Source organism: Streptomyces roseoverticillatus (assembly GCF_000719265.1).
Classification (GTDB): domain Bacteria; phylum Actinomycetota; class Actinomycetes; order Streptomycetales; family Streptomycetaceae; genus Streptomyces; species Streptomyces roseoverticillatus.
Genome location: NZ_JOFL01000016.1, coordinates 1 through 115,343, shown reverse-complemented (window position 1 = coordinate 115,343; position 115,343 = coordinate 1). Strand labels below are relative to the sequence as shown.

General features: G+C 73.8%; 76 protein-coding genes and 1 pseudogene. 44 read left to right on the top strand and 33 right to left on the bottom strand.

The window, feature by feature from the left end; all coding sequences use genetic code 11:
* Positions 1-157 precede the first annotated feature (157 nt).
* Positions 158-625 (top strand): lactococcin 972 family bacteriocin, encoded by a 468-nt coding sequence (locus IF61_RS0119555; protein ID WP_052392830.1) that lies wholly within the window; start codon positions 158-160, stop codon positions 623-625.
* A 1,386-nt stretch (positions 626-2,011) separates the two neighbouring features.
* The gene (locus tag IF61_RS35355) at positions 2,012-3,037 is read left to right on the top strand and encodes an RICIN domain-containing protein (RefSeq protein WP_157848628.1); all 1,026 of its coding nucleotides are present in this window, start codon (positions 2,012-2,014) and stop codon (positions 3,035-3,037) included.
* Positions 3,038-3,070: 33 nt separating this feature from the next.
* On the opposite strand, the gene IF61_RS0119540 is transcribed toward IF61_RS35355, so the two are convergent.
* A complete protein-coding gene (locus IF61_RS0119540) occupies positions 3,071-5,803 on the bottom strand; it encodes a right-handed parallel beta-helix repeat-containing protein (protein WP_030367741.1) in 2,733 nt (910 codons plus the stop codon).
* A gap of 69 nt (positions 5,804-5,872) precedes the next feature.
* Positions 5,873-14,275: a hypothetical protein gene (locus IF61_RS32440; RefSeq protein ID WP_043189824.1), complete on the bottom strand. Its 8,403-nt coding sequence runs from the start codon at positions 14,273-14,275 to the stop codon at positions 5,873-5,875.
* Between the two features lie 206 nt (positions 14,276-14,481).
* On the opposite strand from IF61_RS32440, the gene IF61_RS0119530 reads away from it, so the two are divergent.
* Together IF61_RS0119530 and IF61_RS0119525 are read left to right on the top strand one after the other, a co-directional pair.
* Entirely contained in the window at positions 14,482-15,468 is a 987-nt protein-coding gene (locus IF61_RS0119530; protein ID WP_030367740.1) for a WXG100 family type VII secretion target, read from the top strand.
* 82 nt (positions 15,469-15,550) lie between these two features.
* Positions 15,551-15,856, top strand: coding sequence for a hypothetical protein (locus tag IF61_RS0119525; protein ID WP_030367739.1), 306 nt, complete (start codon positions 15,551-15,553; stop codon positions 15,854-15,856).
* A 62-nt stretch (positions 15,857-15,918) separates the two neighbouring features.
* On the opposite strand, the gene IF61_RS0119520 is transcribed toward IF61_RS0119525, so the two are convergent.
* Together IF61_RS0119520 and IF61_RS33435 are read right to left on the bottom strand one after the other, a co-directional pair.
* Entirely contained in the window at positions 15,919-20,592 is a 4,674-nt protein-coding gene (locus IF61_RS0119520; RefSeq protein WP_030367738.1) for an FtsK/SpoIIIE domain-containing protein, read from the bottom strand.
* Entirely contained in the window at positions 20,589-22,484 is a 1,896-nt protein-coding gene (locus tag IF61_RS33435; RefSeq protein ID WP_052392828.1) for a hypothetical protein, read from the bottom strand. The genes IF61_RS0119520 and IF61_RS33435 overlap by 4 nt, the downstream gene beginning before the upstream one ends.
* Before the next feature lie 614 nt (positions 22,485-23,098).
* Between IF61_RS33435 and uriT the strand changes: the two genes are divergently transcribed.
* On the top strand, positions 23,099-24,574 hold the full coding sequence (gene uriT, locus IF61_RS0119510) for a uridine transporter UriT (RefSeq protein ID WP_052392827.1): 1,476 nt from the start codon (positions 23,099-23,101) through the stop codon (positions 24,572-24,574).
* A 225-nt stretch (positions 24,575-24,799) separates the two neighbouring features.
* Here uriT and IF61_RS0119505 read toward each other — a convergent pair whose 3' ends face one another.
* Genes IF61_RS0119505 through IF61_RS0119460 form a run of 10 tightly spaced genes read right to left on the bottom strand, consistent with a single transcriptional unit; the run spans position 24,800 to position 43,455 of the window.
* Entirely contained in the window at positions 24,800-26,032 is a 1,233-nt protein-coding gene (locus tag IF61_RS0119505; RefSeq protein ID WP_157848627.1) for an aromatic ring-hydroxylating oxygenase subunit alpha, read from the bottom strand.
* 37 nt (positions 26,033-26,069) lie between these two features.
* A complete protein-coding gene (redH, locus tag IF61_RS0119500; RefSeq protein ID WP_030367734.1) occupies positions 26,070-28,793 on the bottom strand; it encodes an undecylprodigiosin ligase RedH in 2,724 nt (907 codons plus the stop codon).
* A gap of 58 nt (positions 28,794-28,851) precedes the next feature.
* Positions 28,852-29,922: an SAM-dependent methyltransferase gene (locus IF61_RS0119495; protein WP_030367733.1), complete on the bottom strand. Its 1,071-nt coding sequence runs from the start codon at positions 29,920-29,922 to the stop codon at positions 28,852-28,854.
* Positions 29,910-30,767 (bottom strand): thioesterase II family protein, encoded by an 858-nt coding sequence (locus IF61_RS0119490; RefSeq protein WP_030367732.1) that lies wholly within the window; start codon positions 30,765-30,767, stop codon positions 29,910-29,912. Before IF61_RS0119490 ends, IF61_RS0119495 begins: the two co-directional genes overlap by 13 nt.
* The gene (locus IF61_RS0119485) at positions 30,754-31,833 is read right to left on the bottom strand and encodes an NAD-dependent epimerase/dehydratase family protein (RefSeq protein WP_052392826.1); all 1,080 of its coding nucleotides are present in this window, start codon (positions 31,831-31,833) and stop codon (positions 30,754-30,756) included. The genes IF61_RS0119490 and IF61_RS0119485 overlap by 14 nt, the downstream gene beginning before the upstream one ends.
* A gap of 5 nt (positions 31,834-31,838) precedes the next feature.
* Positions 31,839-38,684, bottom strand: coding sequence for a type I polyketide synthase (locus IF61_RS33430; protein ID WP_030367730.1), 6,846 nt, complete (start codon positions 38,682-38,684; stop codon positions 31,839-31,841).
* Between the two features lie 11 nt (positions 38,685-38,695).
* Entirely contained in the window at positions 38,696-40,312 is a 1,617-nt protein-coding gene (locus tag IF61_RS0119475; protein ID WP_245684558.1) for a D-alanine--poly(phosphoribitol) ligase, read from the bottom strand.
* Between the two features lie 19 nt (positions 40,313-40,331).
* On the bottom strand, positions 40,332-42,185 hold the full coding sequence (locus IF61_RS0119470; protein WP_030367728.1) for an aminotransferase class I/II-fold pyridoxal phosphate-dependent enzyme: 1,854 nt from the start codon (positions 42,183-42,185) through the stop codon (positions 40,332-40,334).
* Positions 42,182-42,445, bottom strand: coding sequence for an acyl carrier protein (locus IF61_RS0119465; protein ID WP_030367727.1), 264 nt, complete (start codon positions 42,443-42,445; stop codon positions 42,182-42,184). Before IF61_RS0119465 ends, IF61_RS0119470 begins: the two co-directional genes overlap by 4 nt.
* A gap of 14 nt (positions 42,446-42,459) precedes the next feature.
* Positions 42,460-43,455 (bottom strand): beta-ketoacyl-ACP synthase III, encoded by a 996-nt coding sequence (locus IF61_RS0119460; RefSeq protein WP_030367726.1) that lies wholly within the window; start codon positions 43,453-43,455, stop codon positions 42,460-42,462.
* A 263-nt stretch (positions 43,456-43,718) separates the two neighbouring features.
* On the opposite strand from IF61_RS0119460, the gene IF61_RS0119455 reads away from it, so the two are divergent.
* From IF61_RS0119455 to IF61_RS0119430, 6 genes are all read left to right on the top strand, one after another.
* Positions 43,719-43,964, top strand: coding sequence for an acyl carrier protein (locus IF61_RS0119455; protein WP_030367725.1), 246 nt, complete (start codon positions 43,719-43,721; stop codon positions 43,962-43,964).
* Positions 43,965-44,023: 59 nt separating this feature from the next.
* The gene (locus IF61_RS0119450) at positions 44,024-45,241 is read left to right on the top strand and encodes a beta-ketoacyl-[acyl-carrier-protein] synthase family protein (RefSeq protein ID WP_030367724.1); all 1,218 of its coding nucleotides are present in this window, start codon (positions 44,024-44,026) and stop codon (positions 45,239-45,241) included.
* A 231-nt stretch (positions 45,242-45,472) separates the two neighbouring features.
* Positions 45,473-46,363 carry a DUF6206 family protein gene (locus IF61_RS0119445; protein WP_030367723.1) on the top strand — a complete coding sequence of 297 codons (891 nt, stop codon included), beginning with the start codon at positions 45,473-45,475 and terminating at the stop codon, positions 46,361-46,363.
* Positions 46,350-47,159 carry a 4'-phosphopantetheinyl transferase family protein gene (locus tag IF61_RS0119440; RefSeq protein WP_043189818.1) on the top strand — a complete coding sequence of 270 codons (810 nt, stop codon included), beginning with the start codon at positions 46,350-46,352 and terminating at the stop codon, positions 47,157-47,159. The genes IF61_RS0119445 and IF61_RS0119440 overlap by 14 nt, the downstream gene beginning before the upstream one ends.
* A gap of 11 nt (positions 47,160-47,170) precedes the next feature.
* Positions 47,171-48,337, top strand: a complete 1,167-nt coding sequence (locus tag IF61_RS0119435; protein ID WP_030367721.1) for a nitroreductase family protein — start codon at positions 47,171-47,173, stop codon at positions 48,335-48,337.
* 329 nt (positions 48,338-48,666) lie between these two features.
* Complete coding sequence (locus IF61_RS0119430; protein ID WP_030367720.1) at positions 48,667-49,341, top strand: response regulator transcription factor; 675 nt, start codon at positions 48,667-48,669, stop codon at positions 49,339-49,341.
* 28 nt (positions 49,342-49,369) lie between these two features.
* On the opposite strand, the gene IF61_RS0119425 is transcribed toward IF61_RS0119430, so the two are convergent.
* The 7 genes from IF61_RS0119425 to IF61_RS35340 form a co-directional block, all read right to left on the bottom strand.
* On the bottom strand, positions 49,370-49,693 hold the full coding sequence (locus IF61_RS0119425; protein ID WP_030367719.1) for a RedY protein: 324 nt from the start codon (positions 49,691-49,693) through the stop codon (positions 49,370-49,372).
* 34 nt (positions 49,694-49,727) lie between these two features.
* Complete coding sequence (gene redW / locus IF61_RS0119420; protein ID WP_030367718.1) at positions 49,728-50,897, bottom strand: L-prolyl-[peptidyl-carrier protein] dehydrogenase; 1,170 nt, start codon at positions 50,895-50,897, stop codon at positions 49,728-49,730.
* A complete protein-coding gene (locus IF61_RS0119415; RefSeq protein WP_078660336.1) occupies positions 50,894-53,698 on the bottom strand; it encodes a beta-ketoacyl [acyl carrier protein] synthase domain-containing protein in 2,805 nt (934 codons plus the stop codon). The genes redW and IF61_RS0119415 overlap by 4 nt, the downstream gene beginning before the upstream one ends.
* A 178-nt stretch (positions 53,699-53,876) precedes the next feature.
* Entirely contained in the window at positions 53,877-54,599 is a 723-nt protein-coding gene (locus IF61_RS0119410; RefSeq protein ID WP_052392825.1) for a BTAD domain-containing putative transcriptional regulator, read from the bottom strand.
* 365 nt (positions 54,600-54,964) lie between these two features.
* Positions 54,965-55,693 carry a response regulator gene (locus IF61_RS0119405; protein ID WP_043189911.1) on the bottom strand — a complete coding sequence of 243 codons (729 nt, stop codon included), beginning with the start codon at positions 55,691-55,693 and terminating at the stop codon, positions 54,965-54,967.
* 141 nt (positions 55,694-55,834) lie between these two features.
* Positions 55,835-57,118 (bottom strand): sensor histidine kinase, encoded by a 1,284-nt coding sequence (locus IF61_RS35345; protein ID WP_052392824.1) that lies wholly within the window; start codon positions 57,116-57,118, stop codon positions 55,835-55,837.
* Between the two features lie 26 nt (positions 57,119-57,144).
* Positions 57,145-59,253, bottom strand: coding sequence for an MMPL family transporter (locus tag IF61_RS35340; RefSeq protein WP_107043072.1), 2,109 nt, complete (start codon positions 59,251-59,253; stop codon positions 57,145-57,147).
* A 269-nt stretch (positions 59,254-59,522) separates the two neighbouring features.
* Here IF61_RS35340 and IF61_RS0119390 point away from each other — a divergent pair, with 269 nt between their 5' ends.
* From IF61_RS0119390 to IF61_RS0119380, 3 genes are all read left to right on the top strand, one after another.
* A complete protein-coding gene (locus IF61_RS0119390) occupies positions 59,523-60,503 on the top strand; it encodes a DMT family transporter (RefSeq protein WP_107043079.1) in 981 nt (326 codons plus the stop codon).
* Between the two features lie 409 nt (positions 60,504-60,912).
* A complete protein-coding gene (locus IF61_RS0119385; RefSeq protein WP_030367711.1) occupies positions 60,913-61,416 on the top strand; it encodes an inorganic diphosphatase in 504 nt (167 codons plus the stop codon).
* Between the two features lie 23 nt (positions 61,417-61,439).
* The gene (locus IF61_RS0119380) at positions 61,440-62,894 is read left to right on the top strand and encodes a hypothetical protein (protein ID WP_030367710.1); all 1,455 of its coding nucleotides are present in this window, start codon (positions 61,440-61,442) and stop codon (positions 62,892-62,894) included.
* 40 nt (positions 62,895-62,934) lie between these two features.
* Here IF61_RS0119380 and ssgD read toward each other — a convergent pair whose 3' ends face one another.
* Positions 62,935-63,348: a spore wall synthesis regulator SsgD gene (gene ssgD, locus IF61_RS0119375; protein WP_030367709.1), complete on the bottom strand. Its 414-nt coding sequence runs from the start codon at positions 63,346-63,348 to the stop codon at positions 62,935-62,937.
* A 276-nt stretch (positions 63,349-63,624) separates the two neighbouring features.
* Positions 63,625-64,818: a sensor histidine kinase gene (locus IF61_RS0119370; protein ID WP_078660335.1), complete on the bottom strand. Its 1,194-nt coding sequence runs from the start codon at positions 64,816-64,818 to the stop codon at positions 63,625-63,627.
* A gap of 615 nt (positions 64,819-65,433) precedes the next feature.
* Between IF61_RS0119370 and IF61_RS0119365 the strand changes: the two genes are divergently transcribed.
* Positions 65,434-66,570, top strand: a complete 1,137-nt coding sequence (locus tag IF61_RS0119365; protein ID WP_052392822.1) for a WD40/YVTN/BNR-like repeat-containing protein — start codon at positions 65,434-65,436, stop codon at positions 66,568-66,570.
* Between the two features lie 6 nt (positions 66,571-66,576).
* On the opposite strand, the gene IF61_RS0119360 is transcribed toward IF61_RS0119365, so the two are convergent.
* Entirely contained in the window at positions 66,577-66,876 is a 300-nt protein-coding gene (locus tag IF61_RS0119360) for a YciI family protein (protein ID WP_030367706.1), read from the bottom strand.
* 37 nt (positions 66,877-66,913) lie between these two features.
* On the opposite strand from IF61_RS0119360, the gene IF61_RS0119355 reads away from it, so the two are divergent.
* The 7 genes from IF61_RS0119355 to IF61_RS0119325 all read left to right on the top strand — a co-directional run bounded on the left by IF61_RS0119355 (position 66,914) and on the right by IF61_RS0119325 (position 75,109).
* Positions 66,914-67,627, top strand: a complete 714-nt coding sequence (locus IF61_RS0119355) for an endonuclease V (protein WP_030367705.1) — start codon at positions 66,914-66,916, stop codon at positions 67,625-67,627.
* 123 nt (positions 67,628-67,750) lie between these two features.
* Positions 67,751-68,686, top strand: coding sequence for a dihydrodipicolinate synthase family protein (locus IF61_RS0119350; protein ID WP_030367704.1), 936 nt, complete (start codon positions 67,751-67,753; stop codon positions 68,684-68,686).
* A gap of 123 nt (positions 68,687-68,809) precedes the next feature.
* Positions 68,810-69,187 carry an MmcQ/YjbR family DNA-binding protein gene (locus IF61_RS0119345; RefSeq protein WP_030367703.1) on the top strand — a complete coding sequence of 126 codons (378 nt, stop codon included), beginning with the start codon at positions 68,810-68,812 and terminating at the stop codon, positions 69,185-69,187.
* A 138-nt stretch (positions 69,188-69,325) separates the two neighbouring features.
* Positions 69,326-70,465, top strand: coding sequence for a CaiB/BaiF CoA transferase family protein (locus IF61_RS0119340; protein ID WP_030367702.1), 1,140 nt, complete (start codon positions 69,326-69,328; stop codon positions 70,463-70,465).
* Positions 70,462-71,604 carry an acyl-CoA dehydrogenase family protein gene (locus IF61_RS0119335; RefSeq protein WP_030367701.1) on the top strand — a complete coding sequence of 381 codons (1,143 nt, stop codon included), beginning with the start codon at positions 70,462-70,464 and terminating at the stop codon, positions 71,602-71,604. The genes IF61_RS0119340 and IF61_RS0119335 overlap by 4 nt, the downstream gene beginning before the upstream one ends.
* A gap of 63 nt (positions 71,605-71,667) precedes the next feature.
* On the top strand, positions 71,668-72,882 hold the full coding sequence (locus IF61_RS0119330; protein ID WP_030367700.1) for an acetyl-CoA C-acetyltransferase: 1,215 nt from the start codon (positions 71,668-71,670) through the stop codon (positions 72,880-72,882).
* A gap of 67 nt (positions 72,883-72,949) precedes the next feature.
* Positions 72,950-75,109 carry a 3-hydroxyacyl-CoA dehydrogenase NAD-binding domain-containing protein gene (locus IF61_RS0119325; RefSeq protein WP_030367699.1) on the top strand — a complete coding sequence of 720 codons (2,160 nt, stop codon included), beginning with the start codon at positions 72,950-72,952 and terminating at the stop codon, positions 75,107-75,109.
* A gap of 198 nt (positions 75,110-75,307) precedes the next feature.
* Here the strand turns inward: IF61_RS0119325 and IF61_RS0119320 are convergent, their stop codons facing one another.
* On the bottom strand, positions 75,308-76,039 hold the full coding sequence (locus IF61_RS0119320; protein WP_030367698.1) for a MerR family transcriptional regulator: 732 nt from the start codon (positions 76,037-76,039) through the stop codon (positions 75,308-75,310).
* A 125-nt stretch (positions 76,040-76,164) separates the two neighbouring features.
* Positions 76,165-77,676, bottom strand: coding sequence for a M1 family metallopeptidase (locus tag IF61_RS0119315; RefSeq protein ID WP_030367697.1), 1,512 nt, complete (start codon positions 77,674-77,676; stop codon positions 76,165-76,167).
* 235 nt (positions 77,677-77,911) lie between these two features.
* Here IF61_RS0119315 and IF61_RS0119310 point away from each other — a divergent pair, with 235 nt between their 5' ends.
* On the top strand, positions 77,912-79,822 hold the full coding sequence (locus IF61_RS0119310) for a Xaa-Pro dipeptidyl-peptidase (protein ID WP_043189902.1): 1,911 nt from the start codon (positions 77,912-77,914) through the stop codon (positions 79,820-79,822).
* A gap of 108 nt (positions 79,823-79,930) precedes the next feature.
* Here the strand turns inward: IF61_RS0119310 and IF61_RS0119305 are convergent, their stop codons facing one another.
* Positions 79,931-80,740 carry a class I SAM-dependent methyltransferase gene (locus tag IF61_RS0119305; RefSeq protein WP_052392821.1) on the bottom strand — a complete coding sequence of 270 codons (810 nt, stop codon included), beginning with the start codon at positions 80,738-80,740 and terminating at the stop codon, positions 79,931-79,933.
* Positions 80,741-81,175: 435 nt separating this feature from the next.
* Between IF61_RS0119305 and IF61_RS0119295 the strand changes: the two genes are divergently transcribed.
* The 3 genes from IF61_RS0119295 (at position 81,176) to IF61_RS0119285 (ending at position 88,524) form a co-directional block, all read left to right on the top strand.
* Positions 81,176-82,813: an ABC-F family ATP-binding cassette domain-containing protein gene (locus IF61_RS0119295; RefSeq protein ID WP_030367693.1), complete on the top strand. Its 1,638-nt coding sequence runs from the start codon at positions 81,176-81,178 to the stop codon at positions 82,811-82,813.
* A gap of 273 nt (positions 82,814-83,086) precedes the next feature.
* Complete coding sequence (locus IF61_RS0119290; RefSeq protein ID WP_078660334.1) at positions 83,087-87,121, top strand: Pls/PosA family non-ribosomal peptide synthetase; 4,035 nt, start codon at positions 83,087-83,089, stop codon at positions 87,119-87,121.
* Positions 87,118-88,524 carry a M1 family metallopeptidase gene (locus IF61_RS0119285; protein WP_043189810.1) on the top strand — a complete coding sequence of 469 codons (1,407 nt, stop codon included), beginning with the start codon at positions 87,118-87,120 and terminating at the stop codon, positions 88,522-88,524. The genes IF61_RS0119290 and IF61_RS0119285 overlap by 4 nt, the downstream gene beginning before the upstream one ends.
* 474 nt (positions 88,525-88,998) lie before the next feature.
* Here IF61_RS0119285 and IF61_RS0119280 read toward each other — a convergent pair whose 3' ends face one another.
* Positions 88,999-91,419 (bottom strand): Tex family protein, encoded by a 2,421-nt coding sequence (locus IF61_RS0119280; protein ID WP_281178040.1) that lies wholly within the window; start codon positions 91,417-91,419, stop codon positions 88,999-89,001.
* Between the two features lie 108 nt (positions 91,420-91,527).
* Positions 91,528-92,403 (bottom strand): SCO6745 family protein, encoded by an 876-nt coding sequence (locus IF61_RS0119275; RefSeq protein WP_030367689.1) that lies wholly within the window; start codon positions 92,401-92,403, stop codon positions 91,528-91,530.
* Between the two features lie 124 nt (positions 92,404-92,527).
* Between IF61_RS0119275 and IF61_RS0119270 the strand changes: the two genes are divergently transcribed.
* A complete protein-coding gene (locus tag IF61_RS0119270; protein WP_030367688.1) occupies positions 92,528-93,508 on the top strand; it encodes a GlxA family transcriptional regulator in 981 nt (326 codons plus the stop codon).
* A 37-nt stretch (positions 93,509-93,545) separates the two neighbouring features.
* Entirely contained in the window at positions 93,546-94,196 is a 651-nt protein-coding gene (locus tag IF61_RS0119265; protein WP_030367687.1) for a DJ-1/PfpI family protein, read from the top strand.
* Between the two features lie 137 nt (positions 94,197-94,333).
* Here the strand turns inward: IF61_RS0119265 and IF61_RS0119260 are convergent, their stop codons facing one another.
* Positions 94,334-95,143: an enoyl-CoA hydratase/isomerase family protein gene (locus IF61_RS0119260; protein ID WP_052392820.1), complete on the bottom strand. Its 810-nt coding sequence runs from the start codon at positions 95,141-95,143 to the stop codon at positions 94,334-94,336.
* Positions 95,144-95,364: 221 nt separating this feature from the next.
* Here IF61_RS0119260 and IF61_RS0119255 point away from each other — a divergent pair, with 221 nt between their 5' ends.
* Positions 95,365-95,874, top strand: coding sequence for an ATP-binding protein (locus tag IF61_RS0119255; RefSeq protein WP_030367685.1), 510 nt, complete (start codon positions 95,365-95,367; stop codon positions 95,872-95,874).
* Here IF61_RS0119255 and idi read toward each other — a convergent pair.
* The 3 genes from idi to galE all read right to left on the bottom strand — a co-directional run bounded on the left by idi (position 95,849) and on the right by galE (position 98,639).
* Positions 95,849-96,460 (bottom strand): isopentenyl-diphosphate Delta-isomerase, encoded by a 612-nt coding sequence (gene idi, locus IF61_RS0119250; protein ID WP_030367684.1) that lies wholly within the window; start codon positions 96,458-96,460, stop codon positions 95,849-95,851. The genes IF61_RS0119255 and idi overlap by 26 nt on opposite strands.
* Positions 96,461-96,516: 56 nt before the next feature.
* Complete coding sequence (locus IF61_RS0119245; RefSeq protein WP_030367683.1) at positions 96,517-97,464, bottom strand: cation diffusion facilitator family transporter; 948 nt, start codon at positions 97,462-97,464, stop codon at positions 96,517-96,519.
* A 176-nt stretch (positions 97,465-97,640) separates the two neighbouring features.
* A complete protein-coding gene (gene galE / locus IF61_RS0119240) occupies positions 97,641-98,639 on the bottom strand; it encodes a UDP-glucose 4-epimerase GalE (protein WP_030367682.1) in 999 nt (332 codons plus the stop codon).
* Positions 98,640-99,050: 411 nt separating this feature from the next.
* Here galE and IF61_RS0119235 point away from each other — a divergent pair, with 411 nt between their 5' ends.
* The 15 genes and pseudogenes from IF61_RS0119235 to IF61_RS0119165 form a co-directional block, all read left to right on the top strand.
* Positions 99,051-100,931, top strand: coding sequence for a DUF5941 domain-containing protein (locus IF61_RS0119235; protein WP_030367681.1), 1,881 nt, complete (start codon positions 99,051-99,053; stop codon positions 100,929-100,931).
* Positions 100,928-101,665, top strand: a complete 738-nt coding sequence (locus IF61_RS0119230) for a phosphocholine cytidylyltransferase family protein (RefSeq protein ID WP_030367680.1) — start codon at positions 100,928-100,930, stop codon at positions 101,663-101,665. Before IF61_RS0119235 ends, IF61_RS0119230 begins: the two co-directional genes overlap by 4 nt.
* A complete protein-coding gene (locus tag IF61_RS0119225; protein ID WP_030367679.1) occupies positions 101,653-102,714 on the top strand; it encodes an iron-containing alcohol dehydrogenase family protein in 1,062 nt (353 codons plus the stop codon). Before IF61_RS0119230 ends, IF61_RS0119225 begins: the two co-directional genes overlap by 13 nt.
* The gene (locus IF61_RS0119220) at positions 102,692-103,477 is read left to right on the top strand and encodes a CDP-alcohol phosphatidyltransferase family protein (RefSeq protein ID WP_078660332.1); all 786 of its coding nucleotides are present in this window, start codon (positions 102,692-102,694) and stop codon (positions 103,475-103,477) included. The genes IF61_RS0119225 and IF61_RS0119220 overlap by 23 nt, the downstream gene beginning before the upstream one ends.
* Entirely contained in the window at positions 103,474-104,379 is a 906-nt protein-coding gene (locus tag IF61_RS0119215; RefSeq protein WP_030367677.1) for a glycosyltransferase family 2 protein, read from the top strand. The genes IF61_RS0119220 and IF61_RS0119215 overlap by 4 nt, the downstream gene beginning before the upstream one ends.
* A gap of 78 nt (positions 104,380-104,457) precedes the next feature.
* The gene (locus IF61_RS0119210) at positions 104,458-105,393 is read left to right on the top strand and encodes an ABC transporter permease (protein ID WP_030367676.1); all 936 of its coding nucleotides are present in this window, start codon (positions 104,458-104,460) and stop codon (positions 105,391-105,393) included.
* Positions 105,386-106,180 (top strand): ABC transporter ATP-binding protein, encoded by a 795-nt coding sequence (locus tag IF61_RS0119205; RefSeq protein ID WP_030367675.1) that lies wholly within the window; start codon positions 105,386-105,388, stop codon positions 106,178-106,180. Before IF61_RS0119210 ends, IF61_RS0119205 begins: the two co-directional genes overlap by 8 nt.
* Positions 106,181-106,654: 474 nt before the next feature.
* Positions 106,655-107,521: a squalene synthase HpnC gene (gene hpnC / locus IF61_RS0119200; RefSeq protein WP_043189891.1), complete on the top strand. Its 867-nt coding sequence runs from the start codon at positions 106,655-106,657 to the stop codon at positions 107,519-107,521.
* Positions 107,518-108,468: a presqualene diphosphate synthase HpnD gene (hpnD, locus tag IF61_RS0119195; protein ID WP_030367673.1), complete on the top strand. Its 951-nt coding sequence runs from the start codon at positions 107,518-107,520 to the stop codon at positions 108,466-108,468. Before hpnC ends, hpnD begins: the two co-directional genes overlap by 4 nt.
* 82 nt (positions 108,469-108,550) lie before the next feature.
* On the top strand, positions 108,551-110,011 hold the full coding sequence (hpnE, locus tag IF61_RS0119190) for a hydroxysqualene dehydroxylase HpnE (protein WP_052392818.1): 1,461 nt from the start codon (positions 108,551-108,553) through the stop codon (positions 110,009-110,011).
* A gap of 116 nt (positions 110,012-110,127) precedes the next feature.
* Entirely contained in the window at positions 110,128-111,147 is a 1,020-nt protein-coding gene (locus tag IF61_RS0119185; RefSeq protein ID WP_211264911.1) for a polyprenyl synthetase family protein, read from the top strand.
* Between the two features lie 118 nt (positions 111,148-111,265).
* Complete coding sequence (shc, locus tag IF61_RS0119180; protein WP_030367670.1) at positions 111,266-113,302, top strand: squalene--hopene cyclase; 2,037 nt, start codon at positions 111,266-111,268, stop codon at positions 113,300-113,302.
* A complete protein-coding gene (locus IF61_RS0119175) occupies positions 113,302-113,949 on the top strand; it encodes a phosphorylase family protein (RefSeq protein ID WP_030367669.1) in 648 nt (215 codons plus the stop codon). The genes shc and IF61_RS0119175 overlap by 1 nt, the downstream gene beginning before the upstream one ends.
* Positions 113,950-113,954: 5 nt before the next feature.
* Positions 113,955-114,977, top strand: a complete 1,023-nt coding sequence (gene hpnH / locus IF61_RS0119170; protein WP_030367668.1) for an adenosyl-hopene transferase HpnH — start codon at positions 113,955-113,957, stop codon at positions 114,975-114,977.
* A 51-nt stretch (positions 114,978-115,028) separates the two neighbouring features.
* Positions 115,029-115,343 (top strand): annotated as a pseudogene (locus IF61_RS0119165) (flavodoxin-dependent (E)-4-hydroxy-3-methylbut-2-enyl-diphosphate synthase); the annotation flags it as partial.

The window sequence follows — 115,343 nt, the reverse complement described above, 5'->3', positions numbered from 1 at the left end:
TTTGTCTCTCTCGGTTTTGCGGGCTGCCCGAATTCGGGGGGTGCTCGTCTCAAAGATGGCTTCTCGGTGAGGTCGGCATGTACGCAAGATGCTCCCGTCAACTCAAGTGACAGAGCATGAGGAGACATGTTGTGACCGCTAGCAGACGGAGATTACGTTGAAGAAGCCCGGGAAGTTCGCTCTCGCCACGGTTTCCATTTTTGCTGCCGCTGGAGCACTCGTCACCGCCGGACCGGCCACTGCGGCCGCCCCGGCCGCCCCGCAGTTCCAGGTCATTACAGCGGCCAAGGGGGCGACGCCCCCGGCTGAGCTCATCGGCCCGCACGGTGAGAAGCCCACCGAGTGGGGCATGGCGTCTTTCAATGTGGACGCGTCCCCCAAGTCGGGTGTCGCCCGGATAGCGCCCGCAAGCGTCGGTGGCGGGACCTGGAACTACGGCACCACGGCCGAATGGAACGGCAAGAGGTGCTACTCGAACTACATTCACCCGGACAAGAAGCACTCCGCCAGCGTGGCCTTCGCAGGTGGCACCGACAAGGACGTTCAGGAAGCTGACGTCTGGGCCCAGGCTGGGATCACAGCCGGCGCCGCCTACACCTGCAACGCCTACTGGGGCGTCTACTAAGCTCTAGTGCGCTCGCATTCCCGTTTACCGAAGGTCTGGCTGGCTGCGCGTGCTGCGCGGCATAGTCAGGCCTTCGGGTCTTTTGCTTGCAACCTAGCAGAATGCGTAGAGAGCCGGTAGGCTGCGGGCACCCTACATACCATGCATCGAGGTCCTGCACGTGCGTTCATCATTATCGACTGCCACACTTACTCTCGCAGGCGGCGTGATCGTTGGAATCTCTGGCCCGATCCTGGAATCGGTAAGCGGGCAGGTAAGTCATGCAGCCAGCGTCACCTTGGTCGCAGGATGGATGTATGCCCTGGTGGCCTTTGTGTCCGGGGTTTTGGCTGATTCGAAAAAAAATGCGGCCATAATGGGCTTCACTTCTCTAGTGGTTACTGTGTTCGCCTACTACATAACGAAGGCGGCTCAAGGCGACTTCAGGACGCCTGATTTTAGCCGCCCGAGTTCAGGGGCTTTGACCTTCGCGTGGGGCGACTTCCTCTCGATGCTCGCCCTGTGGTGCGTCTTCGCTCTCCTCTTGGGGCCGATCTGCGCACTCGCAGGGCGGTGTGCACGCACCGGGCCCTACCGTCTTCCTTGTCAGCTTTTGGTCCCTGTGGTGGCGATCGTTGAGACCTCCATGCGACTGTCCGCCGAGGCGGGTACACAAGAGGCGTTGGTCGGTACGACTTGGGGCGTTACCCGTGGCCTGGCCATAGTGGTGATCTTGGTCCTCGTGTGCGTCGCCGCTGCCGGCGCCTGCCGCCGACGATCCGCACGGGCGTCCAGATAATCGGCGAGGCGCAGGCCGGACGCGTGACCAGCGCGTGACCAGTAGCCCCCAGGAGCACCCGGAATCGCCCAGGAAGGGGCATGTACTCTGGGGCGTCAGTCAGCCCCTACGAACTGGTGTTTCTGCAGGTCAGAGGCCTGGTGGGCTGGTGCCCGAGAGGAGAGTTCAAGTCCCCCCTCGGACACCAGCAGGAACCCCAGCTGAGCTGGGGTTTTTCTGTTTTTCCGGACTGGTTCGGGGGCCGGTGTGACCAGTGCGTGACCAGTCCGTGGTCGTGCGGCCGGGGATGTCGAAGCGCGCGCCGGGCTCGACGTGTTGGGCGAGCTGTCGCTGGTGGGCCCGTCGGCCGGTGCCGTCACTTCTGTCGAACTGGTTGCCGGGAAACGGATCCCGCCGGGGCGAAATCTCCTCCTATGGAGTGGAGGACGCACGGACCGGGGTGCACTGCCGCACGCGGCCGGGCTCGACCGCTGCCATTACCGCTTCGCACCCACACGGGAGATGACGTGTCACCCGAGCGCACGAACCGATCATCCGGGCCGTCAGGGCCGCCCCAGGACACGGGACTTCGGGACGGATTCTCGAAGGCCTTCGCCAGACGCCCGTCCGTGCCCCGGCGGGGCCTGCTGCCGGGCAGGAGGGTGTGGACCGCCCTCGCCTCCGCCGCGGCGGTGACGGGGCTCGCCGTGGGCGCCGTTCCGCTGGCGAAGCAGATCCAGTTCACCTCGGACGACACGAAGAAGGTCTCTGCGGCCAAGGATCCGGGGAAGCCCGGTGGCGGCGAGTCCTCGGCGTCCGGCTCGAAGGACACGGGCAAGGGCACCGGGGCGGCACAGCCGACGGGGAGCGGGAGCACCGGGGGCGGTGGCAGTGGTGGTGCCACCGGTGGCAAGGGCGGATCGGGTCAGCCCTCCGGTTCGGGGACGGGATCGGGCTCCGCGTCGGGGTCCGGATCCGGATCCGGGAGTTCCGGGGGTGGCTCGGCGTCCGGCTCCGGCGGTTCCAGCGGTTCCAGCGGGTCCAGCGGGTCCTCCAGCTCCGGTAGTTCTGGTTCTGGTTCCGGTTCTGGGGGGTCCAGCGGTTCCGGCGGTTCCAGCGGCTCCTCCGGCTCCGGGCACGAGGATCCCGGCTCGGCCTTCAGGGACGGCGGGATCAAGCCGCAGCCGCAGGAGCCCCCGAAGAAGGGCGTCGTCCAGCCGCCCAAGCCCGAGATCCCGCGTCCCCCGAAGCTCGACGACGGCAAGATCAAGGGCCCGGTCATGGGCTTCGCCGCGAAACGGTGCGTGGACATCGTCGGCGGCAAGTCGAAGGAGGGCGCGCCGCTGGAGCTCGACGGCTGCAGCGGGGACAGCCGCCAGCGGTTCGAGTTCCGGCCGGACGGCGAGGTCTGGACGCTCTACGACGACCGGCTCTGCCTGGACACGCAGCGCGGTTCGACGGCGAACGGGACCGCCGTCCAGCTCGCCGACTGCAACGGCAAGCCCACCCAGGCCTTTGCGATCCAGCGGGACGGGTCCCTGGTGAACCCCAAGTCCGGCAAGTGCGTCGAAGCCGCGGACAGTGGCTCGAAGGGACTGCGGCTGCAGCTGCAGACCTGCAACGGAGCCAAGAACCAGAAGTGGCAGATCGGCTGAGCCGGTCCCATACGCCCGTACGCCCGTCCGGTGCTACACCGCCCCGGACGGCGCTCCCGCCGGCTCCGGCACGTCCTGGCGGGTGAGGGTGACCAGGTCCGCCTCCGACGGCGCCTCGATCTCGGCGACCCGGTACGCCTGCCGCTCCGTCATGGCCTGGAAGGCCTGGCGGGCGGAGCGGCCGTTGCCGAACCGGTGGTCGCGGGGGACGCCGGAGAAGTGGGCGCCGAGGGCGTCCCGTGCCTCCTCGGTGAGCTCGTACTGGTGGGAGGCGGCGTGCTGTTCCACGATCCGCACCAGCTCCGCGTCGTCGTAGTCCTCGAAGAGCAGGGTGCGGTTGAAGCGGGAGGCGAGGCCGGGGTTGGAGTCGATGAAGTGCTCCATCTCGTCCGGGTAGCCGGCGACGATCACCACGACGGCGTCGCGGTGGTCCTCCATCAGCTTCACGAGCGTGGCGACGGCCTCCTGCGCGAAGTCGTTGCCGCCGCCGGCCGCGGGGGCGAGTGAGTACGCCTCGTCGATGAAGAGCACGCCGCCCATGGCCTCCTGGAAGACCCGCTGGGTCTTCGGCCCGGTGTGGCCTACGTACTCGCCGACCAGGGAGGAGCGGTCGGCCTCGACGAGGTGGCCGCGCTCCAGCAGCCCGACGGCGGCGAGGATGCGGCCGTAGAGGCGGGCGACGGTGGTCTTGCCGGTGCCGGGGTTCCCGGCGAAGACCAGGTGCCGGCTGAGCGGCGGGGCGGCGAGCCCGGCGGCCTCGCGGCGGTGGACCATCCGCATGAGCTTCACGAGGGAGGCGACGTCCTGCTTGACGCGGCGGAGCCCGATCAGCCGGTCGAGCTCGCCGAGGAGGTCGTCGAGGCTCTCCTCCGGCTCCTCCCGGTCACCGTCGGCCCCCGCCGTGGCGGCGGCCCCGTGCTCCGCCCCGGCGGGCAGGGGCGTCTTCCGGCCCGCGGCGCCGGCGAGCTGCGGCCACTGCGCCGACCCGACCCGTACGGAGACGCATTCCTCCACCACCGGCTCGGCGTCCGGCTCGGCGCTCAGGTCCTCGGCGGCGTCCTGCACCCGGACGCGGCGGAGCACCGGGGCCGCGGATCCGGCGAGGTGGACGGCCGGGAAGCCGGGGGCGACGATCTCGCACTCCTCGAAGACGCCGCCGCCTCCCGAGTCGACGATCAGCCCGTTCTTCGCCGGCCGCAGGATGCGCACTCCGCTCAGCCGCGGCTCGGCGCCGCCCGCGACCACCACGCCGGAGCCCGCCGCGTCCCGGATCTCCAGGCCGGTGACCCGGGGCGCGGCACCGGGTTCGACGACGAGGCCCGCGGTGCCCGCCCGCACCAGGCTGCCGCCCGTGACCTCCTGGTCACCGGGGCCGAGGACCGCGGCGGCGCGCTCGCTGTCCGCGATCTCGCAGCCGTGCAGCAGGGTCGGGCCGTGGCCGGCGGCGGTCACGCCGTTGCGCGTGCGGTGCACGGCGACGCCGCGGAGTTCGGCGCGGACGGAGTCGGCGAGGTCCACCCCCGACATGCCGCAGTCGCTGATCCAGGTGCTCTCGATGACGGCCCGCGCGCCGGCGACCAGGTGGGCGCCGTGTTCGGGGGTCCTGGTGATGCGGAGGCCCCGCAGCCGGATCTCGGCGCTGCCGCCCGCGTGGACGGGGCTGTAGGCGCACTCGTCCATGGCGCTGTCGTCGAGGTGCACGACGGCGTCGCCGGTGGCGACGAGTCCGTTGGCCGCCGACGAGCGGATCACGGTTTCGCGGCCGGTGAGCCGGGCGGAGCCGTGGACGACGACGGCCGCGGCGCCGGTGCGCACGATCCGGGTGCCGGTGACCCGGATCCGGACGTCCTCCCCGGCGCTGATGCCGGAGCCGCCGCTGTCGCGCAGCGTGCAGAAGGCCAGCTCCACCTCGCCCCGGCCGTCGGCGCGTACGGAGTCCCCGCCGGCGCCCGAGAGTTCGCAGTCGTGCAGCCGGACGCCGGCGCCCGCCTCCTGCGGGTCCGTCGCCTCCGCCCCGGGCGCGGGGGAACTCCCGAGCACCCGCACGGCGTCCGTGGCGCACGCCCTGATGCGGCAGTCGGTGAGCCGGGCGGAGCCCAGGTCCTCGACGAGCAGCCCGCTCCGGCCGGCACCGTCGATCAGGCACTCCCGCAGGGTGACGGCGGCGTCCTCCCGTACCCGTAGCGCGGACCCGGTGGTGTCCCGGATGTCGGTGCGGAGCAGCTCGACGCGGGTCGACCCGCCCGCGACGATCCCCGTGCCGTCGGTCCCGAGCAGCCGGCAGTCGGTGAGGACGACGGTTCCGCCGGTGCGCAGCAGCATCCCGGCGAGGGCCGCGCCGGCCAGGACCGTTCCGGTCATGGTGAGCGCGGCGTCCCCGTGCACCTCCAGCCGGCCCGTGCCGATCCGGCCGCCGGACCACTCCGTGCGCCCGCCCGCGAGCACGACGGCGGGCCGGTCGGCGGCCTCCCCCTCGACCGCGAGTCCGTCGACCACCACCCGCGCGCCCGCGGCCACTTCGAGGGCGGGCCGCCCGTCGCCGGGAGCGGCCAGGACCACGGCCCCGCCGTGTCCGCCCGCCTCCGCGCCGAGGACGCGCAGGGCCACGCTGCGCTCGACCCGCACCGCCTCACGGTAGACGCCGGGAGCGATGCGTATCTCGTCGCCCTCGGCGGCCGCGGCCAGGGCGGACGCGAGGCCGGGGTGGGCGCTGGGGTCGCCGGTTGCCACCCGGTGGGTGGCGGCCGGCTGGGCGGGGACTGTCACGGGGGCTCCGTCAGAGGTGCAGGTGCAGGTGCGGGACCGGGCGGTGCCGGTGGTGATGACAACTTCTCATTACCCGTCAGCCCCGGGTTGCGGGGGTTGTCCGAGGCGGCCACGCGCCTCGGACTGCAGGTGTTCCGCCCAGCCCACGTTGTGGTACTCGCGCAGGAACACCCGCAGGTTGTCCATGCGCGTGTCGAAGGGCCTGGACGTCTTCCAGAGGGCTCCCAGACCCCCTTGGGACTCCAAGGGCCCCAGAAGCTTGGACCAGGAATCGACGGCGTGCCCGATGTTCTCCTCGGACAGCGTCTGCCGCTCCCTGATGGCGGCGGCCAGGTCGGCGAGTCCGGCGAAGTCCTGCTGGGCCGCCAGTTGCCTGCGGAACTCGTCCATGCGCCGCTTGTACGGGGCGATGAGATCGCTGGTCAGCAGCTTGTACTGCTCCTTGCTCCAGACGGCCTTGTTGTCGATCTTCTCCAATGCGAGGTCGACCCTCCGCCGGTACGTGGTCTCCAGCCCCTCGTAGATTGTCTTCGTGTAGGTCAGCTCACCGCCCGGTTCCAGGCGGAGGTCACGGGTGAGGTCGTTCGTCCTGGAGAGCCCGAGCCATGCGCCCCTGTCGCTGTAGAGCATGTCGCTCTCCTGGCTGATGATCTTCCACTGCCCGCTGCTCCTGTCGTGCCACAGCATGTTGGCGGCCTGGTACTGCCCTCGCTTCACCGGCGTCTCGTACTCCGCGTCGCCGAACCAGTCGACCACCTGCCGGTCCTGATGCAGGCGGAAGCGCATGTCGGCACCCTTGCTGCTGCCGGGGGACTGGAAGTGCCAGGCGGTGAACCCGGTCTCGTCGACGTTCGTGACGGCCAGGGCGCAGCCGTTCATCGTGGGGGTCACCACGAATTCGGACCCGGGGTGTTCGCCGGGCACCCTGGGAACGCGCACCGTCCCGATGTGCGAGACGACGTTCCCGTTCGCGCTCACGTTCGGGAGTCCGCTCATGTATGGGAGGAACACGGGGGACAGGTAGTCGTCGTCCCGCGCCACCGGGGGACGGCGGTCCGCGTACTTGGCCAGCCCGGCGCGGTCCGCGTTCACCTGGATGTACTTCTCGACGGCCGGGGTGAGCATCACGGTGGTGTCCCGGGCCGGCCGGCCCTCGGCCTGGTGGATCACGAACCAGTGGCGGCCCTCCCAGGTGTTCAGTTTGTCCAGGAAGCCTGCGATGTCGCCACTGTTCAGCCAGGGCGACCTCGACGCGATGTTCACGTCGAAGCGCACGGAGACCACGTGCGACGTGAAGAAGGCCTCGGGCTCCGTGACGAAGGCCCGTGTGAGCCGTTCGTCCTGCGGCGCGAGGTTCGTCAGCGGCGCCGGGGCCGGCTCTGCGGCGTGTGCCGGCGGAGCGGGGGCCGGGGCTGTGGTGAGGGTGTCCGGCACGATGCCGTCGGACACGATGCCGTCGGGCACCGGATTTTCCGGTACGGCGCCTTCGGGTCCCGCGTCCGGCAGTCCGGTGCCGGAAGTCCCCTCGCCGGGGTCGGTCCGCCGCATGCCGCCGGGCAGTCCCTTGCTCTCCTTCCCGCTGCGCGTGATGGTCTCCTCGATCTCCGCCCGCACCCCCTGCGGGTCGACGCCGAGAGCTCTCAGTTCCTCCCCGGCCCGGTGCAGCCGGTCCTCGGCGGCCGCGAGCCGGAGCTCGGGCTGCGAGGGGCCCGACGGCAGGGCCGACGGGCCCGCCCCGCCGGCGAACCGCTCGTTCCACTCGTTCAGTTCGAACTGGGCGCGGGCGTGCTCGGCGTACGCCTCCGCGTACGCGTCACGGGCCCGGGTCACCGGCAGGTGGCCTTCGCCGGGGCCGGCCGCGGGCTCGGAGATCCGGAGCGTTCCGGTCCCGGGGGCGGTCTCGGGGGCGGGGGCGTGCCCGGACGCGAGGGCATCGAGCCGGGCCTGGGCCTCGCGCTCCAGCTCGCGGGTCCAGCGCGGGTTCCCGAAGCGCTCGACGATGCCGTTGAGCCGGTCCCTCAGGGGGGCGTCCAGCGTGGTGCCGTCCAGGACCCGGCGGAGGGACTCCGCGGTTCCGAGGCGCAGGTTCCCGAGGTTCTGCGCGGTCTCCACGAGTGCCTTGAAGTCACCGGCCGCCGCGAGCTCGCCCTCTTCGGCCAGCCGGGTTTCGAAGACCCTGTCGAGGATGTTCCTCTGCAGCGAGCCCGCCAGCCCGGGGTCGTTGCGGAGCGTCGCGAGGACGGAGACGAGCTCCCCCTCGATCTCCAGGCCGTGCTCGATCCGCATGCCGTCGTAGATCCGCCGGGTGTACGCGGGCACGTCGCCGCCGGTGAGGTCGAGCGGGAACTCCCTGGTGGTCCGGCGCAGGGCGAAGTCCTCGAGGCCACGCCCGGTGGCGGTCGCCCGGTACTCCTGGCTCAGGACGTGCCAGGTGCCGTCCGACCGGTGCCGGAGGACGTTCGTGGCTCCCTTCCACCGCCGGGAACCGTGCTCCGGCGTCAGGTACATCGCGTCACCGACCCAGTCCCGCACCGAGCGTTCCGGCGCGGGAGGCCCGTTGAAGCCGTCACCACCGCGCCCCGCGCGGAACCTCGTGGCGTAGGCGTTGGGGGCCTCGCCCCCGGGGGACTGGTAGTGCCAGGCCTTGAAGGTGTCCTCGGTGACGTCGGTGACGGCGATCGCGCAGCCGTTCATCTCCGGGGTGAAGACGAACGCAGAACCGTTTCCTCCCTGCGGGGTGCGGGGGATGACGGTGCTTCCGAGGTCGCCGTCCTTCTTGGCGATGCCCGTCTTGTACGGGATGTAGTGCGAGGAGAGGTAGTGGTCGTCGGACAGCGGGCGGAGAAGACCGGGATGCGTGCGGAGACCCTCGAACAGTTCCCTGGTCTCCCGGGGCACGAGGGCGAGATCGGGGAAGAGCTCGCCGCTGTCGAACGCCTGGACGTACCGCTCCACCGCGGGCGTGAGTATCACGGTGCGGTGGCTGAGCGGGAGGCTGTTGTCCCGGTGCAGGACGAACCAGTGCCGGCTCCAGCCGCCCATCCTGTCCACGAAGGCGTTGCTCTGCCCGAGGCTCAGACCCGGCATCCGCTCCCGGATGCCCCGGGCGAGCTCGGTGGACACGGGGTGGGCGTCGAGGAACCGCACGGGGTCGGCCGCGAACGCCTCGGACCGGGCACCTTCCAGCGCGCCGAACGGGTTGTCGACATGCCCCACGGGCGCCACGGGCTGGAGGGCGGGGACGGTCACCGGCCCCGGCGCGTGGTCAGGACCGGGCACGGTCTCGTCGAGCGCGCCGGGCACGGCCTCGTCCGGCACCGGCTCGTCCGGCCCGCCGGCCGGCGCGCCGGAGTCCGTCGCCTCGTCGGTGAGGTGCGCCGGTGCCGTCTGCGGCGGGTCGGTGTGCGGGAGCTCTCCGCGCCGTGAACCGCCGAGCGCGGTCCCGTCCCCGGTCCGGATCCTCGCCACGGCATCGTCGATCCGGTCGCTCGTCGCCCGCGGGTCGATGCCGAGCTCGCGGAGGCAGTCCTCCGCGTGGGCCAGTTCGCCCTCGGCCGCGTCCCGTTGCGACTGCAGGAGCTGCTGACTCCTCGTGGGCCCGGCCGAGGGGCCGGTGTGCAGATCGCGCTCGACGCCCTCCTGCAGCCGGCCCAGATCGGTCCGGGCGAACTCGTACGCGTCCCACGCGGCGAGCCGGACCTCGGCCTCGGGGCCGGTCGTGCCGCCGGTGATGATCTCCTGCCGGACCCGGATCCGCTCCTGCATGACCCGCGCCGCCTCCTGAGCGTCTGGGCGCCCGCCGGACGAGAGGAGGGGCTGGGGCTCCTGGGCGTCGGCTCGCCCCTTGCCCTTGTTGCCGGACGGGGGCGGAACCGGCGCGGGCGCGTCCTCCGCGGGGTGGACGGCCGGAGGGACGGGGCTGGTCTCCGCGGGGCGGACGGCCGGAGGGACGGGACCGGTTCCTCCGGCCTCGGCGACCGTCGCGCCTCCGGTGCTCACCGGCGGCTGAGCCCCGGCGGTGACGTGGTTCCCTGCCCTGATGCGGGCCTCGGCCTCGGTGGCCGCGGTGAGCCACCCGGAGTTCTCGAACTCCCCGACGCTCCATTCGATCTTGCCCTTCAGGGACTCGGGCACGGCGAGGTCGTCGAGGGCCCGCCGGACGCCCTTCGCCGTGGTCTGACGCTGCGCCTTGAGCGTCGTCACCGTCGTGGCGAGCTCCTCGAAGTCCGTGACCTTCGCGAGCGGCGCGTCCTCCCCGAGGATGGTGCGGGTGATCGGTTCGAGGACGACTTCCTGGAGCTCGTTCAGCGTGCGGGGTCCGATGCCCCGCGTCTGCAGGTGTTCCAGCAGTTTCTTCTGGAGCGCGGTGTCGGCCGCCTCGCGCATGCCGTCGTAGATCTTCTTCGTGTAGGCGAGTTCGTTGCCCGGCGTGAGGCGCAGCGGCTGGGCGAAGGGCTCGCGGGGCAGCGTGAAGGCGCCGAGTTCCAGGTTGAGCGGTGCCCGGTACTCGTGGCTCAGGATGTGCCAGGAGCCGTCCTCCCGGCGCCAGAGGATGTTGGTCGCGCCGTTGCGGTACCCGTCGGGCATCGGGCCGAGGTAGCTCGCGTCGCCGAACCAGTCGGTGGGGGACCGCTCCGCCCGGAAGGCGGCGGCGAACTGACGCTGTGACATTCCGTTGGGGGACTGGTAGTGCCAGGCCCGGAAGGTGTCGTCGGTGACGTCGGTCACGGCGAGGGCGCAGCCCGTCATCTCCGGGGTGAACACGAACTCCGCGCCGACGTGGGTGCCGGGGTTCCGGCGGATGACGGCGTTCCCGATCGTGCCGGCACCCTTGGCGACGCCCGGCTGGTACGGGATGTAGCCCGAGGCGAGGTAGTTGTCCGCCGCCATGGGCCGGGGGAGCGCGGGGTGATGAGTGAGTTCCTCGAACAGGTCCATGACCTTTGGGGTCACGTGGGGGGTGTGGAACAACTCGCCGTTGGCGAACGCCTGCGCGTAGCGCTCCACCGCGGGGGTGAGCAGCAGGGTGCCCTCACGGGCGCCGGCGTCGCCCGCCCGTACGAGGACGAACCAGTGTTGCGTGGCCTCGTCCATCGTCTGGAGGAACCGGTTGGCGAGTTCCTGCGTGAGACCGGGCATCCGCTGCGTCATGCCGACTTCGAAGGCTCCGTAGAGGGGCTGCCTGCCCAGGAACGCCAGAGGAGCGCCGGTGAATTCCGCGGTGAGGCGGCCCTCGGCCTGCGCGAACCGGTTCTCGACCTGGCCCACGGTGACCTCGTGGCGGGCCGGCGGCACCGGAGCGATCTCCGGGGCCGCCCCGCCGTGAAGCGGTCCGCCGTCCGGGACGGCGAGGTCGTCCAGCGGCCCTTCCGCCAGGTCGTCGGATCCGTGCACCGCCGGGGACGCCGGGGTGCCGGCCGCCTCGTCGGCGAGCACCCGGGAGAGGTCGGGCCGTTCCGCACCGCCGGGCGTGCCGCCGCGTTCGAGGACCGTGCGGACGTTCAGCGTCCGCACCTCGTTCAGCATCGCATCGGGGTCGACGCCGATCTCCCGCAGGGCTCTGCGCGCGTCCACGACCTCGGTCACGGCGGCGTCCAGCCGGGTCGCCGCTTCGGACCGGACCCGGGTGGGCCCGGTGGAGGGTCCGGCGCCGGGGGTCCGGGGGGCGCCGGCGCCCGCGTCGCGCTGCGCGGTGCGCAGGTTGACGAGGGAGTGCTCGTACGCCACGTAGCGCTGCATGCGCAGCTCGGCCGTCGCCCCGTCCGCGGCACCGCCCGTGATGACGTGCCCGATGGAGAGCCGCAGCTGGTTCCTGACGGTGGCCGCGGCGTGTCCCTCGACGTGCGTCGGCACGGGTGCGGCCGGGCCGAGGGGCGACGCCTGCCCGGGCCGGGACGGCGGACGGAGGTCGCCCGGACCCGTCGGGCCGTCCGGGTGGCCGGCCTTGCCGCCACGGGGCGCCACGCCGTCGCCCGCGGCTGCGGGGTGCGAGGGCCGGGGCGCGGGCGGCTGCGGGGCGGCCTGCGCGAGCCGCGGCTCCCCGGCGGCCTCGGCCGGGCGCCCGGGCCGGGCCACCAGGTCCAGGGCCTGGGTGTCCACGCGGGACGGGGAGACCCCGGCCGCGTCCAGGGCGGAGCGGGAGGAGACGCCGCCCGCGGGCGTGCCGGCCGACGCGCTCAGGCCCGCGCTGCGGGGGCGGGCGTCGTCGCCCTTGAGGAGGGCGAGGGCCTGCTCGCGGCTGTTCGGCGCGGGCACCGGCGTCGGTGCGTCGGCGCCCTTCACCGGGTGCGGGGCCTGCGGCGCCGCGTCCTTGAGGGCGGTGCCGGAGGGGGCGTGGGCGGTGCCGTGGGCCGCGGGGGCCGCCGCGCCGTGCGGCGGGGAGGCGACGTGCGTGGTCACTGGCGGGACGGGCTGCGCGGCCAGTGCGCCCGGCACCCCGCCGTGCGGCGCCGCCGTGTGCGAGGCCGCGTTCGCCACGGCGCCGTCCGGGATCGCGGCCGTGCCGGGGAGGCCGCCGGTGTGCGGCACCGCCGCGTTCGGCGCCGCGTGCGGGACGCCGCCGTGGGAGCCGGTGGCGAGCGACGTCAGGGTCTGGGCGTTGACCGTCACGTCGGTCTCCCGGCCGATGCGGAGGGAGATGCCGTCCGCGGTGATGCCGCGCACCGTGACGTCGCCCTGCTGCAGGGCCACGAGTTCGGGGAGCTTCAGGTCGGAGAAGTCCTCGGCGTGGCCGATGGCGCTCCGCGCCAGGACGTTACCGTCGTCCAGGGCGCCCAGGCTCTGCGCGAGTCCTCCCGGCGCCTCCACGCCGTGCCCCGTCACGGGCACGTCCGTCAGGAGGGAGAGCCCGGAGGGGTGGCGGGCCCCTTGCACGACGCCGAGGGCGGTGTCGGCCGGGAGCAGCAGGTTGCTGTCGAGCCGGACCTGGCCCAGGGAGGCGTCGAGGTGGGTCAGGGAGGTGATCGCGGAGTCGCCCGCGGCCGACGCCGGAACGGCCAGGCCGGCCTTGCCGAGCGTGAAGTTCCCCGGCATGGGCGGGGTGACGAGGCCGGAGACGGCGTGCAGGCCGGGCGTGGCGCCCGTGCCGGCGTGCGTGGCCGCGCCGGGGTGCGACATCAGCACGTCGCCCAGCTTGGCGAAGCCCAGTTGTGTGAAGTCGAGCGCGGGGGTCCGGGTCAGCGAGAGGTGGAACAGGTCGGTGGACACCGACCCGAAGCCGGGGCCGAAGCGGAGGCCGCCGAACGGGCCGGCACCGAGGTGCTCTCCCGCCCGGCCGGCGGACCAGGCGTCCCGTCCCGCCCCGGCCGCCGGGGCGCCGGCCTTCATGAGGTACTCGAGATCGCCCGCCCTCGCCATCATCTGACGGAGCGAGTACTGCGGGATGCCGAGCACCCGGTCGCCGAAGGCCAGGGCCGCCGCGCCCCGGAAACCGAGGACGCCGATCTCGGTGAAGTTGAGGGGCACCAGGGCCGCCACCATGAACCGGCCGAGCCGGCGCAGGGTGACCGCCCCGTAGGCACCGGCCTTGGCCCAGCCGCCGTTCAGGCCCCCGGTGATCTTCACCCAGTCCTCGAGGCCGGCGCGGCCGAGGCCCTTCACACCGTTCCAGAGCATGGGCAGGAAGCCGCGCAGCCCGCCACCGAGCTTGGAGGCGAGGAGGATGGGCGCCACCACCAGGCGGCTCGTACCCGTCATGAGGGCGATGCGCCCCACCTGGTTCATGAAGCCGGTGGCGCCCGCCTTGAGGCCCTTGCCGAGGGCCTTGAGGGTGCCGCCGATGCCCTTGGTGGACGGGAAGAGCATGCCGAGGAAGGCCAGCCCCAGCTGGAGGCCCGTGGCCTTGCCCTGGCTGAAGTCGACGGCGACCTTCACGAACTGAATGGCGTTCATCGCCCAGGCGAGGATGCCGAGGAGGCCGCCGGTGAAGATGGCGAGGACGGAGAAGATGATCGTGAAGATCTCGAAGACCTTCCAGAACGTCTCACAGGCGCTCGTCGGCTGCTGCATCCGCTCGCCCGCCTCGGTCAGCCGGTGACCGAGCTGGGTGACGGCGGCGGCCAGAGTGCCGCGGGCGGCCGAGACGCGCTCGGTGAGCGTCTGCCGCTGGGGGTCGTCCTGAGCCAGCCCCTGGGCGGCGTTCAGGGCCTGGCCGGCCGCCGTCTGGGCGTCGCCGACGGCGGTGGCGTAGGCCCGCAGTGCCGTCTCGGCCATCAGGAACGACTCGCGGACCGATCCGGCGAACTTGTTCAGGTGCTCGTCCACCTTGCCGCGCAGCGCGTCCGCCGTCTTGCCGATGAAGCGCTGCCCCTCGCCGGAGGTCTGCTGCAGGGCGTTCAGGCCGTCGTGGATCGTTCCGGCGGTCTCGGCGAGCCGGTGCATCGCGTCGGCCAGGCGGTTGATGACGGCGGGGTCGCCGGGCGTCGGGTCCCCGCTCAGCCCGACAGCACTCCAGTCACCGGGACGCGTGGCCACCTCGTACTTCCCCCCTGCCGCGCACTGCGCCGCCCTCTTTGGGGCGGCGCATGGTCAACCTGTCCGATGGGATCGGAGCCGCTTCGGTTCACTCTGTGCCGGAAGTCACCAAAGGTACGGAAGTCTTTCCTGTTCCGAGTGAACGGATCGCGCAGGACGGTCATCTGTCGGAGTGACAGGTCCCTGCGAACCCCGAGGAAGCGACCGTGCCCGACATAGCCGTGGACTACGAGCTGCTCTACGACGTGGCGAAGCAGGCCCGCTCGTTGAAGGAGCAGGTCCACGAGGCGCGCACCAACACCCCCGACGCCTCGGTCGAGGACATCGGCTCGGCCGGGGCCAGGACCGCGGTGCGTCAGTACTACGTCCGGTGGACGGGGGCCTTCCGGGACTCCGAGGAGAAGCTGGACAAGCTCGGAGAGCTCTACGACAACGTGGCGAAGGGCTGGTTCGACTGGGACGCCCGGCACGCGAAGGCCGCGAACGAGCAGGGCGCCGCCATCGCCGCGGACCAGTGGAAGGGTCAGAAGGCCGCCTGGGACGCCTGGCAGAAGCTGGTGGCCGAGGGAAAGGCCGACCCGAAGGACCCGGACGCCCCGAAGGACCCGGGAGCGCAGCCGACCTCCTTCACCACCCGGGACCCCAGCGGCAACACCACGACCACCACGTACACGTACGACGGCGACAGGCTGAAGTCGGTCACCACGACCGTCACCAGCAAGAGCGGTCTGAGCAGTACGGAGACGACGACCTACCAGCCCGACGGCACCTACGAGTCGCGGTCCACCGACGGGACCGGCAACGTCACGGTCTCCAACGGCCGCTCCACCACGACGGACACGCCCGACGGCCGCAAGTCCACGACCAACAACTTCACCAGCACCACCACGGACACGGAGGGCAAGAAGACCACCACGAGCGGCGACACCACCTCGGTCTTCAACCCGCAGACGGGGGAGCGGACCTCCCGCACCACGTACACGACGACCGGTCCCGACAAGAACGGCAAGGAACGGACCGTCAAGGGCACCATCGACACGACCGTCGACGGCAAGGGCCACGAGACGACCACGACCGTCGAGGTCAAGAAGGACGGCAGCGGGACGAAGACCGTCGAGACCCCCGACGGCAGCTCGCAGAAGTGGGTCAGCAACAGCGCGGACAAGGACACCGGCTGGCGCCTCGAACCCTGACCCCGGCCGCCCCCGCCGCGGCATCACCTCACCCGGATCACCCGGATCACCCGCAACCCGGGATCACCCGCAAGGAGCCACCATGCCCCAGGGCAACATCAACATCGACTACGTGGAGATCGACAAGGTCTCCAAGACGATGGACGACGCCGTCACGCACATCGTGCCGATGCTGCAGACCACCAAGACCACCGTCGAGGGCCTGCTGGACAACGGCCTGTTCATGCAGCAGAGCAGCCCGGCGATGAAGATGTCGTACGAGAAGCTGACGCAGTCGCTGTCCGAGGCGATGAAGGGCATCACCACCTTCGCCGAGCAGTTCCGCAAGATCAAGACGGCGGTGGCGCAGATGGACGCGGACATCGCCAAGAGCACCAACGGCGGCTGACCGCAGCGGCAGCGCACGACGGGGCGCCCCCGGCCCGCGGGCCGGGGGCGCCCCGTGCGTCGTCACCCCTCCTGCAGCACGGTCTCCGGCACGAGCAGGGACACCAGCGCCCCGGTCACCGGATCCACCGTCAGCCCGCGCCCGGGCACGGGCCGCGAGCGCAGCAGGTCGTACGGCAGCCGCACTCCGAGCATGTCGCCCTCACTCGGGGACTGCGGGGCCAGCAGCAGCCCCTTGCGGACCCTGCGCGCCTGCCCCAGCCAGCCGAACCCGGCGGACGTCAGCGTCTCCGGAGCGCCCGCGGCCGCCAGGCCGAGGCCCCGGTCGCGACCGGTGGCCGCGATCTCGCGCAGCACCTCGTCGGCGGCGGGCATCGAGGACAGCAGGTCCGCGTCGTCGACCAGCACCACGGCCGGGCCGGTGCCCGCGTCGAGCGCGGCCCGCACGTCCTCGCCGGACGGATCGGGCTGCTCCAGCACGGTCGCCAGCGGGTGCCGGGCCAGCCCGCGCAGCGGCGATTCGCGCGGGGTGAGGGCGATCACCCGCGTGCCCCCGGCCAGCAGGGAGACCGCGAGGGACGCCAGCGTCGTGGAACGACCCGTCCCGGGCGGGCCGCTGATCAGGAACGACGGGGCGTCCGCCGCGAAGTCCACGCCCAGCGGGGCCAGGTCGTCGCCGCTGATGCCCAGCAGGCCCCACAGCGGCCGGCGCCGCGCCTCGGGCACCTTGTCGTACGCCTCGGTGAAGGAGATCTTCGCGGGCAGGGTGAGCACCTTGGCGGGTCGCCGCCCGGCCGGGACGTCGCGGTCGCGCCGCTCCGCCCGCGCACCGATCTCCCGCAGCGCCTCCGCCTGGTCGCGGCCGCCGGCCGGCGCGGCGGCGCCCTGCGCGGACCGGCCCAGCAGGGCCACCTGGATCTCGGTGCCGCTGCCGCCGCGCCAGGCGCGGCCCGGCGGCACCAGCTCGGGAACCTGCTTGGCCGGTATGCCCGCGAGCGTGTACTCCGACCGGTCCGTCAGGCGGAGCAGCAGGCGGTCGTCGTTGAGCGCGGCGGCCTTGCCGGTCAGCAGGGCCCGCTCCGAGGTGGCGACGACGTGGATGCCCAGGGGCGCGCCCTCGCGGATGAGGGCGGTGAGCTCCTGGACGGGGCGCCCGCCGTCGAGGTCGCCGAGGAGGGCGACCAGCGAGTCCCAGCCGTCGACGAGGACCACGATGTGCGCCGGGCGGTCCTCCGGCCGCAGCAGCGACCGCAGTTCGGCGAGCCCGCCCGCGCCGTGCGCGGTCAGCAGCTCCTGACGGCGGGCCGTCTCGGCCATGAGCCGGGAGAGCAGCCGCCCGAGGCGCTCCAGGTCGCCGCGCGGCACGACGGCCCCGCAGTGCGGCAGCGGGGTGAGCGCGGCGAGCGAGCCGCCGCCCGCGTCGATGCCGTACAGGTGCACGTCCGCCGTGGAGTGGCGGCGGGCGAGCGCCCCCGCGAGCGTGCGCAGCACCTGGGAGCGGCCCGAGCGCGGGGTCCCGATGACGTAGAGGTGGCCGAAGGCGCTGAGGTCCAGCTCCAGGGCCTCCTGCCGCTGGGCGCCCGGCAGGTCGGCGAGCGCCCAGGGCACCGGGGCGAGGTACCCGTCGGGAAGGCCCGCGGGAACGGGCCGCTCGGGCAGGTCGTCCAGGGTGAGCCGGTGCGGCAGCGGCGGCAGCCACGGGCTGGGCTGCTGCGGGATGCCGAGGGCGCCGGCGGCCTCCTGGACGGCTTCGACGAGCGCGGTGAGGTCGGTCGGGCCCGAGGGGTCCTCCAGGGCGCCGGCGTCGTCCTCCGCGGCGAGGTCCGGCCCCGCCGCCGGTGCCGGACGCCCGAGCTGGGCCCACGTCACGTCCGTCGCCCGGATCCCGGCGGCGGTGACGGTGCGCTCCGGCCGTACCGCGACCGGTCCGGCCTCCGCCGGCCCGTCCTCGCGCGGCGTGCCCGCGTACGCGGTCTGGAACGGCAGGACGGACCGGTGCCCGATCCGGGCCAGCGCCCGGCCGGGCGTGCCGGCGGAGATGCCGACGGCGTCGTTGACCTCCAGGACGTCCTGGCTGTCCATGGCGTCGGTGACGCGCAGGGAGATCCGCAGGTTGGTGTTGGCCCGGATGTCGGCGGTGACCACTCCGGCGGGCCGCTGCGTCGCCAGCACCAGGTGGATGCCGAGGGAGCGGCCCCGCTGGGCGATGGAGACCAGCCCGGGGATGAACTCCGGCACGTCCCGGGCGAGGGTGGCGAACTCGTCGATGACCAGGAGCAGCCGGGGCAGCGGCGCCAGGGCCGGGTTCCGCCGCCGCAGGGCGCGGTACTCGGGGTGGTCCTTGGCGCCCACCCCGGCGAGGACGTGCTCGCGCCGGGTCAGTTCGGCGCCCAGCGAGGTGAGCGCACGCTCGACGAGGTGGCTGTCGAGGTCGGTGACCATGCCGAGGGTGTGCGGCAGGCGCACGCAGTCCTTGAAGGCGCTCCCGCCCTTGTAGTCGACCAGCACGAAGGTCATCTCGTCCGGCCGGTTGACCGCGGCGAGGGTGGCCACCAGCGTCTGGAGCAGCTCGGACTTGCCCGCGCCCGTGGTCCCCGCGATCAGGGCGTGCGGGCCGTCCTTGACGAGGTCGAAGGCGACGGGCCCGGAGTAGCCCGAGCCGAGCAGCATGCCGGTGGCCGCGGGCCGCCGCTCCCACCTGCGTACGAGCTCGTCGCCGCGGGGCGGTTCGAGATCGAGCAGCCGCAGCAGGCCGACCCGGGCGGGCAGACCGTCGGAGCCGTCGGGGGTGACGTCGCGCACGGGCGCCAGGGCGCGGGCGATCCGCTCGCACCACGCGGCGTCCACCAGGTCCGGGCGGGCCGTGGTGACGTCGGTCCGCCCCGTGCGGCGCAGGGTGAGTTCGCGGGCTCCCACGGAGCAGACCGAGACGCACTCCTCCGGGAGCATCCGCTCCTCGCGGTCGACACAGATCAGGAAGACCCGCACGGCGGGCCCCTCCTTCAGGACCTGGATCATGCCGGGGACGTCGCGCAGCAGGCGCGCCCCGTCGAGGACGACGAGCAGGTCGGGCTCGGCCGTCAGCGTTCCGCTCAGGCCGGACTCCCGGGCCCGGCTGCGGGACCGGACGGCCGAGACGAGCTCGGTGACCCGGGCGGCGACGGTCTCGGGGTCGTTGCCGAGGGTCACCGCGGGCCCGCCCGCGGCCGGGGCGGCCACGCCGCCCTGACCGGGCCGGGCGTGCGGCAGCCAGCGCACCCACTCCCAGCCGGCCGCGCCCGCCGCGTCGGTGAGCACGGTGATCCGGACGTCGCGCGGGCTGTGCAGGATCGCCGCCTGGGCGACGGCCCAGCGGGCGAGGGCCGCGGTGGCCTCGCGCTCCCCGGCGATGCCGAGCACCCCGTCGCCCGTCAGGTCCACCCCGACCGGCATGTCGGGGATCTCCCAGTGGACGGAGCGGTGGTTGTCCTCGCGCGCGGCGTCGTCGACGGTGAGCAGGGACGGCTGCCGGACGGTGCCGACGCGCAGGTGGAGGTGGTCGGCGTGGGAGCGCTGGCGCTCCCAGAGCCGGGCGCCGGGGCCCACGGCCCACAGGCCCGCGGTCGCGGGGTCGGGGGCGGCCTCGGTCCGCAGCGCGCGCTCGCGGTCCACCTTGTCCCGCACGTCCTGCTCCAGCGACGCCCGGCGCGTCCGGTGGCCGGCGACGGCGGCCACGTAGTCGCGCCGGCCGTTCCGCTTCCCGCTCCAGTGGTTGGCGAGCGCCAGCACCGGGCTGAAGAGCGCGAACACCAGGTAGTAGTACGACTTGAGGAAGACGACCATGCCGATGCCCATGACCAGGGGCGACAGCATCATCAGCAGCGGGATCGCCCGGTGGGCGGGCGGGGCGGGCGGAGCGGGCAGGACGAAGCGCTCCGGCTGCAGCGGCGGGACGATGCGCGGCGGCCGGTTGAAGTCCAGGTGGGCGCCGTCCGCGGAGACCGCGAGGGCGGCGTCCGCCTCGGTCGGCTCGGCCACCCGCAGCAGGAACTCACCGAGGACGAGCTCACCGCCAAGCGGCCACACGCACCAGCCCGGCGGGAGCGGCTCGGCGGTGTCGGCGTCCGGGTCGGGAAGGTCGCCCGGCGGCGGAGGGGGCAGCGCAGGCGCGTCCGCGCGCGGCCGGTCGGGCGGCGGGACGGGCAGGGAGAGCGCGACGTGCGCGCCCTGCTCCCCGGCGTGGAGCAGGACCGTGCCGTCGGGCCGCACGGTGACCCGCACCCCGGGAGGCGGCACGTCCCGCCCCTCCAGCCGGACGGAACCGCCCGGCTGCGGGCCGATGGTGTGGGTGCCCGGCGCCAGCGGCCAGACGCGGCCGGCTCCCCGCCCGCCGACGAGCTGCAGCTCCACGCCCGCGGCCCGCGGCAGGCGCTCGCCGTCGGGGGTCCGGGACGGGGGCGGGAGTTCACCGCGGGGCGCGCCGTAGGCGGCGGATCCGGGCCCGGCGGGTCCGCCGAGCCCGAGGCGGACGCCGTCGCGGAGCCCGGCGGCGGAGAGCGTGGCGCCGGGCGGGAGCGGGCGGTCGCCGAGGTGGAGGACGGGCGGCTCGGCGCCGTCGTCGCCGGCACCGGCGAGCTGCGCGGCGAGGGCGCCGACGGTGGTGGTGCCGGGGGCGTCCAGGACGAGGTCCCGGTGGAAGCCGGGCTCGGCGTCGGAGCCCGGCGCACCGGGGGAGGTGAGGCTGACGAAGAGTCTCATGGGCGTTCGGGGGTCCGATCCGGGTGCGTGCGGGAGGCGGCGGAGACGCCGGGGGCGGGACGGGAACCGGTCCCGGACCCGGGCTCGGGTTCCGGCTCCAGCCAGGAGCCGGGGGCGGGGGCGGTTCCGGGGACCGCCCCGCCCGGGGCCGGAGCCGCGGGGACGGCGGCACCGCCGGGGGCCGCCGGCCCGGGTGCGGCCGAGGACGGCCGCCCACCGCGGCCGGCCCCGGCTCCGGGCTCGGTTCCGGCTCCGGGCTCGGCGAAGTCACCTTCGCGCGGCCCGGGCACGCCCGGGCCGGTGGGCACCGGGGCCGGGGCCGGGACTGCGGGTGCGAGGGCACTCGCGCCGGTCGTGACGGGGGTGGGCCCGGATGCCGCTGGTGGGACCGTGGAGCCGTCTTCGGGAAGAGGGTTGGGTGCCGGTGGCATGGGGGCGGGGGGTGTCGTGCCGGTTGTTCCGGCGGTGGGCCCGGACGTTGCCGCCGGTGGGACCGTGGAGCCGGTTTCGGGAAGAGGGCTCGGTGCCGGTGCTGGCGGCACGGGGGCCGTCGTGCCGGTCGTGCCGGGGGCGGGCCCGGACGCCGCTCCCGGGACCGGGGAACCAGCCCTGTGAGCCGTGTCCGGGCCGGGCGCGGGCGCTGCGGTGCCGGCCGGTGCGGGCACCTTTCCGGCCTCCGCGCCGTCGCCCGGTGCCGGTGCCGGAAGGGTCGGCGGTACGGGGACAGTCGCGGGTCCGTCGCCGGGCCCGGCCCCTTCCACCGGTTCCACCGGGACGGAGCCGTGCACGACGGGGCCGCCCCCGTCGCCCCCCGGGCCGGTGGGCGGGACCTGTCCGTCGCGGGCCGCCCACCAGCCGGTCCCGCGGCGGCGGAACCTCTTGACGGCGGAACCCACCGCCGTGCTCAGCGCGGCGGCCTCCACGTCGAGGCCGGCGCCCGGCACGAGCAGCCGTCCGCCCGTCTCGGCGTGCAGGCTCCAGCAGTACCCCGGCAGCCGCCCGCCCACCAGGGCACGGACCTGCCCCGAGGCGCACAGCGCGGCCAGCCGCTCCCACTGGGCGGGCGACGGGGTCCAGCACACCAGCACCACGAGCGGGGCGTCGCCGGAATCGACGGAGGCGTCCGGCGCGGCGGCCTCCAGCTCGTCGAGGATCCGGTCGAGCTCCCGGCCGGGGTAGCGGTGGTGCACCCCGCGGGCGACCTGCACCACCGGCCCGTCGGCGAGCAGGTCGAGCTGCGCCGCCAGCGCCTGGAGGACGCTGCGGGCCACCCGCACGTCGCCCTCCAGGCTCACGACGGGCGGCCCGCACATCCAGTCGGCGACGACCGTCGCGCCCGAGAGCCGGTCGGCACCGACCACGAGCGGCAGCGTCCGCCGGGCGGGCGGCGCCTCCGCGCCGGCCCCGACCGCGGCGGCGTCGGCCGACCACGTCCAGCCGCCCGGCTCGTCACCGGCGTCCCGCCAGGGCGTCGTCGCCGCGCGCGGACTGCGCCCGGCCACGACGACCGCGACCCGCCGCCGGTCGGCGCTCACCGCGGCCGCCGGCACGCGGCAGCCCTCTCCGGCCTCCCGCTCCGCGCCGGTCAGCGCGTGGTCGACCAGCGCGGGGGCGGCGGGGTCGGCGAGGAACGACGTCAGCGTGCGGACCCTTCGCCGGTGCAGCCCGCGGGCGCGGAAGGGCGCGGCGAAGGCCCGCCGGGTCATCCGGAGCTCCCAGGCCACCCGGCGGCAGGCCCGCCGGGCACCGCCCTGCCGCGCGACCGCCCGGATCAGCCACCACAGGAGCAGCACCAGGACGGCGGCCATGCCGGTGAGGATGAAGGACGATTTCTGGTCGGGCATCGGCAGGGCGATCGCCCAGGAGCCGCCGCCCGGTCTCCCGGTGGTCACGGGCACCACCGGGAGACCGCGGGAACGGCGGGGGCCGGGGGACGCTGACGGCGAGTCAGAGGCGGCCGGTCGTGGGATCCGGGCGGTTGGGTCGGCACGGGAACCTCGGGAGGGACGGAGCGGACGGAAGGGGTGCCACGGGGTGCTCCGTGGACGCCTGTCGGCCGACCGCACCCGTGGTGAGCAGCGCATTCGTGCCGACATCGAGGTACATGGCAAATGCAGGCGCCAGGTTGTCTGGGATCGCGCCGGGTGGGCGAACGTGGCCGAATCTCACCCCTCGCGCTTCCGGGAAGGCGTACGGGGCACACCCCGGGTGTGCCCCGTGTCACGTCCCCGCCGCCCGCCCGGGATGGCGTGGGCGTATGACGGACCGTGGTCGAACGATCCCGGAAGCGCCCGGAAAATCCCGGGTACCATGAAGGAACACAGACCCCCTTCGACGGGGGTTTTCGCAGGTCAGTGCTCTGTCAGTGATCTGTCGACCCGATGTCCGGACGGAGCGGCCACGCTCCGGCGGCGTTCCCGGGATTCCCCGTCGTCCCGGGGTTTTTCTGTGTGCGCGCAGCGCGTCCGCTGTGTCGCGAGGCTCCACTCACCCCCTGCGTCGAGGCATGAACGTTTCTCTTACCGACCACCGCCCTGCCCGCGTGGGCGTGCTGGTCACCGCACTCCTGACCGCCTGCATCGCCTTCCAGCTCAACGCGAGCATGCTCAGCCCCGCGCTGAAGAGCATCGAGGACAGCCTCGGCGCGAGCTCCGCCGAGATCGGGCTCACGCAGACCGCCTTCTTCACGTCGGCGGCCCTGTTCTCGCTCTTCCTGCCGCGGCTCGGCGACGTCATCGGCCGCCGCAAGGTCCTGGTCGGCATGCTCGTCCTCATGGCCGCCGGCTGTGTGATCGCGGCGCTGGCGACGAGCGTGCCCATGCTGTTCGCCGGGCGGATCGTGCAGGGCTTCTCCGGCCCGGTCGTCCCGCTGTGCCTGATCATGCTGCGCCAGGAGGTGACCGAGCCCAAGCGGTACGGCACCCTGCTCGGCGTGATCACCGCGGTCAACGGCGGCATCGCCGGCGTCGACTCGCTCGCGGGCGGGTTCCTCGCCGACGAGCACGGCTTCCAGTCCGTGTTCTGGGTCATGGCCGTCGTCGCCGTCCTCGCGGCCGCCCTCGCCGCGTTCCTGACCCCCGAGTCCAAGGTCCCCGGCGCGGACCGGATGGACTGGCCCGGCGTCGGCCTCCTCGTGGTGTCCGTGGGTTCGCTGCTCGTCGCCCTCAACGAGGCCGGCAAGCTCGGCGCCGCGAACTGGGGGCTGATCGCCGTCCTGGTCGTCGTCTCCGCCGCCGCGTTCGCGCTGTTCTGGCGGACCGAGGGCCGCAGCTCGCACCCGCTCGTCGCCACGCACCACCTGCGCCGGCGCTCGACCTGGGCCACCCTGCTCACCACCACCCTCACCATGACCGGTGTCTTCGCCGTCATGAACGGCCTGATCCCGGCCTTCGCCCAGGACGCCGACGCGGGCCTCGGCATGGGCGCCGAGGGTTCCGCCTGGTGGACCCTGACCCCGTACGCCCTGGCCGGCCTGGCCATGGGCCCGCTGGCCGGGCGCCTCGCGGCCACCCACGGCTACGGCCGCGTCCTGCGCGTCGGCCTGGTCGGCTCCGCGGCCTCCGTCGTGCTGATGATCCTCACGATCCCCGCCCACTCGAAGGCCCTGCTGCTGGTGGCGTCGCTCCTCGTGGGCATCACCTACGCGGGCGTGGCGAACATCGTCCTCAACGGCCTCGGCATCGTCCTCTCCCCGCGCGAGAACCCGGGCTTCCTCCCCGGCCTCAACGCGGGCGCGTTCAACCTGGGCGCCGGCCTGAGCTTCGCCGTCCTGTACGCGGTGAAGACCGCGGTCCAGCCTGCGGACGATGCGGCGTCCGCCACGGGCTACACCTCCGGCATGATCGCGGGCGTGGTCATCCTGGCCGCCGCCCTGGCGACGTCCTTCCTCATCCCGAAGCCGGCCGAGGCCGAGGCCGCAGCCGCGGATGAGGCCGCGGTCGACGCGACGGGTGCCGAGGCGCCGGTCCGGGCCCGCGGCTGACCGTCGCCCACGGCGCAGGAGAAAAACCCCGGCTCCCGAGCCGGGGTTTTTCGTATTCCGGACGGGCGGTGTCCGGCCGGGATCAGCTGTGTCCGGCACCGCCGGTCCGCCGTTGCGGCTGATCGCCGATGCGGCGGATTTGTGAGGCCGGGCCTCACAACCCACCCCTTCAGCGTCGTACGGCGGGGCCTGTGAGGCCCGGCCTCACAAGCATTGCCCCGGGCCTCACCGCGTCCCGCTCGCCCGTGCCGCCGCCAAGCCCTCGCCGTTCGCGGCCGCCTTCGGCGCCCTCCGGCCGTTCGCCGGTGCCGGGTGCTTCCCCGCGGGCTCCGGTGCCCCGGCGGCCGGCAGCGGATCCGCCGCCGTCTCCTTCTCCTTCGCCGTCTCCTTCCCCGTCTCCTTCGGCGTCTCCTTCGCCGCCTTCGGCTCCGCCGCCTCCTGGATCAGCCGCGACCGCATCGCCAAGTACTTGGCGTTGAGTTCGTCGACCGGGGTGAACTTGCTGACGCCTCCCTCACTGATCTTCGGTTCCTGGCGCTCCATGATGCGGACGTCCTGGACGTCCTGGATCCACTTCTCCATGTACAGGGACATCCAGGGCAGGACGCGGCGCAGCTTCTCCGAGCGGAGCAGCGGTTTGAACGCCGGGTACTCGTACCAGCGCAGGATGTGCTCGGTGTGCCCGTCGTCGATGGGGACCAGCCACGACGTCGCCTCGAACTGCTCGGTCTGCACGTGCACCTGGCAGGGGAACGTGAACGTGATGACGTAGTGCGTGGTGTTCTTCGGGTCGGCCTCGTCCTGGTGGTCGAAGGAGTAGCGGAGCGTCTGCCGCTCGGTGTCCGTCTCCAGGTGGTGGTTGACGATCTTCGTCGCGGAGAGGTAGCGCTCCTTGCCGTCGAGGCCCAGCTTGCGCGGGGTCCCGTAGAGGAACAGGTAGTCGATGTAGTTGAACCAGTGATCACGGTGGACGTACGTGATGTGGTAGAACTCGAGCAGGCTTTCGATGTAGCGGGTGTAGTGGACCGGGCGCGTCCAGTGCAGCGTCGAGTGGACCTTCGGGTTGTCCGCCACTTCCGGAGCCGCCTGGATGTCCGGCAGTCCGGCGCGCTCCTCGCCCCACCACAACCACACCAGGCCGTGGGCTTCTTGCACCGGGTGCACGGGCACCCGGAGCGAGCCGGGTATTCGGGCCTCCGACCCGAGCGAGGGGATGGCCTTGCAGCCGCCGTCGGGCCCGTAGCGGAAGCCGTGGTACGGGCACTCGACCGAGTTGCCCTTCATCCGGCCGTCGGCGAGGTTCGCGCCCTTGTGGGGGCAGCGCGCGCCCTGGCAGACCAGGTTGCCGTCGAGGTCGCGCCACAGGACCAGCTCCTGGCCCATCCGGCGGACGCCCGTGGGCTTGTCGTTGCGCACCTCCTCGGCCGGGAGTATCGGATACCACTGGTTGGGAATCATCTTTCGTTCCTCCTCGGTGGGTTGCGCTGACGGTGGATCAGCCTTCGACTACCTCCACCACCCCCGTGTCCCCGTCGACCATCACCATGTCCCCCGTGCTGATGCGCTGCGTCGCGTACTTGGTGTTCACGACCGACGGCACGTGGAACTCGCGGGAGACGATCGAGCTGTGCGACAGCATCGAGCCGACGTCGGTGACGACGCCGCCGGCGATGGCGAACAGCGGGGTCCACGAGGCGTCGGTGTAGCGCGTCACGAGGATCTCGCCGGCCTCGAACTCGTCGGCCTGCCAGACGAGGTCCTCCACGATGCGGGCGCGGCCGACGACGCGCCCGGGGCTCGCGCCGAGTCCGCTGAGCCGCGCCCCGCCCGGGGCGGGGCGCACCGCCTGGGTGATGTCGTGCTCGCCGATGAAGGTGAGCGGCGGCTCGGGGAGCCGCTTGCGGTACTCGTGCAGGCGCCGTGCCCCGTCGATCCGCTCGCGCGGGAAGGCCGCGGTCTCGTCGGCGTCCCCGGCCAGATAGGCCCGTACGTCCTCGAAGTCCAGGTGGGCCACCTCGTCGGGGGAGTGCAGGACACCCGCCTCCACCAGCCGCCGGCCCACCTCGTACACCACGTTTCGCACCAGCCAGATCGAGGTGATCATCGACATGCGGGTGGTCTCGCGCAGCTCGCTGCACAGCGCGTACAGCGAGATGACCGTCTCGATCACCTTGCGCTGCGGCAGCGAGAGCTTCTTGAGGATCTCGCGCGAGTCGTCGTGGTAGCCGCTGCTGCGCCGCAGGATGTCGTCGGTGGAGAAGCCGTCGGAGGCGTACCGCCGGATCATCTGGAAGATGTACGAGGGGTCGTCGATCCACCGCGGGTGGCTGAGCTCCATCTCCTGGTGGCCGCGGGTGCCGTTGGCGCGCAGGAAGGGCTCCATCCGGCGCTCCCAGAAGGCGGCGCCCTCGTCGTCCGCGCGCAGCGCCGCCGCGACGTTCTCCAGCGGCTCCTCGTTGATGATCTTAAGGACGCGGGGGCGGTCCTTGGCGGCCTGGGCGACGGCCCAGATCTCCTTCGCGGACTCCACGGTCCGCAGGCTCGACATGTCGGTCTTGATGCGGTTCTGCAGGTTCCGGCCCTCCTCGCCGAGCCACAGGCGGCACAGCTCGGTGAGGATCCCGTAGAACCCGAAGGCGTTGATGTAGTACGGCATGTAGCCCACGTGGCTGTCGTGGAAGTAGCCGAGGTTGCGGGTGAGTTCGGCGTGCAGCTCGCGGCGGCTCATGCGCGAGAGGTCCAGCCGCCGGGCGCGGTCGAACTCGTAGAGCCGGGAGGCCACCATCTCCTTGGACCGCGACTTCATCCGCACCGCCTCGGCGGCCGTGCAGCGCAGCCAGTGCGCCGTGGACAGTACGTCCTCGATGCCGCCGGGGAACTTCCCGAACGGGTTCACGTAGTCGGCGAGCGCTCCTCCCTCCCCTCCCTCCCCTCCCTCTACGTATTCGCCGACGAACCGCTTGGTGAAGTGGCGCTGGTCGCGCGTCGGCAGGGCCTGGCCCAGGAGGTGGGCGCTGTAGGAGATGTTGAGGTAGACGTGGCCCTGGTAGTAGCCCATGTGCAGGTCGGCGTCGCCGGTGTCGCGGACGCCGAGGGCGGCGGCGCAGTCCACGTGGACGTGCTTCTGGTAGTAGCGCGCGAAGCTCAGGCCGAGCGGCGTCATCAGCCCGACGAAGATCTCCCCGATGTCCATGCGGGACCACAGGGTGCCGTGCTGGACGGGGTCCGGCTGCTGCACCACGTACGGACTGAGCGTCCCGGCGCGCGCCGCGTCGTCGCCGGGGAGCGGCCGGGTGGTGATGGGGCGGGTCTGGAAGAGGTGGAACACCCCGTCCCGCAGGCCCCATTCGACGTCCTGCTCGCTGCCGTAGTGCTCGCGCACCCGCAGGCCGAGCCCCGCCAGCTCGGCGAGCCGGGCGTGGTCCAGGCAGGGGACGCTGCGGTCGGCGGCGTCGACCTTCGTCATCCCGATCTTCCCGGGTGCCAGCGGCGCCCACTTGGCCACCTTGTAGCGCACGCGCTCCTCGACGACCTCCAGGCTGCGGTCGTCGACGACGAACAGGTCGCTGGAGACCCGCCCGGAGACCAGGCCCTCGCCCAGCCCCCGGCAGGCCTCGACGACCACCCGGTGCGGCCGGGCGCTCACCGGGTCGACGGTGAACAGCACGCCGCTGACGTCGCAGTGCACCATCTCCTGGACGACGACGGCCATGGCCTCGGCCGCGTCGCCGTCGCGGTAGGCGGTGGCCCGCGCGGACCACAGCGACGCCCAGCACTGCCGAACGGCGTCGAGCAGCGCCGCGTCGCCCGCCACGTCCAGGACCGTGTCGTGCTGCCCGGCGAAGGAGCGCGCCGCCGAGTCCTCCTTGAGCGCCGAGGAGCGCACGGCCACCCGCGGCCGCCCGAGCCGCTCGTAGGCCGCGAGGACCTCGTCGGCGAGCGGCGCGGGGATGCGGGTCGCCAGGATCAGCTCGCGGACGTCCCCGCCCTCGGCGCCCTCGATCTTGCCGGCCAGGCCGGTGTCGGCGAGGTAGCGCGCGAAGAGGCCGGTGGTGAGGCAGAAGGCGGGCGGCACCGGCAGCCCCGCCGCGATCATGTCGGCGAGCCGGGCCGCCTTGCCGCCGAGGACGGCCGCGTCGGCGGTCCCGGGGCCGCCGAGGACGACGACGTCGCCGGCCTGCGGCGCGAGGGTCACGGGGTCAGTGGAACGGGTTGCCATGTCGGGCTCTCCTGGGCGCTCGGGCCGTCGCGGGACGTGCGGGGTGCGGTGCGCGGGGCTACTTGCTGGTGGCCGTGAAGGCCCGGAACTGCTCGCCCGGGACGAGCCGGGCCGCCTCCACGCCGGTGAACCCGGCGCGCTCCAGCTGCGCGACGAGCTCCTCCTCGCGGGGCAGCGGGCCGCCGAAGTCGGCGTAGGTGAACCACAAGCTGAGGACGTCCAGGCCGATGTTCCCGCCCTGGCACGAGGTGGTCAGCAGGATCCTGCCGCCCGGCGCCAGCAGCGAACGCGCCTTCGCGAGCGCCGCCACGCGCTCGTCCTCGGCGAAGTAGTAGATGTTGTTGTGCATCGTCACGAGGTCGAACTGCGGCTGCAGGTCGAGGGTGCGCAGGTCGCCCTGCCGGGTTTCGACGCGGTCGGCGAGCCCCCACTCGGCCATGTTCTTGGTCGCCGTCTCCGCGACCTCCTCCTGCATGTCGATCGCGAGGGCCGACAGGCGCGGGTTCAGCTGCGCCGCGTGCCGGACGTGGACGCCGCTGCCGCAGCCGACCTCCAGCAGCCGCACGGCGTTGTCGCGGTCGAGGGTGCGGGCGATGGCGGCCTCGACGAACGGCTCGATCACGCGCGTGGAGCGGGCGATGACGAGCCCGTCCTGGTCGCCCAGCGAGAAGCGTTCGCCGGTCGCCGCCATCCGGGGGCCGCCCAGCAGCACCGGCACGTGGAAGCGCAGCACCTCCTCCAGCGCGGCCGCCAGGGCGTCGTTGCCGGCCCGCGCGAGGGTCCGGGCGGCGATGCTCTTCAGCCGGTAGCAGCCCTCGCGCCGGTCCAGCTCGCCGAGGCGCACGCCCAGCTCCAGCCAGGCCCGCAGCCGCTGCTTGTCCTGCGCGGCACCCAGCTTGCCGGCCAGCGACTCCAGGTCGCAGGGGCGCACGGCGAGCCAGCCGAGGACGCCGGAGCCCGCGGCCGAGGCGAGGAAGGCCGCCCGGTAGACGGGCGTGATGAAGCCCTTCGACACCGCGAGCAGCAGGGGCATCCGCCAGTTGCCGGCGATCCGCACCGCGGACAGGGCGTCGCCGAGGGGCTCCCCGACGCGGTCCCTGACGCTCTTGACCAGGTTCAGTACGTCCATGACGGTTCCTTACGCTCGGATGGGGTGCCCAAGGCCCGGGGGAGCCGGGCGAGCTCGCCGCGCAGCTCCCGCAGCAGCCGCTGCCGCGCGGGGCCTTCGGCGGTGAGGAAGAAGTGGTCGCCCCGCACGTGGTGGTGCAGGAACGAGCTCGTCGTGTACGGGCGCCAGGCCTCCACCTCGGCGGTGTCGGCGACCGGGTCGTCGCTCGCGGAGAACGCCGTCATCGGGCAGTCCAGCGGGCGGCGCGGCCGCCACCGGTAGCCGTTGCAGACCCGCAGGTCGGCGCGGAGGACCGGCAGCCTGCGGTCCAGGTAGGCGCCGTTGAGCAGCACCTGGTCGCCGTCGCCGAGCGCGCCGATGCCGGCGGCGAAGTCGCGCAGCTCCGCGTCCGGCAGCAGGTGCTCGGTGCGGTCCCCGTACAAGTGCGGCGCCCTGCTGCCGGAGACGAACAGGTGGCGCGGCCCGGGCTCGCCGCGGTCCCGCAGCGCGCACCCCACCTCGTAGGCCAGCAGGGCGCCCATGCTGTGCCCGAAGAACGCGTAGTCGCGGGTGAGCCCTTGGCGCACGAGCTCGTCGGCGACGTCGGCGACGAGCGGCTGCGCGCAGGCGTACGGCTCCTCGCGCATCCGCAGGCCGCGGCCGGGCAGTTGTACGGCCGCCACGTCGGCGACTGCGCCGCCGAGGCGCTCGCGCCAGTCGCGGTAGACGGAGGCCGTGCCGCCCGCGTACGGGAAGCAGATCAGCCGGGTCCCGGGCGCGTCGGCCGCGGGCGGCGGCGCGCCGAAGCGCGGGAACCACCGGGCGTCCCGGGACGGGGCGGCGACGAGGGGCTCAGCGGGCGACATGCTTGCGTCCCTCCGGCGAGTCCAGCCAGGCCACGGTGCGGCGCATGCCCTCCTCGAAGCCCACCGGGCTCTTGAAGCCGAACTCCTCCTGCGCGCGGGCGGTGCCGTACGACTGGTCGCGGTCGAAGAGGTGCACGGCGTGGCGGGTGAGGACCGGCCGGGCCTTGATGCCGAAGAGGCCGTAGAGCTTCTCCGAGACCGTCGCGACGGCCGTGGCCACCGGGGTGGGCAGGCTCAGCTTCGGCGGCGGCGCGCCCAGGCCGCGGGCGAGCGCCTCGATGTACTCGCGCCACGTGGTGAGTTCCGGGTCGCGCAGGTTGTACGCGCGCCCCGCCGTGGCGTCCGAGGCGCACGCGTCGATCATGGCGTCGACGGCGTTGCCCACGTACAGCAGGCCGGCCGGGACGCGGCCCTGGCGGATGTAGACCATCTGCTTGCGCAGCAGCAGGTCCGCGATCTCGATGACGAAGTCCTTGCTGCCGGGCCCGTAGACGGACACCGGGCGGACCACTGTCACCGGCATTCCGGTGCGCGCGGAGGCCTCGCGCACGGCCCGCTCGCCGAGCAGTTTGCTGCGGTTGTACGGGAGGCCGGTGTCGCGCGGCTCGGTGCTCTCGTCGCAGGGCCGTACGGGATAGCCGTAGACGTCGGTGGTGCTCACGTGCAGCACGCGCCGCACCGTGCCCGCGAGGGCCGCGGCCTCCACGACGTTGGCCGCGCCGGTGACGTTGATGCGCCGGAAGTCCTCCCAGGCGCCCCAGTCCGCCGACTTCCCGGCGCAGTTGAACACCTGCCGCACGCCGGCCGCGGCCCGCCGCAGGCTGCCGGGGTCGTCCAGGTCGCCGATGACGGTGCCGGCCTCGGAGCCGGCGAACCCCGAGCGGTCGCTGCCCTCGCGGACGAGCACGCGCACCCGGTGCCCGCGCTCGGCGAGGCGGCGGACGAGGTGCCCGCCGATGAATCCACTGGCCCCGGTGACCAGGACGTCCGGCTGCCCGGACGGCTCGCCGGGGGAGGTGGAGGACGGGTCCGTGTGCGGATGCGGGTCCGGTTTCTGCGTCGGCAATGGGATCACACCAGAAGGTCGAGGGAGTTTTCGAGGTCGGTCTCGCCGTGGTCGACGTTGATGAAGAAGCGCAGCCGGCACTTGTCGCGCTCGACCGCCGGATAGCCGATGGGCATGACGTTGACGCCCTGCTCCAGCAGGGAGTTCGACAGCGCCATCGTCTTCTCCCAGTCACCGGTGATGACCGGGATCACCGCGGACGCCCGCGACACTCCGATGTCCAGGCCGCGCTCCCGGGCCCCGGCGCGGAAGAAGTCCGACAGCTCGCGCAGCCGGGCCACGCGCTGCGGCTCCTTGCGCACGACCCGGATCGCCTCCAGGGCCGCCGCCGCGTTCGCGGGCGAGATGCCGGTGCTGAAGATGTGCAGGGGAGCGGTGAAGCGGAGGTACTCGACGATCGGCTCGCGGGCCGCGATGTAGCCGCCGAGGCTGCCGAGCGCCTTGCTGAGGGTGCCCATCCACAGGTCCACGTCGGCCCGGTCGACGGGGAAGTGCTCGCCGATGCCGCGCCCGGTCGCCCCGAGCACGCCCACCGAGTGCGCCTCGTCGATCATCAGCATGGCGCCGTGGCGCTGCTTGACCTCGATGAACCGCGGCAGGTCGGGGATGTCGCCGTCCTGGCTGTACGCGCCCTCGATCACCACCAGCGCCCGCCGGTGCCGGCCGCGCAGCGCGGTGAGGATCCGGTCCAGGGCCTCCCAGTCGTTGTGCGGGAACGGCCGCCGCCGCGCGCCCGACAGGACGCAGCCGCGCACGGTGGAGTCGTGGCTCCACTCGTCGTGGACGATCAGGTCCTCCGGCCCGAAGAGGTGCCCCACGGTGGCCACGTTGGTGGCGTGGCCGCCCGCGAAGACGATCGCCGCCTCCGTGCCGAGGAACGAGGCGATCTCGGCGTCGAGCTCGTGGTGCAGCGGGGTCTCGCCGAACAGCAGCGGGGTCGCCGACGCCGACGTGCCGTACTGGTCGATGGCCTCCTTGGCGGCCTGGCGCACCTGCGGATGGCCCGACAGCGCCAGGTAGTTGAAGGCGGCGAAGTTGACGACCTTGCGGCCGCCGATCGTCGCCTCGGCCGAGTTGAAGCCCTCGTGCGAGCGGCCGTACGGGTTGGAGCCGCCCGACCGGGCCTGCCGCAGCCGCCCCTGGAGCTCGGCGTACTCGGCCCACTCCTCGAACGCGTACTCCTGCTTCACCGCCGGCCGCGCGGGCTGCGGCACCGGGGCCGGAACGGCCGGCGCCGGGGTGGGGGCGGGGGCGGCAGGCGGTACGGATCCGCCGCCGTCGGCCAGCCGGTCCACCAGGTCCCGTACCGTCGGGTCCTCGGGAAGGTCACGGTGCAATTCGTCCATCCGATCGGGGAATTGGGCGGCGATGCTGCGCTGCAGATCGGTCCGCATCAGCGAGTCGAACCCCAGGTCCACGCCGAGCCGGGCGTACGGCGGGATCTGCTCGGCGGGGAAGCCGCAGATCCGCGCGATGTGGCCGAGGACGCTGCCCTCGACGGCCGGGCCGGCCGCCGCGGGGGCGTACGGCTCCTGGGGCGCGGCAGCGGGCGCGGCGGGACCCGTCACGGCGGGGCGCCGCGCACGGCTCGCGGCCGGGGCCGTGAACCAGTACGACTCCCGCTCGAAGACCGCGTGCGGCACCGGGACGTGCCGCGGCGGGTCCCCGCCGTCGAGCGCGCCCCAGTCCACGGCGCCGCCCGCGCAGTGCAGCCGGCCCAGGGACTGCAGGAGCGACTCCCACGCGTCGCCGCCGCGCCGCAGCGACGGCAGCCACAGCGGCACCGGGCCGTCCGCCGCACCGGGCTCGGCCGCCGTCATCGAGCGGCCCAGGTTGAGCAGCGTCGGGTGCGGACCGATCTCCACGAACGCGTCGCAGCCGAGCCGGCGCAGGGTCGCGAACCCGTCGGCGAAGCGCACGGTGCCGAGCAGGTGCGCCCGCCAGTAGTCGCCGTCCGGGCGGCCGGTGAGCTCGCCCGTGGCGTCAGAGACCCAGGGGACGGCGGGCTCCGCGAAGGAGATCCGGCCCGCGGCCTCCCGCAGCGGGTCCGCCGCGCCCGCCATCAGCGGCGAGTGGAAGGCGTGCGAGACGACCAGCGGCCGCACCGTCAGGCCGCGCCCGCGCAGGGCGTCGCCCGCCGCGGCGATCTCCGCGGCCGCGCCCGACAGCGCCAGGTGGTCACCGGTGTTGACCGCCGCGACCGCGACCGAGGCGAACTCCCCGGCCACCTCGCGGACCGTGTCCGGGTCGCCGACGCACGCGATCATCGCGCCCTCGCCCGGCTGCTCGTCCATCAGCCGGCCGCGCTCCGCCGCCAGCACCAGCGCGTCCTCCAGGGACACCGCCCCGGCGACGGCCGCCGCGGCGATCGCGCCGGCGCTGTGCCCCAGCACGGCCGCCGGGCGCACGCCCAGCGACGTCCACACCTCGGCCAGCGCGGCCTCCAGGGCGACCAGCGCCGCCTGGCAGTACCGCGTCCCGCGCAGCAGCCCGGCGCCCTCCTCGTCGAAGAGCAGGCGGGTCAGCGGAACGCCGAGCAGCGGCTGCAGGACGGCGCCGGCCCGGTCGAGCGTGCGCGTGAACGCCTCGTGCGTGCCGTACAACTCCTTGGCCATGCCCGTGTACTGGGTGCCCTGGCCGCCGAAGAGGAACGCCACCTTCGGTTCGGGCCGGCCCAGCACGTGTCCCCGCACGGCCGCCGTCGAGGGCCGGTCGCGGACCAGGTTGTCCAGCGCGGCGTCCAGGTCCGCGGCCGACGCGCCGGTGACGACCGCGCGGTGGGCGAGGTGCGCCCGCCCCGTGTTCGCCGAGTGGCACACCTCCCGCAGATCCGCGTCCGGACGGGCCGCGAGGTGCGTGCGGTACTGGAGGGCCAGCGCGGCCAGGGCGGTGGGCGTGTGCCCCGACAGGCACAGGGCGTGCCGCGGGCGCCGGACCGCGGGTGCGGGGGCGGGCGGCAGGTCCGGCGCGGCCTCCAGGACGACGTGCGCGTTCGCGCCGCCGAACCCGAAGGAGCTCACCCCGGCCCGCGCCGTGTCCCGCACGGGCAGCGGACGGCGCTCCGTGGCCACCTCCAGCCCCGCCCCCTCCCGGTCCAGGCCCCGGTTGGGCGTCGACAAGTGCAGCGACGGCGGCACCTGGCGGTACTTGGCGACCAGCGCCGCCTTGATGAGCCCCGCGATCCCCGCGGCCGCCTCCAGGTGACCGATGTTCGTCTTCACCGAACCCACCAGGCACGGCTCCTCCGCGGCCCGCCCCTGCCCGTACACGCCCGCCAGCGCCTCCCACTCGACCGGGTCGCCCAGCGCCGTGCCCGTGCCGTGCGCCTCCACGTAGCCCACCGCGGGAGCCGTGAGGCCCGACCGCTCCAGGGCCCGCGCCATCACCGCCCGCTGCGCCGAACCCTTCGGCGCCGTCAGACCGTTGCTGCGCCCGCCGTGGCCCACCGCCGAACCGCGGATCACCGCGTGCACGCGGTCGCCGTCGGCCAGCGCCGCCGACAGCGGCTTGAGGTACACCAGGCCCACGCCCTCGCCGCGCACGTAGCCGTCCGCCGCGTCGTCGAACGTCCGGCAGCGCCCGGCCGCGGACAGCATGCCGCCCTGCGTGAACGCCACCGACAGCCCCGGCGTGATCAGGAGGTTCACCCCGCCGGCCAGCGCCGTGCGGCACTCGCCGGCGCGCAGGCTCTGGCAGGCCATGTGCACGGCGGCGAGCGACGACGAGCACGCCGTGTCCACGGCGAGGCTCGGCCCGGCCAGGTCGAAGTGGTACGAGAGCCGGTTCGCCGCCACCGACTGGGCGTTGCCGGTCGCCGAATAGACGTCGACCGCCTCCAGGTGCGGCATCTGCAGCTCGGCGTAGTCGTGGCTGCTGATGCCCACGAAGACGCCGGTCTCGCTGCCCGCCAGGCGCGCGGGGGTGACGTGGGCGTCCTCGAAGGTCTGCCACGCCACCTCCAGCAGCAGCCGCTGCTGCGGGTCCATGCGCTCCGCCTCGCGCGCCGAGATCCCGAAGAACCGGGCGTCGAAGGCGTCGACCCGGTCCAGGAAGCCGCCGTGCCGCGGCGCCTCCACGAGCTCGGGGTCCCAGCGGTCGCGCGGCACCTCGCCGACGGCGTCGCGGCCGTCCAGCAGGAGCCGCCAGTAGCTGTCCACGTCGGGGGCGCCCGGGAAGCGGCAGCCCATGCCGACGATCGCGACGGGCTCACCGGCCGCCTGAGCGGTGGGGGAGGACGCGGGTTGCGGTTGCGCCTCCGCGCCGAGGCGGGCGGCCACCGCGCGGACGGACGGGTGCTCGAAGACCAGGCCCGCGGGCAGCTCTTGGCCCAGCCAGTCGCCGAGTTCAGCGGCGACGGCCACGGCCTGCCGGGAATCGAGCCCGAGGGAGGCGAAGGGCAGGTCCCGGTCGACCGCCGAAGCACGCAGCCCGAGCCGCTCGGCGATCCGGGCCGCCAGCCAGGCTTCGACGGCGGCGGGACCGGGTACGCGGCGGGGCGCGCCGGCGGGTGCACCGGAGAGGGCGCCGTCGTCGGGCGCGTCCGCGAAGGTGCCGTCACCGGCCCGGGCAGCGGTCCCGCTTCCGTGGGCCCCGTCCAGAGCGGTGCCCGCGCGGTGCCGGTCCGTGGCTGTGTTCGCGCCGGCCCCGTCCGCGATTGTGCCCGCGCTGTGCCCGTCCACGGCCGTGCTCCGGCCGTGCCGGCCCGCGGCCATGCTCGTGCCGGCTCCGTCCACGGCCGTGCCCTCGCCGGCCCCGTCCACGGCGGCGCCCCTGCCGTGCCCCTCCGCAGCCTCCTCCGCCTCGTCCCTCTCTGCGGCCCTGCTCTCGCCGGGGCCGCCCTCGTCGGGCAGCAGCTCCACCAGCGTCCCCACCTGCGGCCGCACCAGCAGTTCGCCGACCGGCAGGCGTACGCCGAACTCGCGCTCCAGCGCGCCCACGGCGTCCAGGAGCCCGGCGTAGTCCAGACCGAGTCCGGCGAATCCGCGGCCGGCGACCTCGTCCGCGCCGGTCGCCCCGCGCAGCACGCGCGTGACCGCCTCCGCGGCCTGCTCGCGGCCCGGCCGGGCGCCGGCCGTGGTGGAGAGGCCCGCGTCGTCGCGGACCACGCTCGCCGCCACCACGGACAGCTCCAGGCCCGTCAGAGCCGCCCGGCACGCCTGCCGCTGGATCTTGCCGCTGGTGGTCTTCGGCACCGTCGATCGTTTGAGGAGGACGACGGTGTGCGGCGCGACCTGGTGCTCCTCGGCGATCGCGGTCCGCAGCGCGGCCAGCGCGGCCGCCGGGTCGCCGCTGCCGAACTCGTAGGCCAGTGCGAGCTGTTCGCCCTGCTCCGTGGCGATGCCGAACGCGGCGCCGCTGCCGGGGCGGACGGCGCCGGTCGCCTTCTCCGCGGTGAGTTCGATGTCGTGCGGGTAGTGGTTGCGGCCCTGCACGATGACGACGTCCTTGGTGCGGCCGACCACGTAGAGCTGCCCGTCGCGCAGGAAGCCCAGGTCGCCGGTGCGCAGATACGGGGTGGCGTCCTCGCCGGCGATGCGGGCGCCGAACACCTCGTCGGTGGCTTCGGGACGGCCCCAGTAGCCACCGGCGACGTTCGGCCCCGCCACCCAGATTTCGCCGACACGGCCCTCGTCCGCCCGCCGGCGGCTCTCCGCGTCGACGACGGCGACCTCGACGTCCGGCACGGGGGCGCCGCAGCCGACCACCCGGGTCACCCGCTCCGCGCCGTCCGCGGCGGGCCGCGCCTCGCCGCGGGCGAGGGCCTCGGCGTCGAAGGAGCCGAGGGCGGGCGGCTCGCAGGCGCCGATGCCGGTGACCATCAGGGTGCCCTCGGCCAGGCCGTAGCAGGGCAGCAGGGCCCGCCGGTCGAAGCCGCAGGGGGCGAAGCGGCCGGCGAAGCGCTCCAGCGTTCCGGCCCGTACGGGTTCGGCGCCGTTGAGGGCGAGCCGCCAGTGCCGCAGGTCGAGGGCGTCGCGCTGCTCGTCGGTGATGCGGCGCAGGCACTGCTCGAAGCCGAAGTTGGGCGCGACGCTGGTCGAGGCCCGGGTCCGCGACAGCGTGTCGAGCCACAGCAGCGGCCGCCGGACGAACGTCGCGGGCGCCATCAGGTGGGCGGGGAAGCCGCCGTAGAGCGGGGTGAGGATGCCGCCGATGAGCCCCATGTCGTGGTACGGGGGCAGCCAGGAGACCATCCCGGAGTCCTCGTCGTGCTCCAGGCGCAGGTGGATCGAGCGCAGGTTGCGGACGAGGTTGGTGTGGGTGACCATGACGCCCTTGGGGTCGGCCGTCGACCCCGAGGTGTACTGCAGGAAGGCGAGCGAGCCGCCGTCCGTGCCCGGCTCGTGCCAGGCCTCGGCGTCCGTGGGCCCGAGGTCGGCGGCCGTCAGCCACGTGAGCCCGGCCAGGCCGAGCGCGGAGATCTCCTCCGGCTTGGCGCGGGCCGCGTCGCGGACGTCGGCGGTGGTGTAGGCGTGCGTGGCCCCGGAGTCCCGTGCGATGGCGGCGAGCCGGGGCATGGTCTGGCCGAAGCGCGCGCTGTCCGGCGGGTAGGCGGGCACGGCGACCGCGCCGGCGTACAGGCAGCCGAAGAAGGCCGCGATGTAGTCCAGGCCCGGCGGGTGGAGCAGCAGGACGGGCTTGCCGCTCAGGTTCTCGCGCAGCAGCCGCCCCGCGACGGTGCGGGCGCGCAGGTCCAGTTCCCCGTAGGTCCACGACTCGCTCGCGTCGTCGGCACCGGGGAGAAAGCGGTAGGCGAGCGCGTCCGGCGTGCGGTCCGCGCGGTGTCGGAGCAGCGCGGCCACGGTCTCCGGTTCGCCGCCCGGCCAGGGCTTCCCGATCGGTCCTCGACTCAAGATGGTCTCCGTCATTTGCCGGCAGCGCCTGCGGGCTCTGCGGTGGGCTGTGCCGCCTCGTGGTCAAGGCGCCGGTAGTCGGTCTTGCCGTTGGCGTTGTGCGGGAGCCGGTCCAGGCAGGTCGCCGTGTGCGGCAGCATGTAGCGGGGCAGGAGGCGGGCGCAGTGCTGCTTGAGCCGGACCAGGCCGGGCTTCGCGGCGCCGGGGCGCAGCGTGTAGTAGAGGGCGATACGCCCGGAGGAGCTCTCCTGCGGGTCGGCCTTCACCACGACCGCGGCCTCGGCGACGGCGGGGTGGGTGAGCACCGCGGCCTCGATCTCGCCGAGTTCGACGCGGTAGCCGCTGAGCTTGACCATGCGGTCCTTGCGGCCGCGGTAGACGAGCTGCCCGTCCTCGTAGCTGACGAGGTCGCCGGTGGGGTGGCGGCCCTGGCAGTGGAAGGCGGCGGCGGGCTCGTCGGGGCGCCGCCAGTAGCCGGGGGTCACGCAGTCGCCCTCGACGACGAGTTCGCCGATGGCGCCGGGCACGTGGACGGCCCGGCCGTCCACGACGACGCTCACGCGGGCGCCTGTGATCGGCGCCCCGATGGGCACCGGCGTGTCGCGCAGCAGGTCTTCGGGGCGCACCCGGTGGTAGGTGCAGACGTTGGTCTCGGTCGGCCCGTAGAGGTTGTACAGGGCGGTGCCGGCGGGCAGCCGGTCCGCGAGGGCGCGCAGCTGCGGGACGGGGAAGACCTCGCCGGCGAAGAGGACGTAGCGCAGGCTCCGGGTGACGGCGGGGGTGAGCGCGCCGGATGCGGTGAGGAGGTGCAGCACGGAGGGCACCGAGTACCAGACGGTGACCCCGTGTTCCTGGATGCCCGCGGCCAGTGCGGTGACGTCGCGGGCGGCGGCGTCCGGCACGATCCACACCGCGGCGCCGGCCGACAGGGCGACGAAGAGGTCGAAGGTGCTGAGGTCGAAGTTGAACGACGCGTGGTTGGCGAAGACGTCGCCGGGTCCCACGTCGAGCTCGGTGCGGGCCCAGCCCACGAAGTTGGCCAGGTTCCGGTGGGAGATCCGGACGCCTTTGGGCACGCCGGTCGACCCCGAGGTGTAGAGGATCGCCGCCAGGTCGGAGGGCTGCAGCGCGGGCAGGATCGTCACCCGCCCGGCCCGGACCCGCGCGAAGTCGTCCCAGGAGCGGACGGGTACGCCACGGACGTCACCTTCCGGTGCCTCGCCCGTGGTGACGATCGCCTCCAGGGAGGCGGGCAGCGCACGGCCCGCGAGCCGCTCCAGCCGGTGGCGGTCGGTGAAGAGCACGACCGGCTCGGCGTCCTGGAGGATGGTCTCCACCCGGCCCGCCGGCTGCCCGCCGTCCAGGGGGACGTACGCGCAGCCCGCCTGGACCGCGGCCACGATCGCCTCGGCGTAGCGCGGCTGCTTGTCCGTCCAGATCGCGACCCGGTCGCCGGCCCGGACCCCGAGGTCGAGGAGCCGGCAGGTGAGTGCGTCGACGGCAGCGGTGAACTCGCCGTAGGTGTGGGGGTGTTCGCCGGTGAAGGCGGGCCGTCCGGCCTGCCCGGCGGGGAAGTCCCGCCGCAGCTGGATCACGCCGGCGCCGAGGGCGCCCATGGTGGTGTGCATGGTGTGTGCACTTCCTCGCTCACTCGGATCGCGGCAGGACGCCGGTCTCCGTCGCTGACTCGATGAAGATCCCGGTCGCGAGCTCCAGGTCCTGCGGCGTGTGCTCGCAGGTGACGCTGACCCGCAGGCGGGCGTCGCCGAGCGGTACGCCCGGGTAGACCACGGTCTGGCAGAACAGGCCGCGCGCCCGCACGGCGCGGCCCATCTCCATGGCCTTGCGCTCGTCCCCGATGACGATGGGGAGGATGGCGCTCTCGGTGCGCTCCAGGTCGAAGCCGGCCTTGCGGAGCCCGTCCCGGAGCGTGGTGATGTTGGCCCACAGCCGCCCCAGGCGCCCGGGCTCGGTCTCGATGACGTCGAGCGAGGCGATCAGCCCGGCCGCGACCCCGGCGGGGATGTTGGCGGCGAAGACGTACGAGTTCGAGTAGTACCGCAGGTACTCGACGACCTCCTCCTCGCCGACGACGAAGCCGCCCATGCCGGCGAGGGCCTTGCTCATGGTGCCCAGTTCCAGGTCGACCTCGCCCTTGAGCCCGAAGTGCTCGGCCGTGCCCGAGCCGCGCGCGCCGAGGACGCCGGTCGCGTGCGCGTCGTCGATCAGCACGCGGGCGCCGTACGCCTTGGCCAGCCGCACGATCTCCGGCAGGTCGCAGACGTCGCCGTGCATGCTGAACACGCCGTCGGCGACGATCAGCGTGCCGCCGCCCGTGCCCTGCTCCGCGCCGCGGCGCAGCACCTGCTCCAGGTCCCGCATGTCGTTGTGCCGGTAGATCCGGCGGATGCCGCCCGACAGCCGGCCGCCGTCGACGATGCTCATGTGGTTGAGCTTGTCGACGACGAGCGTGTCGTAGCTCTTGACCAGGCCCGAGATGGCGCCGAGGTTCGCCGCGTAGCCGCCGGGGTAGACGATCGCGGCCGGGCGCCCCTTGAAGGCGGCCAGGCGCCGCTCCAGCTCCTTGTGCAGCATGTTGGTGCCGCCGATGAAGCGGGAGCCGGTGTGCGTGGCGCCGTAGGTGCGGGTCGCGTCGCACACGGCGTCGACGACGCGAGGGTGGTTGGCGAGGCCCAGGTAGTTGTTGGAGGCGAACATGAGGAACTCGCGCTCGCGGCCCTCCAGTTCGTCGTAGATGACGGCCCGGTTCTCGCAGCGGGAGACCAGCGGCATGCCGTACCAGTAGAGCCGCTCCTCCTCGCGCCCGCGCCGGTACGCCCCGAAGCCGCGGGCCTTGGCGAAGAGGTCGGGGTCGCGCTGCTCGGTGAAGTCCTTCATCGAGCGGTCGTCCCAGGCGCCGTCCCCGGCCGCCGCGGGCCGTCCCGCCCGCCCGGCCTCCGGTGCGAGCAGCGCGGCGAGCTCGGCGGCCAGGCCGCGCAGGGTCTTCGCGGTGACGGTGCCCACGACGGTCTCCGGCAGGCCCAGCTCCTGCGCGGCCTCGGCGACCAGCGAGGTGAGGATGACGGAGTCGATGCCGAGCTCGCTCTCGAAGTCGGCGTCGAGGGCGAGCTGGCCGCGCTGGTACTGCGTCTGCCGCACGGCCCCGGCGATCACCGCCTCCAGGACGGCGTCCGCGCCCTCCGGCCCGGCCGGGGCCGCCGGCTGCGCCGTCCCGGAGGGCAGGCCCAGCGCGCCCTCCACGCGGGCGACGAGCTCGCGGATCGTCGTGACGTCGCCGGGCAGCCGCTCCGCGATGCCGAACTCCTCGCCGACCGACACCAGGATCGACTCCAGGATCACCGAGTCGATGCCGAGGTCCCCCTCGAAGTGGCTGTCGGGCAGCAACTGGGCCTCGTCGTAGAGGGTCCGCTCCGCGACGATCCCCACGACCTTCCGGTGGATGCGCACGGTGTCCTGCGGGCCGTCCATGAGGTGGGTCATGCGGAGGCCGTCCCTTCGCCTGTCTGCAGCCGGCCGACCAGGTCCGAGATCGCGTTGACGGAACGGAAGTTCGCCAGGGAGATCTGCCGCAGCGGGATGGTGATCCGGAACTCCTGCTGCAGGTAGTGGACCAGGTCGAAGACGCCCGCCGAGTCGATGATGTTCAGCTCGTCGATGGGGGTGTCCGGCTCCAGCCCGTCGGCGTCGCCGTCCATCCAGACCTCGACGATGTAGTCGGTGATCAGTTTCTGAGGGGTCATCGCTTTCCTTGCCGTCAGTCGCGGTCGAGGGCGGGCCAGGTGAGCACCGTCGCCCCCCAGGTCAGGCCGCCGCCGAAGGCGGTCAGCAGCAGCCGGGCCCCGGGCCGCAGCGTCCCCTCGGCGTGGGCGTGGTCGAGGGCCAGGGGAATGGAGGCCGCGGCCGTGTTGCCGACCTCGGCGATGTTGCCGGCGCAGCGCTCCTGCGGAACGCCCAGCTCATCGGCCAGGCGGGCGGTGATTCTGTGGTTGGCCTGGTGGCTGACGAGGCGGTCGACGTCCGCGACCCGCCACCCGGCGCGGTCGAGGACGGTGCGCGCCGAGGCGCTCATGCGCTGCACGGCGAGCCGGAACACCTGCTTGCCCTGCATCCGGAAGTAGTGGTCCGCCGCGCTCGGCGCGTGCGGGCGCCGCTCGGAGCCGCCGGCCGGCACCGTGATCAGCTCCAGGCCCTCGCCGTCGCTGCCCAGGTCGAACGGGCCGAGCGCGCCGGCCTCGCCCTCCGTGCCGGGCCGCAGGACCAGCGCACCGGCCCCGTCCCCGAAGATCACCGCGGTGGAGCGGTCGGCCGGGTCCAGGATCCGGGAGAACGTCTCCGCGCCGATCACCAGGGCCCCTTCGGAGGCGCCGAGCGCGATCAGCCCCGCCGCGGTCGCGAGGGCGTAGACGAAGCCGGAGCACACCGCGGCGACGTCGTACGCCGCGACGCTGCCGAGGCCCAGCTTGGCCGCCACGGTGGGCGCCGTCGCCGGGCACGGCCGGTCCGGTGTCGTCGTCGCCACGACGAGCGTGTCGACGGGCCGGCCGCCCGCGGACTTCAGCGCCTTCGCGCCGGCCCCTGCCGCCAGGTCGGAGGTGGCCATGGAGTCCGGGGCGAAGTAGCGCTGCCGGATGCCCGTACGGGTCCGGATCCACTCGTCGGAGGTGTCCAGCGCGGCCACCAGCTCCGCGTTGGTCACGGGCACCGGCGGCAGCGCGCTGCCCACGCCGGCCACCACGGCCGCCCGCGTCACCGGGCACCGCCGAGGGGCCGGCACCCGTGCCCGGCACGCCGTGCGTTTCCTGCATTCCCGAAAGGTGTGCGAACCACGAGAGCGCTCCTCCACTGCGGACGGCTCCGGCGTGCCGAGTCTGCTCACCCGGGCTGACCGGACGCTGACGGATGGCTGACCCGCCGCGGGGTCAGGCATCGGTCAGCCCGCCGTCAGCGCGGCCGTCCAGACTGACCGGCACACCGCGCCGGACGGCGTGCACGCACACGAAAGGCGGACGCACCATGAGCCCTGTCTACGACAAGCTGGTGGACCTGCTGGTCGACCGCTTCGCGGTGGACCGCGGCACCATCGGCCCGGACGTGACCTTCGAGGAACTGGAGATGGACTCCCTGTTCCTCGTGGAACTCCTCCTGGTCATCGAGTCCGAGTTCCAGGTGAAGGTCGGCGAGGAGGCCGCCGCGCCGACCGACACCATCGCCACCGTGGTGAAGGTGATCACGGACGAGATCGCGGCCACGGCGCCGTGAGCGCCACGAGCGCCACGAGCGCCGCGGGTGCCACGGGCACCGCGCGGGCCGCGCGCCCCGTGGCCCCCGTCGCCGTCACCGGCCTCGGCCTCGTCACCGCGGCCGGCATCGGCACCGAGGCGACCTGGGACGGGGTGTGCGCGGGCGTCTCCGCGGCCGCCCGCAACCCCGCCCTCGACGGACTCCCGGTCGACATCTCCTGCACCGTCCCCGGCCTGGACCCCGCCCGGCACGTCGGCCGCCGCAGCGTCCTGATGCACGACCGCTTCACCCAGCTCGCGATCGTCGCCGCCCGCGAGGCCGTCGCCGACGCCGGGCTCGACCCGCGGCGGTGGGACGGCGCGCGCGTCGGCGTCGTCGTCGGCTGCGGCCTCGGCGGCGTGAGCACCTGGGAGGAACAGCACCGCCGGATGCTCGAACACGGCCCCGGCAAGGTGTCCGCGCTCCTCGTCCCGATGCTGGTGCCCAACATGGCCGCCGGCAACCTCGCCATCGACCTCGGCGCCACCGGCCCCAACTTCGTCACCGCCACGGCCTGTTCCTCCGGCGCCACGGCCATCGGCACCGCGGCCCAGCTGCTCCGCGAGGACGCCTGCGACATCGTCGTCGCCGGCGGCACGGAAGCCGGCATCAGCCCCCTGATGGTCACCGGCTTCGCCCGGATGGGCGCGCTCTCCCGCAGGCTCGACGAACCCGCCGCCGCCTCCCGGCCCTTCGACGTCGGCCGCGACGGCTTCGTCATCGGCGAGGGCAGCGGCATCCTCGTCCTGGAGCGGGAGGCCGACGCCCGCGCCCGCGGCGCCCGCGTGCGCTCGCTCCTCGCGGGCTACGGGGCCTCCGCCGACGCCCACCACCTCACCGCGCCCGAACCCGAGGGCAGGGCCGTCCTCGCGGCCGTCCGCGCCGCGCTCCGCCAGGCGGACGCGGCGCCCGGCGACATCGGCCACGTCAACGCCCACGGCACCTCGACCCGCCTCAACGACGCCGTCGAGGCCGCGACCCTGCGCCGGGCCCTCGGCGACGGCGCGGCGGTCACGTCGGCCAAGGGCGTCCTCGGGCACACGCTCGGCGCGGCGGGCGCGATCGAGGCCGCGCTGACCGTCCTCGCCGTCGAGCGGTCGCTCGTGCCGCCCACGGCCAACCTCGAACGGCTGGACCCGGATGTCGGGCTCGACGTCGTCGCGGGCGAGCCGCGCAAGGTGTCCTTCGACGCGGCGCTCTCCACTTCGTTCGGATTCGGGGGGCAGAACGCGGCCCTCGTCTTTCGAGCGGCGTAGTCGGTTCCGGTCGCTCCGGATTCCGCCGGACCCTCGCCGCGGTGGCGGCTCGCCGTGGCGGCGGGAGCATTGCTGCTGCCGCAGCGGGCGATTTCCCTCCGCCGCAACGGCGATCGGCCACGACGCGGCGGACCGGCGGTGCCGGACCCGGCCGCAGCCCGGTGAGCACCCACCCCGTGCCGGGGCAGGCCCCGGCCCTTCCCTCTCGTAGAGGAAAAGGTGACGACGCCAATGACACTGACCGTCCCGGAGGACGACCTCCGGGAACTCGAACAGCAGGTCCGTCGCGCGCTCGCCGCAGGCGACCCCCGCGGGCTGACCGTCCTCGGCTACGGCGAGGTCACCCTCGTCCTCGCCCTGGAGACCGGCCGCGGCGCCTTCGCGTGCAAGCGGCTCCCCGTCTTCGACGGCCGCAAGCGCTACGAGGCCTACGGGCACACCCTCGACCAGTACACCGGCCGCCTGTCCGCGGCCGGCGTCCACGTCGCCGAGACGCGCCTGTGGGACACCGCACTGCCCTCCGGGAAGACGGTCGGCTACTGCGTGCAGGAGGCCCTGCCCGGCAAGCGGCTCGTCTCCCGCCTCCTGCACAGCGAGGGCCGGGACTGGGCCGAGGACTTCTTCGCCCGCTTCCTCGACACCGTGCACGGCGCCGTCTCCCCGTCCCTGGGCCTGGACGCCCAGGCCTCCAACTGGATCGACCTCGACGGGGACCTCGTCTACCTCGACGTCACCTCGCCCCTCATGCGCGACGCCCGCGGCCGAGAACTCCTCGACGTCCGGCTGTTCTTCACCTCACTGCCGTGGGTCCTGCGCGACGCCGTCCGCATCGCCATGGCCAAGTCCATCTTCGACAAGTTCTACACACCGCGCGGCGTCGTCCTCGACTTCCTCGGCAACCTCCACAAGGAGAAGCTGGCCGCCCTCGTCCCCGGCTTCCTCGAACAGGCCAACGCCCGCATCACGCCGGCGCTCACCGCCGGGGAGGTCGCCAAGTACTACAAGGGCGACGCCGCGATGTGGGAGCTCATCCAGGGGCTGCGCAAGGCCGACCGGGCCTGGCACCTCAAGGTCCGCCACCGCCCCTACCCCTTCCTGCTGCCGCCCGATGTCGACCGCTGACGCCCTCCTCCCGGCCCCGCCGCGCCCCCGCGCCGGCCGGCTCGCCGGCGAGACGCTGACCCTCGACCCCGCCCGGCCGCTGCACCTCGCGCCGCTGGACGGCCGGCTCACCGCGGCCGTCGTCTCCATCGCCTGGCTGCGCGCGCGGGGCGACGCCGTCCGGGCCGCGCTCGAAGCCCGGCACCTGACCGACGACGAGGCCGAGCACGCCGCGGGCCTGCACCTGCCCAAGCGGCGCTACGAATGGCTCGCCGGCCGCCTCGCCGTCAAGCACGCCGTCCTCGCCCACGGCCGGCGGCAGGGGCGCCGGACCGGCCGCACCCGCGACATCCGCGTGGGCGCCGTCGCGCACGGGCCGCGCGCCGGCCGGCCCGTCGTCAACGCCCCCGTCGACGTGGGCCTCTCGCACTCCGGGGACTTCGCCGTCGCCGTGTGCGGGCCGCGCCCCGTCGGCGTCGACCTGGAGCACGAGCGCCGCATGCCGCCCATGCTCACCGACATGCTGACCGCCGACGACCACCGGGCCGCGGCCCACGCCGACCCCGACCGCCGCCGACTCGCCACCATGCCCCTGCCACTGCGCTGGGCCTGCAAGGAGGCCGTGCTCAAGCACTACGGATTCGGGCTGCGCGTCGACCCCCGCGAGGTCGCCCTGCACACCTGGCGCCACGACCACGCCTTCACGTGGCGGCCCGGCCCCGGACTCCTGCGCCACGCCCCCTCGGCGGGCGACGGCCCGCTGCACGGCTGGGCCCGGCGCATCGACGGATACTTCCTCGCCCTGGTATGGACGTGATGAGCGGACCCATGACACCGACCCCCTCCCGGACCCCCGGACTCGGCGAGTCCTTCCCCGAGGCGCTGCGCCGCGCCACCGGGATCGCCGCCCTCAGCCCCTCCTCGCACAACTGCCAGCCCTGGGCGCTCGCGCGACTGGAGAGCCGGCCGGCGCGCCGCGCCGCCGCCGACCTGCTCGGCTGCCCCGACGACGGCTCCACCGTCTACCTCGCGCTCGCCGCCGACCGCCGGCGCAGCCTCAGGGCCCTGCCCGCCCACACCCTGGAGATGCGGCTGAGCTGCGCCGCGTACTGGCGCATGCTCTGCCGGGCCCTGGCCGCGCAGGGCTGGGCGCTCGTCCGGGAACGGGCCCACGAAGCGGGAGGAGCCGCGGACGCGCGCCTGCCCGGCGGCCCGTGGCCGCGCGACTGGTCACTGCTGTGGACGGCCGCGCTGCGCCGCACCGGAGAGCCGCGCGAGAGCCTGACCGCCCTGGACGCCGCGGCCCGCGCACGGCACACCAACCGTGGTCCGTACGACGACGAGCCGCTCGCCCCGGGTCTGCTCCGCGACCTCGCGCGCCGGGCGCCCGCGGGCGGCCCCGCCATCACCGTCCGCCACCTGACGGAGATTCACGAACGCGGCATATTCGCGGAGTTCCTGGCCCACCACGGGGGAATCGATTTCAGCCACCCGGCCGCCTGGCGGGAAACCCACTCCTACATCCGGTGGAGCCCGGCGGCGGTCCGTGCGCACGGCGACGGCTTCCCCGCGACGCAGCTTTTCGGACCGATGTCGGCCCGGCAGCGGCTCGCCAAGCGGATCGCGCTCGCCCCGCCGGTGATGAAATTCCTGTGCCGGTTCGGTTATGACCGCTCGCTCGCCGGGGGACTGGCCGCCGAGGTCCGGCGCACCCCCGCCGTCGTCCTGATGCACTTCGCCGACGAGTCCCCCGGGATCGCCGACGCCTTCCGGGGCGGCGCGCGCATCGCCGACTACTGGCTGCACGCGGCGTCCGCGGGACTCGCCCTGCACCCGCTGAGCGTCGTCCTGCAGCACGACACCCTGCGCACGGTGCTCCAGGACCAACTGGGCCTTTCCGGCAGGCTCTTCTTCGCGAGCCGCGTGGGCCGGCCCCGTACGGCCTTCCCGCCGGCGCCCCGGAGCCTCGGCGCCGCGGACCACCGCACGGTCTGAACCGGGGACGGGAATGCAGCGGAGCATTCCGGCCAGGCCCGGATCGCGTACGCCGCGGGGTCGGGGATACTGCTCCCTTGCCCTGTCTTTACCGTGACAGATTCCCGCCAAAACCTGGCGGGACGCCCGGCCGTCAGTTGCCGCTGGCGTACAGTCGGGTGAGACGTTCAGGGGGAAGCCGTGGCCACGGAGATGACGTCAATCAGCCATCGCACCGCCGGCGGGGGGACTCGGGGGCTCTTCACCCCCTCTACCCCGTCGGCCACAATAGCGCCTGCTCCCCGAAGCGACTCCGTTAGGAACCGTTCCGTTTACTGGAAGCAGGCTCGATGAGTATGCGCATACTGCTGTGCTGCGACAAGCTCATCCTGGGCGCGGGTATGCAGGCACTGCTGGGCCAGCACGGCCTGGAAGCACATACGAAAACTTCCGTGCGCAGCACGGTGGCTGCCGCCAAGGAGATGACGCCGGACGCCATTGTCGTCGTGGCCCCGGCGCTCAGCATCGACGACACCCACGAACTCGCCGAACTCTCCGGGATGGCCAAGGTCATCCTGCTCGCCCGGCCCGATACGACGCCCAGGGCCTTCGAGGCGCTGCGCATCGGCGTCCGCGCCGTGCTCTCCCTGGAGGACCCGCCGGAGGAGCTCATCCGCATGATCAAGACGGTCATCGAGGTCGACGCCATCGTCGCGCCGCTGACCGCCCGCAAGGCGCTCGATCAGCTCCGCACCGAGCAGCCCCCCGCCCCCGCCCCGCCGCCGGCCGGCGCCCTGACCCCGCGCGAGGCCGAGGTGATGCTGCTGCTCGCGCAGGGCCGGTCCAACGCGGAGATCGCCGAGAAGCTCTCGATCTCCAACACGACGGTCCGCTCCCACGTCCACCACGTCCTGCGCAAGCTCGACGCCGGGACCCGCGCCCGGGCGGTCGCCATCGCCTACGAGACGGGGCTGATCGACGCCATGGAGCGGCAGGTGGAGCGGCAGGTGGAGCGCCGCCCCTGACCCCGCCGGCGCCACCGCACGGAGCCCGTCAGACCACGGCGGCACGGTATCCGGGCTCCACGCGCACCCCGGCGAGTTCGTCCACCACCTCGGCCATTTCCCCGAAATCCGCGACCAGCCGGCCGAAGGCGGCACTCGTGGTGTCCCGCTCGAAATCGGCCCGGCTGCGCACGGTGATGACTTCGAAGAAGTGCACCGGTGCGGACGGGTCACCGGAAACCCGCTGCACGCTGAATGACAGCACGCTCGGGAGTTCCGGACAGCTCGCGTAGTCGGTTTCCCGCACCCATGTTTCGAAACGGCCGGGTGTGACGCCGGGGCGTAGCCGAATTCGGTGCACAATCAGGTCCACGATGCCGGAAGTCCCTTCTGTATTCCGATGCGGTTCACCGTTGCCGGAGCTTTCGGGAGCGCCGGCCGCCCAGGCCCAGTGCGCGGGCGACATTGTTCTTCTGGATCTCGTTGGTGCCGGAGAAGATGCGGGAGGGCAGGGCGTCCCGCAGAAACGTCTCGGCCTCGCCGCCGAGGATCCCGAGCGCGCCGCGCAGCTGCACGGCGTCCAGCCCGAGCCGCACGGCCGCCTCGCTCACCGCGAGCTTCGCCAGCGCGGGCGCGATCTCGTCGTCGCTGCCCGCGTCCAGCCCGCACGCGGCCTTGTAGAGCATCAGCCTGGCCGACTCCAGCTGCACCGTCATGTCGACGATGCGGTGGCTGACGGCCTGGAAGCCGCCGATGGACCGGCCGAACTGCTCGCGCTCCCGGGCGTGTTCCACGGTGGACTCCAGCACGCGCTGCATCGCCCCGAGGTAGGTGGCGAACAGGCACGTGCGCTCCCACTTCATCGACGAGGAGAAGATGCCCGCGCCGGAGCCCTCCTCGCCGAGGACGTCCGCCGCCGGCACCACGCAGTCCGTGAGGTAGACGTCCGCCATCGGCGAGCCCCGCAGGCCCGCCTTGTCGTAGCGCGGCCCCACCGTCAGGCCGGGCGTGTCCGCCGCCAGGACGAAGGTCGTCAGGCCGAAGAAGCCGCCCCCGGGCGACGTCGCCGCCTGCAGGACGAACACGTCGGCCACGGGCGAGTTGGTGGTGAAGCACTTGCTGCCGTTCAGCACGTACGCGTCGCCCTTGCGCTCGGCCCGCGTCCGCAGGTTCAGGGCGTCGGAGCCGGCTTCGGGCTCGGTGATGGCGTGCGCCGCGATCGCCTCGCCCGAGGCGAGGGGCGGCAGCCAGCGCTGCTTCTGCTCCTCGGTGCCGAACTCGGTGACCGGCATGACGGCCGCGAACAGGTGCGCGGCGACGGAGAACGCGAAGCCCTGGTCGGCGCACCCGTAGCCGAGGGCCTCCATCAGCGCCGCGGTCGTGACGGCGTCGAGCCCGCTGCCGCCGTACGCGGCGGGCACGCTCGCGCCCGTGAGCCCCTGCTTGCCCGCGAGCTGCCAGCGGCGCCGGAAGTCCTCCGGGTCGTACGCCGCCGTGCCGTCGCCGAGGTCGCGCCGGGCGAAGCGCACGACCATGTCGCGCATCTCCGCGGTCTCGGTGTCGAAGTCGAAGTTCATCGTGGCCCGTCCAGGTGTTCCTCGATCAGCACGTGATAGTTGATGCCGCCGGTACCGAAGGAGCTGACGCCCGCGCGCCGCGGCCGCCCGGGGGCGGACACCCACGGCCCCGTCCCCGTGGAGACGCGCGCGGGCACGCGGTCCAGGTCCAGCTCCGGGCTGACGGTGGTGAGGCCCGCGTTGGCCGGCAGCACCCCGGTCCGCAGGGCGTGGAGCGCGCGCAGCAGCCCGGCGGCGCCCGCCGCCGCGAAGGTGTGGCCGAAGAACGACTTGGCGGAGCCGATCTCCAGCGGCCGCCGCCGGTGCGGGCTCGCGTACACCCGCGCGACCGCGGCGATCTCGACCCGGTCGCCCACGCGGGTGCCCGTGCCGTGCGCCTCCAGGTAGCCCACGTCGGCCGGCTCGAAGCCCGCCTGCCCGAACGCCTGGCGCATCGCCCGCACCTGGCCGTCCGCGTCGGGGGCGATCAGGGACTTCGCGTCGTTCGACGCGCCGATCCCGCACAGCAGGCCGTGGATCGCGTCCCCGTCGCGCCGGGCGTCCGCGTAGCGCTTGAGCAGGAACAGCGCGCAGCCGTCGCCCGGCGTGAAGCCGTCCGCCGCGGTGTCGAAGGGGGTGATCCGCCCGTGCGAGAGCAGCCCCAGCGCCGAGCACAGCACCATGTCCCGGGCGTTACAGGGCAGTTCGACGCCGCCCGCCAGCGCGTAGTCCACGCTGCCGGAGCGCAGCCGGCCCACCGCCACGTCCAGCGCGGCGAGCGACGACGCGCACGCCGCCTCGATCCCCAGCGGCACGGCGTCCAGGCCGTACTCGCCCGCGATCACGGCCGCGACGCCGCCGGCCAGGCAGCCGTCGAGGTCCTCCGGCGCGCGCGGGGCCGGCCCCGCCGCGTACCGCTCGCGGACCAGGTCGAGCAGGGTCGCCGTCTCGGTCGCGTCCAGCCGGCCGAGCGCGGCGAGCCCGCCCACGGCCGACTCCACCTCGCCCAGGGCCAGCCCCGCGGCCGCGCGCCGCTCCCGGGACAGGCTCAGGTTGGTGCCCGTCGCGACCAGGCCCGGCCCGCGCAGCGCGGGGGCGGCCGGGCCGCGGCGCGCCATGAGCTCGCCGGCCACGGACAGGGCCACGCGCTGCGCGGCGTCCATGGCCGCCCAGCGGCGCGGCGGGATGCGCAGCCCCTCCGGGGGCGCCGCCGGCACCTCCAGGGGCGAGCCCTGGTCGGTGTAGCTGCGCGTGAGGCTCAGCTTGCCCGGCTCGTAGTAGAGCTCGCGGTCGAGGAGGGACTCCGGCAGTGGCCCGATGCGGCTCTCGCTGGTGAGCATGGCGGCCCAGAACGCGTCGGCGTCGGGCGCGTCCCCGAAGCGGCCCCCGTAGCCCACGATGGCGATGGGCTCCGGGGCGACCGAGACACGTGTGGTCCGCGGACGCTCCGCAGCCGCCGCGGCGGTGTCCGGGTCGTGCTCCTCCAGGACGAGGTGGCAGAGCGTGCCGGTCAGCGACGCACCGCTGACCGTGGCCCGGCGCGGCCCGGCGCCCGCCTCCTGGTGCCACTTCCGCGGCTCCGGCAGCGTACGGAACGGAGGGCCGGGCGCGGGCGCGAGCCCGGGCGGCAGGCGCCGGTGGTACAGGGCCAGCGCCGCCTTGGTGACGCTCGCCAGGCCCGCGTTGGCGAAGGTGTGCCCGAGCCGGTCGCGCACGCTGCCCACCACCACGGAGCCGGCACCGGCCCCTGCGTACACCGCCTTCAGCGCGGCGAGTTCGGCGCGCGTCTCGTGCGCCACGCCGTAGCCGCCGCACTCCACGTAGCCGACGGATGCCGGCGCCGCGCCGCACGCGTCCAGCGCGGCGCGGGCCGTCCCGGCGCGCCGCTCCACGGACGTGGAGTAGCGGAACACGCCCGGGCGACCCTCGTGGCGCACCGCACAGCCGCGGACGGTCGCGTAGACGCGGTCCCCGTCGCGGACGGCGGACGACAGCCGCTTGAGCAGCAGCGCGCCCACGCCCTCGCCGAGCGCGAAGCCGCAGCCGTCCGCGGCGAACGGCCGCGTCCGGTCGGCGACGAGGCCCTTCGCCGCGAGCGCCGCCCGCAGGAACGGGCCCTCCTCGCGCTGGCCCGTGACCACCAGAACGGCCTCCGACAGGCCGCCGCGCAGGCTGTCCAGGGCGTGGGCGAGCGCGAGGAACGACGTCGCGTCGGCCGACTCCAGGGCCAGGGTGCGGCCCCGCAGCTTGAAGGCGCTCGCGATCCGGGCCGGGATGGTGCTGGCCATCTCCCCGACCCGGTCGTGCGGCGACGCCCCGAGGCGCCGTACGAGGGCGGTGCGCAGCTCGTCGGCGGCCTGCGCGGCCGTACGGGCCGAGCCGCCGAACTCCGGTGCGGTCAGCGCCCGCTCCAGCTCGCGGGCGTACCGGCTGCCCTCGACGCGCAGGGCGTTGGCGTACTGCCGGTCGAGGCCCGCACAGACCCCGGCCACCACGTCCGTCCGCTCGGCCTGCAGCGTCCGGTCGCCGGCCTTGGCGTCCTCCAGGCACTCCCGGGCCGCCTCCAGCATCAGCAGCTGCATCCGCGTCAGCGCGCCGGCCTGGGCGGGCGGAATGCCGAACTGCGCGACGTCGACCTCGATGTCCGCGAGCGACGGGGCCGCCGCCCCGGGCGGTGGCAGTGGTTCGGTCAGATGCCTCCAATAGGAGTCGGCTCCCTGTACGCCCGGGTAGAGCGCCGCGATGCCGACGATCGCGACGGGTTCGTCATGGTGTGCGCGCGCGGTGCCTGCGGCACCGCGCGCGTCGAACTCGGAGTGCATGTCGGAACGACTCCAGGTGTTCTCGGCCCGCCCGGCAGCGGTGGCCGGGCGAAGGATGTGGTGCGGCCCCGCCGGCCCGCGCCTTCGCGGGTCCCGCCGTTGCGGCGAAAGAACGTGCCCGCCGCAACCGCGGGGACCACAGCGGTCAGGGTCCGGCGGAATCCCCGGGCACCGGAACTCACACGCCCGTGGTGACCCGGCGGACGGGCGCCAGCGCTCCCGGCTGGGCCAGCCCGGGGTCCTGGGCCAGGATCTCGGCGTGCCGGCGCTGCAGCCCGGCACCCGGCTGGATGCCCAGCTGCTCGTCCAGCCGCTTCCGGGTGAGCCGGAAGCGCTCCAGAGCCTCGCTCTGCCGCCCCGACCGGTACAGGGCGAGCATCAGCAGCTCGCAGAACCGCTCGTGCAGCGGGTGCTGCGCGACGAGCTGCTGCAGTTCGGCGATCACCTGGGTGTTGCTGCCGAGCACCAGGCGGGCGCTCACCAGGTCTTCCCACGCGGTCAGCCGGCGCTCCTCGAAGAGGGTCGCGGCGCTCGCGCACCGCAGCCCCTCCCCGGCGTCGAACAGTGCCGGGCCGCGCCACAGCCGCAGACCGGTCTCCAGCAACCTCGCCGCCCGCTCGGGGTCGGTGGTCAGCGCGGCTCCGCCGCGGGAGGCGAGATCGAGAAATCTGTTGGCGTCGACGCATTCCGCCGACACGTCCAGCAGGTAGCCGTTCGGCACGGACCGCAGGACGGTCGTGCGGTGCATCGGAGTGTGTGCCTCGAGTACCTTGCGCACCCTGGTCGCCTGCGCCTGCAGGGCGTTGCGGGGATTGCCGAGGGGCGAACCGCACCACAGCTCGTCGACGAGCTCCGTGTGCGACACCGCCCGCCCCGCCCGGAGGGCGAGGGTCGCGAGCATGGACCGGACCTTGCTGGCCCGAATGTCACTGCTCCTCTCCGCAGCGCTGACGCGCACCGGACCGAGTATTTCAATTTGCACGAAATTCCCCCACACAGCGGTTTCCGCCGGAGATCAGAACAGAAGCCGGTACCGGCTTTTCCCCCTTTCAGCGCCCAATCCTCGCAACGCGGAACAACTGCCGTCATCCATCCCCCGGCCCCTTTCCGCCCTCAACGGATGGCGGAGCCGGGCGCCCGCCCCGTACGTTCATTGAGGAGCGGGCCCGCCCGGCTCAACGCGGCGTCAACGCACGGAGGACGGCGCCGTTGCGCCCCGGTCGGCAGCACGGCGTAGGTGCGGTGTCCGTTTTCTTCAGTCCGGCTTCAGGAAGAGCAGACGCCGTTCCCGAAGGCACCGCCCGGCGCCGAGCCCGGCGTCACCAGGCCCGCCTCGTACGCGGCGATGACCAGCTGCACCCGGTCGCGGGCGCACAGCTTGCCCATGATGCGGCTGACATGGGTCTTGGCGGTCAGGGGACTGAGCCCCAGCACGTCGCCCACCTCGGCGTTGTTCAGGCCCCGGGCCACCAGCGTCAGCACCTGCCGCTCGCGCACCGACAGCACCGCCAGGCCGCCTGTGACGAAGCTCGCCGGGATGTCCGCCCGCGGCGCCCGCAGCACCCGGGCGATCAGCCGCGAGGTCGGGCCGGGCGACAGGAGCGCCTCCCCGGCGGCGATGGTCCTGATCGCCTCCAGGAGCGCCGCCGGCCGGGTGTCCTTCACCAGGAATCCGGAGGCGCCCGCCCGCAGCGCATCGATGACGTACTCGTCGGTGTCGTACGTCGTCAGGACGAGCACTTTCACGCCTGCCATGTCCTCGTCGGCGGCGATGCGCTGGGTCGCCTCGATGCCGTCCAGATCCGGCATCCGGATGTCCATCACCACCAGGTCGGCGCGGGCGCTGCGGGCCAGCTCGACGGCCTGCCGGCCCGTGCCCGCCTCGCCCACGACCTCCATGTCCGGGGCGGTGTCCACCAGCATGGCGAAGGCGGAGCGGACGAGCCGCTGGTCGTCGGCGAGCAGGACCCGGATCGGCTGCTGCGGCGTGCTCATCGGCGGATCCTCCCCCCGGGGGAGCACGGTGCCGCCGGACTCGGTGCTGAGGTCATCGGCCATCCTTCGGGGTGGGACCCGCGCCCCGGGGACGGAGGCGGGTCGTTTCACTGACGGGTGCACGCGCCGGTGCGCGGGGGTTCACGTGAAGACGGCCCCGTCCACGGGGGCGGTCGGCAGGACGGCGGCGACCGCGAACCCGGCGCCGCCCGGCCGCGGGCCGGCCTGCAGCCCGCCGCCGACGCTGCGGGCGCGCTCGCGCATGCCGACGATGCCGTATCCGCCGGTGCCGTTCGGCTCGTTCCCCGGCACGGCGGCCCGCACCGGAGCCTCCGCGCCGCCGTCGTCGAGCACGGTGACCCGCAGGGCGCCGTCGCCCTCTCCGCGCGCCACCGTCACCCAGACGCGGACCGCGGGCCCGCCGTGGCGGACCGCGTTGGTGAGCGCCTCCTGCACGATACGGTACGCGGCGGCCCCGACAGCCGGGGCCAGGACGGCCGTTGCCGCGTCTTCGGCGGCGGTGCCGTTGCGCTCCGTGGCCGCCTCCACCGGTCCCAGGTGCACCTTCAGGCTCACCCGCGCGCCCGCCGCCTCCGCGGCCCGCGCCAGGTCGGGCAGCCCGTCGAGCCCCGGCAGCGGCCCGTACGCCGCTGAATCGTTCCCGCGGAGCACCTCCAGCGTCGCGCGCAGCTCCGCGCGGGCGTCCCGGCACGTGTCGGCGATGCCGTCCAGCGCCTTGGCGAGCGCCGTGCGGTCGAGCCGCTCGGGGTCGGCGACCAGGACGTGGGCCGCGACCGCGGTCTGCACGCCGATCAGGGTGATGCTGTGGGCCAGCAGGTCGTGCAGGTCGCGCGCGATGTGCACGCGCTCCTCCGCGACCCTGCGCGCCGCCTCCCGCTCCCGCGTGCGCTCGGCGCGCTCCGCACGCTCCACGATCGCCCCGACGTAGTTGCGGTGCAGGCGCACCGCCTCCCCGATCAGGACGACGTCGGCGATCCAGCCCGCGCTCACCAGCGTCGGCAGGATCTCGTGGCCCTTGCCCAGGAGCAGCATCACGGCGGTCGCCACGCCGTAGATGCCGCCCAGGGTGAGGAAGCTGCGCCGCGGCGGCCCCACCACGGCGAGCGTGCACAGCGCCACCAGACCCGCGGGCAGCACCGCCGCCCGCGGGTAGCCCAGCAGGTAGAACGGGCCGTTCATGCAGGCCACCGCGAGCACCGTGAGCCACGGCGCCCGGCGCCGCGCGGTCAGCGACAGCGCGGCGCCGGTGAGGAGGGCCCAGCCCGGGAGGTCCAGCGACCGCCGCGAGGTGACGACGAACAGCACGCTCTGCACGGCGAGCACGGTCAGCGCTATGCCGAAGTCCTGCAGCAGGACACTGCGTCGTGCGATCGCGTGCCGCGGCAGCAGCAGTCGCGCGATCATGGGGGCAACGGGGTCCCGGGACGGCATCACGTTTCCATGGAACCCCGGGAGAGCTTCCCGGGCCACCACATCCACCTCTTCAGCAACAGGCTTGCAGAGGTGACCAGATAGGTACGGACCAGGAAGGTGTCCAGCAGCACCCCGACCGCGATGATGAAGCCCATCTCTACCAGCGCCACCAGCGGCAGCGTCGCCAGCACGGCGAACGTGGCCGCCAGCACGATGCCCGCCGAGGTGATGACCCCGCCCGTCGTGCGCAGCGCGGTGAGCGCCGCCTCCTGCGGCCCCGCCCCCTTCAGCCGCTCCTCGCGCGCCCGGTGCATCAGGAAGATGCCGTAGTCGACGCCGAGCGCGATGAGGAAGACGAACGTCAGCAGCGGCAGACTCGGATCGAGCCCCTTGTAGCCGAGCGCCGGGCCGAACACCAGCCCGCTGAGCCCCATCGCCGCGCCCCACGAGGCGATCACGGCGAGCACGAGCACCGCCGCCGCCACCAGGCTGCGCAGCAGGGCGATCAGCACGATCATCACCGCGACCAGCACCAGCGGGATCACCTTGCGCCGGTCGTCGGCGTTCGTGGTGTCGAGGTCCATCTGCTGGGCCGTCGGACCGCCGGCGATCGCCTGCGCGCCCTTGATGCCGTGCACCGCGTCCCGCAGCGCGCCGATGGTCTTCTTCTCGCCGGCCGACTCGGGCTTCGCCACGGAGAACACCTGCAGTTCGGTGCGCTCCTCGCCGCTGCGGCCCGGCTGCACCGTGGCCACGCCCTTGGTGGCCTTGACGGCCTTCTCCACCTCGCCGGCCTGCGCGGTGCGCGTGACCACCGTGATCGGCAGGCTGCTGGCGTCGGGGAACGCGGTCGCGACCGTGCGCATCGCGGTGACCGAGTCGGGCTTCTTGAGGAACGCGTCCTCCTGCTTCAGCGTGCCCGGCAGCTTCACCGCGCCGACCGACAGGGCGACGAGCGCCGCGACGCCGCACAGCAGCACCAGGCCCGGGCGGCGGGACGCGGAGTTGCCCATCGCCGCGAACAGCGAACGCCGGTGCACGGCCTCGGTCCCGTACACCGGGACGATCGGCCAGAACACGCGGCGGCCCAGCAGGACCAGCACCGCCGGCAGCAGCGTCATCATGGCCGTCAGCGCGCAGAAGACGCCCACCGCGCCCACCGGGCCGAGGCCGCTGCTGCTGTTGAGGTCCGCCGCCATCAGGCACATCAGGCCCGCAATGACCGTGCCGGACGAGGCGAGGACGGCCGGGCCGCAGCCGCGGATCGCGGACCTCATCGCGTCGTAGGGCTGCTCGATGTGGCGCAGTTCCTCGCGGTAGCGGGCCACCAGCAGCAGGGCGTAGTCGGTGCCCGCGCCGAAGATGAGCACCGTCATCACGGACGTGCTCATCGTCGTCACCGTCAGGTCGAACGCCTTGATCAGCCCGTAGACGCCGGCCATCGCGGCCGAGGCGGCCACACCGACCACCGCCAGGGGCACCAGCCACAGGAACGGGCTGCGGTAGATGAGGATCAGCAGGACCGCCACGACGCCCGCGGTGCCCAGCAGCAGCACGCCGTCGATGGACTGGAAGACCTCGTTCTGATCGGACATCAGGGCGACCTGCCCGCCGAGCTCGGCCTTCAGGCCCCCGGGCTTGTCCTCCTTGACGATGTCCCGGATGCCGTCGACCGCCTTGCCCTGCGCGGAGGCGTCCGCCAGGCCGCTCACCGACAGCGCGGTCATCGACGTGGCGCCGTCCTTGGAGACGACGGTGGGCGGCTTGTCGCCGCCGCGCAGTTCGTAGCGCCCCGCGATCTTCTTCAGGTGCTCCTGCGCCGCCTTGGTGTCCGCGGGCCGCAGCCCGCCGTCGCGGTGGTACACCAGCAGCGCGTCGGAGGTGTTGCCGCCCGGCAGCTTCTGCAGCAGGTGCTCGACCCGGGTGGACTCGGCGCTGGCCGGCAGGTAGTCCACGGGACGGTCCCGCGCGGCGCCGCCGAGCTTTCCGGCGAAGGGAGCGGTGACCGCCAGGATCACGATCCACAGGGCGATCACCGCCCAGGGGAGGGCGCGCCGCCTTGCCTTTCCTTCGCCGGCCGGTCGCGACCGGCCCTCCTTCGCTTGCGTGTCCGCCGCCGGGGCCATGTGCTCGCCGCCTCCTCGAAGCCGGAGTTCGCTGACCCTTCCAGGGTTCCGGCGCGAAGCGCCCGGTGCGTCGGCCCGCAGACCGAAGCGGAAGCTAATCCGCCGGGTGCAACGGGGTGGTTGTTACTCCCGCGGGAGTAACCGCCGGCGGACGCCGGGGCCGGCTGCTTGCCCGTACGTCTCAGGTACCCCGTACTCCGCTGGTAGGAGACGCAGGTCCGTCCCCCGGGACGACGACGGATCCGGCGCGGCGAGGCATCGTGGAGGGCATGAGTGCGCTCCTGCTGCCGGTCCTGCTCTGCCTGGTGTCGGCAGTGGCCTACGCGGGTGCGGCCATCGTGCAGGAGCGGGTCGCCGCCACGACGGCCGACGGGCCCGGGGCCCGCGGCCCGCTGCGGCGGCCCGGCTGGTGGGGCGCGGTCGCCCTGACCGGGCTCGGCGCGGGGCTGCACGTCGTGGCGCTCGCCTACGGGCCGCTGAGCCTCGTCCAGCCCCTCGGCGCGCTCACGATCGTCTTCGCGCTGCCCATGGCGGCGGTGTTCGCCCGCAGACCCGTCGGCCCGGCCGGCTGGCGCGGCGCCCTCCTCGCGACCGGCGGCCTCGCCGGGCTCCTGACCCTCACCGGGCCGCCGCGCACCGAAACCCTCGACGCCGCGCAGCGGCCCCTCCTCGCGGCCGCGGTGCTGACCGGGGCCGCGGTCCTGGCGCTCGGCGCGCGGCGGGCGCGGCGGGCCGTCGTACGGGGGGTGGCGCTGGCCGCGGCCGCCGGCGCCGCGTTCGGCATGGGCTCCGTCTTCACCAAGGCCGCCGCCGAGGACTGGACCTCGCACGAGACGGGCTCCCTGGTCCCCACGCTCCTCGCCACCGCCGTCCTCGCCTCGGCGGGCATGCTCCTGTCCCAGGCGTCCTACCGCGGCGCGGGCCTGGCCGCGCCGCTCGCCACGGTGACGATCGTGAACCCCGTGGTTGCCGCGGCCGTCGGGACGGCAGTGCTCGGCGAAACCTTTCGCTACGGGGCGGTGGGCGGCGTCCTCGCCACGCTGGCCGGCGCGTTCGCCACGGCGGGCGTGGTGACCCTGAGCCGTCTCCCCCCGGACCGGGAAGCCACGATCACGGTGCGGGCCCGCCCCACGGTGCCGCGGGCCCGCCACTGCGTGACGCACGCGGGCAGTGCGGGGCACGTACGGGCGCCGGGCGGTTCGGCACCGCCGGGATGCGCCGCGGTGGCTGATCGCCGTCGCGGCGGGTGATTCCTCCCGGCGACGCGTGCCGGGCCGCGGGCCCGAACGCCGGGCTCTCGATACGTCTTCGCGGCGCTCCGGCTGTCTCTTCCGCCGCGACGGTGATCAGTTGGTATGGCGCATTTCGGCGGTGCCGTAGGGGCTGTCTGCGGGGGCTTGCCGGTCGGGCGCCGCCGGGCCGCGTGGCGGTGGTTGATCGCCGCCGCGGCGGAAGAAGGGTTACGGTCCGGGAAGTTCCTTCCGCCGCAACGGCGATCAGTTCGTACGGCGCAGTCCGGCGGTGCCGGGGCCGGCCGTCGTTCGTACGTGTCCAGCGCACGCACACGCACACGCCCCCTCCGCGAGGAGGTATGGCCACTCCGGCCGAACCACGACACGATGGGCCCCTCGCCCGGCCGACCCCCACCGGAGGTGCCCCGTGGAGTTCGACGTCGTCGTGGAGATCCCGCAAGGCAGCCGCAACAAATACGAGATGGACCACGACCGCGGCCGCATCCGGCTGGACCGGCTGCTGTTCACCTCGACCCGCTACCCCGCCGACTACGGCTACATCGAGCGGACCCTCGGCGCGGACGGAGAGCCCCTCGACGCCCTCGTGCTCGCCGGCGAGCCCACGTTCCCGGGCGTCGTCATCCGCTGCCGGGCCGTCGGGATGTTCCGGATGCGCGACGAGCAGGGCGAGGACGACAAGGTGCTGTGCGTGCCCGCGGGCGACCCCCGCCACGAGCACGTCCGGGACCTGCGGCACCTTCCACAGTTCGACCGGCTGGAGATCCAGCACTTCTTCGAGGTGTACAAGGAGCTCGAACCCGGCAAGTCCGTGGGCGACGGCGCCCGCTGGGCCGACCGCGCCGCCGCGGAGGCGGAGATCGCCGCCTCGTACGAGCGGGCATCCGCGGCCCGGAGACAGCCGGACGCATAGAAGAATGCGGTAGAAGAAGGGGCATGCGCCGTATCGTCCCTCCCCTCGCGGCCGTCGCCGCCGCCTACGCCGTGCTGCAACTGTGCTACGCCGTCGCGCACATGGACCTCGGCTGGGACGAGAGCGTCTACCTCTCCCAGGTCGACCCGCGCAGCCCCGCGGCGTACTTCAGCGCCCCGCGCTCGCGCGGCATCAGCTTCCTCGCGGCACCGGTCGTGGCACTCACCCCGTCCACGACGGCCCTGCGCGTGACACTGGCGCTGCTGTCGTCGGCGGCCCTGTACGGGGCGTTCGCGGTCTGGCGGCCCCTGCTCGGCAGGGGGCGTACGGCGCTCGCGGCGGCCCTCTTCGCCGGGCTGTGGATCACGGTCCTCAGCGGGCCCGAGGTGATGCCGAACCTCTGGATCGCCCTCGCCGCGGTCGCCGCGACCGGCTTCTTCGTCCAGGCCCGCAACAGCGCTGACGGCCGTACCCTCGCGGGCCTCGCCGCCGCCCTCGCCGCTGCCGCCCTCCTCCGTGCCCCGGACGCCGTCTGGCTCGCCCTGCCGCTGCTCGCGACCTGCGCGACCGTACGCGCCTGGCGCCGCCCCCGCGTCGTCGCGGCGGTCCTCGGCGGGCTCGTGGCGGGCGGCGCGCAGTGGACCGTGGAGGCGTACGTCCGCTTCGGCGGCATCGCGCGGCGGCTCGCGGACTCCAGCGACACCGAGGGCGGCATGGGCGCGCACCTGGGCGCGGGCCTGACCGCCGCCCGCCGCAGCCTCAACGGCCCCCAGCTCTGCCGCCCTTGCCGCATCGCGAACCCGTCCCTCACGCACTCGCTGTGGTGGCTGCTGCTCCCCGTCCTGGTGGCGGCGGCCTGCACCCTGGCCCTGCGGAGGGACACGCGGGCCGCGAGCGACAGCCGGGCCGGGAGCGACACCCGGGCCGCCGTCCTGCTCCCCGCCGCCTGCGCGCTCTCCCTCGCCGCCCCGTACCTGCTCCTGCTCGACTACTCCGCGCCCCGCTTCCTGCTCCCCGCCTACGCCCTGCTGGCCCTGCCCGTGGCGGACCTCGCAGCCCGCGCGCCGGCCGCCTTCCGCGCCGGGCCGCGGCGGTGGGCGGTGGCCGCGGTGCTGTGCGCGGTCCTCGCCGCCCACCTCTCGGTGCAGCTGAAGGAGCTGCGCGTCAACACCGCCGACGCCCGGGACACCGCCGTCCGCTACCGGCGCGCGGCCGAGGGCCTGCGGCGCCTCGGCCTGTCCGCCCCGTGCACGGTCACGGGCCCCCGGGCGCAGCCCGTCGCCTACGCGGCGGGCTGCGCCTCCGCCCAGACCATGGGCAACAACCGCTCGACGACGGACGCCGCCCTGGCCCGTACCGCGCGCCGCATGCCCATGGCCGTCCTCTACGACCCGGCCGACGCCTACCTCCCGCCGTACGCCCGCACCTGGCGCGCCCACGAGCTCCCCGGGACCGACTGGACCGCGTACGTGCCCTGACGTCCACGCGGCTACGTCACCTGACGCCCCTCCGCCGGCGTCAGGCGTCCCGCAGCAGCGCCGCCAGGTCGCCCTCCACGTCCAGGTGCCCGCCCTCGCTGCCGGCGGGCACCAGCGCGTAGGAGCGCGCGAGGAAGCGCCGCAGTTCGGACGTGTCGATCTGCACCATGGCCACGCCCTCGACGGCGTGGAACTCCAGCACCGTGCGGTCCGGCCCGCACGGCCACACGTGGACGTCGCCGCCCCCGGTCGGCGCGATCAGGCCGCAGGCGAGCGTCTCGCGGGCGAAGACCCATTCCACGTCGGCCCCGTCGAGGGAGGCCGCGGCGGGGAAGCCGATGTGCACGGCGAAGGGATCGGAGGGTTCGTAGCGCAGCTGCGCGGGGACGGCGCGGTCCTGTGGGGCCGACGCAATGAGCCGTGCCTGGACAGCCTGGTCGATGACAGTGGACAACGCGTGCTCCCTCGCGATCGCTGTGACGTGGTGCGGTTCCGTGCGGTGACGTGCGGTTCCTTGCGGTGGTGCGGGGCCTTGCGGTGGTGGTGCGGCGGTGGTTCTCCTGCCGGCCGGCCCCGGAAGGGGCCGCCCACCGGAGAGACGCCGTCAGGAGAGACGGCGGTTCGATCGCTGCAGTGCACATGATTCGAGCGTGAGCTGCGTCACTCTCCTTGGAATGGAAAAGACAACTGCCGTATCAGCCGTCAAATCCCTGCTCGTTGGGCGCTCTGCTCACCGTTGCACCGGCAGCACCGCCAGTACTTCCCAGCCACCGCCCGGGACGGGCCCCGCCGTCAGGGACCCGCCGATCGCGTCCGCCCGCTCCGTCAGCCCGACCAGACCCAGCCCGCCGGTGTCCTCCGGCGAGCACTGCGCCGGCTGCCCCGCGGCCCCGTCGTCGCGCACCGAGACGAACAGGCTCCGTTCCGCCTCGCGCAGCGTCACGCGTACGGCCGACGCCTCAGCGCTGTGCTTGGCCACGTTGGCCAGCCCCTCGGCGACGATCCGGTGCACGGAGGCGGCCAGCTCCGGGGGCAGCCCGGCGCCGAAGCCGGGATCGACGTGCAGGTCGACCCGTACGGGCCCCCGCCCCGTACGGCGGAAGTCGTCTACCAGCTCGCGCACCCCGTCCAGACCGGGCAGGGGCGCGCGGTGGGGCGCGTCCTGGTGCAGGACGCGCAGCAGCCGCCGGGCCGAGGTCAGGGCCTCGTCGCCGGCCGCCTGGATGTCCCGCAGGGAGGCGGCCACGCGCTCGTCCTCGGCGACGGTGCCGGTGGCCTTGGCCAGCAGGGTCATCGCGGCGACGTGGTGGGCGACGAAGTCCTGCAGCTCGCCGGCGAGCTCCAGGCGCTCCGCGTCGCGCGCGGCGGCCACGGCCCGGGCGCGCTCGGCGTCACGGTAGCGCAGGCACAGGCCGGCCGAGGTCACCCCGGCGACGACGAGGGCGTAGACGACGACGGCCGTGCCCGGCACCTCCATGTCGCGCACCGGGGCCACCAGGACCCCGGCGGCCAGGGCGACGCCCGCCGGCACGGCGGCCCGCACCGGCGCCCGCCACGCCACCAGGGCGAGCAGGACGAGCAGGGCGGCGCTCTCCGTCAGCCCCCAGACGGGCAGGTGCAGGCCGGCCGCCATCAGGTACCCGGTCGCCGTCCAGGACACGCCCACGGCCGCCGCGGCCCGCAGGGCGAGCGGCGCCCACGGCAGCACGCACATGACGACCAGCAGCCCGGCGGCCCACACCACGAGGTGGGCGTGGTGGGCAGCGGTCTGCCCCGGGTAGACCGCCCCCCGGGACAGCACCCGGCCCTCCAGCAGCCACAGCCCGCACAGCCCGGCCAGCAGCCAGCCCCGGCGGCGACGCCGGCTCGGGGGTGCGCTTCGGGCGGGGGCGAACGGCATGGGCGTCGGCGTCGTCGGCGTCATGCGCTTCACGCTAGGCGCGGGCGGGGGAGCGGCGGATCGCCCGTCCAGCCATTCCGGCCCCGGCCGAAAGGATGACTGCAATTCCCGGGGGCAACCCCCGGACCCCCGGCCGGGGCGGCCTTCGGCCGGTGGCGTCGCCGCATCGGCGGGCGGATGCGCCCGCCTCGATGGCCCGCGGCCCACAGAATGCCTCTGCCGCCACGGCGCGCAACCACGAAGGCGCTGACCGGCGGTGCCGGATTTCGCCGCAGCCGGTGAACCCCCGCCGAGGGCTTCGCGTCTGCGGCGGCGGCGCAAACCGGTGCGTGGGGGCCGAGCTTCCCCGCCTGGAGCCGGTAGAAATCTCCCGCCGCAACGGCGCGTAACCACGACGGTGTCGCCCGACAGTGCCGGAGTCGCAGCTGAGAGCCTCCCGGCGGCAGCCGGCAGGAATCCTCCGCCGCAACAACGCGCAACCACGACGGTGTCGTCCGGCAGTGCCGGACTTCGCCGCAGCTGAGAGCCTCCCGGCGGCGGGCGGCAGGAATCCCCGCGTAACCCCGGCGGAGCCGACCCGGTGCCGGACTCCGCCGCAACCGGTGAACCCCCGCCCCGCAGGTGCTACCTTGCGCCGCCATGAGACGGACTCTGACGACGTTACGCACCATCGCCGCCGCCCTGTGCGGCACCGCACTCGCGCTCGCGGGCACCGCGGCAGCCCCTGCGCAAGCCGCCGGCAAGGCCCCCGTGGCAACCCCCGCCCAAGCCGCCGGCAAGGCCCCCGCGTGGGAGAGCCTGGACAGCGGCAGCGACGCCCGCTTCAGGGGCCTCGCGGCTGTCAGCCGGACCACCGCCTGGGCCGCGGGCACGAAGGGCACGGTCCTGCTCACCCGCGACGCCGGCCGCAGCTGGCGAAACGTCTCGCCGCCCGGCGCCGGCGCCCTCGAGTTCCGCGACGTGGAGGCGTTCGACGCGCGGCGCGCCGTCGTTCTGGCCATCGGTGAGGGCGAGGCCTCCCGGGTCTTCCGCACCGACGACGGCGGCACCACCTGGACGGAGACCTTCCGTAACGCCGACCCGAAGGCGTTCTACGACTGCCTGGCCTTCTTCGACGCGCGCCACGGCATCGCGCTCGGCGACCCCGTGGACGGCAGGTTCCGCGTCCTCGCGACCGGCGACGGCGGCCGTAGCTGGCGCCTCCTGCCCGCCGCGGGCATGCCGGCGGCGCTCCCCGGCGAGGCGGCGTTCGCGGCGAGCGGCCAGTGCGTGGTGACCGCCCGCGGCCGGACCGGCGGCCGCGACGCCTGGATCGCCACCGGCGGCGCCGCGTCCTCCCGCGTCCTGCACTCCGCCGACCGCGGCCGCACCTGGACCGTCACCGGCACGCCCGTACCGGCCGGCGACCCCGCACGCGGCGTCTTCGGCCTGGCCTTCCGCGACCGGGCGCACGGGCTGGCCGTCGGCGGCGACTACCGCACCGGGCAGCCGTCCGGGCGGGCCGCGGCCGTCAGCGGCGACGGCGGCGCGACCTGGGCCGCGGCCGCCCGGCCGCCGGGCGCCTACCGCTCCGGCGTCGCCTGGCTGCCCCGCAGCCGCACCACGGCGCTCGCCGTCGGGCCCACGGGCAGCGACGTCACCACGGACGGCGGCCGCACCTGGCGCGGCTTCGGCACCGGCTCGTACGACACCGTGGACTGCGCGCCGGACGGAGGCTGCTGGGCCGCGGGGGAGAAGGGCAGGCTGGCCCGGCTCACCGCACGGTCAGGAAAGTGACCGCGGTCAGGACGGCAGTTCCTGCCGGTAGGCCTCCAGGGCGGGGGCCGTCTTCGTCGGGATGAACTCGGTGATCGTGTACTCGCACACCCCCGCCACGGTGAACGGGTCGCTCTTCGTGATCTCCTCGATCTTCTTCCGGTCGTCCCCGAGGGCGAGGATGACGCCCCCGTCGCGCGGCACCTTGCGCCCGGAGGCGATGAAGACCCCGGACGCGTAGTGCGCGTCCAGCCAGGCGACGTGCTCGGGGAGGGCGGCGTCGATGCGCTCGATCGGCGCGATGTAGGTCAGCTCCAGTACGAACATGATCGCCAGCCTACGGGCCGGGTACGGTGGCCGCACAATGAGCGCAGCAGAACAGACAGAACCCGTCGGCGTACCCCCCGGCTGGCCCACGACCGAGGCGGAAGCGGCCGCCCTCCAGGACGAGTTGCGCGGCCGCGTCGTCCTCGGCGAGCCCGGGCCGCCGCCCGGCGAGCCCCTCGTGGCCGTCGGCGTCGACGTCGCCTACGACGACGAGCGGGACGTCGTCGTGGCCGCCGCCGTCGCCCTGGACACGGCCACCCTGCAGGTCGTGGAGGAGGCGACCGCGGTCGGCCGGGTCGCCTTCCCGTACGTCCCCGGGCTGCTCGCCTTCCGCGAGATCCCCACCGTGCTCGCCGCCCTGGACCGCCTCCGCGTCACCCCCGGCCTGGTCGTCTGCGACGGCTACGGGCTCGCCCACCCCCGCCGCTTCGGCCTCGCCAGCCACCTCGGCGTCGTCACGGGCCTGCCCACGATCGGCGTCGCCAAGAACCCCTTCACCTTCCGCCACGACGCCCCCGGGCCCCACCGGGGCGACACCTCGCCCCTCCTCGACGGCGACGAGGAAGTGGGCCGCGCCCTGCGCACCCGGCCCGGCGTCAAACCGGTCTTCGTCTCGGTCGGCCACCGCACGAGCCTCGACAACGCCACTGCCCACACCCTCGCCCTGGCGCCCGCCTACCGCCTCCCGGAGACGACGCGGGCCGCGGACGCCCTGTGCCGCCGCGCGCTGAAGGGGCTGGTGGCGGGCTGAAGGAGCGGGCGCGCGCCCCGCCCTGACGGCGGAGCGGCCCCACGGCGGGGCACCGCGCCGACATACTGGGCTCGCCCCTTCCGAAGGCTCGGCGCACCGCATCGCGCCGGAAAGGCGGTCGCCATGGGCCTGCCCGTTCCCCTGTCGGGTGTCGTCCCGCCGCTCTGCACGCCCCTGACCCCGTCGGGCGAGGTCGACACCCGCTCGCTGGGGTCCCTCGTGGAGCACGTGCTCGCGGCCGGCGCGCACGGCGTGTTCGTTCTCGGGTCCAGCGGGGAGACCGCTTGCCTGAGCGACGCCCAGCGGCGCACCGCGCTGCGGGCCGCCGTCGACGCGGTCGCCGGCCGGGTGCCCGTCCTCGCCGGGGTCATCGACATGACCACCGCCCGCGTCCTGGACCACGCGCGCGCGGCCGCCGCGCTGGGCGCGGACGCGCTCGTGGCCACCGCGCCCTTCTACGTGACCACCCACCCGGTGGAGGTCCGCGACCACTTCCGCCGCATCCGTGAGGGTGGCGGACTACCGCTCCTCGCGTACGACATCCCGCAGTGCGTCCACACCAAGCTGGACGCCGCGACCGTCCTCGCCCTGGCCGAGGACGGGACCGCCGCCGGGCTCAAGGACAGCAGCGGCGACCTCGGCGCGCTGCGCCGGCTCCTCGTCGGGCTGCGCCGCCGCGGCCTGGACGGCGCCTTCGCCGTCCTGACCGGGTCCGAACTGGCGGTCGACGCGGCGTTGCTGGCGGGTGCTCACGGCGTCGTTCCCGGACTGGGCAACGTGGATCCGGCCGGCTACGTACGGCTGTACGAGCACGCCCGGGCCGGCCGCTGGGCCGAGGCGGCCGCCGAACAGGACCGGCTCGCGGCCCTGTTCGCGCTGGCCGAGTCGGGCGGCCACGGCGACATGGGCCCGACCGCGTCCGCCCTGGGCGGCTTCAAGGCCGCCCTGCACCTGCTCGGCGTCATCGACTGCCCGGCGACGGCCGTGCCGCAGCGCCCCTTGCCCGGCACAGCCGTGGACGCCGTGCGGCACCACCTGGCGGAGGCCGGGCTGCTGTGATCCCGTCCGTGTGATCCCGGGCGATGTCAGACCCGCGGGCTAGCGTGTACGGGCAACGAGGCAACACAGCAACAACGAGGCAACACAGCAACGCGGCGCACGCGCACATTTCCGGAGGCACCCATGGCCCTGTCCGTCCCCCTCAAGGCCCGCGCGAAGGTCAGGGAATTCGCGCTCTCACTGCCCGGCGCCGTCGAGGAGTTCCCCTGGGAGGAGAGCGCCGTCGTCAAGGTCAACAAGAAGATCTTCGTCTTCCTCGGTGCCGAGGGGAACAGCGAGTCACCGGGCATCTCGGTCAAGCTCAAGGACGAGGAGGTGCACGGCCACGCCCTGGCCGTCCCCGGTGCGACGCCCACGGCGTACGGCCTCGGCAGACACGGCTGGGTCTCGGTCCCGCTCACCGGGGAGAGCGCCCCGGCGGACATGCTGTGCGACTGGGTGGAGGAGAGCTACCGGACCATCGCCCCGAAGCGGCTCGTCGCGGAGCTCGACGCCCGTTGAGGCGAGGTCTTGTGAAAACTGGAACCTGTTCTTAACATCGCGAGTGTTACAGCAGTTGTGTCACAGACGTGGTGCCGCAGGGGCGGTGCCACGAGGGTCATGTCACAGGGTCGTGTCACCGACGCACAGGGGGTCCGGATGACCGGGACGGCCGGCGGTCCGCTGCAGGGCGTGCGCGTGGTCGAACTCGCAGGCATCGGGCCGGGCCCGTTCGCCGCCATGCTGCTGGCCGACCTCGGGGCGGACGTCGTCCGCGTGGACCGGCCCGGCGGCCCGGGCCTGCACATCGCCCCCTCCCGCGACGTCACCAACCGCAACAAGCGCTCGGTGACGGCCGACCTCAAGACCGAGGACGGCCGGCGCGCGGTCCTCGGCCTCGCCGCCCGCGCCGACGTGCTGATCGAGGGCTACCGCCCCGGCGTCGCCGAGCGGCTCGGCGTCGGCCCCGACGCGTGCCTCGCCCGCAACCCCCGCCTCGTGTACGGGCGGATGACCGGCTGGGGTCAGCACGGCCCCCTCGCCGACACCGCCGGCCACGACATCGCGTACATCGCCGTCACCGGCGCCCTCGGCCTGTCCGGCCCGGCCGACGGCCCGCCCGCCTTCCCCGCCAACCTCCTCGGCGACTTCGGCGGCGGTGCCCTCTACCTCGTCGTCGGCGTCCTCGCCGCCCTCCACCACGCCCGCGCCGGCGGCGCCGGGCAGGTCGTCGACGCCGCCATCGTCGACGGCACCGCGCACCTGACCGCGCTCCTCCACGGCATGCTGGCGGCCGGCGCCTGGCAGGACCGGCGCGAGGCCAACTTCTTCGACGGCGGTTCCCCCTTCTACGGCACGTACGAGACGGCCGACGGCGGCCACATGGCGGTCGGCGCGCTGGAACAGCGGTTCTACGTGCAGTTCATGGAGCTCCTCGGCCTGCCGGAGACGGCCCCCGCCCGCGAGGACCCCGCCCGCTGGGGCGAGCTGCGCGCCGCCATCGCCGCCCGCTTCCGGGAGCGCACCCGCGCCGAGTGGACGGCCGTCTTCGACGGCTCGGACGCCTGCGTCGCCCCCGTGCTGTCGCTGCGCGAGGCACCCGCCCACCCCCACCTCGCCGCCCGCGGCACCTTCGTCGAGCACGAGGGCCTCACCCAGCCCGCCCCCGCCCCGCGCTTCTCCGAAACCCCAGGCTCCGTACGACGCCCGCCCGCCCGGCCCGGCGCGGACACCGCCGAAGTGGCGCGGGACTGGGACGTCCCCGGCCTCGACTCCCTCCGGAAGGGCCCGCACAGATGAAGCGCCAGATCTTCACCGCCGACCACGAAGCCTTCCGCGGGACGGTCCGCACCTTCCTCACCAAGGAGGTCGCCCCGCACTACGCGCAGTGGGAGCGCGACGGCATCGTCTCGCGCGAGGCGTGGCGGGCGGCGGGCCGTCAGGGCCTGCTCGGGCTCGCCGTGCCCGAGGAGTACGGCGGCGGGGGCACCGCCGACTTCCGCTACAGCGCGGTGCTCACCGAGGAGTTCACCCGCGCCGGCGCCGCCGGACTCGCCGTCGGGCTGCACAACGACATCGTCGGGCCCTATCTGACGGCCCTCGCCACCGAGGAGCAGAAGCGCCGCTGGCTGCCCGGCTTCTGCACGGGCGAGATCATCACCGCCGTAGCGATGACGGAGCCCGGCGCCGGCTCCGACCTGCAGGGCATCCGCACCTCCGCCGAGGACCGCGGCGACCACTGGCTCCTCAACGGCTCCAAGACCTTCATCTCCAACGGCATCCTCGCCGACCTCGTGGTCGTCGTGGCGCGCACGACGCCCGAGGGCGGGGCCAAGGGCCTGAGCCTGCTCGTCGTCGAGCGCGGCATGGCGGGCTTCGAGCGCGGCCGCAACCTCGACAAGATCGGGCAGAAGGCGCAGGACACCGCCGAGCTGTTCTTCCACGACGTCCGCGTGCCCAAGGAGAACCTCCTCGGCGAGCTCCACGGCGGCTTCGTCCACCTGATGACCAACCTCGCCCAGGAGCGGATGAACATCGCCGTGGCCGGGATCGCCGCCGCCGAGCACCTCCTGGAGATCACCACCGCCTACGTCAAGGAGCGCGAGGCGTTCGGCCGCCCGCTCGCCAGGCTGCAGCACGTCCGCTTCGAGATCGCCGAGATGGCCACCGAGTGCGCCGTGACCCGCGCGTTCCTGGACCGCTGCATCACCGACCACGCGGCCGGCACGCTCGACGCCGTGCACGCCTCCATGGCCAAGTGGTGGGCGACGGAGCTGCAGAAGCGCGTCGCCGACCGCTGCCTGCAACTCCACGGCGGGTACGGGTACATGAGCGAGTACCCGGTCGCGAAGGCGTTCACCGACGGCCGGATCCAGACGATCTACGGCGGCACCACCGAGATCATGAAGGAGATCATCGGCCGTTCCCTGCTCTCCTGATCCGCCCCCGGGCGGCCCCACCGGCCGCTCCCGCCACCGCCCCGCCCCGAAAGGCCCACGACCTTGAGCACCGAAGCGTACGTATACGACGCGATCCGCACCCCGCGCGGCCGCGGCAAGGCCAACGGCGCCCTGCACGGCACCAAGCCCGTCGACCTCGTCGTCGGCCTCATCCACGAGCTCCGGCGCCGCCTCCCCGGCCTGGACCCGGCCGCGATCGACGACATCGTGCTCGGCGTCGTGAGCCCCCTGGGCGACCAGGGCTCCGACATCGCCCGGATCTCGGCCATCGCCGCCGGGCTGCCCGACACCGTCGCCGGCGTCCAGGAGAACCGCTTCTGTGCCTCCGGCCTGGAGGCCGTCAACCTGGCCGCCGCCAAGGTCCGCTCCGGCTGGGAGGACCTCGTCCTCGCCGGCGGCGTGGAGTCGATGTCCCGGGTGCCGATGGGCTCCGACGGCGGCGCCTGGTTCAACGACCCCATGACCAACCTCGACGTCAACTTCGTGCCCCAGGGCATCGGCGCCGACCTCATCGCGACCCTCGGCGGCTTCACCCGCGCCGACGTGGACGCCTTCGCCGCCCGCTCGCAGGAGAACGCGGCCGCCGCCTGGAAGGACGGCCGCTTCGACCGCTCCGTGGTCCCCGTGCGCGACCGCAGCGGCCTCGTCGTCCTCGACCGGGACGAGCACCCCCGCCCCGGCACCACCGTCGAGACCCTGGCCGGGCTCAAGCCCTCCTTCGCTGCGATCGGCGAGGCGGGCGGCTTCGACGCCGTGGCCCTGCAGCAGTACCACTGGGTCGAGAAGATCGACCACGTGCACCACGCCGGCAACTCCTCCGGCATCGTCGACGGCGCCTCCCTCGTCGCCATCGGCAACCGCCAGACCGGCGAGCGCTACGGCCTGACCCCGCGCGCCCGCATCGTCTCCGCGGCCGTCTCCGGCTCCGACCCCACCATCATGCTCACCGGCCCGGCCCCCGCCTCCCGCAAGGCGCTCGCCAAGGCGGGCCTGACCATCGACGACATCGACCTCATCGAGGTCAACGAGGCCTTCTCGGCCGTCGTGCTGCACTTCGCCCGCGAGATGGGCACCGGCCTCGACAAGATCAACGTCAACGGCGGCGCCATCGCCCTCGGCCACCCGCTCGGGGCCACCGGCGCCATGCTGCTGGGCACCGTCATCGACGAACTCGAACGCCGGGACGGGCGGTACGGCCTGGTCACCCTCTGCGTGGGCGGCGGCATGGGGGTCGCGACGGTGGTGGAACGGGTGTAGGCGCGACCGGCCGGCATTCCCCGGTCCCGCCCCTTCCCGTCACGCCACACATCACGGAGCCCCGGACATGACCGCATCCACCATCCGCTACGACCGCGACGCGGACGGCATCGTCACCCTCACCCTCGACGACCCCACCCAGTCCGCCAACACCATGAACCAGGCCTTCAAGGCTTCCCTCACCGCGGTCGCGGACCGCCTGGAGGCCGAGAAGGACACGGTCCGCGGTGTCGTCTTCACCTCCGCGAAGAAGTCCTTCTTCGCCGGCGGCGACCTGCGCGAGCTGATCGCCGCGACCCCCGCCGACGCGCAGCGCGTCTTCGAGGCGGGCATGACCATGAAGCGCGACCTGCGCCGCATCGAGACCCTCGGCGTGCCCGTCGTCGCCGCCGTCAATGGCGCGGCTCTCGGCGGCGGCTACGAGATCGCCCTCGCCTGCCACCACCGCATCGCGCTCGACGCCCCCGGCACGAAGATCGGCCTTCCCGAGGTCACCCTCGGCCTGCTGCCCGGAGGCGGCGGCGTCACCCGTACGGTACGGCTCCTCGGCATCACCGACGCGCTGCTGAAGGTGCTGCTCCAGGGCACGCAGTACGACGCACGGCGCGCCCTGGAGGCCGGGCTCGTCCACGAGGTGGCCGCCGACCGCGATGAACTCCTGGCCAAGGCCCGGGCCTTCATCGACGCGCACCCCGCGTCGCAGCAGCCCTGGGACGTCAAGGGCTACAAGATCCCCGGCGGCACGCCGGCCAGCCCCCGCTTCGCCGCCAACCTGCCGGCCTTCCCCGCCAACCTGCGCAAGCAGCTCGGCGGCGCGCCCTACCCGGCCCCGCGCAACATCCTGGCCGCCGCGGTCGAGGGCTCCCAGGTCGACTTCGAGACCGCGCAGGTCATCGAGGCCCGCTACTTCACGGAGCTGGTCGTCGGGCAGACCTCGAAGAACATGATCCAGGCGTTCTTCTTCGACCTCCAGGCCGTCAACTCCGGTGCCAGCCGCCCGCAGGGCGTGGCCCCCCGCCAAGTACGGAAGGTCGCCGTCCTCGGCGCCGGCATGATGGGCGCGGGCATCGCCTACGCCTGCGCCAGGGCCGGCATCGACGTCGTCCTCAAGGACGTGTCGGAAGAGGCCGCGCGCAAGGGCAAGGCCTACTCCGAGGGCCTGCTGGCCAAGGCGCTCGCCAAGGGCCGCACCACGGAGGAGAAGCGGGACGCCCTGCTCGCCCGCATCACCCCCACCGCGGACGTCGCCGCCCTCGCCGGGTGCGACGCCGTCATCGAGGCGGTCTTCGAGGACCCCGCGCTCAAGCAGAAGGTCTTCCAGGAGATCCAGCAGGTCGTCGCGCCCGACGCGCTGCTGTGCTCCAACACCTCCACGCTGCCGATCACCCTTCTCGCCGAGGGTGTCGAGCGGCCCACGGACTTCGTCGGCCTGCACTTCTTCTCGCCCGTCGACAAGATGCCGCTCGTCGAGATCATCAAGGGGGAGCGCACCGGCGACGAGGCGCTCGCCCGCGCGTTCGACCTCGTCCGGCAGATCCGCAAGACACCCATCGTCGTCAACGACTCGCGCGGCTTCTTCACCTCGCGCGTCATCGGCCGGTTCATCAACGAGGGCGTGGCCATGATCGGCGAGGGCGCCGACCCCGCCTCCGTCGAACAGGCCGCCGCGCAGGCCGGCTACCCGGCGAAGGTGCTCTCCCTCATGGACGAGCTGACCCTCACCCTGCCCCGGAAGATCCGCGAGGAGACCCGGCGCGCGGTGGAGGCGGACGGCGGGACGTGGACGCCGCACCCCGCGGACGCGGTCATCGACCGCATGGTCGAGGAGTTCGGCCGCACGGGCCGCAGCGGGGGCGCCGGCTTCTACGACTACGCGGACGGCAAGCGGGCCGGGCTGTGGCCGGGGCTGCGCGAGCACTTCACGCGGACGGACGCGGCCGTCCCCTTCGAGGACATGAAGGAGCGGATGCTGTTCTCCGAGGCGCTGGACACGGTCCGCTGCCTGGAGGAAGGCGTCCTGACGTCCGTCGCCGACGCCAACATCGGCTCCATCCTCGGCATCGGCTTCCCCGGCTGGACGGGCGGCGCCCTGCAGTACATCAACGGCTACGAGGGCGGCCTGCGGGGCTTCGTGACGCGGGCGCGGGAGCTGGCGGCGACGTACGGCGAACGGTTCGAGCCGTCGGCTCTGCTGCTGGACAAGGCGGAGCGGGGGGAGCGGTTCTGACCCTGCCGGCCGGTCCGGCACCGCCGGTCGCCGCCGCGGGGGTCGATCGCCGCGGCGGCGGCAGTTCCTTGCCGGCAACGAACAGTTGCCGGCAACAGGAATTTTCCGCCGCAATGACGAGCAGCCACCACGGACATGTCCGGCGGTGCCGAACCGGCCGCGGGCCACGGCAGCCCGCACCGCCGGCCACCGCGGCTGTCAGCCCGCCGCCGAGGCGTCCCCGTACGCCGCCCGCAGCTCCTCGTTCAGGGAACGCTGGAACGCCGTGACCAGTGCCTGGATGACGAGCGGTTGCATGTGGGCCGACAGGGACTTCATCGCCGCGACGTCCGGGGTCCGCGTCTCGACCTCGTCGCGGAAGAGCCGCGACAGTTCCCGTGCGGCGGCACGGGCGTGTTCCAGGAGCACCGTCCGGGCGGCGAGGATCGCTTCCGGTGCGATCGGCACGTCCAGCAGCCGGACGCCGAGGTGGAGGAGGCCGGGGTCGACCCGGAAGCCGTCGCCGGAGCCGTCCCGTTCCAGGATGTTCATCGCGGCGAGCCGGTCGACGTCCTCCTCGGTCAGGGCGCGGCCCGCCCGCCGCTCCAGCTCCTCCCGGCTGGTGTCCTCGGCCTCGTCGGGCATCCAGGAGGCCACGAGGGCGCGATGGATGGCAAGGTCGTGGGCGCTGAGGCCTTCGGGGAGCCGGTTGAGGTAGCGCTCGATGGCGGCGAGGGTGAGGCCCTGGTGCTGGAGTTCCTCGATGAGGGCGAGCCGGGAGAGGTGGCCGGGCCCGTAGCGCCCGACCCGGCGGGGGCCGAGCTCGGGCGGCGGCAGCAGCCCGCGGCTGCTGTAGAAGCGCACGGTCCGCACGGTCACCCCGGCCCGGGCGGCCAGTTCGTCCACCGTCAGGGCCGGTTCGCCGGTCCCCGTCTCCGCCTCCGTGGCCATGGGCGGCACCTCGCTCTCTGTTCCGCACCCGTCGGTGTCGAACAGTATTGCTGTGCCACCGGTGCCGTGAAACCGGCAGCGGCCCCGCCCCGCGCGATGCGCACGGGGCGGGGCCGCGAGCGCGGTCAGTGCCGGTGGGCGCGCTCCGCCTCCTGGATCTGCTTCCAGGACTTGGGCGGAATGAGTCCGGACGTCACGGACTTCCTGGCCTTGGCGGCCCCGCCGTCCGCGGCGGGAGCCGGCAGCGTGGCCGGCTTCGACGGCTGGAACAGCCACGTGTCGAAGAGCGGTGCGAGCTGCTTGCCGGAGGCCTTCTCGGCGAACTTCACGAAGTCCTGCACGGAGGCGTTGCCGTAACGGTTCTCCGTAGGCCACTGCTTGAGGATCGAGAAGAACGTCTTGTCCCCGACGGTGTTGCGCAGCGCCTGCAGGGCGACGGCCCCGCGGTTGTAGACGGCGCGGTCGAACTGCCGGTCCGCGCCCGGGTCGCCCGGCTTGACCTTCCAGAAGGCGTTGTCGGCGGGGAGGCTGTTGTAGACGTACTCGGCGAGCTCCTGGGCGGTGCCCTCGCCCTCCTTCTCCGACCACAGCCACTGGGCGTACGTGGCGAAGCCCTCGTTCACCCAGATGTCGCGCCAGTCCTTGACGGAGACGCTGTCACCGAACCACTGGTGGGCGAGCTCGTGCACGACGATCGACTGGTTGGCGCCGCTCGCGAACGACGAGGGGCTGTAGAAGGGCCTGGTCTGGGTCTCCAGGGCGTAGGAGGACGTCACGTTCGGCACGTACCCGCCGACGGCGGTGAAGGGGTACGGGCCGAAGACCGTGCTCTCCCAGTCGGTGATCTCGGCGGTGCGCTCGATGCTGGCCTTGGCCGAGGAGAGGTTGTCGCCGAGGTCCTTGCTGTAGGCGTTGACGACGGGCAGGCCGCTCGCCGTCGTGTCCGTGGTGATGTCGAACTTGCCGACGGCGAGGGTCGTCAGATAGCTGGCCTGGGGCTTGGTGGAGCGCCAGTTGTAGCGCGTCCAGCCGAGCTTGGAGGACTGGGAGGCGAGGACGCCGTTGCTGATGGCCTGGACGTCGTCCGGCACGGACACGGAGATGTCGTACGTGGCCTTGTCGGTGGGGTGGTCATTGCTCGGGAACCACCAGGCCGCCGACTCCGGCTCCTGGGCGACGACCCCGCCGTCGGGGGTGCGCTTCCACGCCGAATAGCCGTTGATCTTCACGGCGGAGGGGACGCCGCTGTAGCGGACCACGACGCTGACGGGCTTGCCCTTCTCCAGCGGCCCGGCGGGCGTGATCTCCAGCTCGTGGGCGCCGGTCAGCTTGTGCGCCGCCTTCTTGCCGCCCACCAGGACCTCGCTCACGTCGAGCGTGAAGTCGAGGTTGAAGCGGGACAGTGCCTGGGTGGGGGTGGCGAGCAGGGTCGCCGTGCCCTCCAGCCGGTCCGTCTTCGGCTGGTACTTCAGCCGCAGGTCGTAGTGGGAGACGTCGTAGCCGCCGTTGCCGGCGTCCGGGTAGTACGAGTCCCCGGCACCGGGGGCGCCGGGCGTGGCGTCCGCCGCCGAGGCCGGGACCGCGAGCAGCAGGAAGGCGGCAGCGGCCGTGCTCGGAACGATGAGTCTCTGACGCACGAAACACTCCAACTCGTAGAGGAGAACGATCACTCGAAGCCTATGTACTCACCAACCACGCGGGTATGTCCATGGCGCCTTCCGACATGTGATCGACATGTGCGCGTCATGAGGCGGGACGGCCGTCAACTCCTGAAGCCGCCTTCACCCCTTCTGTTTCCGGCCCCGGCGGCGTTACGGTCCGGCCGTGATCAGACACCGGCGGGTTTCCCGCATACCCTGGGCTTCACTCGTACTGGCGGCCGTGGCCGCCCTGTTGACGGTTCTCGTGTCGCCGCCGGGCGGCGCGCAGGCCGCCCCGGCACGCCGCGGAGAGAGCGCACCGGTCTATTCGTACGACCGCGCCGTCCGCGAATCCGTCTGGGTCGACACCCGGGTCGACGCCGACGGCGACGGCCGGAACGACCGGGTCGCCGTGGACATCATCCGGCCGCGGGAGGCGGCGGAGCAGGGCAGGCGCGTCCCCGTCATCATGGACGCCAGCCCGTACTACTCGTGCTGCGGCCGCGGCAACGAGAGCCAGAAGAAGACGTACGACGCACAGGGCCGGCCGGTCCAGTTCCCGCTCTACTACGACAACTACTTCGTACCGCGCGGCTACGCCGTCGTCCTGGTCGACCTCGCGGGGACCAACCGCTCCGACGGATGCGTCGACATCGGCGGCCGGTCCGACATCCAGTCCGCCAAGGCCGTCGTCGACTGGCTGAACGGCCGGGCGCGCGGCTACACCACGCGCGGCGGGACCGGCGCGGCAACGGCCGGCTGGACCACCGGGGCCGTCGGGATGATCGGCAAGAGCTACGACGGCACGATCGCCAACGGCGTCGCCGCGACGGGCGTCGAAGGCCTGAAGACCATCGTCCCCATCGGCGCCATCAGCTCCTGGTACGACTACTACTTCGCCCAGGGCGCGGCCCTCTACGACGGCGGGCCTGACGGTCTCTCCAACGGCATCGAGAGCCCGGAGGCCCGCGGCCGCTGCCAGGCCGTACAGCGCGCGCTCGTGGAGGGCGCCCCGCGCAACGGCGATCAGACCCCCCTGTGGGAGGACCGCGACTACGTCAAGGACGCCGGGAACGTGCGCGCCAGCGTCTTCGCCGTCCACGGCATGCAGGACCTCAATGTACGAACCAAGCACTTCGGCCAGTGGTGGGACGCCCTCGCGGAGAACGGCGTCGAGCGCAAGGTCTGGCTCTCCCAGACCGGCCACGTCGACCCGTTCGACTTCCGCCGCGAGGCCTGGGTGACCACCCTCCACCGCTGGTTCGACCACTACCTCCTCGGCTACGACAACGGCATCGAGCGCGAGCCCGTGGCCGACGTCGAGCGCGCCCCCGACCAGTGGTCCACCGACCGCGCCTGGCCGCCGGCCGGCACCCGTACGACCACGCTGCGCCCGGCCGCCGGACCCGTCGCGGGCGTCGGCACGCTCGGTCTGAAGCCCGCGCCGCAGGGCGCCACCGCCGCGTTCACCGACGACCCGAAGCTGAACGAGAGCAACTGGGCCACGGACATCGACAAGCCCACGCCCGGCAAGGCCGGTTTCGTCACCCCGCCGCTCACCCGAGAGCTGCGGCTCTCCGGCTCGTCGACGGTGAGCCTGACCGTCACCCCGTCCACCTCCTCCGCCCACCTGTCCGCCGTCCTCGTGGACCTCGGGCCCGCCACCATCCGCGACTACGCGGCCTCCGGCGAGGGCATCCGCACGCTGGCCGACCGCACCTGCTGGGGCAGCGGCACCACCGGTGACAGCGCCTGCTACAAGCGCACCGAGGCGTCGAAGGCCCAGGTCGGCCACACCGTCTTCAGCCGCGGCTGGGCCGACCTCGGCCACTGGGACGGCTCGGGCAAGGGCGGCCCCCTGACCCCCGGCGAGCCCTACGCCATGACGCTCGACCTCGCCGCCACCGATCACGTCGTCCCGGCGGGCCACCGCCTGGCCCTGATCGTCGCCGGCACCGACGCGGGCCTCATCGAACCCGCCTCCACCACCCCGCACGTCACGGTGGACCTCCACGACACCTCGGCGAGCCTGCCGCTCGTCGGCGGCTACGGGGCCTTCGCCCGCGCCACATCGGGCGGCGGGCACACCAAGCCCACGGCACCACGCGGGCTGGGCGTGCCGTCGCTGGTGCACGTGCCGTAGGCACTGCCGGAACCCCGCCCGGGCCGGGCCCGGCACCGGACCCGCCCGGTGTCAGGCCCGGCACCGGACCCGCCCGGTGTCAGGCCCGGCACCGGACACCGCCCGGTGTCAGGCCCGGCTCCGCGCCAGGAACAGGCTGCTCGTCACCCTCACCCCGGGACTTCCGCCGTCCTCCTCCACGACCCGGGCCGCGTCCCGCAGGAGCCGTTCGCGCACCGCCGCCGGGAGCGCCCGGTAGCCGGAGAAGGAGGCGAGCAGCTCGATCAGCCCGGACGGGGAGCGTTCGTGCGCCGATTCGTACAGCCGGTGCTCCATGCCGGCGAAGCCGCCGTCCGCCTCCATCTCGCGCCACTGCCGCGCCTGCGGGCCGAGCCGGGCCGGGCGGGGGCGCGGGTCGAGGATGGTGTAGGGCGGTACGTCCAGCCCGTGCCGGGCGTGGAGGGCCGTCAACCGCCCGGCCAGGCGGCGGTCCTCCAGGTGCCAGTGGTTCCAGAAGAGGGCCACCGCCCCGCCCGGCCGCAGGGCCGTCCTCGCCCGTGCCCACCGCACCGCCGGGTCCACCCAGTGCCAGGCCTGGGCGCAGTACAGCAGCCCGTAGGGCCGGTCCGGGCGCCAGGTCTCGAAGTCGGCGACCTCGACGGCGACGTGCGGCATCCCCGTGCAGCGGCGCCGCAGCACCCGCGCCATCCGCGCGTCCGGCTCGACGCAGGTCACCGGGGTGCCGCGCGCGGCGAAGGCGAGCGTCGCCTTGCCGGTCCCGGCGCCGACCTCGACGGCGGGCGCGCCCGCGGGAAGGGCGGCGAAGCCCAGGACGTCCTCGACCAGCCGGCCCGGATAGCCCGGCCGCGCCGAGTCGTACTGCTCGGCGTCGTCACCGAACACATGCCGCCGTGCCCGGTCGTCCCCTTCGGTCGCCATGCGGTCACTGTAGGACCGGGCGACAGGGCTCCGCAGTCGGTCGCCGGCTTCCTATTTGCGGTGGCAGACGAACGTCCGGGTTCCGTCGTCGCCGGTCTGGATCACGGCGCTCGCACATCCCTCCGGGCACCGCGGCGGAGCGGCGTGGGCGCTGCGCTGCCGGTCCGACGGGAAACCGCACACGGAGCAGTACCACGTCGGCTTGTACGGGTACGTCACGTCCCACCACATCGCGTTGCGGCAGTGCGGGCACCTGACCAGAGGAGGACCGTTCCGACCTGCGTTCATAGCCGGCATGCTGCCCCAGCGGACGCGGGCACGCGGCCGGTCCCGCGAATTGTTCGCTCGTTCGGGCAGCGCCCCCGCCGCCTCCCCGGCGCCCTCCCCGAAAACCGGTACGGAAGCACCCGCATCGCCGGTTAGAGTCGACGGGATATGAGTGCCACCCTCGTCGCCAAGAACCTGGCCGCCGGACACGGCGACCGCACCCTCTTCTCCGGGCTCGACCTCGTCGTCGCGCCCGGTGACGTCATCGGCCTCGTCGGGGCCAACGGCGCGGGGAAATCGACCCTCCTGCGGCTGCTCGCGGGGCTGGGCCGGGCCGAGGAGGGCGGGATCTCCCTCAGCCCGCCCACGGCCACCGTCGGGCACCTGCCGCAGGAGCCGGACCGGCGGCCCGGGGAGAGCGTGCGGGCCTTCCTGGCCCGCCGGACCGGCGTCGCGCAGGCCCAGGCCGACCTCGACGCGGCCACCCAGGCGCTCGTGGAGGGCGCCCCCGGCGCCGACGACGCGTACGCCGCGAGCCTGGACCGCTGGCTCGGACTGGGCGGGGCCGACCTGGACGAGCGCGCCGAGGAGGTCGCCGCCACCCTCGGCCTCGCCGTGGGCCTCGACCGGCCCATGACCAGCCTCTCCGGAGGGCAGGCCGCCCGCGCCGGGCTCGCCTCCCTGCTGCTGAGCCGCTACGACGTCTTCCTCCTGGACGAGCCCACCAACGACCTCGACCTCGACGGGCTGGCCCGCCTGGAGTCCTTCGTCACCGGGCTCCGCGCCGGCACCGTCGTCGTCAGCCACGACCGCGAGTTCCTCACCCGCACCGTGACGAAGGTCCTGGAGCTCGACCTCGCCCAGCAGGAGATCCGCCTCTACGGCGGCGGCTACGCCGCCTATCTGGAGGAGCGCGAGACCGTCCGCCGGCACGCCCGCGAGGCCTACGAGGGCTACGCCGACACCCGGGCCGGGCTGGAGGCCCGCGCCAGGACCCAGCGCAACTGGATGGAGAAGGGCGTCAAGAACGCCCGCCGCAAGGCCACCGACAACGACAAGATCGGCCGCAAGTTCCGCAGCGAGGCCACCGAGAAGCAGGCCGCCAAGGCCCGGCAGACCGAGCGGCTCATCGAGCGGCTGGATGTCGTCGAGGAGCCCCGCAAGGAGTGGGAGCTGCGCATGGAGATCGCCGCGGCCCCGCGCTCCGGCGCTGTCGTGGCCACCCTGCGCGGCGCCGAGGTGCGCCGCGGCTCCTTCGCCTTCGGCCCCGCCGACCTCCAGGTCGACTGGGCCGACCGCATCGCCGTCACCGGCGCCAACGGCTCCGGCAAGTCCACGCTCCTCGCCGCGCTCCTCGGCCGGCTGCCGCTCGACGCCGGGCACGCCGCGCTCGGCCCGGGCGTCGTCGTCGGCGAGGTCGACCAGGCGCGCGCCCTCTTCTTCGGCACGGAGGCGCTCCTGGAGGCCTTCGGCGCGGCCGTCCCCGAGCTCGCCCCCGCCGACGTGCGCACGCTGCTGGCGAAATTCGGCCTGAAGGCCGACCACGTGCTGCGCCCGGCCGCCACCCTCTCGCCGGGGGAGCGGACGCGCTCGGCACTGGCCCTGCTCCAGGCCCGCGGCGTGAACCTCCTGGTCCTGGACGAGCCCACGAACCACCTGGACCTGCCGGCCATCGAGCAGCTGGAGTCGGCGCTCGCCTCGTACAACGGCACGCTGCTCCTGGTCACGCACGACCGCCGGATGCTGGACGCGGTCCACACGACCCGCCGCATCGAGGTCTCCGAGGGGCACCTCACGGAGCTCTGACGCCCCGTTGCCCCGCAGGAGTGTCCGAAAACAACCCCAGGCCCAGGCCAAACCTTTCCCAAGAGCACGGCCGTCCAGGCTGACCTGCCGGCCGTAAAAGCCGTGCGGCGGCCGGGACGTCACGGTTTCCCGGGCCGTACGGACTCTGTTCGATTTACGGAATGTTACTCAGGGATACGAACCGGCCCCGCGCGAGCCGCCGTCTGTGGGTGCGGACGTCCACAGGACGCCCGCACCCACCACCGCACCACGGCATCAAGTGAGGCCGCCCCGATGTCCCACCCCACCGTCTCCGTACCCGGCACCCCGCACAGAACCCGGGCGCTCTACGGAGGCACCCCGCCGGCCCCGCCGCGCACCCTGCTCGACATCCTCGACGCCACCGCGGCGCGTCACCCCGGCGCCCCCGCCCTCGACGCCGCCGGGGAGGTCCTCAGCTACCGGGCCCTGTGCGACGAGGTCGCCCGCCGCGCCGCGTTCCTGCACCGCGCCGGCATCGGCCCCGGCGACCGCGTGGGCGTCCGCGTCCCCTCCGGCACCGCCGAGCTCTACCTTTCGATCCTCGCGGTCCTGCGCTGCGGGGCCGCCTACGTGCCCGTCGACGCCGACGACCCCGACGAGCGCGCCGCCACCGTCTTCGGCGAGGCCGGCGTCGCCGCCGTCCTCGGCCCCGGCGGCCGCCTCTCGCCCACGGGCACCCGGCCCCAGCTGCCGCCGGCGGCAGGACCCCGTCCCGTCCGCCCCGGCGACGACGCCTGGATCATCTTCACCTCCGGCTCCACCGGCGCCCCCAAGGGCGTCGCCGTCACCCACCGCAGCGCCGCCGCCTTCGTGGACGCCGAGGCCGGGCTGTTCCTCCAGGACGCGCCCCTCGGCCCCGGCGACCGGGTGCTGGCCGGCCTGTCCGTGGCCTTCGACGCCTCCTGCGAGGAGATGTGGCTGGCCTGGCGGCACGGCGCCTGCCTCGTCCCCGCCCCCCGTTCCCTCGTCCGCGCCGGCCACGAACTCGGGCCCTGGCTCGCCGAGCGCGGCATCACCGTCGTCTCCACCGTGCCCACCCTGGCCGCGCTCTGGCCCCCGGAGACCCTCGACCAGGTGCGCCTGCTGATCGTCGGCGGCGAGGCGTGCCCCGCGGCGCTCGTCTCCCGCTTCGCCGCGCCCGGCCGCGAGATGTGGAACACCTACGGCCCCACCGAGACCACCGTCGTCGCCTGCGCCGCGCGCCTGCTGCCCGGCGAACCCGTACGCATCGGACTGCCCCTGGCCGGCTGGCGGCTGGCCGTCGTCGACGAGGCCGGGGAAGCGGTGCCGTACGGCGCCGAGGGCGAACTCGTCGTCGCCGGCGCGGGGAACGCCCGCTACCTCGACCCCGTCAAGGACGCCGACCGCTTCCGCCCCTCGCCCGCCCTCGGCGACCCGCGCTCCTACCGCACCGGCGACCTCGTCCGGGCCGACCCCGAGGGCCTGGTCTTCGCGGGCCGCGCCGACGACCAGATCAAGCTCGGCGGGCGGCGCGTCGAACTCGGCGAGATCGACGCCGCGCTCGGCGCCCTGCCGGGCGTGCGCGGAGCGGCCGCGGCCGTACGGAGCACGCCCGCAGGCGGGCACATCCTCGTCGGCTACGTCGTGCCGGACGCCTCCTACCGGCGCGAGGAGGCCAGAGCGCTGCTGGCCGAGCGGCTGCCCGCCGCACTCGTGCCCGTCCTCACCGAGCTCGGCGACCTGCCCACCCGCACCTCCGGCAAGGTCGACCGCGACGCCCTGCCCTGGCCGCCGCCCGAACCGGGCGGGACCGGCGGCGAACCGGACGGCGGCGAACTCCACGGCACGGCCGCCCGCCTCGCCGACCTGTGGGAGCTCCACCTCGGCACCCGGCCCGCCGCCGGCTCCGACTTCACCGCCCTCGGCGGCACCAGCCTCACCGCCGCCCGCATGGCCTCCGCCCTGCGCGAGCACCACCCCGGCGTCTCCGTGGCCGGCCTCTACCGCCACCCCGTCCTGCGCGACATGGCCGCGCACCTCGACTCCCTCGCCACCCCCGCCCCGCCGGAGGGCGCGGCCGAACGCACCGTCCGCCCCGTGCGCAGACGCGCCGGCGCGGCCCAGATCCTCGTGCAGACCGCCCTGTTCGGCATAGCCGGGCTGCGCGGGCTCGTCGCCCTCGCCGCCGCCGACGACGTCCTCGGCCTGCTGGCACCCCGGCAGTGGGCCCCGCACACCTCCTGGTGGCTGGTCCTGGCCGGCTGGCTCGTCCTGCTCAGCGCCCCCGCCCGGCTCGCCGTCGGCGCCACGGCCGCACGCCTGCTGACCCGCGGCATCGAGCCCGGCACGTACCGCCGCGGCGGCCGCGTCCACCTCCGGCTCTGGACCGCCGAACGCACCGTCGCCTCCTTCGGGGTCCCGGCGCTCCTGGGCACCCCGTGGGCCGCCCGGTACGCACGGGCCCTCGGCTGCACGACCGGCCGCGGCGTCGCCCTGCACACCATGCCGCCCGTCACCGGCCTCGCCACGCTCGCCGAAGGCTGCTCCGTGGAGCCCGAGGCCGACATCTCCGGCTGGTGGCTCGACGGCGACGACCTGCACATCGGCCGCGTCACCCTCGGCGCCGGAGCCCGCGCGGGCCACCGCAGCACGATGATGCCCGGAGCGGTCCTCCACCCCGGCGCCGAACTCGCGCCCGGAGCCTGCCTGGACGGCCACGCCGCGGCGGGGGAGCGGTGGGAGGGCTCGCCGGCCCGCAGCGCCGGCCGCGCCGAACCCGTACCGGCCGGGGGCCCCGCGCTCCCGTCCCTCCGGGCGAAGGCCGCCTACGCCCTCACGCTGGCCGCCCTGCCCGTCCTGCCCTTCCTCGCCGCCCTGCCCGCGCTCGTCGGCACCTACTACCTCGTCAAGGACTGCACCACCCTGCTGTCCGTGTCGCTCACCCTGCTCGCCGCCGTCCCGGTGCTCACCGTCGCCGGCAGCCTGTCCTGGGCCCTTCTCCTCGCCGGCGCCGTCCGGCTGCTCGGCCGCGGCATCCGGCCCGGCGACCACCCCGCGTGGGGCGCCGTCGCCTGGCGGGCCTGGCTCGTCACCCGGCTCCTGGACGGCGCCCGGGCCGGCCTCTTCCCGCTCTACGCGAGCCTCGCCACGCCCGTGTGGCTGCGCCTGCTGGGAGCCCGCGTCGGCCGGCGCGCCGAAATCTCGACCGTCCTTCCCCTGCCCTCCCTCCTCACCGTCGACGACGGGGCCTTCCTCGCCGACGACACGCTCGTCGCCCCGTACGAACTGCGCGGCGGCCGGCTCCGCCTGGGCACCGCGCACATCGGCCGGCGCGCCTTCGTCGGCAACTCCGGCATCGTCGGCCCCGGCCGCAGCGTGCCCGACCACGCCCTGATCGGCGTCCTCTCCGACGCGCCCGAGCACAGCGAACCCGGCAGCTCCTGGCTCGGCCGCCCCGCGATGCCCCTGCCGCGCAAGGCGGCCGCCGCCGACGCGCACCGCACCTTCGAGCCGCCGCGCCGCCTCGTGGCCGCCCGCGCCGCCGTCGAACTGTGCCGCGTGCTCCCGCTGATGGCCGGATTCGCCCTCGCGGAACTCGTCTTCCTCGCCGAGCAGGACGCCCTCGACACCGGCGGCCTGCTCTTCGCCGCCGCGGTGGGCGCCCCGCTGCTGCTGGCCGCCGGCCTCGCCGCCGGCCTGACCACCACCGCCGCCAAATGGCTCCTCGTGGGCCGCTTCACCGCCGGCGAGCAACCCCTGTGGTCCTCGTTCGTCTGGCGCAACGAGCTCTACGACACCTTCGTCGAGACCCTCGCCGTGCCCTGGCTGGCCGGCCCGTTCACCGGCACGCCCGTTCTCAACTGGTGGCTGCGCAGCCTCGGGGCCCGCATAGGCCGCGGCGTCTGGTGCGACACGCACTGGCTGCCCGAGACCGACCTCGTCTCCCTCGGCGACGGCGTCACCGTGGGCCGCGGCTGCGTCCTGCAGACCCACCTCTTCCACGACCGGATCATGCGCATGGACGCCGTGCGCCTCGACGCCGGCGCGTCCCTCGGCCCGCACGGCATCGTCCTGCCCGGCAGCACCGTCGGCGCGGGCGTCTCCCTCGCCCCGGCCTCCCTGGTCATGCGCGGCGAGACCGTCCCGGCCGGCACCCGCTGGGCCGGCAACCCGATCGCGGGCGCGGATCCCCTCCCGGGGGGCGGGGACGGCGCCGGACGGCACCGGGGGAGCACCGCGCGTTCCGCCGCGGCCGCCCTGTGCACCGCCGGAGCCGTCACGGGTTCCGCCGGGGGCGCCGTTGTTCCGCCCGGGAGCGTCGCATGACCCTGTGGGAGCGTCTCCGCTGCAGCCGCCGCGCCCTGTTCGGGGCCGCGGCGGGCCTCCCGCTGACCGCGACCGCCGCCGACACCGCCGCCCGGCAGGGCGGCGGCCCGCGCTACTTCCCCCGCAACGGCTCCGACGGCCACCGCACCCTCGCCTACGACCTGACGCTCGGCTACGACCCCGGCCGGGCCCGGCTCAACGGCCACGCCCGCATCCGGGCCGTAGCCAACGAGCGCACCGGCCGCATCACCCTCGACCTCGCCCGGCTGAAGGTGCGCGCCGCGTACCTGGACGGGCAGCCCGTCACCGTGCACCAGCACGGCGGCAAGGCGGTGCTCGCCGCCCCGCGGCCCCTCGCCGCCGGAGAGACGTTCGTCGCCGACGTCCACTACGGCGGCAGGCCCGGGCCCGTCCGCACGCCGTTCGGGCCCATCGGCTGGGACCGCACGGGGGACGACCACGGCGGCACCCTCGTCGCCTCCCAGCCGGTCGGCGCCCCGTCCTGGTTCCCCTGCAACGACCGCCCCGACGACAAGGCCGCCTACACCTTCACCGTCACCGTGCCTCGCGGCCACGACGTCCTGGCCAACGGCACCCTCCAGGAACGCCGGGAGACCCGGGACTCCACCTCCTGGACCTACCACCACCCCGGGCCCATGGCCTCCTACCTCGCGGCCGTCTGCACCGGCCGCTTCACCCACGACACCCGCGGCACCTTCCGCAACGCCTACCCCGCCCACCTCGCCGAACAGGCCCGCCACGACCTGGCCCGGCAGCCGTGCATGCTCCGCGCCTTCAGCGGCTGGTTCGGCCCCTACCCGTTCGAGACCTACGGCGCCGTCGTCGTCGACGCGGAGCTCGCCGCGCCCGTCGAGAACCAGACCCTGTCCGTCTTCGGCCGCAACCACGTCGACGGCCGGCGCGGCTCCGAGACCCTCGTCGCCCACGAACTCGCCCACCAGTGGTTCGGCAACAGCGCCGGCGTCGCCGACTGGCGGCACATCTGGCTCAACGAGGGCTTCGCCACCTACGCGGAGTGGCTGTGGTCCGAACACCTCGGCGAGGACGACGCGGACACGCTCGCCCGGGCGGCCCGCCACGACCTCGCCTGCCGCGGGCAGGACCTGTGCATCGCCGACCCCGGCCCGCGGCAGCTCTTCGACGACCGGATCTACGTACGCGGCGCGTGCACCCTCCACGCCCTGCGGCTCGCCGTCGGCGACGACTGCTTCTTCCGCACCCTGCGGACGTGGCACGCGGCGCACCGGGGCGGGACGGGGGACACGGAACGCTTCGTGTCCCACGCGGAGGGAATGACGGACCGTCCGCTGCGTCCCCTGCTGAACGCGTGGCTGTACGGGGCGCCGGTCCCGCGCTTCTCCTCCGGAGAGGGAGCGGACTGACGGCCCTGCAGCTCGGCTGGGCACCGCCGGCCAACCACGTCGGGGTTGCGCGCCGCTGCGGCGGAAAGAGCCTGCCCGCCGACCCGGCCTGGCACCGCCGGTTCGCCACATGGTGGCTTATCGCCGTTGCGGCGGAAGAAGGGGGCCTGCCACGACCGGCGGGCGGAGCCTCACCGTGCCGTGCTTTGGTGAAAAATGCCCGCCGCAGCGCTGAGGTGCCACGACGGCGAGGGTCCGGCGGAATGTACGGCCGGGGGTGCCGATGGCCCGGTCGGCGTCGGGCCGTGGCCCGGCTTGGCACCGCCGGGTCTGCCACGTGGTGGCTCCTCGCCGGTGCGGCGGAAGAGGGTGGCGCCGCACCGGCGCCTTACAGCGGGGCGAGCACGCGAGAAGAATGCCCGCCGCAACGCCGAGTCACCACGACGGTGAGGGTCCGGCGGAATGGGCAAGCCACCGGACCCCGTACGTAAGCGGCTACCGCAAGCCGGCGCGGCGCAAGGCCTCCGCCATCGCGTCGTTCACCGGCGGAGCCGCCTCGCGGGGGCCGCCGCGTCGCTGCTGGGGCGTGCCCGCTCCCCGGCGGCCGGAGCCGCGCTCGGAACCCCGTTCCTGGCGCGGACGCTCGCCGCGCTCGGATCCGCGCTCGGAACCCCGCTCGGGGCGCTGGCGCCCCTCGCCCCCGCCGGACGGCGACGCCGCGTCGTCGTCAAGCCGCAGCGTCAGCGAGATCCGCTTGCGCGGGATGTCGACGTCCATGACCTTGACCCGCACGATGTCACCCGGCTTGACGACGTCCCGCGGGTCCTTCACGAACGTCCGGGACATGGCCGACACGTGCACCAGCCCGTCCTGGTGGACACCGACGTCCACGAACGCCCCGAACGCGGCCACGTTGGTGACGACGCCTTCCAGGATCATCCCCGGCTGCAGGTCGCCGATCTTCTCGACGCCTTCCTTGAAGCTCGCCGTCTTGAACGCGGGCCGCGGGTCGCGGCCGGGCTTCTCCAGCTCGCGCAGGATGTCGGTGACCGTCGGCAGACCGAACGTCGCGTCGACGAAGTCGCCGGGCCGCAGGGAGCGCAGCACGGAGGTGTTGCCGATGAGGGAGGCGACCTCGCCGCCGGTGCCCTTCACCATCTTCCGCACCACGGGGTAGGCCTCCGGGTGGACGCTGGAGGCGTCCAGCGGGTCGTCCCCGCCGCGGATGCGCAGGAAGCCCGCGCACTGCTCGTACGCCTTGGGGCCCAGCCGGGCCACGTCCTTCAGCGCCCGGCGGGACCGGAACGGACCGTTCGCGTCGCGGTGGGAGACGATGTTCTCGGCGAGGCCGGAGCTGATGCCGGAGACGCGTGCGAGCAGCGGCGCGGACGCGGTGTTGACGTCGACGCCGACGCCGTTGACGCAGTCCTCGACGACCGCGTCCAGCGAGCGCGACAGCTTCACCTCGGACAGGTCGTGCTGGTACTGGCCGACGCCGATCGACTTGGGGTCGATCTTGACGAGCTCGGCGAGCGGGTCCTGCAGACGCCGGGCGATGGAGACCGCGCCGCGCAGCGAGACGTCCAGCCCGGGCAGCTCCTGGGAGGCGAAGGCGGAGGCGGAGTAGACCGAGGCGCCGGCCTCGGAGACCATCACCTTGGTGAGCTTCAGCTCCGGGTGACGGGAGATCAGGTCGGCCGCCAGCCGGTCCGTCTCGCGGGAGGCCGTGCCGTTGCCGATGGCGACGAGCTCGACGCCGTGCTCCCGGGCGAGCCGGGCCAGCGCGGCGAGCGAGGCGTCCCACTTGTTCTGCGGGACGTGCGGGTAGATCGTCTCGGTGGCGGCGACCTTGCCCGTGGCGTCCACGACCGCGACCTTCACACCCGTGCGGAAACCGGGGTCGAGACCCATCGTGGCGCGGGTGCCGGCCGGCGCGGCGAGCAGCAGGTCGCGCAGGTTCGCCGCGAAGACGCGGACGGCCTCGTCCTCGGCGGCCTGGCGCAGCCGCAGCCGCAGGTCGATGCCGAGGTGGACGAGGACGCGCGTGCGCCAGGCCCAGCGCACGGTGTCGCCCAGCCACTTGTCCGCCGGCCGGCCCCGGTCCGCGATGCCGAAGCGCTGGGCAATCATCTGCTCGTACGAGCTGGGGCCCGCGGGCGCCTCGTCCGCCGGCTCCGGATCCAGGGTGAGGTCGAGGATCTCTTCCTTCTCGCCGCGCAGCATGGCGAGCACCCGGTGCGAGGGCAGCTCGGTGAAGGGCTCGGCGAAGTCGAAGTAGTCGGCGAACTTCGCGCCCTCCTCCTCCTTGCCCTCGCGGACCTTCGCGGCGACGCGCCCGCGCGTCCACATGCGCTCGCGCAGCTCGCCGGTCAGGTCGGCGTCCTCGCCGAAGCGCTCGGTGAGGATGGCCCGGGCACCTTCCAGCGCGGCGGCGGCGTCCGCGACGCCCTTGTCCGCACCGGCGAAGGCGGCGGCCGCGGCGAGCGGATCGGTGCCGGGGTCGGCGAGCAGGCCGTCCGCCAGCGGCTCCAGGCCGGCCTCCCGCGCGATCTGCGCCTTCGTGCGCCGCTTGGGCTTGAAGGGCAGGTAGATGTCCTCCAGCCGGGCCTTGGAGTCGGCGGCGCGGATGCGCGCCTCCAGCGCCTCGTCCAGCTTGCCCTGGGAGCGCACGGACTCCAGGACCGCCGTGCGGCGCTCCTCCAGCTCGCGCAGGTACCTCAGCCGCTCCTCGACGGTGCGCAGCTGCGCGTCGTCGAGCATCTCGGTGGCTTCCTTGCGGTAGCGGGCGATGAACGGCACGGTCGAACCGCCGTCGAGCAAGTCGACCGCGGCCTTCACCTGCCGCTCCCGCACGCCGAGCTCCTCGGCGATCCTGCCTTCGATCGACGCCCCGGGCGACGCACCAATTGCCGTCACGATCACGCTCCGCTTTCTCTTCGGGCTGCGGACTGCATTGTGGCAGGTGCCGCCGACAGCGCCGCGCCCGAGCCGCGCGGCGCCCTGCGTTTCGGCGCCGGTTCCGGCTCAGCCGTTGCCGAGGAGGTCGGCCGGGAACGCGCCCGCCGCCACCGCGGCCGCGGCGAAGGCCTTGCCCAGCTCGGTGAGGCGCTCCACGCCCGCCGCGCCCAGGTGCTCGTACGGCGCGGCGTCGAGGCGGTCCGTCTCCGCCTCCAGCTCGTCGCGCAGCGCGTTGCCCGCCCCCGTCAGTTCGCCGGCCCCGTTCAGCAGCCCGCGCGCCCGCAGCCGTTCCCGGCCGGCGTTCAGCTCTTCCACGGACCAGCCGCGCGTCCGGACGAGCCACTTGTCGCTCATGCCGCCGCCGGTGGCGCTGTGGCTGAGGAGCGCCTCGACCGGGTCGAGGCCCGCCCTTACGAGCGCCATGACGTGACCGTCGCCGCGGTGCTCGCGCAGCAGCGTGGAGGCGTGCCAGAGCGCGAGGTGGGGGGTCTCGGGCACGGGCAGGTCGGCGTGGGCGGAGTACAGGGGCCGGCCGCCGCGGCAGCAGCCCTCGGTGGCGCGCACGGCGAGCTCCGCGGCCTCGGCCATCTCCGGGGAGGCGACCGCGTCCTCGCCGAGCAGGCGGCGCAGCGTGCCGTCGGCCGCGCGCAGCCGCGCGGCGAGGACGTCCTGCGGGGCGGCGATGTCCCAGACGCCCGGGAGGTGCTGGGCGACCCGCTCGTGCTTGTAGTTGTAGAACGCGGCCGTGACAGGGCCCGCGCCGACGCGCCCGAACGCGGCCGTCCGCCCGGCGATGTTGACCGCGGGGAAGTCCTCGATCCCCAGGGCGCCCATCTCCCGCACGATCTCGGGCGAGAAGTACACGGTGGCGTGCAGGGTGTTGAGGGGCTGCTGACAGCGGCGGGCGGCACGCTCCGGCAGGGACCCGTTGAGAGAAGTCATATGCCGCACGCTACCGACTGGTCGGTACGGCGGGAAGGGCGGTGCCCCGCACCCTGCGGCGATGGCAGGAAAGGTGGGGTCTTCGTCATTGCGGACACATGACCGGGCGATCAGCATGGTGAGCATGACGCACCGCCGCACCCAGCGCCGCACCGTGCTGATCGTCCTGTTTGACGAGGTCCAGAGCCTCGACTTCACGGGCCCCGCCGAAGTGTTCGCCGGAGCGCGGCAGTGGACCGGCGACCCCGGCACGTACCGCGTGCACACCGCCACCCTCGACGGCGGTCCCGTGCGCACCAGCAGCGGCCTGCGCGTCACGCCCGACTCCGCGCTGCACGACGCCCCCGCCGCACACACCCTGCTCGTGCCGGGCGGCGAGGGCACGCGCACCCCCGACCCCCGCCTCGTCGCCTGGCTGCGCGAGCACGCGCCGCGCGCGGAGCGCGTGGTGTCGGTGTGCACGGGGTCCTTCCTGCTCGCCGCCGCCGGCCTGCTGGAGGGCCGCCGCGCGACGACCCACTGGGCGTTCTGCGCCGCCCTCGCCGCGCGCTTCCCCTCCGTGCGCGTGGAGCCCGATCCCATCTACGTGCGCGACGGGAAGGTCGTCACCTCGGCCGGCGTCACCGCCGGCATCGACCTCGCGCTCGCCCTCGTCGAGGACGACCTGGGCCGCGAACCGGCGCTCGCCGTCGCCCGCAACCTCGTCGTCTTCCTGCGTCGCCCCGGCAACCAGACCCAGTTCAGCGCCCCGCTCGCGGCCCAGACCGCGAGCCGCCCGCGGCTGCGCGACGTCCAGCACTGGATCGTCGAGAACCCCGCGGCCGACCTGTCCGTCGAAGCGCTCGCCGCCCGCGCGGACCTCTCCCCGCGGCACTTCGCCCGCGCCTTCCACAGTGAGACCGGCATGACGCCGGGCCGCTACGTGGACCGGGTCCGCCTGGAGGCCGCGCGCCGGCAGCTGGAGGACACCGGCGACGGCGTCGAGGAGGTCTCGCGCGCCTGCGGTTACGGCACGCCCGAGGCCATGCGCCGCGCCTTCGTCCGCGCCCTGGGCACCTCACCCGCCGAGTACCGCCGCCGCTTCCGTCCGCTGACCGCGGCCTGACCGGCCGCGGCCGCCACCGAACGAAACGAGGACCACCGTGCAGATCGCCGTCCTGCTCTACCCCGGCTTCACCGCCCTCGACGCCGTCGGCCCGTTCGACACCCTGGGTGCCCTCCCCGGCGCCGAGACCGTGCTCGTCGCCGAGCGCCCGGGGCCCGTCCCCAACGAGAGGGGCAGCCTCTCCCTGGTCGCCGAGGCATCCCTCGCCGAGGTCACGAGCCCGGACATCGTCGTCGTGCCCGGCGGGGCCGACCCGAGCGGCCAACTGGGCCCGGGGCCCGTCGCCGAGTGGCTGCGGCACGTCGACCGCACCACCACCTGGACGACGTCGGTGTGCACCGGTTCCCTGCTCCTGGCCGCAGCCGGGCTTCTGACGGGCCGTCGCGCCACGTCGCACTGGCTGATGCTGGAACAGCTCGCCGCGTACGGCGTCGAGGCCACGGGGGAGCGCGTCGTCTTCGACGGCAAGTACGTCACCGCTGCCGGCGTCTCCTCCGGCATCGACATGGCCCTCGCGCTCGCGGGCCGGGTCGCGGGCGACCGTGCCGCCCAGTCCGTCCAACTGCTCATCGAGTACGACCCGCAGCCGCCCTACGACGCGGGCTCCCCGGACAAGGCCCCGGCCGACCTCGTAGCCGAGTGGCGGAACACGGACCTCTCGCAGCTGGTGAAGCCCCAGGGCAGCTGAGCGGGCTCGCGGGAGCCTGCAGGGAACCGCGCCCCACAAGGGGCGCGGGGCGGTGTTGATCTGCGGCTCCGCCGCGCGGGCGCGACCGGCCACGGACGGCCCGCAGCCGACTGACCACCGCCCGTCCGGTGCCGCGATCAGCGGCCGGCGACGGGAAGGCCGGTACGGGGGTCCGGCCGCCCGTCCGTGGTGGGCTCGCCCACCGTCCACGCGAACCGCGGCTGCCGCCGCTCCAGAAACGCGGCGACGCCCTCCGCCGTGTCGCCGCCCGCACGCTCCTGCTCCGCCCAGTGCGCGACCCGGCCCGGACCGGCGGGCCCCGCGGCGAACTCCTTCGCCGAGGCCTGCGTCAGCTGCGACCGCGAGGCCAGCACCCGGGCGAACTCCGCGACCCGCCGGTCCAGCGCCTCCTGCGGCCAGACCTCGTCCACGAGGCCCGTCCGCAGGGCCCGCGCGGCGTCGATCAGTTCGCCCGAGAAGAGCAGGTACTTGGCCGTGGCCGGGCCGGTCAGCTCCACCAGCCGGCGGGTGGAGGAGGCCCCGTAGACGATCCCGAGCTTCGCCGGGGTCACCCCGAAGGACGCGTCGTCGGACGCGAACCGCAGGTCGCACGCGGCGGCGAGCTGGCAGCCGCCGCCCACGCAGAAGCCGCGCACGGCGGCGAGCGTGGGCTTGGGGAAGGCGGCGAGGGCCTCCTCGGCCGCGATCGCGAGGTCCCGCGAGCGGTCGGCGCCCTCGGTCAGCGAGGAGATGTCGGCGCCCGCGCAGAACGTGCCGCCCTCGCCGGTGAGCACCAGCACCCGGACGGCCGGGTCGGCGGCGCACCGCTCCAGCAGCCCGGGGAGGGACCGCCACATGTCCGTGGTCATGGCGTTGCGCTTGGCGGGGTTGGCGATGCGGACCGTGGCGGTGCCACCGGCGACGTCCAGGTGAAGTGCGGGCTCCATGCGCCGGATGCTATCCGGGCCCTCCCTCGGAATACCTAACTCCGGGTTGCTCAGGGAACGCGGAACAGGGTGGCCAGGATCAGTCGCGTGAGTGACCCTGGCATACGCACCCGGTCAAACTCCGTCGATAGACGGTGATTTGCGGTCAGCTCGCCGGTAGGACCCTCATCTTCCCAACACTCATGGGTGCGGTCGACCATGGTGAGGGGTTGGTATCGGACATGGAAATCCTCGGGAGCGTCCCGCCCGACCGCGGGCACGCCCCACCCCGGAGCCCGGTCGAGTTCGACGGCGCCTGGCGCTTCACCGCTCCCGCGCTGCACTCCTCCGTACCGCGGGCGAGGCACGCCGTCCGCGACCTCCTCCGCCACCAGCGCGTGCCGCTCTGCGACGACCTGCTGCAGGGGCTCCTGCTGATCGTCTCGGAGCTGGTCACCAACGCCGTGCAGCACGCGGCCCTGCTCTCGCCCGAGGTCGCCGTGGAGGTCTCCATCGGCCGCCACTGGGTACGGGTGGCCGTCGAGGACGACCACCCGTACCGGCCCAAGCCACTGGAGGCGGACGACGAGCGCATCGGCGGCCGCGGGCTGCTGCTCGTCCAGGCCATCTCCGCGGAGGCCGGAGGCATGTGCGACGTCGAGCACACCGCGAGCGGAGGCAAGGTGGTCTGGGCCGCCCTGCCGCTCCCCGCGCCCGCCGGCGGGCCTACCAGCCCGCCGCGTCCCCGGTGACCTCGCGCACCGCGGGCCGCGCCGCGTCCAGCACGGTCATGAACCACGCCGAGAACGGGTAGCGCGCCCGCAGCTCCTCCAGCTCGGCCGGGGTCACGAACGCGGTCTCCGCGATCTCCTGCGGGGCCGGGCGCGGCTCGGCCCGCACGATTCCCACGAAGAGGTGGTTGTACTCCTGCTCCACCAGGCCCGAGTCCGGGTCGGGGTGGTTGTAGCGCACGGTGCCGGCCTCGCGCATCAGCGCGGGTGCGAGCCCCAGCTCCTCGCCCGTGCGGCGCGCCGCCGCCACGAACGGGGGCTCGCCCGGATACGGGTGACCGCAGCACGTGTTCGACCACACGCCGGGGGAGTGGTACTTCTCCAGCGCCCGCCGCTGCAGCAGCAGCCGGCCCGCGTCGTCGAAGAGGAAGACCGAGAACGCCCGGTGCAGCTTGCCGGGAGCGATGTGGGCGGAGAGCTTCTCCGCCGTGCCGATGGTTCTGCCGTCCTCGTCGACCAGCTCCAGCATGATCGGTTCGGCTGAGCCCTCCGGAGCGGGAACCGCTGCGGTGTCGGCGGAGAGGCCATTGGCTGGTGTGATCGGCATTGACCATCCTCGTTGTCGGTCTTCGGCCCTCAAGTCTGCCGTACCGGGCCGGGGCGTCAATGACAGAGCTTCGCCTCGTGCTCCGCATGGCCGCCGGGCTCCAGCTGGAAGGTGCAGTGCTCCACGTCGAAGTGCTCGCCGAGGCAGCCCTGCAGGTCGTGGAGGATTTTTTCGTGCCCGACGGAATCCAGCGCCAGGTGGTCGACCACCACATGGGCGGAGAGCACCGGCATTCCGGATGTGATGGTCCACACATGGAGGTCGTGCAGGTCCTGCACGCCCGGCAGCGCCATGATGTGCGCCCGGATCGCGTCCATGTCGACGTCCTTCGGCGCGGCCTCCAGCAGGACGTCCAGCGCCTCCCGCAGCAGCTTCAGCGTGCGCGGCACGATCATCAGGCCGATCAGGAGCGAGGCGACCGGGTCGGCCTGCGTCCACCCCGTCAGCATGATCACCACTGCGGAGACCACCACCGCGAACGAGCCCAGCGCGTCCGAGAGGACCTCCAGGAACGCCCCGCGCACGTTGAGGCTCTCCTTCTGGCCGCGCATCAGCAGCGCCAGGGAGATCAGGTTGGCGACGACGCCCACCAGACCGAAGACCACCGTCATGCCGCCCGGCACCTCGGTCGGGTTCATCAGGCGCCCCACCGCCTCGTAGAGGATGAACCCGCCCACGCCGAGCAGCAGCAGGCAGTTCAGCAGCGCCGCCAGGATCTCCGCCCGGGCGTACCCGTAGGTGCGCCGGCCGCTCGACGGGCGGTTCGCGAAGTGGATGGCGACCAGCGCCATGCCCACCCCGACGGCGTCCGTCGCCATGTGCCCGGCGTCCGCGAGCAGCGCCAGCGAACCGGTCAGCGCGCTGCCCACGACCTCCGCCACGAGCACCGTGAGCGTGATGCCCAGTGCGATCCGCAGCCGGCCCTTGTAGGCCGCCGCGGCCGTGCCGCTCGTGCCCGGCGGGGGTCCCCCGTGAGAGTGACCGTGATCGTGCCCTGCGCCCATGAGATGCCGCCCTCGGAAAACGGGTGCCCGTCCGGCCGGCGGCTGCCGGCCGGGACCCAGTGAACTACGGGTGGGGGGTATCGGGCAACGCGGCACTGAACACCGTTGTCATGTGCTCTGACCTGCGAAGATGTGCATCTCGCCGACCTGCGGCGATCACCCTGCGTGCGGGGACGTCAGCCCCGCGGAACGCCCTCCCGGGCCTCCGGGTGGTGCAGGCACCAGCCTTCCCACGCGGACGCGACCATGCTGCGCACGTCGTGCGCCGGGCTCCAGCCGAGCTCCTTCGCGATCAGCTCGTTCGAGGCCACGACACGCGCCGGATCACCCGGACGGCGCGGCTCGACGAGCGGCGCGGGCTCGGTGCGGCCGGTCACCGAGGCGATCAGGTCGGCCATCTCCCGCACCGAGACGCCCCGCCCCGTGCCCACGTTCAGCGTGAGGTCGCCCGGCTCCGTGCGCTCGGCCAGCCGGCGGGCCGCCGCGAGGTGCGCGGTCGCCAGGTCCTCGATGTGGATGTAGTCACGGATGCAGGTGCCGTCCGGGGTGGCGTAGTCGTCGCCGAAGATCCGCGGCGCCTCGCCCCGGGTGAGCCGGTCGAACATCATCGGGATGATGTTGAAGATCCCGGTGTCCGCGAGCTCCGGCACCGCCGCGCCCGCCACGTTGAAGTAGCGCAGGCAGGCCGTCGACAGGCCGTGCGCCTTCCCGGTGGCCCGCACCAGCCACTCGCCGGCCAGCTTCGTCTCGCCGTACGGGTTCATCGGCGCGCACGGCGTGTCCTCCGTGACGAGGTCCACATCCGGCATCCCGTAGACGGCGGCGGAGGAGGAGTACACGAAGCTGCGGACGCCCGCGGCGACGGCCGCCTCCAGCAGCACGGTCAGCCCGTGCAGGTTCTCCCGGTAGTAGAGGAGCGGCTTCTCCACCGACTCCCCGACCTGCTTCTTCGCCGCCAGGTGCACGATGCCCGTCACGCCCAGCTCCGCGAAAGTGCGGTCCAGCAGCTCGCGGTCCAGCACCGAGCCCCGCACCAGCACGCAGCCCGCGGGCAGCCGCGCGGCCACGCCCGCGGACAGGTCGTCCAGCACGGCGACCCGCTCGCCGGCCTGTGTCATCGCCCGGGCGACGTGTGCTCCGATGTACCCGGCACCGCCTGTGATCAGCCATGTCATGACCGGCACCCTAGCGCCTGGACGGCGGGTCACGATGTGGGTTCGATTCCGGTGACCGGGCACTCCGCCGGACTCTCGCAACGGCGGGACACCACGACGGCGCGGTCCGGCGGTACCGGACCGCCCCGGCCCGGAACCGGACGCCCCGCCCGGGCGTCCTTTCCATGGCGGACCTGCCGGAGGCGTACCGGCGGTGAACGGCGTCTTCCGGTGATCCGATAGCCTCTGCCGACGTGCCGGCCCCCGCCGGGGGCTTCCGGTACGAACGCCGCCCGCCGCGTCCCGCGGCCCCGGAGCGGCCATGCCCGCCGCAAGGAGTGAGTTCGTCTGTCGACCGCCATCCTCACCGGTCCGCCGCCCGCCGGCTCCTCCCTGGAGGAGGACCTGCGGTCCCTCGGCTTCGACGTCCGCGTGGCGGCGGACGTCGCCGGGGCGCTGGCCGCCGTCCCGGCCACGGAGCGGGTCGCTGTGGTGGACCACCGCTTCGTGGGCCATGTGCACGCCCTGCGCCTCGCCCTGACCGACCCCCGCTTCCCGGCCGGCGCCACCGAGGGCGCGCTCACCGTCCAGCCGGACGCGCGCGCGTCCCTGACGCGCGCGCTGAGCGCGGTGACGGCCGGCCGCCCGGCGGCCGGGGAACCTGCGTCTCCCGCGCGAGCGGGAGAGCCCACGGACTCCGAAGAGCCCGAGCGTCCGTCCGGCCAGGACGGGCCGGACTCCGCGCGATCGGGAGCCGCCGGGGCCGCGCCGGGCGAGGGCGCCGGACCGGCGCTCCGCGAGACCGGCCCGGCCCCGGCTGCCGGCAGCCTGCCCGGCGCCCTCGCCGCCCGGCTGGAAGCCGACGGCGTGCCCGTGCACCGGCCCGACCTCGGCATCCTCGTCGCAGCCGTGCCGGACGGCGGCGAGCTCCGCGCCAAGGCGCTCGCCGAGACCGAGGCCGTCGACGACGAAGCCGTACGGCTGCGCAGCGCCGTGAAGTCCCGCGACGGGTTCTTCACCACCTTCTTCATCAGCCCGTACTCGCGCTACCTCGCCCGCTGGTGCGCCCACCGCGGCCTCACCCCCAACCAGGTCACCACCGCGTCCCTGCTGACCGCGCTGATCGCGGCCGGCTGCGCGGCGACCGGCACCCGGGGCGGCTTCGTCGCCGCCGGCGCGCTGCTGCTGTTCTCCTTCGTCCTGGACTGCACCGACGGCCAGCTCGCCCGCTACTCGCTGCAGTACTCCACGCTCGGCGCCTGGCTCGACGCGACCTTCGACCGCGCCAAGGAGTACGCCTTCTACGCGGGCCTGGCCCTCGGAGCGTCCCGCGGCGGCGGCCACGACGACGTATGGGCGCTCGCGCTCGGCGCGATGGTCCTCATGACCTGCCGGCACGTCGTCGACTTCTCCTTCAACGAGGCGAACCACGACGCTACGGCCAACACGAGCCCGACAGCCGCGCTCTCCGGCCGCCTCGACAGCGTCGGCTGGACGGTCTGGGTCCGCCGCATGATCGTGCTGCCCATCGGCGAGCGCTGGGCGCTGATCGCGGTCCTCACCGCGCTCACCACGCCGCGCACCGTCTTCTACGTGCTGCTGATCGGCTGCGCCTTCGCCGCCTGCTACACCACCGCGGGCCGCGTCCTGCGCTCCCTGACCCGTAAGGCCAAGCGCACGGACCGCGCCGCGCAGGCGCTGGCCGACCTGGCCGACTCCGGCCCGGTCGCCGAGATCGCCGCGGGCAGCCTGGGCCGCACGGTGCCCGGCCGGGCCTACAGCGCCCCCTTCTGGGCCGTCCTCGCCGCCGCCAGCCTGCTCCTCGGCCCGCTGGTCACCGGCAGCGGCGGCACCTGGCGGGCCGTCCTGCAGGCCGCGGTCTACGCGATCCTCGCCGGCGTCGCCGTCGCCCAGCCCCTCAAGGGCCCCCTCGACTGGCTGGTGCCGCCGGTCTTCCGGGGCGCGGAGTACGGCATCATCCTGGGCCTGGCCGCCCAGTCCGGCGCCCCGGGGGCCCTCCCGGCGGCTTTCGGCCTGGTGGCCGCGGTCGCCTACCATCACTACGACACGGTGTACCGCATCCGCGGTGGCACCGGCGCGCCCCCGCACCGGCTGGTGCGGGCGATCGGCGGACACGAGGGTCGCGTCCTGGCGGTCACCACCGCGGCCGCCCTGTGGCACGGCCGAGGTTTCACCATCGCGCTGACGGTCCTCGCGGCCGCCATCGCCCTCGTGGTGCTCAGCGAGAGCATCCGCTTCTGGGTGTCCTCCGGGGCACCCGCAGTACACGACGAAACAGGAGAACCCGCATGATCGGCCTCGTGCTGGCCGCCGGCGCCGGACGGCGTCTGCGTCCCTACACCGACACTCTGCCCAAGGCCCTGGTGCCGGTGGATGGTGACACCACCATCCTCGACCTCACCCTGGCCAACTTCGCCGAGATCGGTCTGACCGAGGTCGCGATCATCGTGGGCTACCGCAAGGAGGCCGTGTACGTCCGCAAGGAGGCCCTCGAGGCCAAGTACGGCCTGAGCCTCACCCTGATCGACAACGACAAGGCCGAGGAGTGGAACAACGCCTACTCCCTGTGGTGCGGCCGTGACGCCCTCAAGGACGGCGTGATCCTCGCCAACGGCGACACCGTGCACCCGGTCTCCGTCGAGAAGACCCTGCTCGCCGCCCGCGGCAACGGCCAGAAGATCATCCTCGCCCTCGACACGGTGAAGCAGCTCGCCGACGAGGAGATGAAGGTCATCGTGGACCCCGACAAGGGCGTCCAGCGCATCACCAAGCTCATGGACCCGGCCGAGGCCACCGGTGAGTACATCGGCGTCACCCTGATCGAGGGCGAGGCCGCCGCCGACCTGGCGGACGCTCTGAAGGTCACCTTCGAGCGCGACCCCGACCTCTACTACGAGGACGGCTACCAGGAGCTCGTCAACCGCGGCTTCAAGATCGACGTGGCCCCCATCGGCGATGTCCAGTGGGTCGAGATCGACAACCACGACGACCTCGCCAAGGGCCGGGGGATCGCGTGCCAGTACTGACGAGGCTCATCCCCTCGCCGGTCGTCGTCGACATCCGGGCCGGAGCCCTCAACGATCTGGCGAGCGTCCTCGCCGATCAGCGGATCTCCAGCTCCGGCAAGCTGGCCGTCGCCATCAGCGGCGGCTCCGGGGCGGTGCTGCGCGAGCGGCTCGCCCCGGCGCTGCCCGGCGCCTCGTGGTACGAGGTGGGCGGCGGCACGCTGGACGACGCCATCCAGCTGGCCGACGCGATGAAGTCCGGCCACTACGACGCCGTGGTGGGCCTCGGCGGCGGCAAGATCATCGACTGTGCGAAGTACGCCGCCGCGCGCATCGGCCTGCCGCTCGTCGCCGTGGCCACGAACCTCTCGCACGACGGGCTCTGCTCGCCGGTCGCGACCCTCGACAACGACGCGGGCCGCGGCTCCTACGGCGTGCCCAACCCCATCGCCGTCGTGATCGACCTCGACGTCATCCGTGAGGCCCCGGTCCGCTTCGTGCGCTCCGGCATCGGCGACGCGATCTCCAACATCTCCGCCGTGGCGGACTGGGAGCTCTCCGCCCGCGAGCGCGGTGAGGACATCGACGGCCTGGCCGCCGCCATGGCCCGGCAGGCCGGCGAGGCCGTGCTGCGCCACCCCGGCGGCGTCGGCGACGACAGCTTCCTGCAGGTGCTGGCCGAGGGCCTGGTCCTCACCGGCATCGCCATGTCGGTGGCCGGCGACAGCCGCCCCGCCTCCGGCGCCTGCCACGAGATCAACCACGCCTTCGACCTGCTCTACCCCAAGCGGGCGGCCAGCCACGGCGAGCAGTGCGGCCTCGGCGCGGCTTTCGCGATGTACCTGCGCGGTGCCCGCGAGGAGTCCGCGCTGATGGTCGAGGTGCTGCGCCGGCACGGCCTGCCCGTGCTGCCGCAGGAGATCGGGTTCAGCGCCGAGGAGTTCGTCGCGGCCGTGGAGTACGCGCCGCAGACCCGCCCCGGCCGCTACACGATCCTGGAGCACCTCGCGCTCTCCACCGACCAGATCAGGGACGCTTACGCCGACTATGCCAAAACCGTCACTAGCTGAACTCCGCCCGGTCGTCCACCCCGGCGGGCTCAAGGACCGGCGCAGCGGCGAGCACTGGGCCGGACGCCTGTACATGCGCGAGATCTCCCTGCGCTGCACGCGGGTCCTGCTGAACACCCGGCTCACGCCCAACCAGTACACGGGCCTGATGATCCTGGCCGGCATCGCCGCGGGCGCCGCCCTGGTGATCCCGGGCCTGGCCGGGGCGATCCTCGGTGCGCTGCTCATCCAGCTGTACCTGCTGCTGGACTGCGTGGACGGCGAGCTCGCGCGCTGGCGCAAGGTCACCTCCACGACCGGCGTCTACCTCGACCGGGTGGGGCACTACCTCTCCGAGGCCGCCCTGCTCGTCGGCTTCGGCATCCGGGCGGCGGACGTCCTGCACCGGGACGGCGCGGCCACGCAGTGGCAGTGGGCCTTCCTGGGCACGCTGGCGGCGCTCGGCGCGATCCTGATCAAGGCGGAGACGGACCTGGTCGACGTGGCCCGCGCCCGCAGCGGCATGGCGGCCGCCGAGGACGCGGCGGCCACGCCCCGCTCCTCGGGCATGGCCCTGGCCCGTAAGGCCGCGGCCGCGCTGAAGTTCCACCGGCTGGTCGGCGGCGTCGAGGCGTCGCTGCTGATGCTGGTGGCCGGCATCGCGGACTTCGTCCACGGCGACCTGCTGTTCACGCGTGTCGCGGTGGTCCTGCTCGCCGCCGTCGCGGTGCTGCAGACTGTGCTGCACCTGGTGTCCATCCTCGCGTCGAGCAGGCTCCGATGAACGCTCCCTCCGCTCCTGCAGTCAAGGTCGGCGCGGTTGTCCTCACCATGGGCAACCGCCCCGCGGAGCTGCGCGCCCTGCTGGAGTCCGTCGCCAAGCAGGACGGCGACCCGATCGAGGTCGTCGTCGTCGGCAACGGCTCCCCGCTGCCGCCGATCGCCGTCCCCGGCCTGACCGTGCGCACCGTCGAGCTGTCGGAGAACGTCGGCATCCCGGCCGGGCGCAACGTGGGCATCGAGGCGTTCGGGCCCGCCGGGCGCGAGGCCGACATCCTGCTGTTCCTGGACGACGACGGCCTGCTGCCCGGCCAGGACACCGCCGAGCTGTGCCGGCAGGCGTTCGCCGCCGACCCGAAGCTCGGCATCATCAGCTTCCGGATCGCCGACCCCGACACGGGCGTCACCCAGCGCCGCCACGTGCCGCGGCTGCGCGCCTCGGACCCGATGCGCTCCTCGCGGGTGACCACCTTCCTGGGCGGCGCCAACGCGGTCCGCACCCGGGTCTTCGCCGAGGCCGGCCTGCTGCCGGACGAGTTCTTCTACGCGCACGAGGAGACCGACCTCGCCTGGCGGGCCCTCGACGCCGGCTGGATGATCGACTACCGCGCGGACATGGTGCTGCACCACCCGACGACGGCCCCGAGCCGGCACGCGGTCTACCACCGGATGGTCGCCCGCAACCGGGTCTGGCTCGCCCGGCGCAACCTGCCGGCCCCCCTGGTCCCGGTCTACCTCGGGGTCTGGCTGCTGCTGACCCTGGCCCGGCGGCCCTCGCTGCCCGCGCTGCGGGCGTGGTTCGGGGGCTTCCGGGAGGGCTGGACGACGCCCTGTGGTCCACGGCGCCCCATGAAGTGGCGTACCGTGTGGCGCCTGACCCGGCTGGGTCGGCCTCCCGTGATCTGACAAGCTCTTGTCTATGAGCACCGGGCGCGGGCCGGGGCGAGCCCCCGGCAGCGCACCTTGAGGACGAAAGTGTCAACTGTGAGCGAGACAACGCACGGCAGTGCGGTCGCCATGAGTGCCCCGCCGTCACCCGACGACGGCCTGCCCGCCGCCGAGCTGGCCAGGAAGTACGGCCTCGCGGTGAGCGGGGCCCGCCCGAGCCTGCCGGACTACGCCCGGCAGCTGTGGGCGCGGCGGCATTTCATCGTCGCGTTCTCCCGGGCCAAGATGACGGCCCAGTACAGCCAGGCCAAGCTGGGCCAGGTCTGGCAGGTGGCGACGCCGCTGCTGAACGCCGGCGTGTACCTGCTGATCTTCGGCGTGCTGATGCAGCAGTCGAAGGGCATGGGGATCGCCACGTACATCCCCTTCCTGGTGACCGGCGTCTTCGTCTTCACCTTCACCCAGAGCTCGGCGATGGCCGGCGTGCGCTCCATCGCGGGCAACCTGGGCCTGGTGCGCGCCCTGCACTTCCCGCGGGCGGCCCTGCCGATCTCCTTCGCGATGCAGCAGCTCCAGCAGCTGCTGCTGTCGATGTGCGTGCTGTTCGTCTTCCTGATCGGCTTCGGCCACATGCCGGGCCCGTCCTGGGCGCTGATCGTCCCGATCCTGGCGCTGCAGTTCCTCTTCAACACCGGCCTGGCGATGATCCTGGCCCGGGCGGGCAGCAAGACCCCCGACCTGGCGCAGCTCCTGCCGTTCATCACGCGCACGTGGATGTACGCGTCCGGCGTGATGTACAACATGGTCGAGGCGCTGGAGAAGACGCACGCCCCGAAGTGGGTCATCGACGTCGTCGGGGCCAACCCGGCCGCCGTCTACATCGACCTGATGCGCTGGTCCCTGATCGAGGACCACAGCCGGATCCACCTGCCGCCGCACGTGTGGCTGCTGGCGGTGGGCTGGGCGGTCCTGGTCGGCGCCGGTGGTTTCGTGTACTTCTGGAAGGCTGAGGAGCAGTACGGCCGTGGCTGAACAGAACCCGACCCCCGCGGCGGACGCCGCCCGCGTGCCCACCGTCATCGCGGACGACGTGCACATCGTCTACCGCGTCTACGGCGGCAACACCGGCCGCGGCAGCGCGACCGCCGCGCTCAACCGGCTCGTGCGGCGCCAGCCGAGCGCGGGCGTCCGCGAGGTGCACGCCGTCAAGGGCGTGAGCTTCACCGCCTACCGCGGCGAGGCGATCGGCCTGATCGGCTCGAACGGCTCCGGCAAGTCCACCCTGCTGAAGGCGATCGCCGGACTGCTGCCCACCGAGCGCGGCAAGGTCTACACCGACGGCCAGCCCTCGCTGCTGGGCGTGAACGCGGCCATGATGAACGACCTCACGGGCGAGAAGAACGTGATGCTCGGCGGTCTGGCCATGGGGATGTCGCGCGAGCAGATCCGCGAGCGCTACCAGGACATCGTCGACTTCTCCGGGATCAACGAGAAGGGCGACTTCATCACGCTGCCCATGCGGACTTATTCGTCCGGCATGGCGGCCCGGCTGCGGTTCTCCATCGCCGCGGCCAAGGACCACGACGTGCTGATGATCGACGAGGCGCTGGCCACCGGTGACCGCTCGTTCCAGAAGCGCTCCGAGGCCCGCATCCGCGAGCTGCGCAAGCAGGCGGGCACGGTCTTCCTGGTCAGCCACAACAACAGGTCGATCCGGGACACCTGCGACCGCGTGCTGTGGCTGGAGCACGGCCAGCTGCTCATGGACGGCCCGACCGAGGAAGTGGTCCGGGCGTACGAGAAGGAGACGGCCCGCTAGCGCCGCGCGGGCCGGTGCGGACCGGTCGAGCGCGAGCCCCTGCCGGTGCGCTCCGGCGGGGGCCTTGACCGTTCCGTAACGATCAACTGGCTTATTGGCAGGGTTGATTCGCTGCCCGCGTGGCATTGTATGGATCAAGCACCTACCCGGTCGCGCATCGGACAGGTGTGCGGCGTACGCTGTACCGTGCCGAATCGCGGCGAAGCGTGCGATACCGGCTTATCCGCGACTCCGGAGACGGGGTCGGATGCGGGTGGGGCGGCAGGTGCCGATGGGGGAGCAGGGGGCGCCGAAGGGGGTGTCAACCCCTGCGGCGTGTCCGAAATAGGATGTTCTGGGTCGGCAGTGTAGAACGGGAGATGTGACGGCAATGGCTGTATTGGCTGCGGGGCCTCTCCGGATCCGAGGCGTGCACGCCGTCCCCGGTCCGGGCAGCCCGCTGTGACGGCGGGGACGGACGCGCACGAGCGCGCCGTGCTCGACAAGGCCGCGCACGAGAACTTCCCCGTGGCACCCTTCTTCGTGCCGCGCGCCTGGCGGGACGACCTCATGGCCGTCTACGGATACGCCCGCCTCGTCGACGACATCGGCGACGGCGACCTGGCCCCCGGCGGGCGGGACGCCGAGCTGCTTGGGCTCGACCCGGCGCAGAGTGACGACCGTCTCACGATGCTCGACGCCTTCGAGGCCGACCTGCACCGCGTCTTCAGCAGCTCGGGCACCGGCCCCCGCCACCCGCTGCTGCGCCGCCTGCGGCCCACCGTCCGCCGCTGCGGGCTGACCCCGGAGCCCTTCCTGGGGCTCATCGAGGCCAACCGCCAGGACCAGCGGGTCCGCCGCTACGGTACGTACGACGATCTGCTCGCCTACTGCGAGCTGTCCGCGAACCCCGTCGGCCGCCTCGTCCTCGGCATCACCGGCACCGCCAGCCCCGAGCGGATCCGCCGCTCGGACGCGGTCTGCACCGGGCTGCAGATCGTGGAACACCTGCAGGACGTCGCCGAGGACCTCGGCCGCGACCGCGTCTACCTCCCGGCCGAGGACATGGAGCGCTTCCGCGTCACCGAGGCCGACCTCGCGCGCCCGACCAGCGGCGCGTCGTTGCGCGCCCTGGTCGCGTACGAAGGGGAACGCGCCGGAGAACTGCTGAATGAAGGCACCCCCCTGGTGGGTAGCGTCCACGGCAGGTTGAAGCTGTTGCTCGCGGGGTTCGTGGGCGGGGGGAGGGCCGCGCTCCGCGCGGTCGCCGCCGCAGGACACGACGTACTGCCCGGACCGCCCAAGCCCACCAAGCTCAGCCTGCTGCGCGAGGTGGGAGCGACACTGCGAAGAGAGGGGTGAGCAGGACCGTGAACGGATCCCCGGACGCGTCCGCACCGGTGCTCGCCGCGTACAGCTACTGCGAGGCGGTCACCGGCCAGCAGGCCGGCAACTTCAGCTACGGCATCAGGCTCCTGCCGACCGCCAAGCGGCGCGCCATGTCGGCGCTCTACGCCTTCTCGCGCCGCGTCGACGACATCGGCGACGGCCCGCTGGACGCCGGCGCCAAGCACCGGCGCCTGGAGGAGACGCGCGAGCTGCTCTCCCGCATCCGAGAGGGCCGCATCGCCGAGGACGACACCGACCCGGTGGCCGTCGCGCTCAGCCATGCCGCGCGCCGCTTCCCCATCCCGCTCGGCGGGCTGGACGAACTCATCGACGGCGTTCAGATGGACGTGCGCGGCCAGTCGTACGAGACCTGGGACGACCTCGCGGTGTACTGCCGCTGCGTCGCGGGCGCCATCGGCCGCCTCTCCCTCGGCGTGTTCGGCACCGTGCCCGGCGCGCGGGACGCCGCGCGCGCCGCGGAGTACGCCGATACCCTCGGCCTGGCGCTGCAGCTCACCAACATCCTGCGCGACGTCCGCGAGGACGCCGCCAACGGCCGCACCTACCTGCCCTCCGACGACCTCGCGAAGTTCGGCTGCGCCGAGGGCTTCCACTCCGCCCGGCCCCCGGCCGGCGCCGACTTCACCGGCCTCGTCCACTTCGAGGTCCGGCGCGCCCGCGCCCTGTTCGCCGAGGGCACCCGGCTGCTGCCCATGCTCGACCGCCGCAGCGGCGCCTGCGTCGCCGCCATGGCCGGCATCTACCGCAGGCTGCTCGACCGGATCGCCGAGGACCCCGAGGCGGTCCTGCGCGGCCGCGTCTCGCTGCCCGGCCGGGAGAAGGTCTACGTCGCCGTGCGCGGCCTGTCCGGCCTCGACGCCCGCAGCGTCCACCGGCGGACCGCCGGGGGGCGCGCTTGATCTCCCTGGTCCGGGCCGCCGGCCGGCGCGCAACCCTCCGCCCTGCGGACACGTCCCTGACAGCAGCCGAAGGGGTGGGCACATGACAGCCACGACAACCGGGCCCGGCCACGGCCCCGCGGACGGGGACGGCACCGCGCCCGCCCGCGCGGTGGTCGTCGGCGGCGGCCTCGCGGGCATCACGGCCGCGCTGGAGCTCGCCGACGCCGGCGTGCGCGTCACCCTCCTGGAGGGCCGGCCCCGGCTCGGCGGCCTCGCCTTCTCCTTCCGCCGCGGCGACCTCACCATCGACAACGGCCAGCACGTCTACCTGCGCTGCTGCACCGCCTACAGCTCCTTCCTCGACCGGATCGACGCCCTGCACCTCGCCCCCCTGCAGGACCGCCTCGACGTGCCCGTCCTCGACGTCGGCCACCCCTCCGGCAAGCCCCGCCTGGGCCGGCTGCGCCGCACCGCCCTCCCCGTCCCGCTGCACCTGGCCAAAAGCCTCGCCACGTACCCGCACCTCTCGCTCGCCGAGCGCGCCGCGGTGGGCCGGGCCGCACTGGCCCTGCGCGGCCTCGACCCGCAGGACCCCGCGCTCGACGGCACGGACTTCGGCGGCTGGCTGCGCCGCAAGGGCCAGTCCGCCCGCACGGTCGAGGCCCTGTGGGACCTGATCGGCGTGGCCACCCTCAACGCCACCGCCGCAGAGTCCTCGCTCGGCCTCGCCGCCATGGTCTTCAAGACCGCGCTGCTCACCGAGCCCGGCGCCGCCGACATCGGCTGGGCCCACGTCCCCCTCGGCGAGCTGCACGACACGCGCGCCCGCGCCGCCCTCGAGGCGGCCGGCGTCCGCACCCGCTTGCGCACCCGCGCCACCGGCATCGCCCGCGCCGCCGACGGCACCTGGCAGGTCGGCGCCGAGACCGGCCCCGGCACCGCCGAGCAGCTCACGGCCGACACTGTCGTGCTCGCCGTGCCGCAGCGCGAGACCCACGCCCTGCTGCCCGACGGCGCCCTCGACGAGCCGGGCCGGCTGCTGGAGATCGGCACCGCCCCGATCCTCAACCTGCACGTCGTCTACGACCGCCAGGTCCTGCGGCAGCCGTTCTTCGCCGCGCTGGGCTCGCCCGTGCAGTGGGTCTTCGACCGCACCGAGTCGTCGGGGCTCGCAGCGAAGGGGGGACACTGGGAAGGCTGCCAGTACCTCGCCGTCTCCCAGTCGGCCGCGCAGGACGACATCGAGCGGCCCGTCGCCGAGCTGCGCTCCCGCTATCTTCCCGAGCTGGAACGGCTGTTGCCCGCCGCACGCGGCGCCGGCGTACGGGACTTCTTCGTGACCCGGGAGCGGACAGCGACGTTCGCCCCCACCCCGGGCGTCGGCAGGCGTAGGCCGACCGCCCGCACGAACACGCCCGGCCTGTACCTGGCCGGCGCGTGGACCGCCACCGGCTGGCCCGCGACCATGGAGGGCGCGGTGCGCAGCGGTGTCCACGCCGCCGGCGCGGCACTCTCCGAGCTCGGCCGACCGCACGTGAGCCCCCTGCGGGAGGCGGTATGACCGAGGCGAGCCATGAAGCGTCGCGTGCCCGGACCGGGCCGCGCACGAGCACGACCACCAGAGGAGAGACCGTGACTTCGGCGATCCCAGCTGTCGACACCGCGGGCGTCAACGCCATGCTGGAGCGGGGACGGACGCTTGCCACGCCGGTGCTGCGTGCTGCCGTGGATCGGCTCGCGCCGCCCATGGACACCGTCGCCGCCTACCACTTCGGCTGGATCGACGCCGAGGGCCGGCCGGCGCACGGCGACAGCGGCAAGGCCGTCCGGCCCGCGCTCGCCCTGCTCTCGGCCGAGGCCGCCGGCCGCGCCCCCGAGGTGGGCATCCCCGGCGCCGTGGCCGTCGAGCTCGTGCACAACTTCTCGCTCCTGCACGACGACCTGATGGACGGCGACGAGCAGCGCCGCCACCGCGACACCGTGTGGAAGGTGTACGGGCCCGAGCAGGCCATCCTCGTCGGCGACGCCCTCTTCGCGCTCGCCAACGAGATCCTGCTGGAGCTCGGCACCGTCGAGGCCGGCCGCGCCACCCGGCGGCTGACCACGGCCACCCGCAAGCTGATCGACGGCCAGGCCCAGGACATCTCCTACGAGCACCGCGAGCGGGTCACCGTCGAGGAGTGCCTGGAGATGGAGGGCAACAAGACCGGTGCCCTGCTCGCCTGCGCCGTCTCCATCGGCGCGGTCCTCGGCGGCGCCGACGACCGCACGGCCGACATCCTGGAGGCCTACGGCTACCACCTCGGCCTCGCCTTCCAGGCGGTGGACGACCTGCTCGGCATCTGGGGCGACCCGGAGGCCACCGGAAAGCAGACCTGGAGCGACCTGCGCCAGCGCAAGAAGTCGCTGCCCGTGGTCGCGGCCCTCGCCGCCGGCGGGGAGGCCTCCGAGCGGCTCGCGGGGATCCTCGCGGCCGACGCGAAGCTCAGCGACGCCCAGCTCGCCGACTTCGACGAGGAAGAATTCGCCAGCCGCGCGGCGTTGATCGAAGAGGCGGGCGGCCGGGAGTGGACCTCCCAGGAGGCCCGCCGCCAGCACGCGACCGCGATCGAAGCCCTCGACCGAGTTGACATGCCCGCAGAAGTCCGAGCCCAACTTGTGGCGCTCGCCGACTTCGTCGTCGTACGAAAGAGATGATGGCCATTCACCCGATCTAACGGATCGCGGTCGCCGGCCGGCGCCAGTGCTAACGGCGCCGGCCGACGGAGCCCCCAGGAAGGCAGAGAAGGAAGCTCACTGCAAAAAAGGGGAAACCATGACAGCGACGACCGACGGAAGCACCGGGGCCCTGCCGCCCCGCGCTGCCGCGGCCACCGACAGCACCACAGCACAGAGCACCACAGCACAGAGCACCACGGCACAGCCCCCGCTCCCGGAGGGCGAGGCGCCCGGCGCCCTCGCCGCCGCCGAGCGGGCCACGGCCCTCGCGGCCGAACACCTTCTCTCCCGCCAGGACGAGCAGGGCTGGTGGAAGGGCGACCTGGAGACCAACGTCACCATGGACGCCGAAGACCTGCTGCTCCGTCAGTTCCTGGGCGTGCAGGACGAGGAGACCACCCGCGCCGCCGCCCTGTACATCCGCTCCGAGCAGCGCCCGGACGGCACCTGGGCCACCTTCCTGGGCGGGCCCGGCGAGCTCTCCACGACCATCGAGGCCTACGTCGCCCTGCGGCTCGCCGGTGACGCCCCTGGCGCCCCGCACATGGCCGCCGCCTCGGCGTGGATCCGCGAGCAGGGCGGCATCGCCGCCTCCCGGGTCTTCACCCGCATCTGGCTCGCCCTCTTCGGCTGGTGGAAGTGGGAGGACCTCCCCGAGCTGCCCCCCGAGATCATGTTCCTGCCGAAGTGGTTCCCCTTGAACCTCTACGACTTCGGCCAGTGGGCCCGGCAGACCATCGTGCCGCTCACCGTGGTCTCCGCGAAGCGCCCCGTGCGCCCCGCGCCGTTCCCGCTCGACGAGCTGCACACGGACCCGGCCCGGCCGAACCCGCCGCGCCCGCTCGCCCCCGCCGTCAGCTGGGACGGCGCCTTCCAGCGCCTCGACAAGGCCCTGCACCACTACCGCCGGTTCCCGCTCCGCCGCCTGCGCCGCCTCGCGCTGAACCAGGCCGCCCGCTGGATCGTGGAGCGCCAGGAGAACGACGGCTGCTGGGGCGGCATCCAGCCGCCCGCCGTCTACTCGATCATCGCTCTCCACCTCCTCGGCTACGACCTGGACCACCCCGTGCTGCGCGAGGGCCTGAAGTCGCTGGACCGTTTCGCCGTCCGGCGCGAGGACGGCAGCCGCATGATCGAGGCGTGCCAGTCCCCGGTGTGGGACACCTGCCTGGCGACCATCGCCCTCGCGGACGCCGGCGTGGCGCCCGACCACCCGGCGCTCGTCAAGGCCGCCGACTGGATGCTGGACGAGCAGATCGACCGCACCGGCGACTGGGCGGTGCGCCGCCCCGGGCTGACCCCGGGCGGCTGGGCCTTCGAGTTCCACAACGACACCTACCCCGACATCGACGACACGGCCGAGGTCGTGCTGGCCCTCAAGCGGGTCCGCCACCCCGACCCGGCGCGCGTCGAGACGGCCGTGCGGCGGGCCGCCCGCTGGAACCTGGGCATGCAGTCGAAGAACGGCGCCTGGGGCGCCTTCGACGCCGACAACACCAGCACGCTGCCCAACCGGCTGCCGTTCTGCGACTTCGGCGAAGTCGTCGACCCGCCGTCCGCCGACGTCACCGCGCACGTCGTGGAGATGCTCGCCTTCCTCGGCGAGCGGCACGACCCGCGCACCCGGCGCGGCGTCGATTGGCTGCTGGGGGAGCAGGAGGAGAGCGGCGCCTGGTTCGGCCGCTGGGGCGTCAACTACGTCTACGGCACGGGCTCGGTGGTCCCCGCCCTCGTCGCGGCCGGCATCCCCGCCTCGCACCCGGCGGTCCGCCGGGCCGTGCGCTGGCTGGAGGGCGTGCAGAACGACGACGGCGGCTGGGGCGAGGACCTGCGCTCGTACCGCGACTCCGAGTGGATCGGACGCGGCACCTCCACCGCCTCCCAGACGGCGTGGGCGCTGATGGCCCTGCTCGCCGCCGACGAGCGGGAGGGCAAGGCCGTGGAGCGTGGCGTGGCCTGGCTGGTGGACACCCAGCGCGCGGACGGCTCCTGGGACGAACCGCACTTCACCGGTACGGGTTTCCCCTGGGACTTCTCCATCAACTACCACCTCTACCGCCAGGTCTTCCCCCTCACGGCCCTGGGCCGCTACGTGCACGGGGAGCTGTTCACCCCCGACCGCCTGGAGGCGTGATGACATACGGCACGGGCTCCGGCCCCGCACCGCTGCTGGTCGCCTGCGCGCTCGGCATCGAGCGCCTCGCGCTGCGCGGGGGCGGCCCCGGCGAGGCGGCCGGGCCCGTGACCGTCCTGCGCACCGGCATGGGGCCGCTGGCCGCGGACCATGCCATCACCCGCGCCCTGCGCGATCCGGCCATGCGCGAGGCGGCGGTCGTCGCCACGGGCTTCTGCGCCGGCCTGGCCCCGGGGATGCACCCCGGGGACCTGGTCGTCGCCGACGAGACCCGGGACGGCGCGGGCCGCACCGAGTGCTCGGGCGTCGAGCTGCTCGCCAAGGAGCTCGCCCGCGCCGTGCCCCGGCGCGTCATCCACACCGGACCGCTCGTCGGCTCCGACCACGTCGTGCGCGGCGCGGAGCGGGCGGCCCTGCACGCCGCGGGGGCGCTCGCGGTGGACATGGAGTCCGCGGCCACACTCCGGAGCGCCGTCCGCGCGGGCCCGCGCCCGGTTGCGGCCGTCCGGGTGGTCGTGGACGCTCCAGAACATGAACTCGTCCGAATCGGGACGTTGCGCGGTGGAATATCGGCTTTCCGGGTTCTGCGCACCGTCCTCCCGGCTTTTATCGAATGGCACCGTTCTTTACTGCTCCCCAGGAGGTGAGCCAGATGGCCATGCCACTCCGCCAGTCCATCCGGGTAGGAACGTATCTCTTTGAACAGAAGCTCAGGAAGCGCGAGAAGTTCCCGCTGATCGTCGAGTTGGAACCGCTTTTCGCCTGCAATCTCAAGTGCGAGGGCTGCGGGAAGATCCAGCATCCGGCCGGAGTGCTCAAGCAGCGCATGCCGGTGGCCCAGGCCGTCGGCGCCGTGCTGGAGTCCGGGGCGCCGATGGTCTCCATCGCGGGCGGCGAGCCCTTGATGCACCCGCAGATCGACGAGATCGTGCGGCAGCTGGTGGCCAAGCGGAAGTATGTCTTCCTCTGCACCAACGCGATGCTCCTGCGCAAGAAGATGGACAAGTTCACACCGTCCCCCTATTTCGCGTTCGCGGTGCACATCGACGGGCTGCGCGAGCGGCACGACGAGTCCGTTGCGAAGGAGGGCGTCTTCGACGAGGCGGTGGCGGCGATCAAGGAGGCCAAGCGGCGCGGCTTCCGGGTCACCACCAACTCCACCTTCTTCAACACCGACACCCCGCAGACCATCATCGAGGTGCTCAACTTCCTCAATGACGACCTGCAGGTCGACGAGATGATGATCTCGCCCGCCTATGCCTACGAGAAGGCCCCCGACCAGGACCACTTCCTGGGCGTCGAGCAGACCCGGGAGTTGTTCAAGAAAGCATTCTCCGGGGGGAACCGGGCCCGCTGGCGGCTCAACCACAGCCCGCTCTTCCTGGACTTCCTCGAAGGCAAGGTCGACTTCCCCTGCACCGCCTGGGCGATCCCCAACTACTCCCTCTTCGGGTGGCAGCGCCCCTGCTATCTGATGAGTGACGGCTACGTCCCCACGTACCGGCAGCTGATCGAGGAGACCGACTGGGACAAGTACGGGCGCGGCAAGGACCCGCGCTGCGACAACTGCATGGCCCACTGCGGATACGAGCCGACGGCGGTCCTCGCCACCATGGGGTCGCTGAAGGAGTCGATCCGCGCGGCCCGCGAGAGCGTCGCCGGGAACCGGAGCTGACGGCCGTGGCCACCTCCGCGGGACCGGTGTCCCTCGGGCTCCCCGGCGTGGGTGGCGTGTCCTACGCAGGATGATGCGGATGCGTTGCCGGTGATCGCGAAGAAGTCGCAGATCCCGGTGATCGCGGACATTCACTTCCAGCCGAAGTATGTCTTCGCTGCCATCGATGCGGGTTGTGCGGCGGTGCGGGTGAACCCGGGCAACATCAAGCAGTTCGACGACAAGGTGAAGGAGATCGCGAAGGCGGCCTCGGATGCGGGCACTCCGATCCGGATCGGGGTGAACGCGGGTTCGCTGGACCGGCGGCTGCTGCAGAAGTACGGGAAGGCGACGCCTGAGGCGCTGGTGGAGTCGGCGTTGTGGGAG

Coding starts and splice junctions, on each gene's coding strand:
- IF61_RS0119525 (WP_030367739.1), top strand. CDS start 15,551: ATGCCCCAGGGCAACATCAACATCGACTACGTGGAGATCGACAAGGTC.
- IF61_RS0119520 (WP_030367738.1), bottom strand. CDS start 20,592: ATGAGACTCTTCGTCAGCCTCACCTCCCCCGGTGCGCCGGGCTCCGAC.
- uriT (WP_052392827.1), top strand. CDS start 23,099: ATGAACGTTTCTCTTACCGACCACCGCCCTGCCCGCGTGGGCGTGCTG.
- IF61_RS0119505 (WP_157848627.1), bottom strand. CDS start 26,032: ATGATTCCCAACCAGTGGTATCCGATACTCCCGGCCGAGGAGGTGCGC.
- redH (WP_030367734.1), bottom strand. CDS start 28,793: ATGGCAACCCGTTCCACTGACCCCGTGACCCTCGCGCCGCAGGCCGGC.
- IF61_RS0119495 (WP_030367733.1), bottom strand. CDS start 29,922: ATGGACGTACTGAACCTGGTCAAGAGCGTCAGGGACCGCGTCGGGGAG.
- IF61_RS0119490 (WP_030367732.1), bottom strand. CDS start 30,767: ATGTCGCCCGCTGAGCCCCTCGTCGCCGCCCCGTCCCGGGACGCCCGG.
- IF61_RS0119475 (WP_245684558.1), bottom strand. CDS start 40,312: ATGCACACCACCATGGGCGCCCTCGGCGCCGGCGTGATCCAGCTGCGG.
- IF61_RS0119470 (WP_030367728.1), bottom strand. CDS start 42,185: ATGACCCACCTCATGGACGGCCCGCAGGACACCGTGCGCATCCACCGG.
- IF61_RS0119465 (WP_030367727.1), bottom strand. CDS start 42,445: ATGACCCCTCAGAAACTGATCACCGACTACATCGTCGAGGTCTGGATG.
- IF61_RS0119455 (WP_030367725.1), top strand. CDS start 43,719: ATGAGCCCTGTCTACGACAAGCTGGTGGACCTGCTGGTCGACCGCTTC.
- IF61_RS0119445 (WP_030367723.1), top strand. CDS start 45,473: ATGACACTGACCGTCCCGGAGGACGACCTCCGGGAACTCGAACAGCAG.
- IF61_RS0119440 (WP_043189818.1), top strand. CDS start 46,350: ATGTCGACCGCTGACGCCCTCCTCCCGGCCCCGCCGCGCCCCCGCGCC.
- IF61_RS0119435 (WP_030367721.1), top strand. CDS start 47,171: ATGACACCGACCCCCTCCCGGACCCCCGGACTCGGCGAGTCCTTCCCC.
- IF61_RS0119430 (WP_030367720.1), top strand. CDS start 48,667: ATGAGTATGCGCATACTGCTGTGCTGCGACAAGCTCATCCTGGGCGCG.
- redW (WP_030367718.1), bottom strand. CDS start 50,897: ATGAACTTCGACTTCGACACCGAGACCGCGGAGATGCGCGACATGGTC.
- IF61_RS0119415 (WP_078660336.1), bottom strand. CDS start 53,698: ATGCACTCCGAGTTCGACGCGCGCGGTGCCGCAGGCACCGCGCGCGCA.
- IF61_RS0119410 (WP_052392825.1), bottom strand. CDS start 54,599: ATGCTCGCGACCCTCGCCCTCCGGGCGGGGCGGGCGGTGTCGCACACG.
- IF61_RS0119405 (WP_043189911.1), bottom strand. CDS start 55,693: ATGAGCACGCCGCAGCAGCCGATCCGGGTCCTGCTCGCCGACGACCAG.
- IF61_RS35345 (WP_052392824.1), bottom strand. CDS start 57,118: ATGATCGCGCGACTGCTGCTGCCGCGGCACGCGATCGCACGACGCAGT.
- IF61_RS35340 (WP_107043072.1), bottom strand. CDS start 59,253: ATGGCCCCGGCGGCGGACACGCAAGCGAAGGAGGGCCGGTCGCGACCG.
- IF61_RS0119390 (WP_107043079.1), top strand. CDS start 59,523: ATGAGTGCGCTCCTGCTGCCGGTCCTGCTCTGCCTGGTGTCGGCAGTG.
- IF61_RS0119380 (WP_030367710.1), top strand. CDS start 61,440: ATGCGCCGTATCGTCCCTCCCCTCGCGGCCGTCGCCGCCGCCTACGCC.
- IF61_RS0119370 (WP_078660335.1), bottom strand. CDS start 64,818: ATGACGCCGACGACGCCGACGCCCATGCCGTTCGCCCCCGCCCGAAGC.
- IF61_RS0119365 (WP_052392822.1), top strand. CDS start 65,434: ATGAGACGGACTCTGACGACGTTACGCACCATCGCCGCCGCCCTGTGC.
- IF61_RS0119360 (WP_030367706.1), bottom strand. CDS start 66,876: ATGTTCGTACTGGAGCTGACCTACATCGCGCCGATCGAGCGCATCGAC.
- IF61_RS0119355 (WP_030367705.1), top strand. CDS start 66,914: ATGAGCGCAGCAGAACAGACAGAACCCGTCGGCGTACCCCCCGGCTGG.
- IF61_RS0119350 (WP_030367704.1), top strand. CDS start 67,751: ATGGGCCTGCCCGTTCCCCTGTCGGGTGTCGTCCCGCCGCTCTGCACG.
- IF61_RS0119345 (WP_030367703.1), top strand. CDS start 68,810: ATGGCCCTGTCCGTCCCCCTCAAGGCCCGCGCGAAGGTCAGGGAATTC.
- IF61_RS0119340 (WP_030367702.1), top strand. CDS start 69,326: ATGACCGGGACGGCCGGCGGTCCGCTGCAGGGCGTGCGCGTGGTCGAA.
- IF61_RS0119335 (WP_030367701.1), top strand. CDS start 70,462: ATGAAGCGCCAGATCTTCACCGCCGACCACGAAGCCTTCCGCGGGACG.
- IF61_RS0119325 (WP_030367699.1), top strand. CDS start 72,950: ATGACCGCATCCACCATCCGCTACGACCGCGACGCGGACGGCATCGTC.
- IF61_RS0119320 (WP_030367698.1), bottom strand. CDS start 76,039: ATGGCCACGGAGGCGGAGACGGGGACCGGCGAACCGGCCCTGACGGTG.
- IF61_RS0119305 (WP_052392821.1), bottom strand. CDS start 80,740: ATGGCGACCGAAGGGGACGACCGGGCACGGCGGCATGTGTTCGGTGAC.
- IF61_RS0119295 (WP_030367693.1), top strand. CDS start 81,176: ATGAGTGCCACCCTCGTCGCCAAGAACCTGGCCGCCGGACACGGCGAC.
- IF61_RS0119290 (WP_078660334.1), top strand. CDS start 83,087: ATGTCCCACCCCACCGTCTCCGTACCCGGCACCCCGCACAGAACCCGG.
- IF61_RS0119285 (WP_043189810.1), top strand. CDS start 87,118: ATGACCCTGTGGGAGCGTCTCCGCTGCAGCCGCCGCGCCCTGTTCGGG.
- IF61_RS0119275 (WP_030367689.1), bottom strand. CDS start 92,403: ATGACTTCTCTCAACGGGTCCCTGCCGGAGCGTGCCGCCCGCCGCTGT.
- IF61_RS0119270 (WP_030367688.1), top strand. CDS start 92,528: ATGACGCACCGCCGCACCCAGCGCCGCACCGTGCTGATCGTCCTGTTT.
- IF61_RS0119260 (WP_052392820.1), bottom strand. CDS start 95,143: ATGGAGCCCGCACTTCACCTGGACGTCGCCGGTGGCACCGCCACGGTC.
- IF61_RS0119255 (WP_030367685.1), top strand. CDS start 95,365: ATGGAAATCCTCGGGAGCGTCCCGCCCGACCGCGGGCACGCCCCACCC.
- idi (WP_030367684.1), bottom strand. CDS start 96,460: ATGCCGATCACACCAGCCAATGGCCTCTCCGCCGACACCGCAGCGGTT.
- IF61_RS0119245 (WP_030367683.1), bottom strand. CDS start 97,464: ATGGGCGCAGGGCACGATCACGGTCACTCTCACGGGGGACCCCCGCCG.
- galE (WP_030367682.1), bottom strand. CDS start 98,639: ATGACATGGCTGATCACAGGCGGTGCCGGGTACATCGGAGCACACGTC.
- IF61_RS0119230 (WP_030367680.1), top strand. CDS start 100,928: ATGATCGGCCTCGTGCTGGCCGCCGGCGCCGGACGGCGTCTGCGTCCC.
- IF61_RS0119220 (WP_078660332.1), top strand. CDS start 102,692: ATGCCAAAACCGTCACTAGCTGAACTCCGCCCGGTCGTCCACCCCGGC.
- IF61_RS0119215 (WP_030367677.1), top strand. CDS start 103,474: ATGAACGCTCCCTCCGCTCCTGCAGTCAAGGTCGGCGCGGTTGTCCTC.
- hpnE (WP_052392818.1), top strand. CDS start 108,551: ATGACAGCCACGACAACCGGGCCCGGCCACGGCCCCGCGGACGGGGAC.
- IF61_RS0119185 (WP_211264911.1), top strand. CDS start 110,128: ATGCTGGAGCGGGGACGGACGCTTGCCACGCCGGTGCTGCGTGCTGCC.
- shc (WP_030367670.1), top strand. CDS start 111,266: ATGACAGCGACGACCGACGGAAGCACCGGGGCCCTGCCGCCCCGCGCT.
- IF61_RS0119175 (WP_030367669.1), top strand. CDS start 113,302: ATGACATACGGCACGGGCTCCGGCCCCGCACCGCTGCTGGTCGCCTGC.
- hpnH (WP_030367668.1), top strand. CDS start 113,955: ATGGCCATGCCACTCCGCCAGTCCATCCGGGTAGGAACGTATCTCTTT.